Origin of the sequence: Pseudomonas sp. H3(2019) (genome assembly GCF_007713465.1) — a bacterium.
Taxonomy (GTDB): Bacteria; Pseudomonadota; Gammaproteobacteria; order Pseudomonadales; family Pseudomonadaceae; genus Aquipseudomonas.
Window position 1 is genome coordinate 1 of record NZ_VMSG01000008.1, and the last position, 115,343, is coordinate 115,343.

At 57.0% G+C, this 115,343-nt stretch carries 108 protein-coding genes and 1 pseudogene (1 of these 109 running past the window's edge); 39 read left to right on the forward strand and 70 right to left on the reverse strand.

Annotated features, from left to right (window positions below):
• The 4 genes from FPT12_RS09975 to FPT12_RS09990 all read right to left on the reverse strand — a co-directional run.
• Positions 1-1,039 (reverse strand): efflux RND transporter periplasmic adaptor subunit (locus FPT12_RS09975; protein WP_145016116.1); only part of this gene is annotated, 1,039 nt, incomplete at its 3' end.
• Positions 1,036-2,292 carry a TolC family protein gene (locus FPT12_RS09980; protein ID WP_145016117.1) on the reverse strand — a complete coding sequence of 419 codons (1,257 nt, stop codon included), beginning with the start codon at positions 2,290-2,292 and terminating at the stop codon, positions 1,036-1,038. The genes FPT12_RS09975 and FPT12_RS09980, both read right to left, overlap by 4 nt.
• Positions 2,293-2,391: 99 nt before the next feature.
• Entirely contained in the window at positions 2,392-2,733 is a 342-nt protein-coding gene (locus FPT12_RS09985; RefSeq protein WP_145016118.1) for a hypothetical protein, read from the reverse strand.
• 160 nt (positions 2,734-2,893) lie between these two features.
• A complete protein-coding gene (locus FPT12_RS09990) occupies positions 2,894-3,136 on the reverse strand; it encodes a DUF2933 domain-containing protein (protein WP_145016119.1) in 243 nt (80 codons plus the stop codon).
• 433 nt (positions 3,137-3,569) lie between these two features.
• On the opposite strand from FPT12_RS09990, the gene FPT12_RS09995 reads away from it, so the two are divergent.
• The 16 genes from FPT12_RS09995 (at position 3,570) to FPT12_RS10065 (ending at position 17,736) form a co-directional block, all read left to right on the forward strand.
• Positions 3,570-4,475, forward strand: a complete 906-nt coding sequence (locus FPT12_RS09995; protein WP_145016120.1) for a F510_1955 family glycosylhydrolase — start codon at positions 3,570-3,572, stop codon at positions 4,473-4,475.
• 248 nt (positions 4,476-4,723) lie between these two features.
• Positions 4,724-5,317, forward strand: coding sequence for a cytochrome b/b6 domain-containing protein (locus FPT12_RS10000; RefSeq protein WP_145016121.1), 594 nt, complete (start codon positions 4,724-4,726; stop codon positions 5,315-5,317).
• Between the two features lie 30 nt (positions 5,318-5,347).
• Positions 5,348-6,094, forward strand: a complete 747-nt coding sequence (locus FPT12_RS10005) for a molybdopterin-dependent oxidoreductase (RefSeq protein WP_256676692.1) — start codon at positions 5,348-5,350, stop codon at positions 6,092-6,094.
• Between the two features lie 79 nt (positions 6,095-6,173).
• A complete protein-coding gene (locus tag FPT12_RS10010) occupies positions 6,174-6,386 on the forward strand; it encodes a hypothetical protein (protein ID WP_145016123.1) in 213 nt (70 codons plus the stop codon).
• 149 nt (positions 6,387-6,535) lie between these two features.
• The gene (arsN2, locus tag FPT12_RS10015) at positions 6,536-6,997 is read left to right on the forward strand and encodes an arsenic resistance N-acetyltransferase ArsN2 (RefSeq protein WP_145016124.1); all 462 of its coding nucleotides are present in this window, start codon (positions 6,536-6,538) and stop codon (positions 6,995-6,997) included.
• 174 nt (positions 6,998-7,171) lie between these two features.
• Entirely contained in the window at positions 7,172-7,372 is a 201-nt protein-coding gene (locus tag FPT12_RS27635) for a hypothetical protein (RefSeq protein ID WP_178098701.1), read from the forward strand.
• Positions 7,373-7,416: 44 nt separating this feature from the next.
• Positions 7,417-7,830, forward strand: coding sequence for an arsenate reductase ArsC (locus FPT12_RS10020; protein ID WP_145016125.1), 414 nt, complete (start codon positions 7,417-7,419; stop codon positions 7,828-7,830).
• A gap of 8 nt (positions 7,831-7,838) precedes the next feature.
• Positions 7,839-8,195, forward strand: coding sequence for a metalloregulator ArsR/SmtB family transcription factor (locus FPT12_RS10025; protein ID WP_145016126.1), 357 nt, complete (start codon positions 7,839-7,841; stop codon positions 8,193-8,195).
• Positions 8,196-8,238: 43 nt separating this feature from the next.
• The gene (locus FPT12_RS10030) at positions 8,239-8,709 is read left to right on the forward strand and encodes an arsenate reductase ArsC (RefSeq protein WP_145016127.1); all 471 of its coding nucleotides are present in this window, start codon (positions 8,239-8,241) and stop codon (positions 8,707-8,709) included.
• A 17-nt stretch (positions 8,710-8,726) separates the two neighbouring features.
• The gene (gene arsB / locus FPT12_RS10035; RefSeq protein ID WP_145016128.1) at positions 8,727-9,803 is read left to right on the forward strand and encodes an ACR3 family arsenite efflux transporter; all 1,077 of its coding nucleotides are present in this window, start codon (positions 8,727-8,729) and stop codon (positions 9,801-9,803) included.
• A complete protein-coding gene (gene arsH / locus FPT12_RS10040; protein ID WP_145016129.1) occupies positions 9,793-10,509 on the forward strand; it encodes an arsenical resistance protein ArsH in 717 nt (238 codons plus the stop codon). Before arsB ends, arsH begins: the two co-directional genes overlap by 11 nt.
• 12 nt (positions 10,510-10,521) lie before the next feature.
• The gene (locus tag FPT12_RS10045; protein ID WP_145016130.1) at positions 10,522-11,034 is read left to right on the forward strand and encodes a cyclin-dependent kinase inhibitor 3 family protein; all 513 of its coding nucleotides are present in this window, start codon (positions 10,522-10,524) and stop codon (positions 11,032-11,034) included.
• Between the two features lie 23 nt (positions 11,035-11,057).
• Entirely contained in the window at positions 11,058-12,062 is a 1,005-nt protein-coding gene (locus FPT12_RS10050) for an ArsJ-associated glyceraldehyde-3-phosphate dehydrogenase (RefSeq protein ID WP_145016131.1), read from the forward strand.
• Between the two features lie 9 nt (positions 12,063-12,071).
• Entirely contained in the window at positions 12,072-13,286 is a 1,215-nt protein-coding gene (gene arsJ / locus FPT12_RS10055; RefSeq protein WP_145016132.1) for an organoarsenical effux MFS transporter ArsJ, read from the forward strand.
• A gap of 342 nt (positions 13,287-13,628) precedes the next feature.
• The gene (gene tssI / locus FPT12_RS10060) at positions 13,629-17,093 is read left to right on the forward strand and encodes a type VI secretion system tip protein TssI/VgrG (protein ID WP_145016133.1); all 3,465 of its coding nucleotides are present in this window, start codon (positions 13,629-13,631) and stop codon (positions 17,091-17,093) included.
• Positions 17,086-17,736 carry a DUF2931 family protein gene (locus FPT12_RS10065; protein WP_145016134.1) on the forward strand — a complete coding sequence of 217 codons (651 nt, stop codon included), beginning with the start codon at positions 17,086-17,088 and terminating at the stop codon, positions 17,734-17,736. Before tssI ends, FPT12_RS10065 begins: the two co-directional genes overlap by 8 nt.
• A 144-nt stretch (positions 17,737-17,880) precedes the next feature.
• Here FPT12_RS10065 and FPT12_RS10070 read toward each other — a convergent pair whose 3' ends face one another.
• The 9 genes from FPT12_RS10070 to FPT12_RS27640 form a co-directional block, all read right to left on the reverse strand.
• Complete coding sequence (locus FPT12_RS10070) at positions 17,881-20,121, reverse strand: DEAD/DEAH box helicase (protein ID WP_145016276.1); 2,241 nt, start codon at positions 20,119-20,121, stop codon at positions 17,881-17,883.
• A 106-nt stretch (positions 20,122-20,227) separates the two neighbouring features.
• A complete protein-coding gene (locus FPT12_RS10075; RefSeq protein WP_145016135.1) occupies positions 20,228-21,685 on the reverse strand; it encodes a DUF6094 domain-containing protein in 1,458 nt (485 codons plus the stop codon).
• 32 nt (positions 21,686-21,717) lie between these two features.
• Positions 21,718-22,323 carry a hypothetical protein gene (locus tag FPT12_RS10080; protein WP_145016136.1) on the reverse strand — a complete coding sequence of 202 codons (606 nt, stop codon included), beginning with the start codon at positions 22,321-22,323 and terminating at the stop codon, positions 21,718-21,720.
• Between the two features lie 92 nt (positions 22,324-22,415).
• Positions 22,416-23,021, reverse strand: a complete 606-nt coding sequence (locus FPT12_RS10085; RefSeq protein ID WP_145016137.1) for a DUF3275 family protein — start codon at positions 23,019-23,021, stop codon at positions 22,416-22,418.
• 107 nt (positions 23,022-23,128) lie between these two features.
• Positions 23,129-23,464, reverse strand: a complete 336-nt coding sequence (locus FPT12_RS10090; protein ID WP_145016138.1) for a hypothetical protein — start codon at positions 23,462-23,464, stop codon at positions 23,129-23,131.
• Positions 23,465-23,585: 121 nt separating this feature from the next.
• A complete protein-coding gene (locus tag FPT12_RS10095) occupies positions 23,586-23,885 on the reverse strand; it encodes a hypothetical protein (RefSeq protein ID WP_145016139.1) in 300 nt (99 codons plus the stop codon).
• 114 nt (positions 23,886-23,999) lie between these two features.
• Entirely contained in the window at positions 24,000-24,536 is a 537-nt protein-coding gene (locus tag FPT12_RS10100; protein WP_145016140.1) for an STY4534 family ICE replication protein, read from the reverse strand.
• Between the two features lie 97 nt (positions 24,537-24,633).
• The gene (locus tag FPT12_RS10105; RefSeq protein WP_145016141.1) at positions 24,634-24,897 is read right to left on the reverse strand and encodes a hypothetical protein; all 264 of its coding nucleotides are present in this window, start codon (positions 24,895-24,897) and stop codon (positions 24,634-24,636) included.
• Positions 24,898-25,211: 314 nt separating this feature from the next.
• Positions 25,212-25,571 (reverse strand): hypothetical protein, encoded by a 360-nt coding sequence (locus tag FPT12_RS27640; RefSeq protein WP_178098703.1) that lies wholly within the window; start codon positions 25,569-25,571, stop codon positions 25,212-25,214.
• Positions 25,572-26,178: 607 nt separating this feature from the next.
• Here FPT12_RS27640 and FPT12_RS10120 point away from each other — a divergent pair.
• Both FPT12_RS10120 and FPT12_RS10125 read left to right on the forward strand, forming a co-directional pair.
• A complete protein-coding gene (locus FPT12_RS10120; protein WP_145016142.1) occupies positions 26,179-27,948 on the forward strand; it encodes a hypothetical protein in 1,770 nt (589 codons plus the stop codon).
• On the forward strand, positions 27,929-28,570 hold the full coding sequence (locus FPT12_RS10125; protein ID WP_145016143.1) for a hypothetical protein: 642 nt from the start codon (positions 27,929-27,931) through the stop codon (positions 28,568-28,570). The genes FPT12_RS10120 and FPT12_RS10125 overlap by 20 nt, the downstream gene beginning before the upstream one ends.
• Before the next feature lie 802 nt (positions 28,571-29,372).
• Here the strand turns inward: FPT12_RS10125 and pilM are convergent.
• The 11 genes from pilM to FPT12_RS10180 form a co-directional block, all read right to left on the reverse strand.
• Entirely contained in the window at positions 29,373-29,813 is a 441-nt protein-coding gene (gene pilM, locus FPT12_RS10130) for a type IV pilus biogenesis protein PilM (protein ID WP_145016144.1), read from the reverse strand.
• A gap of 69 nt (positions 29,814-29,882) precedes the next feature.
• A complete protein-coding gene (locus FPT12_RS10135) occupies positions 29,883-30,704 on the reverse strand; it encodes an FkbM family methyltransferase (RefSeq protein ID WP_145016145.1) in 822 nt (273 codons plus the stop codon).
• A 33-nt stretch (positions 30,705-30,737) separates the two neighbouring features.
• Complete coding sequence (gene pilV, locus FPT12_RS10140) at positions 30,738-32,114, reverse strand: shufflon system plasmid conjugative transfer pilus tip adhesin PilV (RefSeq protein ID WP_145016146.1); 1,377 nt, start codon at positions 32,112-32,114, stop codon at positions 30,738-30,740.
• Positions 32,111-33,046: an ATPase, T2SS/T4P/T4SS family gene (locus FPT12_RS10145; RefSeq protein ID WP_145016147.1), complete on the reverse strand. Its 936-nt coding sequence runs from the start codon at positions 33,044-33,046 to the stop codon at positions 32,111-32,113. Before FPT12_RS10145 ends, pilV begins: the two co-directional genes overlap by 4 nt.
• Positions 33,047-33,055: 9 nt before the next feature.
• Positions 33,056-33,580, reverse strand: coding sequence for a type 4 pilus major pilin (locus FPT12_RS10150; RefSeq protein WP_145016148.1), 525 nt, complete (start codon positions 33,578-33,580; stop codon positions 33,056-33,058).
• Between the two features lie 21 nt (positions 33,581-33,601).
• On the reverse strand, positions 33,602-34,693 hold the full coding sequence (locus tag FPT12_RS10155; RefSeq protein ID WP_145016149.1) for a type II secretion system F family protein: 1,092 nt from the start codon (positions 34,691-34,693) through the stop codon (positions 33,602-33,604).
• Complete coding sequence (locus FPT12_RS10160) at positions 34,683-36,263, reverse strand: GspE/PulE family protein (RefSeq protein ID WP_145016278.1); 1,581 nt, start codon at positions 36,261-36,263, stop codon at positions 34,683-34,685. The genes FPT12_RS10155 and FPT12_RS10160 overlap by 11 nt, the downstream gene beginning before the upstream one ends.
• Before the next feature lie 66 nt (positions 36,264-36,329).
• Positions 36,330-36,920, reverse strand: coding sequence for a type IV pilus biogenesis protein PilP (gene pilP / locus FPT12_RS10165; protein WP_145016150.1), 591 nt, complete (start codon positions 36,918-36,920; stop codon positions 36,330-36,332).
• On the reverse strand, positions 36,910-38,238 hold the full coding sequence (pilO2, locus tag FPT12_RS10170; RefSeq protein WP_145016151.1) for a type 4b pilus protein PilO2: 1,329 nt from the start codon (positions 38,236-38,238) through the stop codon (positions 36,910-36,912). The genes pilP and pilO2 overlap by 11 nt, the downstream gene beginning before the upstream one ends.
• Before the next feature lie 3 nt (positions 38,239-38,241).
• Positions 38,242-40,041, reverse strand: a complete 1,800-nt coding sequence (locus tag FPT12_RS10175; RefSeq protein WP_145016152.1) for a PilN family type IVB pilus formation outer membrane protein — start codon at positions 40,039-40,041, stop codon at positions 38,242-38,244.
• On the reverse strand, positions 40,038-41,183 hold the full coding sequence (locus FPT12_RS10180) for a TcpQ domain-containing protein (protein WP_145016153.1): 1,146 nt from the start codon (positions 41,181-41,183) through the stop codon (positions 40,038-40,040). Before FPT12_RS10180 ends, FPT12_RS10175 begins: the two co-directional genes overlap by 4 nt.
• 328 nt (positions 41,184-41,511) lie before the next feature.
• Here FPT12_RS10180 and FPT12_RS10185 point away from each other — a divergent pair, with 328 nt between their 5' ends.
• Positions 41,512-43,665 carry a YecA family protein gene (locus tag FPT12_RS10185; RefSeq protein WP_145016154.1) on the forward strand — a complete coding sequence of 718 codons (2,154 nt, stop codon included), beginning with the start codon at positions 41,512-41,514 and terminating at the stop codon, positions 43,663-43,665.
• Positions 43,666-44,401: 736 nt separating this feature from the next.
• A complete protein-coding gene (locus FPT12_RS10190) occupies positions 44,402-44,809 on the forward strand; it encodes a hypothetical protein (RefSeq protein WP_145016155.1) in 408 nt (135 codons plus the stop codon).
• A gap of 93 nt (positions 44,810-44,902) precedes the next feature.
• Here FPT12_RS10190 and FPT12_RS10195 read toward each other — a convergent pair whose 3' ends face one another.
• The 22 genes from FPT12_RS10195 to FPT12_RS10305 all read right to left on the reverse strand — a co-directional run bounded on the left by FPT12_RS10195 (position 44,903) and on the right by FPT12_RS10305 (position 66,798).
• Positions 44,903-46,855: a DEAD/DEAH box helicase gene (locus FPT12_RS10195; protein ID WP_178098705.1), complete on the reverse strand. Its 1,953-nt coding sequence runs from the start codon at positions 46,853-46,855 to the stop codon at positions 44,903-44,905.
• Positions 46,852-48,726, reverse strand: a complete 1,875-nt coding sequence (locus FPT12_RS10200) for a hypothetical protein (protein WP_256676695.1) — start codon at positions 48,724-48,726, stop codon at positions 46,852-46,854. Before FPT12_RS10200 ends, FPT12_RS10195 begins: the two co-directional genes overlap by 4 nt.
• A 110-nt stretch (positions 48,727-48,836) precedes the next feature.
• Positions 48,837-50,024, reverse strand: a complete 1,188-nt coding sequence (locus FPT12_RS10205; protein WP_145016156.1) for a HEPN/Toprim-associated domain-containing protein — start codon at positions 50,022-50,024, stop codon at positions 48,837-48,839.
• 189 nt (positions 50,025-50,213) lie between these two features.
• Positions 50,214-52,133, reverse strand: a complete 1,920-nt coding sequence (topA, locus tag FPT12_RS10210; protein ID WP_145016157.1) for a type I DNA topoisomerase — start codon at positions 52,131-52,133, stop codon at positions 50,214-50,216.
• A gap of 113 nt (positions 52,134-52,246) precedes the next feature.
• The gene (locus tag FPT12_RS10215) at positions 52,247-52,825 is read right to left on the reverse strand and encodes a hypothetical protein (RefSeq protein ID WP_145016158.1); all 579 of its coding nucleotides are present in this window, start codon (positions 52,823-52,825) and stop codon (positions 52,247-52,249) included.
• A 134-nt stretch (positions 52,826-52,959) separates the two neighbouring features.
• On the reverse strand, positions 52,960-53,163 hold the full coding sequence (locus FPT12_RS10220) for a CrpP family ICE-associated protein (protein WP_256676696.1): 204 nt from the start codon (positions 53,161-53,163) through the stop codon (positions 52,960-52,962).
• A gap of 173 nt (positions 53,164-53,336) precedes the next feature.
• Positions 53,337-53,771 carry a hypothetical protein gene (locus tag FPT12_RS10225; protein ID WP_145016159.1) on the reverse strand — a complete coding sequence of 145 codons (435 nt, stop codon included), beginning with the start codon at positions 53,769-53,771 and terminating at the stop codon, positions 53,337-53,339.
• Between the two features lie 109 nt (positions 53,772-53,880).
• On the reverse strand, positions 53,881-54,339 hold the full coding sequence (locus FPT12_RS10230; protein ID WP_145016160.1) for a single-stranded DNA-binding protein: 459 nt from the start codon (positions 54,337-54,339) through the stop codon (positions 53,881-53,883).
• A gap of 15 nt (positions 54,340-54,354) precedes the next feature.
• Positions 54,355-54,894 carry a DUF3158 family protein gene (locus FPT12_RS10235; protein ID WP_145016161.1) on the reverse strand — a complete coding sequence of 180 codons (540 nt, stop codon included), beginning with the start codon at positions 54,892-54,894 and terminating at the stop codon, positions 54,355-54,357.
• Between the two features lie 5 nt (positions 54,895-54,899).
• A complete protein-coding gene (locus FPT12_RS10240; protein ID WP_145016162.1) occupies positions 54,900-55,625 on the reverse strand; it encodes a PFL_4669 family integrating conjugative element protein in 726 nt (241 codons plus the stop codon).
• Between the two features lie 328 nt (positions 55,626-55,953).
• Positions 55,954-56,937 (reverse strand): hypothetical protein, encoded by a 984-nt coding sequence (locus tag FPT12_RS10245; RefSeq protein WP_145016163.1) that lies wholly within the window; start codon positions 56,935-56,937, stop codon positions 55,954-55,956.
• 215 nt (positions 56,938-57,152) lie between these two features.
• On the reverse strand, positions 57,153-58,487 hold the full coding sequence (locus FPT12_RS10250) for an STY4528 family pathogenicity island replication protein (protein ID WP_145016164.1): 1,335 nt from the start codon (positions 58,485-58,487) through the stop codon (positions 57,153-57,155).
• Complete coding sequence (locus FPT12_RS10255; protein WP_145016165.1) at positions 58,484-59,188, reverse strand: DUF2857 domain-containing protein; 705 nt, start codon at positions 59,186-59,188, stop codon at positions 58,484-58,486. The genes FPT12_RS10250 and FPT12_RS10255 overlap by 4 nt, the downstream gene beginning before the upstream one ends.
• A 28-nt stretch (positions 59,189-59,216) precedes the next feature.
• The gene (locus FPT12_RS10260) at positions 59,217-60,956 is read right to left on the reverse strand and encodes a ParB family protein (protein WP_145016166.1); all 1,740 of its coding nucleotides are present in this window, start codon (positions 60,954-60,956) and stop codon (positions 59,217-59,219) included.
• Positions 60,953-61,189, reverse strand: a complete 237-nt coding sequence (locus FPT12_RS10265) for an Arc family DNA-binding protein (protein ID WP_145016167.1) — start codon at positions 61,187-61,189, stop codon at positions 60,953-60,955. The genes FPT12_RS10260 and FPT12_RS10265 overlap by 4 nt, the downstream gene beginning before the upstream one ends.
• A gap of 35 nt (positions 61,190-61,224) precedes the next feature.
• Positions 61,225-62,226, reverse strand: a complete 1,002-nt coding sequence (gene yejK / locus FPT12_RS10270) for a nucleoid-associated protein YejK (protein ID WP_145016168.1) — start codon at positions 62,224-62,226, stop codon at positions 61,225-61,227.
• Positions 62,226-62,462, reverse strand: coding sequence for a type II toxin-antitoxin system HicA family toxin (locus FPT12_RS27950; protein WP_145016169.1), 237 nt, complete (start codon positions 62,460-62,462; stop codon positions 62,226-62,228). Before FPT12_RS27950 ends, yejK begins: the two co-directional genes overlap by 1 nt.
• On the reverse strand, positions 62,459-62,980 hold the full coding sequence (locus tag FPT12_RS10280; RefSeq protein ID WP_145016170.1) for a hypothetical protein: 522 nt from the start codon (positions 62,978-62,980) through the stop codon (positions 62,459-62,461). The genes FPT12_RS27950 and FPT12_RS10280 overlap by 4 nt, the downstream gene beginning before the upstream one ends.
• A gap of 174 nt (positions 62,981-63,154) precedes the next feature.
• A complete protein-coding gene (gene dnaB, locus FPT12_RS10290; RefSeq protein ID WP_145016172.1) occupies positions 63,155-64,501 on the reverse strand; it encodes a replicative DNA helicase in 1,347 nt (448 codons plus the stop codon).
• Positions 64,498-65,196 (reverse strand): DUF2786 domain-containing protein, encoded by a 699-nt coding sequence (locus FPT12_RS10295; RefSeq protein WP_178098707.1) that lies wholly within the window; start codon positions 65,194-65,196, stop codon positions 64,498-64,500. Before FPT12_RS10295 ends, dnaB begins: the two co-directional genes overlap by 4 nt.
• Complete coding sequence (locus FPT12_RS10300; protein ID WP_145016174.1) at positions 65,196-65,936, reverse strand: hypothetical protein; 741 nt, start codon at positions 65,934-65,936, stop codon at positions 65,196-65,198. Before FPT12_RS10300 ends, FPT12_RS10295 begins: the two co-directional genes overlap by 1 nt.
• Before the next feature lies 1 nt (position 65,937).
• Entirely contained in the window at positions 65,938-66,798 is an 861-nt protein-coding gene (locus FPT12_RS10305) for a ParA family protein (protein WP_145016175.1), read from the reverse strand.
• A gap of 412 nt (positions 66,799-67,210) precedes the next feature.
• Between FPT12_RS10305 and nadA the strand changes: the two genes are divergently transcribed.
• Positions 67,211-68,269, forward strand: coding sequence for a quinolinate synthase NadA (gene nadA / locus FPT12_RS10310; protein ID WP_054593706.1), 1,059 nt, complete (start codon positions 67,211-67,213; stop codon positions 68,267-68,269).
• Between the two features lie 68 nt (positions 68,270-68,337).
• Here nadA and FPT12_RS10315 read toward each other — a convergent pair whose 3' ends face one another.
• The 12 genes from FPT12_RS10315 to arcD form a co-directional block, all read right to left on the reverse strand.
• Positions 68,338-68,826, reverse strand: coding sequence for an RDD family protein (locus tag FPT12_RS10315; RefSeq protein WP_145016176.1), 489 nt, complete (start codon positions 68,824-68,826; stop codon positions 68,338-68,340).
• 96 nt (positions 68,827-68,922) lie between these two features.
• Positions 68,923-69,135, reverse strand: coding sequence for a cold-shock protein (locus FPT12_RS10320; RefSeq protein WP_019693243.1), 213 nt, complete (start codon positions 69,133-69,135; stop codon positions 68,923-68,925).
• A 401-nt stretch (positions 69,136-69,536) separates the two neighbouring features.
• Complete coding sequence (gcvT, locus tag FPT12_RS10325) at positions 69,537-70,661, reverse strand: glycine cleavage system aminomethyltransferase GcvT (protein WP_145016177.1); 1,125 nt, start codon at positions 70,659-70,661, stop codon at positions 69,537-69,539.
• Between the two features lie 41 nt (positions 70,662-70,702).
• Entirely contained in the window at positions 70,703-72,079 is a 1,377-nt protein-coding gene (locus FPT12_RS10330; protein ID WP_145016178.1) for an L-serine ammonia-lyase, read from the reverse strand.
• A 202-nt stretch (positions 72,080-72,281) separates the two neighbouring features.
• The gene (gene gcvP, locus FPT12_RS10335; RefSeq protein WP_145016179.1) at positions 72,282-75,131 is read right to left on the reverse strand and encodes an aminomethyl-transferring glycine dehydrogenase; all 2,850 of its coding nucleotides are present in this window, start codon (positions 75,129-75,131) and stop codon (positions 72,282-72,284) included.
• A 9-nt stretch (positions 75,132-75,140) separates the two neighbouring features.
• A complete protein-coding gene (gene gcvH, locus FPT12_RS10340) occupies positions 75,141-75,524 on the reverse strand; it encodes a glycine cleavage system protein GcvH (protein WP_145016180.1) in 384 nt (127 codons plus the stop codon).
• Between the two features lie 483 nt (positions 75,525-76,007).
• A complete protein-coding gene (locus tag FPT12_RS10345) occupies positions 76,008-77,516 on the reverse strand; it encodes a sigma-54-dependent transcriptional regulator (protein ID WP_145016181.1) in 1,509 nt (502 codons plus the stop codon).
• 228 nt (positions 77,517-77,744) lie between these two features.
• Complete coding sequence (locus tag FPT12_RS10350) at positions 77,745-78,104, reverse strand: DUF5064 family protein (protein WP_145016182.1); 360 nt, start codon at positions 78,102-78,104, stop codon at positions 77,745-77,747.
• A gap of 58 nt (positions 78,105-78,162) precedes the next feature.
• On the reverse strand, positions 78,163-79,092 hold the full coding sequence (gene arcC / locus FPT12_RS10355) for a carbamate kinase (protein ID WP_145016183.1): 930 nt from the start codon (positions 79,090-79,092) through the stop codon (positions 78,163-78,165).
• 73 nt (positions 79,093-79,165) lie between these two features.
• Positions 79,166-80,176 (reverse strand): ornithine carbamoyltransferase, encoded by a 1,011-nt coding sequence (locus FPT12_RS10360; RefSeq protein ID WP_054593697.1) that lies wholly within the window; start codon positions 80,174-80,176, stop codon positions 79,166-79,168.
• Positions 80,177-80,245: 69 nt separating this feature from the next.
• Complete coding sequence (gene arcA, locus FPT12_RS10365; protein WP_145016184.1) at positions 80,246-81,502, reverse strand: arginine deiminase; 1,257 nt, start codon at positions 81,500-81,502, stop codon at positions 80,246-80,248.
• A gap of 46 nt (positions 81,503-81,548) precedes the next feature.
• Positions 81,549-82,976 carry an arginine-ornithine antiporter gene (arcD, locus tag FPT12_RS10370; RefSeq protein WP_145016185.1) on the reverse strand — a complete coding sequence of 476 codons (1,428 nt, stop codon included), beginning with the start codon at positions 82,974-82,976 and terminating at the stop codon, positions 81,549-81,551.
• A gap of 495 nt (positions 82,977-83,471) precedes the next feature.
• On the opposite strand from arcD, the gene FPT12_RS10375 reads away from it, so the two are divergent.
• On the forward strand, positions 83,472-84,335 hold the full coding sequence (locus FPT12_RS10375; RefSeq protein ID WP_145016186.1) for a DNA-3-methyladenine glycosylase: 864 nt from the start codon (positions 83,472-83,474) through the stop codon (positions 84,333-84,335).
• A gap of 114 nt (positions 84,336-84,449) precedes the next feature.
• Here the strand turns inward: FPT12_RS10375 and FPT12_RS10380 are convergent, their stop codons facing one another.
• The 7 genes and pseudogenes from FPT12_RS10380 to gap all read right to left on the reverse strand — a co-directional run bounded on the left by FPT12_RS10380 (position 84,450) and on the right by gap (position 91,526).
• On the reverse strand, positions 84,450-85,796 hold the full coding sequence (locus tag FPT12_RS10380) for a CoA transferase (RefSeq protein ID WP_145016187.1): 1,347 nt from the start codon (positions 85,794-85,796) through the stop codon (positions 84,450-84,452).
• Between the two features lie 55 nt (positions 85,797-85,851).
• A complete protein-coding gene (locus FPT12_RS10385; RefSeq protein WP_145016188.1) occupies positions 85,852-86,460 on the reverse strand; it encodes a biliverdin-producing heme oxygenase in 609 nt (202 codons plus the stop codon).
• A gap of 112 nt (positions 86,461-86,572) precedes the next feature.
• Positions 86,573-89,137 carry a TonB-dependent receptor gene (locus FPT12_RS10390; protein ID WP_145016189.1) on the reverse strand — a complete coding sequence of 855 codons (2,565 nt, stop codon included), beginning with the start codon at positions 89,135-89,137 and terminating at the stop codon, positions 86,573-86,575.
• A 123-nt stretch (positions 89,138-89,260) separates the two neighbouring features.
• Positions 89,261-89,461: pseudogene (locus FPT12_RS10395) on the reverse strand (FecR domain-containing protein); the annotation flags it as partial.
• Positions 89,419-89,946, reverse strand: coding sequence for an RNA polymerase sigma factor (locus FPT12_RS10400; RefSeq protein ID WP_145016190.1), 528 nt, complete (start codon positions 89,944-89,946; stop codon positions 89,419-89,421). The pseudogene FPT12_RS10395 and the gene FPT12_RS10400, both read right to left, overlap by 43 nt.
• 75 nt (positions 89,947-90,021) lie before the next feature.
• Positions 90,022-90,486, reverse strand: a complete 465-nt coding sequence (locus FPT12_RS10405) for a methylglyoxal synthase (RefSeq protein ID WP_145016191.1) — start codon at positions 90,484-90,486, stop codon at positions 90,022-90,024.
• A gap of 38 nt (positions 90,487-90,524) precedes the next feature.
• Complete coding sequence (gap, locus tag FPT12_RS10410; RefSeq protein ID WP_145016192.1) at positions 90,525-91,526, reverse strand: type I glyceraldehyde-3-phosphate dehydrogenase; 1,002 nt, start codon at positions 91,524-91,526, stop codon at positions 90,525-90,527.
• Positions 91,527-91,750: 224 nt separating this feature from the next.
• On the opposite strand from gap, the gene edd reads away from it, so the two are divergent.
• From edd to FPT12_RS10465, 11 genes are all read left to right on the forward strand, one after another.
• On the forward strand, positions 91,751-93,577 hold the full coding sequence (gene edd / locus FPT12_RS10415; protein ID WP_145016193.1) for a phosphogluconate dehydratase: 1,827 nt from the start codon (positions 91,751-91,753) through the stop codon (positions 93,575-93,577).
• A complete protein-coding gene (locus FPT12_RS10420) occupies positions 93,574-94,527 on the forward strand; it encodes a glucokinase (RefSeq protein ID WP_145016194.1) in 954 nt (317 codons plus the stop codon). The genes edd and FPT12_RS10420 overlap by 4 nt, the downstream gene beginning before the upstream one ends.
• A gap of 163 nt (positions 94,528-94,690) precedes the next feature.
• Positions 94,691-95,422 carry a response regulator gene (locus FPT12_RS10425; RefSeq protein ID WP_019693222.1) on the forward strand — a complete coding sequence of 244 codons (732 nt, stop codon included), beginning with the start codon at positions 94,691-94,693 and terminating at the stop codon, positions 95,420-95,422.
• A 31-nt stretch (positions 95,423-95,453) separates the two neighbouring features.
• Positions 95,454-96,881, forward strand: a complete 1,428-nt coding sequence (locus FPT12_RS10430; protein ID WP_371922538.1) for an ATP-binding protein — start codon at positions 95,454-95,456, stop codon at positions 96,879-96,881.
• 245 nt (positions 96,882-97,126) lie between these two features.
• A complete protein-coding gene (locus FPT12_RS10435; RefSeq protein WP_145016196.1) occupies positions 97,127-98,386 on the forward strand; it encodes an AGE family epimerase/isomerase in 1,260 nt (419 codons plus the stop codon).
• A 117-nt stretch (positions 98,387-98,503) separates the two neighbouring features.
• Positions 98,504-99,811: an ABC transporter substrate-binding protein gene (locus FPT12_RS10440; protein ID WP_145016197.1), complete on the forward strand. Its 1,308-nt coding sequence runs from the start codon at positions 98,504-98,506 to the stop codon at positions 99,809-99,811.
• 122 nt (positions 99,812-99,933) lie between these two features.
• Positions 99,934-100,842, forward strand: coding sequence for a carbohydrate ABC transporter permease (locus FPT12_RS10445; protein WP_019693218.1), 909 nt, complete (start codon positions 99,934-99,936; stop codon positions 100,840-100,842).
• Complete coding sequence (locus FPT12_RS10450) at positions 100,835-101,680, forward strand: carbohydrate ABC transporter permease (protein ID WP_145016198.1); 846 nt, start codon at positions 100,835-100,837, stop codon at positions 101,678-101,680. The genes FPT12_RS10445 and FPT12_RS10450 overlap by 8 nt, the downstream gene beginning before the upstream one ends.
• Before the next feature lie 3 nt (positions 101,681-101,683).
• On the forward strand, positions 101,684-102,844 hold the full coding sequence (locus FPT12_RS10455; RefSeq protein ID WP_123584253.1) for an ABC transporter ATP-binding protein: 1,161 nt from the start codon (positions 101,684-101,686) through the stop codon (positions 102,842-102,844).
• Between the two features lie 98 nt (positions 102,845-102,942).
• A complete protein-coding gene (locus tag FPT12_RS10460) occupies positions 102,943-104,289 on the forward strand; it encodes a carbohydrate porin (protein ID WP_145016199.1) in 1,347 nt (448 codons plus the stop codon).
• Between the two features lie 119 nt (positions 104,290-104,408).
• Positions 104,409-105,263, forward strand: coding sequence for a D-hexose-6-phosphate mutarotase (locus tag FPT12_RS10465; protein WP_145016200.1), 855 nt, complete (start codon positions 104,409-104,411; stop codon positions 105,261-105,263).
• A gap of 124 nt (positions 105,264-105,387) precedes the next feature.
• Here the strand turns inward: FPT12_RS10465 and FPT12_RS10470 are convergent, their stop codons facing one another.
• Positions 105,388-106,248, reverse strand: coding sequence for a MurR/RpiR family transcriptional regulator (locus FPT12_RS10470; RefSeq protein ID WP_178098709.1), 861 nt, complete (start codon positions 106,246-106,248; stop codon positions 105,388-105,390).
• 206 nt (positions 106,249-106,454) lie between these two features.
• On the opposite strand from FPT12_RS10470, the gene zwf reads away from it, so the two are divergent.
• The 4 genes from zwf to FPT12_RS10490 all read left to right on the forward strand — a co-directional run bounded on the left by zwf (position 106,455) and on the right by FPT12_RS10490 (position 110,221).
• Positions 106,455-107,924 carry a glucose-6-phosphate dehydrogenase gene (gene zwf / locus FPT12_RS10475; RefSeq protein WP_145016201.1) on the forward strand — a complete coding sequence of 490 codons (1,470 nt, stop codon included), beginning with the start codon at positions 106,455-106,457 and terminating at the stop codon, positions 107,922-107,924.
• Entirely contained in the window at positions 107,911-108,624 is a 714-nt protein-coding gene (pgl, locus tag FPT12_RS10480) for a 6-phosphogluconolactonase (RefSeq protein ID WP_145016202.1), read from the forward strand. Before zwf ends, pgl begins: the two co-directional genes overlap by 14 nt.
• Positions 108,625-108,641: 17 nt before the next feature.
• Positions 108,642-109,307, forward strand: a complete 666-nt coding sequence (locus FPT12_RS10485) for a bifunctional 4-hydroxy-2-oxoglutarate aldolase/2-dehydro-3-deoxy-phosphogluconate aldolase (RefSeq protein WP_024264889.1) — start codon at positions 108,642-108,644, stop codon at positions 109,305-109,307.
• Between the two features lie 188 nt (positions 109,308-109,495).
• Positions 109,496-110,221, forward strand: a complete 726-nt coding sequence (locus FPT12_RS10490) for an intradiol ring-cleavage dioxygenase (RefSeq protein WP_145016203.1) — start codon at positions 109,496-109,498, stop codon at positions 110,219-110,221.
• A 24-nt stretch (positions 110,222-110,245) separates the two neighbouring features.
• On the opposite strand, the gene FPT12_RS10495 is transcribed toward FPT12_RS10490, so the two are convergent.
• Positions 110,246-111,427 carry an aminotransferase class V-fold PLP-dependent enzyme gene (locus FPT12_RS10495; RefSeq protein ID WP_145016204.1) on the reverse strand — a complete coding sequence of 394 codons (1,182 nt, stop codon included), beginning with the start codon at positions 111,425-111,427 and terminating at the stop codon, positions 110,246-110,248.
• Between the two features lie 21 nt (positions 111,428-111,448).
• A complete protein-coding gene (locus FPT12_RS10500; protein WP_019693207.1) occupies positions 111,449-111,685 on the reverse strand; it encodes a DUF3820 family protein in 237 nt (78 codons plus the stop codon).
• Positions 111,686-111,887: 202 nt separating this feature from the next.
• On the opposite strand from FPT12_RS10500, the gene FPT12_RS10505 reads away from it, so the two are divergent.
• The gene (locus FPT12_RS10505; protein WP_145016205.1) at positions 111,888-112,355 is read left to right on the forward strand and encodes a PA2169 family four-helix-bundle protein; all 468 of its coding nucleotides are present in this window, start codon (positions 111,888-111,890) and stop codon (positions 112,353-112,355) included.
• A gap of 67 nt (positions 112,356-112,422) precedes the next feature.
• Here FPT12_RS10505 and FPT12_RS10510 read toward each other — a convergent pair whose 3' ends face one another.
• Both FPT12_RS10510 and FPT12_RS10515 read right to left on the reverse strand, forming a co-directional pair.
• A complete protein-coding gene (locus tag FPT12_RS10510; RefSeq protein WP_054593675.1) occupies positions 112,423-112,893 on the reverse strand; it encodes a MaoC family dehydratase in 471 nt (156 codons plus the stop codon).
• Between the two features lie 42 nt (positions 112,894-112,935).
• Positions 112,936-113,880 (reverse strand): alpha/beta hydrolase, encoded by a 945-nt coding sequence (locus FPT12_RS10515; RefSeq protein WP_145016206.1) that lies wholly within the window; start codon positions 113,878-113,880, stop codon positions 112,936-112,938.
• Between the two features lie 229 nt (positions 113,881-114,109).
• On the opposite strand from FPT12_RS10515, the gene fadD2 reads away from it, so the two are divergent.
• A protein-coding gene (gene fadD2, locus FPT12_RS10520; protein ID WP_145016207.1) for a long-chain-fatty-acid--CoA ligase FadD2 crosses the window boundary here: on the forward strand, positions 114,110-115,343 show its 5' portion. The gene runs 455 nt beyond the window's last position; 1,234 of the gene's 1,689 nt are visible here — the first part of the coding sequence; the start codon lies at positions 114,110-114,112; its stop codon lies off the right edge, out of view.

Here is a 115,343-nt window from a genome sequence, read left to right on the forward strand (position 1 = left end):
GTCGGCCAGTGCGGATGACCGCTTCGCTCGGCACCCACAACACACTTTGCTCGGTCGTGTGGTTCAGGCGCACCTGCGCCGACAATCCGGGCCTGAGACGCCCGTCAGGGTTGGGCAGTTCGACGCGTACGCGAACGGTCCGACTGTCCATATTCGTTTCGGGCAGAATCGCACTGACCGTGCCCTTGAGCACTGTCCCTGGGAAGGCTGGAAGGCGTGCCTCTACCGTCTGGCCGACGATGATCGATCCGGTCTCTGATTCTGGAACGGCCACCGCTAGCCAAACGCTACTCAAACCATTGACGCGAGCCAGCGTCTCGCCGGCCGACACGGTCATGCCCGTACGGACATCCAACTCTTGCAGCACACCACTGATGGGGCTGGTGAGGGTCAGATTCGGCTGAATCTTGCCGCTGCGTTCGACCTGGGTAATCAGCGCTGCCGGCATCCCCGTGAGGTGTAGCCGTTGGCGGGCCGCTGCCAGCAAGTCGGCATCGCCATTACGCTTCAGTGCGAGGAATTCTTCCTGAGCTGCGGCCCATTCCGGTACCAGGATATCCGCCAATGGTGCATTGGCCTTGAGCACATCGCCGGGAGCACGGGCATAAACCCGCTCGACAAAACCGGCAGTACGCGCCTGGATCACGGCGACATCACGCTCGTTGAGCGTCAGCACGCCGACCACGTCCAGGCTGGAAGCGAGGACTCCATGGGTCACCGTCGCCAGACGCAGGCCGAGGTTCTGGGTCAGACTGGGGTCGATGCTGATGGCTGCGCTGTTCGTTGCTGCGTCGGCGTATTGCGGCACCAGCTGCATATCCATGAAGGGCGACTTACCCGGCTTGTCGAACTTCTGCTGCGGGTACATCGGATCGTACCAATACAGGGCCTTGCGTTCGTCTTGCGTCTTGGGGCTCTGCTCGGCGAGTGCGCTAGGCATTCCGTTCATGCGCTGCTGAGCGAACCAGTATCCGCCGACAACACCTAGGGCGACCGACAAACCGGTCAACAAAGCCCCTTTCCAGATTCGAGTGCTCATTGGCTGGTTTCCCCATAATTGAAATACAAGCGCGCATTGGTCAGGGCTCGCTGTTCTTCGACGTCAATCTGTTTGAGGCGGGCCTCTATAAGTTCACGTCGGGCAGCGATGACTGGCGCCAGGTCACCTTTACCTGCGCGGTAGCTGGCCATGGTCAGTCCGACCTTTTCCTTGGCCAAGGGCACTAGACTTTCCTGGCTGCGACGCACCGCACGATTCAGGCGCTCGTACTCGGCCAGACTCTCCTCCAATTGCTGGGTATGTTCGCGCACCATATCTTCACGCTCAGCCTCCAACTGATTGAGTTCGGCGTGTCTGGCGGCGATCTTCGGATTCTGTCTGGAACCGGGAAACAGTGGCAGGTCGAACGAGAACTGCACGCTAACCATGTCGCCGAACTGACGGTCACGGTGTTGGTAATCGAGTTCCCAGCTCCAGTCGGACTGTTTTTCCGCCTCGGCTTCACGGACTTTTGCCTCCGCTTCGCGGGTCATCGGTACGAAAGCCGCCAGTACGGGGTGATGTTGTAGCTTATGGGAGTAGCCTGAGGTCTCGACTGGCCATTCCGGCAAACTGCCGGTTGGTGGATCGTTGGCTGCCGGGCCAATCCAGCGCTTGAGAGCAGCTCTGGCTTGAGTGCGCAGGCGGATCAGGTCGTCCTGTTGGTCCGCCAATTGAGCCGCTTCCTGCTTGGGCGTTACCGCATCAGCAGGCTGGGCTCGTCCACCGGCGATCTGTGCCCGCACGGTATCGGTCAACAGACGATTTTCTTTGTAAAAGTCCTGGAACAGCGCCTCTTTACGCTCGACGGAGTAGCTGCTGATCCAGGCCAGTGCCGTGGCCTGACGGACGTTCAGGCGTTCGATACGACCTTCGGCCGTTGCTCGGTCAACGGCCGCATCGGCCACTTCAATACGTGCTTTGCGCTTGTCGCGGTTTGGCACTTCCTGCATGACCCCAACCATCTGCATGGTCATGGAGTCTTGGTTAATGCTCCAGCGTTCGGGGCCGCCAATGGGATAGTTCTGCACGCCGAGCTTTAACTTCGGGTCAGGTAGTTCGCCGGCTGGAATGGCAGCACTGCTGGCAGCTTGCAGTTTGGCCGCTTGGGCGGTCAGTGACGGGGCATTGTTTTCGGCCAACCGCAAGGCTTCATCGAGTGTCAGCGGGGCGGCGACGCTCGGCAATGCCAGTACGCTTGCCGTCAGGGCAGCCACGAGGGGCCAACCTGTGCAATAGCGCTGGGAGTTCATGTTCACGATTCCTGTGAAGATCCACTGCGCGCTTCATAAGACATGCGCGCAGATATGCCATCCCGCCAGGGCGGGATGAGACTCAGTGTGGTACAGGAATCAAACGCGAGGCGGTCGCCATACCCCTGAAGGGGTCTGTGCTGGCAGGAAATCGCTGAAGAGGGATAGCACCTGCGGACTGGACAAGCGAGTGGCAGGCTTGATGATCAAGACTTGCAGCATGCCGCCAGTCTTGCATTCCTGACCAGGTTTGCAGGGTTTGCCGTGATCGGTGGGGCTTTTCATGTCATTGCAACAGTCCTGGCCCATATCACTCATCATCGCCATGCCCGTCGTTTTCATTGGGCAAGGTTCAGTCGGTGCCTGAATGCCCGCCATCCCGCTGAGGGGAAGCGCCAAGCTAATCAGGAAAATGAGACAACACCGCAGATAGCGTTTCATGCGGGGGAGTCTAGTCGCTGGTAATGGACTGTACAATTACGAATCTGTCAGGAAGAGCCCGTCGGATAGAGTCTGAAGGTCAATAAGAACCTCCTCGTGTAGAGACAAGGACTCGCTGAATAGCCAAGCCCAACTCGCTGAGCATGGAAGTAGTTACAGCTCACGGCACGTCGTTCGGATCACGGTTGATTGGTTTTACCGCCTGTGTGTCATCGGTAGTTGGCGGGGCCTTGTGCATGTTGCGCATACAAAACACCATCGACAGCGGACACAGCAGCACCAGAAAGATTAGCGCGTTCGCCGCGATCCAGGCTTGAAAAGCGGGAAACAAGACATAGGTTGCCGCCAGGATAATGGCTGCGCCGATGCCCAGCTGAACCATTGTGGGTTTATTACGAGTCATGATGCTCTCCTATCGGGCAAGTCGAGAGGGGCATCATTCAGAGCTGGCCCAGATGGTTGCTCAGAGTCATCGCAATGCTTGGCCAAATGCGACTTGGCCATCAGCAGCGTCCTGAAGTACCTCTCAACCGTAAGGCTGCACCTTGTCATTGAGGGAAGGTCAAGCAGCAGTGCGCGGTCTCTATTTGCACCATCGTAAACAGCGCAATTCATTTGGACTGCCATGGGATTTGCGGATGCTGATAACAATCCAAGGGCTGTGAACTACAGTTGTACTGCCCCCTCTCCATGTACTCCTTCCGTTGAGAGGCTGGCCTTGGGTGCCAACGTTAGGCACCTCTTTAATTTCATCTGCGGAGCTTCATCCGCAGACGCGGTTGGCCGTTAGCCAGATATCCACCGGCAAGGGCTCAGCCACGCTTGGAGAATGGACTATGGATCTGGGAAAGACTCTACGCCGGACGATATCGATTGGCATGCTGATGGGGCTCACCCACCTGACTGCCGACGCCGCGACGACGATTACCTTGAAGCATGTTCACGGGCTAGCTTTCAGCCAGGATGGGCAACAGTTGTCCATCCCTAGTCATGACGGACTAGCCCTGTACCGTGATGGTCACTGGAGCAAGGCACCTGGGCCTGAACACGACTACATGGGGTTTTCTGCCGGCCGCCAGGCGATCTATAGCAGCGGGCATCCGGCCAGTGGCAGTGGCCTGGTCAATCCTCTCGGGGTCATCAAGAGCACTGATGGCGGGAGTACCTGGCAGCAGCTTGGGTTTCAAGGAGAGTCGGACTTTCATCTTTTAGCCAGCGGCTTCGACAATGGGGCTCTCTACGTTTACAACACGCACCCGAACTCAAAAATGACTTCTGCTGGCTTGTACTCCAGCCTGAACGACGGAGCCACCTGGCAGCATGCTTCGGCGCAAGGGATGGGGTCAGAGCCGAGTGCATTGGCGGTGCATCCCACCGATAGCAAAACCGTTGCCGTGGCGACCAGCAGCGGCCTGTTCTTATCAAACGATGCCGGCGAGCACTTCCAGCCAGTTCTCCAGAACGTTCAAGTGCTGAGCGTCAGCTTCAGCATCGACGGGAAGAGCTTATGGTTTGGCAGTTTTAACAAAGTGCCATTGCTCTCGACATTAGACCTGAAGACTCACGAGATCAGCGCCCTCGGTTTACCACCACTCAATCAGGATGCCGTCGCTTACATGGCGCAAAGCCCGGCCAATGCTCAGGAGTGGGCGATGGCGACTATCAAGCGTGACGTCTACCTGTCGCAAGACGAAGGCAAGACCTGGAAAGCTATCGCACAGGCGGGACAAACGCTGGAGTAAGCCTTCTGACCGGCATAGCACTTGGAGCACGCAGCCAGCGATGATCAGGCTTGCTCATCTACGCAAAGTGCCAGGACGAGTAATGTAAAACGGCGTCTATCAGCCGATGCTAGTCTTGATAGATACGTCGCTAGGTCGGCGCTGTTTGCGACTCCATTGAGTTGCCGGTTAACCATGGGGGATTGAGCCAACACACTTCGTGGTGGTCGGGGGGAATTCATCGGCGCGGTGCCGGCAGGATAGGGATTATGAGTAGCTCCCAAACCATTCACCCGATTTGGCTCCGGCTGACCCATTGGATCAACGTCATCGCGGTAATTATCCTCGTGATGAGCGGCTGGCGTATCTATAACGCCTCCCCGATTTTTTCCTTTCAGATTCCCGCTAGTATCACCCTGGGTGGTTGGTTGGCGGGGGCACTACTGTGGCATTTTGCGGCGATGTGGATACTGTTCATCAACGGTATTGTTTACCTGCTGCTCAATATTTTCTCGGGCCGCATCGCCTACAAGTTTTTCCCTATACGTCCCACCGAAGTCTTTCATGATTTCCTCGCAGCTCTCAGAGGCAAGCTCGCCCATGCGGACTTGCGGCACTACAACGCCCTGCAAAAGCTCGCCTACCTGTTTGTCATGCTCGACCTCATTGTGCTCGTACTGTCGGGTCTGGTGATCTGGAAGTCAGTGCAGTTTCCATTGCTGAGAGAGCTGATGGGCGGTTATGACTCAGCGCGAATCGTGCATTTTGTCTGCATGGCCCTGCTGGTCGCTTTTACCGTGGTGCATCTGGTGATGGTGGCCCTCGTGCCGCGCACCCTAATTGCCATGCTGCGCGGGCACTAACTCATGAACAGAAAGATTGGAAAAGACGGAATGGATGACCCCGCCATCATCAAATCGGTGGCGCAGGAACTTGATCTACCTGCACGCAGACAGTTTCTTCGCCATGCCTGGACGCTTGGGGGAATTGCCTTACTGACGGGCTGTCGTCTGGATGACAGCGACTCCGTGGAGTCCATGTTGGAAATGGTCTCGCGCTTCAATGACAAGGTTCAGGCTGTGCTGTTCGATCCGAGCAGGCTGGCACCGACTTACCCCGAGTCGATGATGACGCGGCCATTTCCCTTCAACGCCTATTACGACCGCAACAGCATCCCGAACATCAACAGTGATGGTTTCAAACTCGCGGTTGGCGGTTTGGTCCAGGATAAACACAGCTGGACCCTCGCCGAGCTGAATCAGCTGCCGCAAACCACGCAGGTCACGCGCCTGATTTGCGTGGAGGGCTGGAGCGCCATCGGCAAATGGGGAGGGGTGACATTTTCGACCTTTCTGCAACGGGTAGGCGCTGATACCAGCGCCAAATATGTAGGCCTGAAATGCGCTGATGATTATTACAGCAGCATCGACATGCCCACGGCCTTGCATGCGCAAACGCTGCTGACCCTGAGCTATGACGATCAGGTATTGCCACCGGAATACGGTTACCCGCTGCGGCTGCGTATGCCCACCAAGCTGGGCTTCAAGAACCCCAAGCATGTTGTGGAGATCTTTGTGACCAACGATTACCCCGGTGGTTATTGGGAGGATCAGGGTTACAACTGGTTCAGCGGCAGTTGAACACTCCAGGACCAATAGCACCTGCTGATTGACGGACGCTCCAGAAAAGTCTTCTGCCAATAACCGGAGGGCTCAAGGTATGAAACGACTGTTTGTGTGCCTGATATTCGGTCTTTTCGTGTTGATGATGGGTGTTGCCCAGGCGGTCGAAGGCGCGGGGCCCGGTATGATGGCGAATGGGATGATGGGTGGCGGCATGATGGCTGTTTGCGCTGTCTTCGGACTGCTCATACTGGCGGTACTTGTCCTCGCGATTCTTGCGCTGATCAAGTACTTGCGCAGCGGCAAGTAATACACTCGACGGCAAAAAAGCTGAAAACTGGCTGCTGATTTAAGTCTCTGACCCTCTCTTAAAAATTGGGGGAAATGTCGATTCCTTCGGTGGGCTTTGCTCGCATAGTCAAAGAGCGGCGGATTGGTTTACGAGGGAAGGAGTCACGGATGAACGAACAGATTGGAATTCGATCCAGGCAACTCACCAGTGCAGAGATACCGGAGCTAAGCCGTATTTTGAGTGAGGCGGGACTTCCAACTGAGGATTTATTGCTCCCTGGGCGTATGTTTTTTCGATTCGAGCAAGCTGGGGAGTTGCTCGGGTTTGGCGGGATCGAAGGTGCAGGTACTGATCGATTGCTGCGTTCTCTCCTTGTGCTGGAGAGCTGTCGGGGTCGAGGTAACGGCCATCGTGTGCTTGCAATGCTCGAACAGTTAGCGTTAGTCGATGGGGTGCGACAGCTGCACCTACTTACGAATACAGCTTCGATTTTCTTTAGCACAAACGGCTATCGGACAGTCCCGCGAATCGAAGCCCCCGAGACGATCTCTAACTCGGTCGAGTTCACTTCACTATGCCCAGCTTCGGCTGTGTACATGGTGAAAGACCTCCGTCATTGTGCCGGATGAATTTAAGGGTGATGAGGGCTACGCGATTGCCGAGCTATCCACCGCCCGCTGCCAGCTTAGAAAGCTGCTTGGCAGGCTTCCATGCTCCTTGAACTCTTTCAGTTCCTTTGAGCCCTCTCGAAACACCTACAAGCGTCCATCTTCAACTTCGGTCACGAAACCGGGCGCGTCGTATTGGCAGGTAAAACTGTGCTGGCAAACGGGCTAGTCAGCGGCGATGAGATTTGGATTAAACTTTTCGTATATATGGATAGCCGGATGCTTTTGCACTTGCTTAGCTTGCTTTCGGCCAAGGCTCCCGTCAGCCAACGCATTGCTGGCACCTTTTCCCCTGATTTACTCATCGGCGTCATTCGTGCTTTACGAGATATCTGATAAATCGTATATTCGTTTTTTCGCATGCAATCAGGGATATCGTAATGCCCACCAAATCTCGCGTTTTGTTCGTCTGCATAGCCAATGCCGCTCGTTCACAGCTAGCCGAGGCGTTGCTGCGTCATACCGACTCGGAGCATTTCGAAGCCTATAGCGCGGGAAGCGCACCGACCCAGGTCGATCAGCGCACCATTGCGGCGCTGGCTCATCTGGGCATCGACACAACAGGGCTTCGCAGTAAATCCATCGACGAACTCAAGTTGGGCGAGTTCGATTACGTCATTACCTTGTGCAACAAGTCAGCTTACGAGTGTCAGCCCTTACCCATTTCTGGTGAGCGGCTGGCATGGGATTTTGAAGACCCAGTGACAAGCGAGAAGCCCGATGCTTTCCGCCATACCCTTCATGAAATTCATGAGCGCATCAAAATGTTCGTGCTTGTGAAAAACAAACGCTGAGACCTGATATGGCAACCCACCTGACACCGACCACTGTCTTCAAATGCCTCGCCGATGAAACTCGGGTGCGCATCATGCTGCTGATCGCTCGTGAAGAAGAGCTGTGTGTATGTGAACTGACCTGTGCTCTGGATGAAGCCCAGCCCAAGGTTTCCCGGCATTTGGCCCAGCTACGTACTTGCGGCCTGCTGGCTGATCGTCGTCAGGGGCAATGGGTTTACTACCGATTACATCCTGACCTACCAGATTGGGTTCACTCCATTCTGGGGACAGTGCTGGATGCCAATAAACATTGGCTAAGCCCTAACTCAAAACGTCTTGAGGGCATGGGCGACAGGCCTGAGCGCGCTGCCGCCTGTTGTTAAGCCCTTCACTGCTGACTGCCTCCAGCGAATATGAGATGCCCATATGAAGATCCTGTTCCTCTGCACCGCCAACAGTTGCCGCAGCATTCTGTGCGAAGCCATGTTCAATCACTTGGCGCCCCAAGGCATGAAAGCCTACAGCGCTGGCAGTCAACCCAAAGGCGAAGTGCATCCGCTGAGTCTCAAGACGTTGGAAAACGCTGGTATATCGACGCTCGGGCTGCTCAGCAAGTCCAGCGATGTCCATGTGAATCTGGCACCTGATTTCGTCATCACGGTGTGCGACAAGGCTGCCGGTGAAGCCTGTCCGGTATTTTTCGGACCGGCCACCAAGGCCCACTGGGGACTGGCCGACCCTTCGGAATACCAAGGGACTCAAGAAGAGATCGAGGCGGCTTTCGAAGCCACCTTGGAGCAGATCAAAACCCGTATCGAAGCCTTCCTGGCATTACCGCTTTCTCTACTGAGTGCCGAACAGCTCAAGGCAGAGCTGGCCTTGATCGGCACGCTGTAACTACAGGAGCAATGACCATGAGTAAAAGCCGCCTTTCCTTCCTGGACCGTTACCTGACCCTGTGGATTTTCCTCGCCATGGCCTTGGGTATCGGTTTGGGGAGTCTGTTCAAAGGCTGGCCGCAGTGGCTCAACAGTCTTTCTGTGGGCACGACCAACATCCCCATCGCTATCGGCTTGATCGTGATGATGTATCCACCCCTGGCCAAGGTTCGTTACGAAGAACTGCCGGAAGTCTTCAAGGACAAACGCATCCTCATTTTGTCTTTGGTTCAGAACTGGCTCGTCGGGCCGGTATTGATGTTCGCACTGGCAATCATCTTCCTTCGGGACCAGCCGGAATACATGACGGGGCTGATCTTGATCGGTCTGGCTCGTTGCATCGCGATGGTGCTGGTCTGGAACCAGATCGCCGGTGGCAACAATCAGTACGTCGCCGGGCTGGTAGCGTTCAACAGCATCTTCCAGATCCTGTTTTTCAGTCTGTACGCCTGGGTCTTTCTTGGTCTGTTGCCGCCGCTGTTCGGACTAGAAGGCAGCGTGATTGAGACCAGTTTTGCCAGCATCGCCAAGTCGGTGTTGATCTACCTGGGCGTACCGTTCCTGGCAGGTTTCTTGACCCGCAAGATACTCATCGCTCGTAACGGTGAAGCCTGGTACCAGGAACACTTCATTCCCAAGATCAGCCCACTGACCCTGGTGGCGCTGTTGTTGACCATCGTGGCCATGTTCAGCCTCAAGGGTGATGTGGTGCTGCAACTGCCGCTCGATGTATTGCGCATCGCGATCCCCCTGACGATCTATTTCGTGGTGATGTTCTTCATCAGCTTCTGGATGGGCAAGCTGCTCAAGGCTGACTATCCACGCACCACTGCACTGGCCTTCACCGCTGCGAGCAACAATTTTGAGCTGGCGATTGCCGTAGCTATTGCCACCTTCGGCCTGGCTTCCCCGGTCGCCTTCGCCACAGTGATTGGCCCATTGGTGGAAGTTCCGGTTCTGATTTCTCTGGTCGGTGTTGCCCTTTGGCTGAAGCGCCGCTGGTTTGATGATTCCAAGAGCGCAGTTGCGCAGGACAAAGACTATGTACGATGACCGCATCCCCCAACTCGATACCGAACTGGTCGATCTCCCATCGACTGACAAGCTCGGCATCGAAGAGACCTCCATCCACAAGCCACGCATTCTGCTGCTGTACGGATCGACTCGTGAGCGTTCCTTCAGTCGCCTGCTGGTAGAAGAAGCGGCCCGGCTACTGGAGCACTTCGGCGCCGAGGCGCGGATTTTCAATCCGTCAGGTTTGCCGCTCCCTGATGACACCCCCAATGATCACCCTCGGGTTCAAGAACTGCGCGAGTTGATGCTGTGGTCGGAAGGGCAAGTTTGGTGTTCCCCCGAGCGCCACGGTTCGATGAGCGCGGTATTCAAAGCGCAGATCGACTGGGTGCCGTTGGCAATGGGCGCAGTGCGTCCGACCCAAGGCAAAACCCTCGCCGTCATGCAGGTGTGCGGTGGCTCGCAGTCGTTCAACGTGGTCAATCAGCTGCGGGTGCTGGGACGCTGGATGCGCATGTTCACCATCCCCAACCAGTCGTCCGTACCTAAAGCCTATATGGAGTTCGACGACAACGGTCGGATGAAGCCTTCTCCTTTCTACGACCGTGTCGTGGATGTGATGGAAGAGTTGGTGAAGTTCACGCTGCTGCTTCGCGACCGCCAGGACTATCTGGTCGACCGTTATTCCGAGCGCAAGGAATCGGCGGAAGAACTCATGAAACGTGTCAATCAGCGCTCCATCTGAGGAATTCTCACCGTGCAACAACACCCATATTCCGTACTACCCCTGGCACAGTTCAAAGGCCAATTGATCTTTACCCCGTGCCCAGGCACGAAGGGCACCCGATCTTCCGAAGCGTTGCAGACTCTTAAGGACGCTGGTGCATCGGCTCTGCTGACGCTGATGCCGACCGAGGAGTTGCTCCAGAATGAGATCGATCTGTTGCCCGAAGAGTGTCAGCTCCTGGGTATCGAATGGTTTCACCTGCCAGTAGCGGACGAACAGGTCCCCGGTGAGGCATTTAAGGCGGCGTGGGAACAGCACCATCAACGCATCAAGCAATTGCTGATTGAAGGCAAAACCATTGCTATCCACTGCAAGGGGGGCTCGGGCCGAACGGGGTTGATCGCGGCTCAGTTGTTGATCGAGTGCGGCGTGCCATTCAACGAAGCGATCCGTGAGGTGCAGTCACTGCGTCCACGCGCCATTCAGCATCCAGCCCATGTCGAATACATCGGCCAGTTCGACACCCAGCCGAACTCCCACTGACAACAGATACAGAGCACAACAACATGACTATCAAAGTTGGCATCAATGGTTTTGGCCGGATCGGTCGCCTCGCTTTGCGAGCCGCCTGGAGTTGGCCAGAGTTCGAATTCGTGCAGATCAACGATCCAGCAGGTGACGCGGTAACACATGCGCACCTGATCAACTTCGACTCGGTGCATGGCCGTTGGAACAACGAAGCCAGCGCCGAAGGCGACAGCGTCGTCATCGACGGCAAACGGATCAAGGTCACAGCCAACAAAGCGATTGCCGACACCGATTGGTCGGGCTGCGATCTGGTGATTGAAGCCAGCGGCAAGATGAAGACCGTCGCGGTGCTTCAGGCTTACCTCGACCAGGGCGTTAAACGCGTGGTGGTCTGTGCGCCGGTCAAGGAGCAAGGCGCCTTAAACGTGGTGATGGGCGTTAACCAGCACCTGTTCGACCCTGCGGAGCACCGCATCGTGACCGCCGCCTCCTGCACCACCAACTGTCTGGCGCCAGTGGTGAAGGTGATCCACGGGAAACTGGGCATTCGCCACGGTTCGATCACCACCATCCACGACCTGACCAACACCCAAAGCATTCTTGATCAACCCCACAAGGATCTGCGTCGTGCACGCGCTTCGGGCATGAGCCTGATCCCGACCAGCACCGGCTCGGCAACAGCCATCGCCGAGATTTTTCCAGAGCTGCGCGGACGTTTGAATGGTCACGCCGTGCGCGTACCGCTGGCCAACGCTTCGCTGACCGACTGTGTCTTCGAAGTCGAGCGCGCCACGACCGTCGAGGAAGTGAACCAGTTCCTGAAGGATGCTTCGGAAAACGAGCTGAAGGACATCCTCGGTTTCGAGGAGCGCCCGCTGGTGTCCATCGACTACCGCACCGACCCCCGCTCATCGATCATCGACGCGCTGTCGACCATGGTCATCAACGGCACCCAGGTCAAACTCTACGCTTGGTACGACAACGAATGGGGCTATGCCAACCGCACCGTCGAACTGGCCAGAATGGTCGGGCTGGCGGTCTAAGGAGCGGTCATGAAAGCGTTGTCAGCCCTCGCTCCAGAAGTGCGGCAGTACCTGCTCGTCACCGGTAATTACTGGGCCTTCACCCTCACCGACGGTGCCTTGCGCATGTTGGTGGTGCTGCACTTTCACGCGCTGGGCTACAGCCCACTTCAAATCGCGGCGTTGTTTCTGTTCTACGAATTTTTTGGCGTGATTACCAACCTTGTGGGCGGCTATCTCGGCGCCCGGCTGGGTCTGAACCGGACCATGAACATTGGACTGGGCATCCAGGTCGCGGCGCTGCTGATGCTAACGGTGCCTGCGTCCTGGTTGACCATCCCTTGGGTAATGGGCGCTCAGGCGCTGTCAGGGATTGCCAAAGACCTGAACAAGATGAGTGCCAAAAGCTCCATCAAAACTCTGGTGCCCGATGGGCAACAGGGCAAGCTTTACCAATGGATAGCCATCCTCACCGGCTCGAAGAATGCACTTAAGGGTGTCGGTTTCTTTCTCGGTGGGGCATTGCTCGCCCTGATGGGTTTCAAAGGTGCGTTACTGGCCATGGCGGGTGTGTTGGCGCTGATCTGGATCAGCAGCCTGATTCTGCTTAAGAAGGACCTGGGCAAAGCCAAGGCCAAGCCCAAGTTTCGTGAAATCCTGTCCAAGAGCCGGGCGATCAACATTCTCTCAGCAGCGCGGATGTTTCTGTTCGGTGCTCGTGATGTCTGGTTCGTCGTGGCTTTGCCGGTGTACTTGAGCAGCGTCTTTGGTTGGGATTTCTGGAAGGTCGGTGGATTCCTGGCGGCCTGGGTGATCGGCTACGGCATCGTGCAATCGTTCGCTCCGCGCATCACTGGCAAGAAACGGGGACATGTCCCTGATGGACGCGCTGCGTTCCTCTGGGCACTGGCTCTGGCAGGTCTGCCAGCGGCCATCGCCCTCGGGTTGAACACCGGGTTGTCGCAACAGGTCGTTTTGCTGGGAGGGTTGATGGTCTTCGGCGCGCTGTTCGCAGTGAACTCCTCTCTGCACAGCTACCTGATCGTGTCCTACGCCAAGGAAGACGGAGTGTCTCTGGACGTGGGCTTTTACTACATGTCCAACGCCATGGGACGCCTGATCGGCACGGTGCTCTCCGGCTGGGTATATCAGGTGTATGGATTGGAGGCATGCTTGTGGATATCGAGCGCTTTCGTGCTGCTCGCTGCCTTGATTTCTATAGGGCTGCCCAAGCATTCGGTGTAGTGACCCTTTCTTGTAAGAAATCTCACTCCTTATCGCAGCGTTTCTTCTCCACAGCGAAGGAGGTCGCCCCCACACAATTTATTGTGTGGGGGGGCTGCTAGCTTCATGATCTTCGGAGACACGCCCGGCTGGTGTGTACCCGCACTGGGCGTTGTTAGCGCAACATCGATAAGGGGGCATAGAGGCTGAGCCCGTTCATTTTTCCTTCGATTTGCGCTGAGATTTACGTAGGAAGTTTCTGATTCTTTGTGTGGCAATGTCCCGCAGTAATTTCTTTATTGAGGTAATGGGTCTAATCACGCACCATCGCGTCCTGGTTATTCAAAGGACGGAATCAAAGGCATGTTGGATGCTAACGCTACCCATATTTCTCTTACCCTCGAAGGTGTTTCCACTGACCTTCAGGTACTCAGTTTCGTCGGCCGCGAAGCCCTCAATCAGCCATTCTGCTTCGATATCGAACTGGTCAGTGCGCGTCCCGACCTCAAGCTTGAACAGTTGCTGCACAAACCGGCCTGCCTGACCTTCGGCGCCACCGGCCAGGGCATTATCCATGGCCTGGTCTACCGCATAGCCCAGGGCGACTCCGGCAAAAGCCTGACGCGCTACAGCATCAGCCTGACCCCCCAGCTCAACTACCTGCGCCACAACCATGACCAGCAGATCTTCCAGCACCTCACAGTGCCGAAGATCATCGCACTGGTCCTAGAGGAGCGCGGCATCCTGTCCAATGCCTACAGTTTCCAGCTCAGCGCGATCTACCCCGAGCGCGTGTACTGCGTGCAGTACGACGAATCCGACCTGCAATTCATCCAGCGCCTCTGTGAAGAAGAAGGCATTCACTTCCACTTCCAACACAGTGCCAGCGGTCACAAACTGGTGTTCGGCGATGACCAGACGGTGTTCCGCAAACTGGCGCCGGTGGCCTACCAGCAAGACTCCGGCATGGCCGCCGACAAACCGGTGATCAAGCGTTTCAACCTGCGCCTGGAGACCCGCACCAGCCGCGTCAGTCGTCGCGATTACGATTTCGAAAAGCCGCGCATCCTGCCCGAAGGCGCGGCCAAGAGCGCGTTTCTTCCGGACCTCGAAGACTACGACTACCCTGGCCGTTTCACTGACCGTGCGCGCGGTAAACAGCTGGCGACCCGTGCCCTTGAGCGCCACCGAAGTGACTACCAGCTGGCCGAAGGTAAAGGCGACGAGCCGACCCTGGTCAGCGGCCATTTCCTGGCGTTGAGCGAACACCCACGTGCTGAGTGGAATGACCTTTGGTTGTTACTGGAGGTTCTTCACGAAGGTAAACAGCCGCAGGTGCTGGGCGAGTCCATTACCAGCGACGTCACCCAGAACAAGGATGACTTCCACCAGGGCTACCGCAACCGCTTCCTCGCCACCCCGTGGGACGCCCATTACCGCCCGCCGTTGGAGCACCCGAAACCCATGGGTATCGGCAGCCAGACAGCGATCGTTACCGGGCCCAAGGGCGAAGAAATCCACTGCGACGAATACGGGCGCATCAAGGTGCAATTTTACTGGGACCGCGACGGCCAGGCCGACGACAAAACCAGTTGCTGGGTCCGCGTGGCCAGCGGCTGGGCCGGTAGTACCTATGGCGGTATTGCCATCCCGCGCATCGGCATGGAAGTGCTGGTGACCTTCCTCGAAGGCGACCCAGACCAGCCATTGGTCACTGGTTGCCTGTACCACAAGGAAAACGTCGTCCCCTACGACCTGCCGGCGAACAAGACCCGCAGCACCTTCAAGACCCTCAGTTCCCCGGGCGGCAAGGGCTACAACGAGTTCCGCATCGAAGACAAGAAAGGCGCCGAACAGATTTACCTGCACGCTCAGCGTGACTGGGACGAAAACATTGAGCACAACCAGAAAATCCGCGTCGGCAACGAACGCCATGACATGGTCGAGGCCAACACCCTCACCGAACTCAAGGCCGAAGAACACCGCATCACCCACCTCGACCGCAAGACCGAAGCCCGGGCCGATGACCACCTCACCGTCGGCGCCACCCAGCATGTGAAAGTCGGCACCGCACAGTTCGTTGAATCCGGTCAGGAAATCCACTACCACGCCGGCGACAAGGTGGTGGTGGAAGGTGGTATGGAACTGACGGCCAAGGCTGGCGGCAGTTTCATCAAGGTTGATGCGGGCGGTGTGACCCTCAGCGGCGCCAACGTCAAGGTCAATTCCGGTGGTGCTCCGGGTGCAGGTACGGGCATTCAGATCCTCGCACCATTGATTCCAGGGGTTGCCGCTCTGGCCGCTGCCGGCCAGTTGCTCAAGGCGCCTCCTGTGGGTGCGTTAGAGGCACCACCGGTGGAAGAGGAGTTGGAAGAAGAGGAAGAAGAAGTCGAACTGGAAGACATCACCTTGCGGGTGGGCGTGTTCTTCGACGGCACCGGCAACAACCGAACCAACAGTGAACGCGTTTTTGGCTGTTTTGCGCCGGACGTGAATCTGGAGGAGTCTGCAGAGGATATTCGCAAGTTTTGCGCAGCTCATGGTTACGACGGTAAAGGCAGCTCACCGGATAACAGCTACGGGAACGACACCAGTAACGTGGCGAAGCTGTATGACCTTTACATAGATGAACAAGGCAAAGCTCTACCCATTGACGCGACAATCGCAAACTTAGCCATTTATCTGGAGGGCATTGGCACCAGTAGCACCGGAGAGGACTCCCTGTACTCACAGGGCACCGGTTTGGGGGCGCAGGGCGTCAGGTCACGGGTCGAAGAAACTCCAGCGCTACTGGTTAAAGCGCTAAGAGCTTTCGGAATAAACAATCCGGATAAACGGATTGAGCGTATTGAGTTTGATATTTTCGGATTCAGTCGTGGTGCAGCCGCCGCACGGGACTTTGCCAATGAAGTTCTGAAAGGCGAAAAAAGCATTCTGGCTAAGGCGATTCCCGTTGGTACGTCTGGACTAGCAGATAGCTTTGCATGGGCGGCGCATACCGATGTCTCAATAAATTTTATCGGTATCTACGACACGGTAGCGGCCATTTCCAACCCACTGTTATTGGACTTCAATGGCCATAACGCGGACAACCCAGGTATCACTATCGTTTTGGCGCCAGATGTAGCCAAGAAGGTTGTTCACCTGGTCGCTCGAAATGAGCGGCGCTATAACTTTTCCCTGAACAGTGCCGGTGCGGCCGACATTGTCTTGCCCGGCGTGCACTCGGACCTCGGTGGTGGGTATCTGCCAAAAGCCACGGAGCGAGTACTGGTTAGCAAACCACGGAGAAGTGATGTCGAAGAAAAAACCTCATTTACTGAAGCCAATAGTTACAAGCTTGCGCAGCAGGACTTAAGAAGGCTTCAAGATCAATTGGCGCAATACAATCTTCCTCTGGAGCTGCGGACGTGGGAAGTTCCGTATCGCACCACAGGCAAAGACAATCGAGCCAATATGAAACACGTTTATGCGGCGGTGAGCAGTCAGCGCGAGGTTCGTAGTGATTTGTCGTTGATCTACTTGCGGATCATGCGTGAACTGGCGGTGGAGAATGGCGTGCCTTTTCGAAAAATTATGGAACACGATCCAAGGCTGGCGCTGCCTGCCGAACTCGTTCCAATTTCTGAAAAGCTGATGAACTACGCATTGGGCAAAAGCCCGACAACCGGGTTGAATCCGCAAGAAGAAGAGCTGCTTTTTCAACGGTATGTTCACCTGTCCGACAATTGGAATGCCGCTAAGAATCTGAACAACAGCGATCTAGACGTGGTTTTCATCAACCGACCCAACGACGACCCTCTGCGCACGGTGCACCCTAATGAGTAAGCTTTTACGTATCGTCATCGTCGCGCTCTTGCTCAGCGGCTGCACATCTGCCAATAGCGGGTCCTTACCCTACGACGCTTGGCGCTTGGGCTTCTCCGCACCTGACTATATGGAGGTCTGGATCGAGACAGCTGACGTGATAGATATGCAGGGGAACGTCTATAGACGTGCCATGAGTGGTATCGCTGCTATGCAGACGCCTTCCAACAACTCTGGAGATCCTAAAGGCTGGCCTGCAAGACCCGGTTGGGGTAAGGGTAAGTACGTAAAGGGGGCGGACCTGCCGAAAAAAATCTACGTCCGCTGGCAATCACTGGTCGAGCCCCAAACGTACAAAATGGCTATCGACATTCCCGAGTCGACCAGAGAGATCATGCGCAAGAAGGAAAAGGTTTTTTGCGCCTTTGATGGAAAGTGGATAACGGACTATCGCGAAGCATTGGTCATCGGTCTTGCACCTGGCGGAATTGCCAAAGTCTGGGTGATGGGCCCCTGCCTGCCTGCCATCGAAGTCACGCGAGTACAAGCCGAGGTTGATCCACGTGGACCGTATGAAGGGCAATCGGGTGGGAAATACGACCCACCCTCCGACGAGTCGAAAGCCTATGTCGAGAAGTTTGGTGTGCCGTATGGCTCTTGGTAGCAGAGGGATCTACCGCTCCGTTGTAATGTTCTATGCTTAGTGGTTTCGCCGTGAAAGGCTGTAGCTCCGTCGCACTCTCGCATCGAACACAGCAGCTGCATTAACGATCAGGCAGTAAAAGGCCACCCGGAGGTGGCCTTGAAGTCATGCTGCGATCAGTTGTCTGGCAAGCGCCATCTCCACCGAATCACCATCCTGGTTCAGCGAGTCAATTCCTGACTCTGGAACATCTCCCGACGTGCTTTGAGCCACTGCGATCTTCTTGGCCATCAGCTGCAGGCAAGTGATTTGCGAGCTGTCGATATAACCGAAGAAAATCACACGGACGGGGTGTTTCTGCCCAATTCTCCATGACCGTCGTGCCGCCTGTTGCAGGGTGTAGACGTTGTACCCCGTCTGCAGGAAGGCGATCGTCGGGAAGTCGAGCAGATCCAAACCGGTCTTTACCAGCTCCGGGTTGGTGATCAGCACGTCGATGCCGCGGTCGACCTGGTCGAGAATCCAATCCTCGCGCCTGGCTGTGTCCACTGACGCCCTCAATACCGCGACCTTCAAACCGGCTTGCTCCAGCAACCGTTTCAGTCGAGAGGTGGTGTCACGGGTTCCGCTGTACACGGTGTAGGCCAGGACCTTGCGGCCTTTGGCTTTCTCCGCGAGGCATAGATCCACCAGCGCCTGCTCCTTGGGCATCAGTTCTTCATCCCCAAAGATTGATGGCACGAAGGCCAACGTATCCTTGGATCGCGGATGCTTCACCATTTCCGATCGGAAGCAGCAGTCTGGCCAAGCCAGCAGCACGTTGAGTACTACGCCCAGGAGCGTGGTATCTCGACGAGCCAGTGCCTGGCGAAGCTCCTGGGTCAATTTGCCGGCCAATTGCTGATAGGCAAAGGCCTGCTCAGCAGACATGGCGATGTCGACGAACTCTTCCTGGTACGCCGGCAGCACGTTGCCGCCGATGTCCTTTAGTTTCAGGAACACGGTGAAGGGCAGTACAAAGCGGTGAATTCCTTTCGGGCCGAAGCCCGGGGCTTTTACCGTCCGTACCGAGAGTTTCTTGCCCTTCGCGGTTTTGTGCGACTCGGTGTCCCGCTCGGTGTAGATGTCCTTCAGCACGCCGTGATCACGCATGAAGGACATGGCCGCAGGGGCCATGCTGCCACGCGCGTTGGGACGGTAACCGTCCTCGATCATGCTTCGGGTCAGGACCCGGAACAGGAGGTAGAACAGGTCGTCGGCATAGCCGCCCATAAGGGTGCCGGTCAGCAGCACGGATTTCCGTGCCTTCGCTGCCAGCACCCCCATAGCCTGACCTTGAGCCGAGCCGCTGTTCTTGTACTCATGGCCTTCGTCTACCACCAGAAGGTCGAAGTATCCATCAGGCAGGTAGCGCTTGATGAACTCCGTGGGTTGGTAACCGCCTTCGCCAAAGCCGAACTCGATGTTGGCCATGGCGCGCTCCATGCGCTTAGCCTGGCGGTCGCTGAAGATGAAGTTGCCCTTGGCATCCATCAGGTTGATGAACTCGCTGACGTTGTCGACCAGCATCGAGGCGAGAAAGTCCTCCCCGAAGTCGTTCAACAGGCGTTCAGCACTGACTGGACCGATGGTCGGGATGCGACACATCGATTTCAGAATGGTCGATCGACGAGTGCCGCTCTCAGTTTTGCCTGAACGCATAAGCGTCCAAAGTGGGCCTTCGCAATGAGGGCAGCTTCGACGGCGTTCCTCTCGGTGAAACTCTTCCACGGTGATCAGGTTGCCTTCTTGGTCCTCAAGACCTCGGCCGCAATCAGAACAGCTCGCAAGCAGGCGTCCGCCGGCAGAGCGACGTGGCCAACACGCCAGGCGCCAGTGAAACCCCATCCGCATACGCACGCGCCCGAGGATGAAGAACTCTTGTCGCCCGTCGTAGGGCTCTCCCAGTTGGTCACGCAACTTGAGCAACTTCACCAAGGAGTCAGGCCCGTTGAGTACCCAGACGCGAGCGTCCGGAATAGTTTCGAGGATCTCGCGCCGCCACTTGTAAACCAGGTGCGGTGGAGAAATGACCAAGGTGCGGCGATAGCCCGCGCTGTGCATGACGGCTGCTACAGCGATGGCCATCATGGTTTTGCCAGTCCCCATCTCGGCATTGATGATCGCGGCCTCTTCGTTGCGATCGAGCAGCAACGCGGCGACCGCTTGCACAACATCAGCCTGGGCGGGGAAGGGGTGGCGTTTGAGTCCATCCATCACCAGCTGGTGATGTGGGTTTGCGTTGCCGGCGTAGACCGGTGGATTCGAGCAGTTGAGGGAGTTCAGTAGCTCGTCACCGAACTCGTCGATGAAGTCGGTGAGGCCAATGGTCAAAGGTGTAAGAGGGGCTTGGACGTGGTCGTTCATGGTGTTTCTCCTGAGAGGATGAAACAGGGCATGCACGACACCCGGCCGGGTATGGTGAATACCCTGTGGGTTGGTCGAGAAAACGCCTTGGAGGCGTATGGGTGGGTCAGTAGTCCGATGGCAATAGAATGGTTGTCGCACAGCGGTTTGCTTCGGTGAGGATCCAGAGCCTGGTTTCACCTTCGGCATCGATGTCGTAGCCGGAGAGCAGGCGTTCGCCAGTTTTCAGCGCTCGTTGATTGCTGCTCCGGTCGTCGTCAGAGATCTCACCCCAATCGCCCGCCAAATGACGGTCTAGGTATAGGGCTAGGTTGATAGATCGATTTTCCACGAGGTATTGAACGGCCTGGGTCAGTAGCAAGCGACCCGGTTCGAATGGTGCAGCATAAGTGGGGACCGGCGCCGTTTCTGGTACCGGAATCTCTGGTTCAGGTGGTGTGTCAGCAGTTGAGCTGATGGTCAGCACGCATCCTCGATTGGGGGAGCCTGGCGTCATGTCCCATGCCCGAATGATGGGCACGAAGCGATCGGTCAGGATCCTCACCTCGGAGACGTTGCCGTCCTGATCTTCAGTGAACTCGGTCTTGCGGACCTTATCTTTGTAGGTGTCACCCTTCAGTACCAGGACACGCCCAGACTTCGATTTGACCACGCCGGATATCGCGCCGGCAGCCAAAGCCAAGGCCAGGTGCCAGCGCGATAACTCTCGCACTGGCGGTCGTGGTTGAACGCCTGATTGACCAAAGTGCAGGGTGAAGTCCGGCCACAAGCCTCGCAGCCGTTTTACCTCTTGGTTGAACTGCTCAGGCTCAAGCGTTACACGGTAGAAGTGCTCGAGGTCTGTGGATGCCGGCAGAACCGCATAGGGCTCCCATGGCCAAGTGGTCGGTAACGTCTCCGCGTTTTGCACACCGGCACCGATCGCCTGCAGGTACTCACGCACCTGCGCAACCTCCCGTGGCCTGGCCAGATCCTGGCGTCGAACACGAATCCCGAAGATTACTACTTGTCTGAAGGTTGGGTCAGCAGCGGTATAGATCCGCAATTCAGTAAAGTGATTGCACAACCATCCACACAGCTCATCGTCCAGGACATAGTGCGGAACGATGAACACCAGGACACCGCCGTACTGCAGCAGGGGAAGTGCTCGTTGATAGAACGCCTTCTCCAACCGCTGGCGACCTTTGCCCTGGTACTGGGATGCTCCGGAGTGGTCGGCGACCAAATCCCCGTAAGGAGGATTGAGCCAGAGCAAGCCGAAGGCCTGCCGCGTGACAATGGTGTCCATTAGATCGCTGTGTAGCACGCGATCAAGCAAGGCTCTGCAATGATCGGCGCGCTCTCGGTTGTACTCGACTGCGTAGGCCTCTACGCGATCGCGCCCAAGGGCGTGAGCCGTTTCGGCCAGGGCCACGCCTTCGCCGGCACAGGGATCGAAGATCCGCATTCTGCCGGTGGAAGAGGGGGTCAGAGCCTGTAGCGTTCGCTCCAGAGTGATTTCGTCAGTGGGGTAATACCCATTACGGGCGAAGTTACGCGCCAGGCGCGGGAACATCAAAGCCATAGGGTGCTCCTTGGTCGATATAGATATCAGGGTCAGGCCTGAGCATCTGTGGTGAGTTGTCCTCGGCGGATGAGCTCGCCCAGGGCAGGTTCAAGCACATCGAGCTGCAGAGATAAACGCCAGGCTGTGATTGAGCCAAGCGCCCCGGGTAGGGGCTGCAACATGTCGTGATGGGTCAGTACGTCCAACACCGGTTCACGCCAGTGCTGCAGGAGTGGTAGCGGGCAGGTTTCAGTGACCAGTGGCCACAGTCGTTGGCGAGGCGCCTGGCCCTCCTCAAGGAGGGCATAAGCGAAGTGATTGGCCCGATCGGGCTGTGCGCAGCGCCGGTCGAACAACCAAAGGTGAAGCAGGCTGCCGAACAGTGTCCCGCGGAATTGGCGTGTGGTGCGTTTCTCCAGCAGGTCGACGTTGGGGAAGACCGGAAGACTCCGGCCATCCATGACGATGTGAAACTGATCCAGACCGTTTTCGGCAGAACCGAGGGTCAGCCTGGCCAGGAACTCCTGCAGGGCCGTATCGCGGCCCCAGGCAGAAAGAAAGACCAGATTGCGTTGCTCATCGCAGACGCAGGCATCGACATACAGATCAGGACACTCATCGACCTGGTACAGCGATGTTAGTGAAGGGGTGGACATGATTGCAGCCTCCTGAGCGGAGGGCAGACAAGCCCGGGAAGGGGCGGGACTGCCCCTTGTGGGTAAGTGATGACGCGGCGCCAGGTGGGCACCTACTGTGGTTGGTGTTTCCAGACTTGTAGCTTGAAGTCCAGCACGTAGCCCAGTTCACCTAGTCGGGTGCACTGGTCGCGCAGGCGCTGGCGGTCAACGGTGGTGTCCAGTTTGGCTGTCTCGCCCAGAGGCCAGATGGTGCCGAACAACTTCGCGTCTGCATCAGTCGTGTTATTGGTCGAGCTAACTGGTCCCATCCCGAACGGTGCTTCATCAGCCGGGGCTAGTGGTGTCGCTGAAGCCGTAGGCTGACTTTTTCGAGGTGGAGGTGCTGCATTGGACTCGGCCGATTCTTCGTCCAGAGGGTCTTGCTCATTCGGAGACAGCTTCGCGGCATCTTCTGCCGTCAAGTTGTCCACGTCATCGAGCATCATGCTCTCGATCTTTGCGCGGATCTCGACGACCAGGCGACCTGCTGTTGAGTAGTACGAGGGTCGAATCTCCGTTACGAGGAAATCGCCTCGATACTTACCTTCGTTGTATTGATCGAGGAGGGCGTCTTTGATGACGAATTCGCCGATTGATGTTGAGAGACGTCCGACGTTGAAGTCACCGTTACGACCACTGATGGTGCGGATGGCCAACTGGCCTGGGATATTGATCATGGGCTACTCCGAACTGCATCGAGCAACCGCCGCGAGGCGAATACCCGCAGGGAGAAAAAAAGCCCGACAGAGTCGGGCTTGGGGTGGGTATGTGATCGCGCTTGGGATTAGCGGCGGAACGAGGGGGCTTCATCTCTGAGGGAAATACACAGATAAGAAGTACCAGGCTCGGACTCGATGCGGTGAAGTTTCAGATCCAACCAGACTCGTTCTGACCGATCTCCATTGGGCGGGAAGCGGTACATACTGAAGTTGATCAGATTTTCGTCAGGTTGTAAGTGAAGTTCCCTATAGGCTTCCAGGACGACTTCCCCTAAGCGAATAGCGATTTCTTCTATGTGGTGAGGCTCTTCGACGTGGACAGCTTCCTGCCATGCCCGTGGAGTTAAAACCACAGGGAGTTTCAGCAAGTCAGCGGACACGTGGTTGATGGTGATAGCCATATCAGTTCTCCAGGCGTGAGAAACCACCTGGCCCGACTGGGAGGTAGTTTCCCAGGTTCGGTTGGTCGGTTATGTGTTAAATGAATGCGTTGAACGCTTTGGTAAGTGCTTTAAATACGGTTCAGCACCATGGGTAATCTGGTATCTCAAGATCAAGGTAGTGGCGTAATTTCCAGTACTCCTCCAACAAGCCGAGCTCCGATAGAAGTGGGCTAGCTGGTGGGTAGAAGCCGCTCTGATAATCCATGTCAGCGAGATCTATAAGTGAGGCTCGTACTGAGTCCCAAAGATCATCAGACAGAGAGTTGTTATCTTTCACGGTAAACGGAAATTTATTTTCCAGATGGCTCTCAGTGCTTGCTCGCGCTGCCATGAAGCCGATGTTGATTAGCAGTGGTAAACGTTGAGGGCTGTGCAACATGGTGAGTCTCCAGTTCGGAAATCACCAGGTCCCGAAGGGTGGTGTTCCCTTCAAGAAAAATGGCTGGGTCATGAGTAAACAAAGGCACCCGAAGGTGCCTTGTAATGTTGTGGATCAGGAAGCTTTACGCTGCCGTTTGGCAGAAGCTGGCTTGGGTTGTTCCTCTACGATTGGCTCGGGAGCAATGCTGCTTTCGAGTGGCGCTTCGGGTTCCACCTGATCTTGTTCTGCAGCGGGAGCTACTTCACGAGGTTTGGCTTCATAGACGGTTTCGCCATCCACTTTGATCCAGCCGATAAACAACAGGCGTCCCTTGAGGCTTGCTCCAGGTTGACCTGTTTTATCGCCCTTCTCGTAAGTAAAGGCATCTGCCCAGATGTCGCCAATACGAAAGCTCACGAGAACTTTCTTCTCTGCGGAGACAGCTTCCTGGCAACGACGAATCAGCTTTTCAGCTTCGGCGCCGACCACGTTGCAGTCGATGTAGGTGTACTCCACTTCATCAGAAGAGCCACGCAGGGCAGCAATGGCTACAGCCATGAAGGGCTTGCCTTTACCGCGAGGTTTCACTTCCCGGATACGGTTCAGATAACCAATGCCGGTGGTGTGCAGGTCGAAGAATTTAACGTCGTTGGTTTGATTGTTGCTCATGGTGATTCTCCAAATTCAAAAAAGCAGAAAGCGGAGAAACACTTCGCCCTTGGGGGAAAGTATTCCCCGCGAGGGTGGTAGAGCTTATGAGTTTTGCTTAGTGCACGAACTTCATTGCAGCGATCAGAACACCGACGGCTGCGGACATCATGACGCCCATGCGAATAGTGAGTTTGACCTCAAGCTGAGACATTCCTGTCTTCAGCTCTGCGACGAGGTCAGTACGAAGAGCAGTGACGTCAGCTTTGGTAGCGAGTAGCGAATGCATGTCGTTCTCCAGAGCATCAATGACTGCGTTAGCTTTCTGTTCCGGAACGTTAATCGAGATCAACGCTTGGTAGAGAGCCAGTTCGGTTTTCATCAGACCTCCAGAATTTAGAGAGGCCTGCCCAGACGGGAGAGGCCCGTCAGGGGTGGGGAAAGTGCTTCCATCGACTGAGTCGACTGACCGCGCTACCGGAAGCTTGGCGGTCTTGGGAGTGGATCAATGCGTTGAAACGCATCGTAGTCTTACGGATCCTGACTACTTGGGCATGTTGCTGACGACGTCAGCGATACATGGACACAGAATGGAAATGCCTTTGAAAATTGTCAAGTCCAGCGACAGAAAAAACCACCGTGACAGGGAAACCTCCCCAGCGGGAAGGGATCCCTGCTGGGGTTGGTAAGGCTGCTTCAGTAGACAGCAGATGCGTCGACTGGGCAGATCAGGTCATTCAGGGAGCCTAGGCGGCCTGGGATTACTTGACCTTCTGCTTTAGCCGTTTTGACGCGACGTTTGCGAGCAGGCTTTTGGATCTCGCGAGTGTTGACGCTGTACCAGTGATTCAGATCGACGCCTTTAGAGCGAACGATGGCTGGCACGTGGCACATCTCATCAACCAAACCGGCCGGTAGGCACGGGGGGAGTTGATGGCGGTGAGGTGTTGCTTTGGGTTGGGATTCAAGCGCGACATGGGGTTTCTTCAGTGCACGCAGAAATTCCCGAGTAATAGTGCCGAGTGCGTGACCGATGCCATAGCTGAGTGTGGACATTGTGTTTCTCCTGCAGGTTGGGATGCGGAGAAAGCACTGGCCCTGGTGGGGAAGTGATTCCCCGCGAGGTGTATTGTGTAAGGTGCTTCTATCGACAGAGGTCGATCGGCCGCGCTACCAGAAGCTTAGCGGCCTTGGGTGGATCAACATGAACTCATGTCGCAGTTTTTAAGATCCTGACTGCCTGGGCATGATGCTGACGACGTCAGCAAAATACGTTCCTATCATCGAAGGCGAATAGGGGGAGTGTCAAGCAAGGAGGGACCTACAGTCGGGAAAATGGAGATCGGTGGTTGTATGTAGTCAGGAGGCTCCGTGCTCTCTCCAGATCGAGCGCTCCTAACAGAGAGTTCTCTATGGTCCCCTGCCATGCAACTTCCCTTCGTCCTTGTCAACTCAAACACCTGATCTGCATTGCATCCGTCACGGGCCGTCTGCCTGAACGTGACGTAATGATCCTGTGGCTCACGCACCCCATCGGTATCCGCGTCACCGAGCTGGCCTTGCTGGAGGTTGCGGACGTGCTGTACTCAAGTAGTGCTATAAGATGGTGACAAATTGCTTATACGTGCGTGATTAATCCCAGAAGACAGAATAAGGTATTTTCATGCTACAAATCAGTACCGGAAAATTTTATGAGACGACAGCCCCCGAACAGATGTATGAAACCATACATCGAGGGGTGTTTTATACGAATTACAGTTTTTTCAATGACCGCATTTCAACATTTGTTGGTGATATTTTGCCTGTTGCAAGATGGGAGGATTTCCAAACTGTTGCATGTGAAGTAACTGAACGGCTTCCTAAACCAGATCGCGATCCTTTACCTGGAGACGTTATTTCAGCGAGTGGTCAGAGTACGATGATCCAAGACTTTGCGGCTTTGGTATCGTTCAGCATGAATGTGACTTGTACGCCGGATCATAACTTGGCAAGGCGATTGCTTTCCGCGCAACGCCCACCTCTCGGAGTCTATGCATTGCCGCGCGGTTATGTATCGCGTATGTTTGATGCCAGTATTCATTATGGCGGGGAAGATTTAGATACTCTAAAATTGTTCATTGTTGAACTGATGGGGCTGGAGCGGAAGCGATACTCTGGGGTCATGCGCGCTGTTCGCCGGTATGTAACTGCCATGCACAGGATGGCAGACGATTTAGACTTGGCTTACGCATTATTGGTTGCCTCCATTGAGTCACTGGCACAAGAGTTTGATGAGTTTACTCCGCAATGGAGTGATCTTGCAGATCAGAAACGTAAACCAGTCGACCAGGCGTTGAAGGATGCGCCAAATGAAATATCAGATACCGTGCGTGCGGCAATTCTTAAGTCTGAACATGTCGCACTAAAAAGAAGATTCTGTGAATTCACAAAACACTATTTGCAGTCAGATTTTTTCAGGAGCACCGTGTGTGAGGGGCAATCGCCCGCAGGGCGCACAGACATAGAAATTGCATTAAAAAATGCATATGACATACGCTCTGAGTACATCCACACACTCAAGCCACTTCCGAAAAACCTTGTCAGGGTGCCCACGCTTGGAGACATTCTAATTGTCGATTCGCGCCCTTTGTTAACTTTCAATGGTCTAGCGCGAATTGCCCGTCACGTCATATTGTCGTTCACAAAACAGTCACAAAAAATTGCTAAGGAGAAATTTGATTTTACATCGGAATATCCAGGCACCGTTATAATGCAGATGGCCCCCCAATACTGGATTGGAAATCCCGATGGCTATTCTCAGCATACTGCGCGCATGTTTTTAAATGGTTTTCTATCACAGGTAGTCGATGGCATGGTAGAACCCCCTGGGCATGTTACAGATATGCGGCTTGTTATGCAGAGAATAAGGGGGCTTGTGCCGACATTGGCAAAATTGGATCAAAAAATGCCAATGCTGACCCTGTATGTACTGTTTTCTTATTACCTTCCTTCTGAAGAGCGCGAAGAGGCTCGCTCATTTCTGACGCCTTATTGGCAATGCTTTGATCAGCCGACAATTGATAGTCTCGTTGCTCATTTGGTGGTTCATTTATTTAATGGGGGAGATAAGCCAGAATGGGGACTTGGAAAAAGTGAAGAACTTCTGAGGAGCTACATTTCTCAGCGGTATCATAAAGATGGCCTAAATGCAGGACCATTGCTTGGTGCAGCACTGACTTTATGGATTGCTGAATTGCATCGTTCATCCGGTTGTGAAACACAAGCTCGCAAACTAATTTCTTATGCCGTTGAGGAGTTTCCGAGTCAGAAATCAATACAAGATTTCGAAAGGGGATTGACAGATGAGCCAATACCAGAAGTCAACTGCAAAAGCATATTACTACCGCATCTAGCAATAAAGACTGGAGAGTCCCATGGTGCCGACGTTGAATAATCTCCTTGCCCGATCAGCCGAGCTTGAACGAAGGCTTGAGGGGTTCATCCTGCCACCTCCGTTTGATGAGCCAGACAAGTTGGTAGCGAGCCGCATTATGTGCAGTATTGCATTTGAGCATGCGGAGAGTGTCAAGGTGCTGATTGGCGCTGGAAATTTTACCTCCGCGACCGGCCTGCTCCGACTTCAGTTCGAAGCATTCGTTCGGGGAATGTGGCTGATCTACGTCGCCGATGCCGACTCTGTGGCGCTATTGATGAGCGAACTGTCCGACGAGGGCATGGTAAAGGCTCAAAAGATGCCAACGCCTGCTGCAATGTTAGACGAGCTGGAGGGCAAGGCACTTAAGCAAACACTCGCTAAACTCAAAGAGTTCAAACAGAACTCATGGAAGTCCTTGAACTCGTTTGTCCACGGCGGTATCCATGCCGTGAACCGGCACAGCAAGGGCTACCCTATCTTGCTCCTAATGCAGCTACTGAAGGCATCAAATAGTCTGTCAGTAATGGTCTGTATGTTGATGTCCGAGCTGGCGGAAAGTCCAATCGGAAAGAACAGAGTTGCTGAAATCAATATTGAATTTGAAGATTGCCTTCCAATGGACAGCAAAACAGAACGCTGAAAACTGATGAAAGGGCACGATACACGGAGTGATCACGAACTGCAGGCATGGCATCGTGGACGTTTGCGAGTAAATCGAGGGACTGACGTTTTGGCAACAAAACGCGAAACAGAGCTGGCTGAAATTGCCAAGAAAGAAACTGATTGAGCTGATAGGGGCTGAAAGCAATGAGGGGAGGAGCTACCGAGGGTGACTGTGTCAGCAGTCACTCTCGGCTGGGGGTAGGTAATACTATTCAGAGAAGAATGCCACCTGTGACAGTTGAAGCGTCAATGATCTCTGGGCATTGATCGGGACGTCTCATTATCACCTGGCCAATTATCGTGGCTGAGGCCAGCAAACATTAAGGCACGCATCCGCGCACAAAAGGAGCCCTGCGTTTCGCCGGCGGGCCACCGGCAGAGAAAAGCGGCTACCAAGAGGTAGCCTGATGATCCTTTCCAAGATCATCAGGCTACCTATTGTGTAAGCTTTAAAAAGTATGGGCCGCAACACCAGTGCGGCCCTTTGATTACGGTGCTTCGAACCTCGAGAGAACCCTATGTGCCTTTGAACTCGCAATTCACGAGTTGACGGCTGCGTGTCTAGCTTTGAACAGGGAGACACAGGGAGAATTCTCGACCAGATCCGCACGCCCTTCCCGGAGCTACGCGTGCTATGGGGTAGGTGATGAGGTAAATCTACATCACCGGGTGCTACTGATGACCGCCAGTAGCCAGCGAGGTGGAACAGTTAATGCCAATATTGTGGCACAACGAGTACCTCGCTGCCATAGAGCACAAATTGTCCAGGTTCAGGCAGGTTACCGGTATGCCACCGCTGCACCATTTGGGATAGCTGCCGGGATCACGATGTCCGTAGCGCCTTCGGTGGAGCTGATCAATCGTCCGGCAGATGCGTAGCCAATGGCAGCTGACGAACTCGTTAGCTCGGCTAGTTTTGCCACCAGACCGGCAGGTGGCGCCACGTAGAATGTGAAGCTGTCACCTGAAGCAACATAGCCATTGATACCAGGTAAATGAACGTACCAGGCTGGCAGTGATAGCGCGTTGTCAGGTACCAGACCTGTAATTTCCGAGTTGTTATGTGCGTATTCAGCTAGTGCATTACGGTAAACAATCAGGTTGTGAGCAATTGCCGATGCGTCAGCACGAAGGGCGCTTTCTTCCGATCTCTGCGTCAAGTCGCCCAGAACGCTTAATGTGATACCAGTTACTAATAAGATGATCCAGTATAGAGGCATAATATCAGCCTAGCCTGTAAGGGCGTATCGCTATTAAATCTGGGCTGAGAAGTTTCATAAGTATGGTGGCTATCTGGCTAGAAGGGATCTTAGATGCTGAATTGCACGCCAGCTTCTACTTTGTTTGATTGCGTTTAGTTCGGATTCGGCTCTGTCGGCGCGTTCTTTTTCCATCGCTAGCGTGTTGTCAGGATGGTGGATGGGGAAGCTATAGCTGTGGCCGTAACATAGATGGAAGTCATCCAGATAGCTTGGGGGTGTTTCAAAGGCTCCTGCTAGATTTAGATGCTCTTCTGCTAAGTAGAAGGTATTAAGTCCGTCGAAAAGAATAGGGCGATAAGACGCATCGGTTATGATTTTTTCCCAAGGTTGGTCTCTATTGAATGGAGTTTCTACCAGGATTATCCAAGGTCGCCACTTTTCAAGGTCTATGCCCTTTAGTACAGACTCCTCGTGGCCTTCAACATCAATCTTGAGAAAGTGAATGTCGCCTTTAACATGCTCTTCGCAAATGGATGTCAGCGTTCTGGACCTGACGGATGTGCTCTGAACTTCGCGGCCAGACTCCTTATGTTCTTCGGCGATTGTGGCAACCATCGTCGAGAGCCCAGTCCCTGGAATGTCGAAAAAAGTACGCACTTCATCATCCGTGTCGCCAGCAGCACATTGAAGGTTTATATCTTTAGGTCTTTGCTGAGAAAGTGAGTTGTGAAATGCCTGGACAGGCTCAATGTTTATACCAGTCCAGCCGCGCTCATAAAATGCACGAGTTACAGAGTCAACGGAGGGGTCATTTGCACCAACGTCAATGTAAAATCCATTTTCGAAAAATTTCAATGCTCGCCACAGTCTTATGTCTTCGAAATTCTGTGCGTAGGAAATGAACTTCACTTGGTTCTCCTAATGTGGTGGATGCAGAGCTCGTTAGAAATTCGCGCAGAAAGCAGTCGCTTCAATGCCAGTGAACCAAACGTAAGAGTACAGTGTCCCTACCTTCATTCCGCACTTCCAAGATTGCATGTCTACCTCTGGGTGTGATGAGTCAAAGTCGACTTGTGTAGCGTATCCATTGAAGTTGCATCCTCCGGAGAGTACTTTTTTTCCGGCTGGGCAAGCAGCCCAAACTTCGATAAGTGCAGGTAACTCAGCTTCAGTAATGTACCTGTATTGCCTAGCCCACTCGATATTGGCAATACCTGACATTTTCCACAAGCTATCTTGGCAAGAAAGTGTAAGCCCAGCGGCATTGCGACCGACCAAACCGTTGGGTGAGCATGGAGTGTTTGCTGTAGCAACACCGTCAAGTTGCAGATATTCACCCACCTCAGCGCGGCCTTCTGAGGAGACTGTACCTCCGCGCAGCTGCCCAGGGGTGTACACATTTTTATTGCCATAAGCTCGGATCCAGCTGGCATCAGACATATACCAGCCACCTCCCCATTTCTCGCTGTACCAGCCACTGTCACCTTGAGTACGGAACCAGTTGCCAGTGTATGTCTCTCCCGAGATCTTGGCCGTCGCGCCGGTGACGTTTGCACTGGCGTTAATCGAGGTTGCATTGACATTGCCCGTCGCGTTGACGTTGCCTCCGGCAGTAACGGTTCCAGACGCGGTGACGTTTGCAGCGTTGTTGACGTTATTGTTACCCATGTCCAGCGCAGTATTCATTCGGTTGAGCTCAGGCTTGCCGGGGATAGCGTTTCGATAGAGGTAGTCATTGGCGAGTGAGCCGTCCTGCAGGAAAAGAGCGCTCGCCGTGTGCCCAACACCTGGGTTCATACCGTAGTTGCTGAGAGCAATCTGCCATCCGCCTCGAACTCCTTGGACGATGTCAGTGTTGCTGGTGGGGATGAATCCTCCAGTTCCTCCAAGATTCTCAGCAATCTCACGGGTGCCGATCTCATCAATCGTCTCCCCACCCGTGGTAATGACGATTGACTCAAGCTGGTTGGGAGCAGGGCTGCGCGCGAGCACAAGGAAGTTCTGACCGAAAGCGTTGGTGTCGCCGAAACCGCTCGGCAAATAGTTGGTATTGCGCAGCATCGTTAGAGTGATTTGAGCGGGTACGGTCGGGGTGGCCGATGCCAGCACAGCGCTGAAATTGTCTTTGAGATACTTCGCTGCGGCATCTGCGACAGCCTGTTGTTGCTGGGCAGCAATCGTATAGTTCTGTGAGTCCATCCGGCTTGCAAGAAGACTGGCGCCGATCGCACTCAGCAGGATGAAGGCAATGATTGCGAACAGAAACTCCACTGCGATAAAACCACCCTGATGGGGGTGGGGGTGTGTTTTTGGTTTCATCCCCAAAGGCTCCTCTGAGACTGGTTCTCCACGTCCTGGTCGACTTGTTGTATGTGACCGGTTCGAATTTTTTCGCGAATTCCGGGGCCGTCCTCGCCTGTGAAGAGTAGGCTTTTGACCTTGAGGGTTTTTTGCGAACCGTTCTTTTCTAGGGTCTGGCAGATAATGGCCAATAGGCCTTGAGCCAGGATTTCCCGGGCGTTACTTATTTCTGGCTGAGCCAATGCGGCAATACGCTCGATGGCCTGTGAGGCTGATCCGGAATGGGAAGTAGTGACGATAAAGTGGCCGTTAATGGAGCCATGCACTGCCTGGGCAGCGGTGCGGCTATCGCGAATTTCCCCCATAAATAGCAGGTCGGCACGGGTGCGCAGCGCCCGAAGTAATGCTTCCTCATACCCACCAGTTCGTCGGGAAACCTGCATCTGAATACAACGGCCCTGACCATGGATGCCATTGAGGTTTGTTTCTTGTGGATCCTCCATGGCCAACGCAATTCCGCCACAAGCCTGCAGTCGAGCAACTACCAGCGAGGCTGCGCTTGATGTTTTGCCGGTACCCATCTCACCGCAGAAGATCACTAGACCTCTGGCTGCATCATCCAGAAGGTTGTTGGCCAACTCGGTAGGGAAACCGAGTAAATCAAATGGTCGGATTGTCGGTTTCGCTTTAGATATCGCGAATACTTCCTTTCCGAAGGCATCCACGACCTGCGTGACGCGTAACACGACACCGTCCTCGATCAGCGAGAACTCCGGATCCTGAAACTCGGCAAAGTGAGCTGAGCATAGGGCTCTTAAACGAATGAGGTCGTCTGCCCACTCACTCGGTGCCTCGATTTTTTTTGTCTCAACGCCGTAGAGACCTTTGACGTCGCTGAAGCCCTCTCCCAGATAGAGGTCAACGAAATCTGTATCAGTGATCCGGCTCATGCACGCTCCTTAGAACACGGTCCAGGCCAGGGTATTGCTGTTTGTGTCGGTGCAGCTGGCGGCAGCTGTTGCTGACGACACTTCTCCAGTGGTCGCAGATCCACCATTGATGGATGTGGATACCTTCTGACCGCGGCTGATTTTGGTCGCGAGCGTCATGCATGCATCTCCTGGCAAGCCATTCTCGGTGAGGATGAAGGTCATGCCGCCGGAAGCGACGGTGACCGTTCCGTTCCAGGCGTTGTAGAGCGTATTTCCGGAAACACTCATGTTGGGTAGACCTTTGCTGGTCACGAGCTGAGGAACCAGGCTGGTACCGGAAGTCCCGTACCCGTTGCTACCCTTGAGCTTGCGGGTGTTGGCGATCAACTGTCCGATGTTCGACTGCTCGTTACTGACATCGGAACTGCCGAGTAGGGTGCCGCCGTTGTAGATGGCATAGCCGATACCAATGGCGATACAGATCAAAACGAAGAGCATCGACAGGTCAATGAAACCGCCTTGGCCATGTTTGGAGCGAGCGTGTTGTTGCATGGTGAAATACCTCACTGGAGATCAACGTTGAATCGTGTGGGTGACGTCGCCTTGCATGCTGTATGTCCCGATCAATACCAGGATCATCAGCACGCCTATCGCGATGGATGACGCCAACAAGAAACTTTTTGTGTAGCGCTCAACACGCTTGAGCGTGTTATCGAGCCATCGGTTGCTGAAGCGATGTATCGCCTCGGAGAAGCCCTTGCGGGTTGCCAGAACGCAGAGAAATTGGACGGCCTGCTTATCTGGGAACTGATGACCTGCAAGATGCAGAGCAACACCGAAGTTTTTGCCCATGCGCACGCCATAGCGGGCAGCAGTCATGCGTTCACGGAGCCAGGGTTTGGCATTTAGTTTCAAGGCGTCCAACGCGTCGACCTGATTGACGTTCGAGCGCAACATCACCGAGATATTGAGTAGGAAGGTTGATCCGTGCAGGGCCTTGTAGATCGACCATGGAGGAAAGCGCTCCAGCCAAACCCTTATCGATCCAGTGAAGTACGGCAAGGTCACAATCGACGAGATGACGAACAGTACGATGCAGATCAACGTCACCAGGCCCCAGTGATTGACGAAGTTTGCGATCGCATACAACAAGGCAGGGATCCCGGACCATGACTCAGGATCAGATCGGCGAGCCATTGCCGGGACCATTTTGGTGGCGACGATGTGCAGCAAGTAGGCCATCAACCCCCAGAGCAGCGAAGGGTAGAGTGAAGCCGACAGCACCAGCGATGTGATTTTTTGCCTGGCCTCGATGATTCGGACGCAGTCAAAGCAAGCCTGGAGCAGGTTGCCCGACTTTTCGCCGGCGCCGATAATCGCCACTTCCTGATAAGGCATCCAGGCTTGGCATGCTGCCGCCAGCTTCTTGCCGTTTCTCACACTCAAGCCAATCGCAGAACAGGCCAAAGCGATGGGGTGATTGGGTTGCTTACCGCCGTCGCTGTAGACGTCACCGACCTCTTTCAACGCATCATTGATGCCCACCCCGTTTTCCAACAAGGCGACCATGCTCTCGTAGAATTGGATACGCTCTTTGCCTCCGAACTGCTTGCTGTACCAGGTCTCAGACAGTGCCGACCACCGGTCTGCGAGGCTACCCTGCATGCTTCTTCTCCAGAATGTAGCTGTCGAAGTCGAGTGGACCCACGATGGTTTCCGCCATCCGTGGGTCGATCAGACCTCCGCGCACTTTCTCCAGGGTGTGGGCAGTCTTGGTGATTCCCCCCATTTCATTTACCCAGTAGTTGCGAGCCTCCCCTGCACCATGGCTACGGAAGATCCTCATAAAACCATGCGTACTAATGAGGACTTCGGCCACCACCGTCCGGGTTGTTACGCCAAGCATCCTGCAAAATTCGCATCCATCTCCAAGGAGATACACGTCTTGAATATTGGTGTGCTGCTGCAGGCGAGCAACGAGGTCTGGCTCTAAGTCATGTACATGGTCTTTTGCAGGTTTACGGCAATGCTGGCAAAGCACGGGGAGGAGTGATTGGTTGACCACCCCAGTCAGTAGAGCTGGATCGCAGACCAGGCTGATGTCCATGCCCATGTCGACTACGCGCTGGATGGAGGCGACTGCGTTGTTGGTGTGCAAGGTCGATAGAACCAAGTGTCCGGTCAGACCGCCTGTGAAGGCTGCAATGCAGGATGCAAGGTCACGGACCTCGCCGTACATGAGGATGTCCGGATCCAGGCGCATCGAATTGGCGATGGCCTGTTCCCAGGTCTCATTACTTCCTTTGGGAGATTGGTTGGCCAGCAGTGGGTACTCGGGTGGATCCTCTACGGTCAGGATGTGCCGGGTGCCCCGAGTTTCCTTGGCCAGAAGGTTCAGATTGACCTGTAGGGTCTTTGACTTGCCGGAGCCGGTCGGACCAGTGATGAAGTTGACGCCATAAGGTAAACGACACAGACGTTTGATTTGGGCGATCTGCACTGGCAGGAAGCCCAGATCCTCCATGGTCTGTTTTGATTTGTCGTCGGACAGTAGTCGCAACACCATCAGTGGTCCGTCGACCAGCGGTCGTGTGGAAACCCGCGCGCCGAACAGCCCTAATTGATCGACGAATTTGCGGCTGACGCGAGCGTCCTGGCTGATCTCCGGTTGGTAGTGTTCCTTGGCAACGTCGCACATGCTGTTGTAGAGCGCTGAGCATAGTTCTATGCCTTTGGAGCTAGGGATCTCCCCAGCATCAGAGAGCAGGCCATGAATTCGGAAAAAGATGCGTGTGATTTCGTGGCCAACCACAAAGTGAATGTCACTTGCACCGGCTTTATGGGCACGGCCCATAAGGGAAATGACTTCCAGCTGACGCTGTGTGCTGTTTGATGCAGAGGCCGGTGAGTCTGCTTCCAGCGACTGCGCTTGGTAGAGCGCCTGGATCTCGCTCATGCTGGAGGACTTCACTTCGAAGGCAACGTCAGCACGCTCCAGACGATCCATAAATGCCATTACGAAATGATCCGTAAGGTGCTGGGCTGAGACATAGAGCAGCCCAGAGTCGGTCAGCGCACAGAGCTGTCGCAGTTCGGGCTTAACTTCCCAGAGCCCCCCGGCAGCAGTCAGGACTTGGCCAGCGCTGATAAAGGATTCGGACTCAGTCAGCTGATTGGCTGGAAGTGTCTCTCGCGTTGGCGATGCAATGGGCTGTATGACGGCGCTTTCTTGCATGAGCTCATTTGTGGTTTCAGCAGGTTCGGTCTGCAGCTGAGATAGATCGTTCATGACAAAGGATCCTCAAGGTTGACCAGGTAACATGACCGGCGCCGGCTGCCCCATTGGCATCTCCGGCAAGCCGCTTACTGGGATATGGTTGGTCATACTGGTGAAGCTTGCCGAGGGGGCGATGTTGGAAAACCCCAATGGATAGCGCTTTCCTCCGCGAGAAACGACGACACTGTCGAGGCTAATGCTGGCTACCTTGTAACCCCCTGGCAGGTCGGGACCGCCAACCTGTGCGTCCACCTCGTAACCTCCGCTGTACAGCAGCGTGGCTCGAAGAGCTCGACTGGATCCCGAAACCATCTTGACCACCGGCAGCATTTCTCCTGCGCTCGAGCTACGTGGGATGGGTTCAGTGATCAAAGGCCGTGGTTGATAGGCAGAGGTATTCGCTGGGGTAGTCTGAGGATTGTCCCCATCGATGGAGCGAATGGCCTTGGCCCGCTCGCCCTTGGCTTTGTACAAGAACGTTTCGCTTTGCACAGCCGACAGTTCACCCACGCTGATGCCAGCGGTGTTCGCTGTCGAACTTTCGTTGGCCAGGCTCAAGCCAGGGGGGCTGGCTAGGGACAACAGCACAGACAGAAGCAGGTAGTTATTTCGCATAGAGGTCTCCTATCACCGACCAGGTCAGGTGGTCGCTCTGCAGTTGTGTCTTGATCTCGCGTAGGCGAAGGCCTGTCTCTGGTACGCCGCGCAGGACAATGGAGGGGGGCAAAGAACTGCTGTATTGCAGTTCGAAATGCTTCCATTCAGGTGGGGGTGGTGCTGGCGGTGTCGGTTCGCCCGGTAGGGCTGGTGGCTGCGGTACTTGGACTGGTAGTTCTTTGATCGTTGGCTCCAGGTTTTGTCCATGCAACCAGGACGTGAGAAGAGCCAGCGCCTGGCTCGACTCAACTAGCGATTCATCACCGGCGAGATTCAATTTGAGGCTAATTTTCAGTGCGGCGCTGTTGCCCTCGTCAAAGAAGGCTGGCTCATCAGCAAAGTGGGCGCGTGAAGCAGCGATGAATCCGCGAGCGGTACTGTTTCCGGTACGTTTGAACGTTGCGGACACCAGATCCCCATCGCATTGTGCGGAGGTGAATACCCAGCCTGAAATGCTTAGCGGAATGCTGTCGATGGATCCGTTACAGCCGGCGATGAACTCGGCCACGCTAGGCCGTTTGGCCCATGCATGCTCCAAGGCTTGAAGCGTTTGTTCTTGTTTTGCACGTGCGTTCAATGCCTCAAGCTCAGCCAGACGCTGCTGCTCCGCTGCGATAGCTGCTTCCCGTGCAAGACGTGCTTTATGTGCTCCCCATTGCTGCCACCCGATCAAAGTTATTAGGACCAAGGTCCCTATTACCGACAATCGAGCGATCTCACCATTGGAGAGGCCAAAGGCAAGAGGCCGTAGTCGATACTCCCGACGCAGGTTTCGCGGATGAAGTAGCTCATCAACATCCAGTGGCTTGCCTCCCCGTTCAAACTCCAGAGGCAGATAAGTATCTTCAAAACTGATTGATCGCCCGAGTAGCTGAGCGACCTTGCGTTTAATTTCATCGCCGGTACCGACTAGGTCACTGCCTGGAATGACGGCGCCTTCATAGACAGCCACGAGAGCGTAGCGGTCCTCGTCCAGTGAAACCCTCCATGCAGCGATCCAAGATTCCCCTAACTGGCCGGCTAGCGCTGAGGCGAGCGAGTACATGCCTTTGACGGCACCGGCACTGCGAGATACGAAGCCTGCTTGAATGATCGATTCGGTGCGTCGAATGGCAACGATATCCATTTTCTCTTCGCGACCAAACTGACGAGCCTCGCGCATGTAGCCTGTGAGGCTGCCCAGCGGATGCCAGAGCAGTCCTGTAACGAACGAGTTGCCGTGGTAGGAAAGGATCTGGACCTTTGCCGATGTGGCAGGGGGTGCCGTGATAGCCATGGCTTATGCAACCCACGGAGCGACGGCTGACGACAACATAGCGATGCGCCCGAAAATTTCGTCATTCGCAGCCTGTCCCAACAGGATTGGAGTGATCAGCACAACCAGGACATTGTGGGTCGAGGTCCGTGTTTGAGCACCGCCGAGTCCAAAGAAGCTTGGGCTGCCTACGCCACTTTTCGTGGCGTCTTCACTCATCTCATCAAACCCCGACAGGATCAGAGTCTGCCCACTCCGTAACTTGACCTTAGGGCTCAGGCCTTTCGTGTCGTAATCGGCGGTTTGTGCACTGGAGCCGTTGCTGGTGAAGGTCGTGAAGGTTGGTTTTGAACTCATGTTGATGGAGATCATCACCAGGAGGTCATTGTTCTCCGTCACGCGTGGTAGCAGAGTCATGTTGAACCCCGATGTGATTGTTCCCGCGTTCAGAGACGTGGTCGTGCCAACCGATGCAGTGCTTGAGGTGGTGCTCGAAGGGATGTAGCCCTTCACGTTGCCAATCTGAATGGGGGCCGGTTGAAGATTGAGTGTGGTCACCGATGGAGACCGCACATTGGAAACTCGCCCCTGTTCTGCAAGTGCTTGAATGATGGCCGTTGACCCGGCCCAAGCCGAATTGGCGGTGTCGACGATGCCAACCGAACCGGATACGGCATTGCTGCTGATACCTGAGACTGTGTTGCTTAGGGAGAAACCCCATTTGCTGGAGAGGGATTTGTAGACGGCTGACCAGTTCAGACCTAGTTGGTCTTTGTCGGTCAACGTGACTTCGAACACCTTCACGTTGAACAGCACCTGGCGGGTGATATCGGTGTTCGTCTTGTTGAGATAAGCCTCTATGCGAGCTAACACGTCCGGACGGTCAGTAACGGTGAGGGTGCCGGTGGACGGTGCCAAGTAGAGTCGACCCGGTGGTGAATGGCTCAACATGGCTTGGACGTTGTTTTGGATGTCGGTAATGATTGAGGTGTTGAGGGTGACCTTTGTGCTCTGATTGCTACCGGATTCCCCGCTCGCTCCAGAGGCTGAGCTGGATCCGCCGTTGGTGCCAGATCCAGTACCCGTGGTGGTAGTCATGCCCGACTTCACCGTGGTTTCGATTTCTTGTTTGTCACCGAAGGCGTAGACGTCGAATACCTTGGTTTCGAAGTAGTTGATACGTACTGCACGCTCCACTGGTGAGTAGTGCCACGAAAGGCCAAGCCGAGAAGTTATGAGGTCCAGCAGTGCAGAAATTCGCCCGTTGAATTTGATGCCACTAACTGTGTTTGGAGAGGTAAAACCCAATAGATCGATGCCGCGGGTGTTTGCACCCCCTATAGGGTTTGATCCAGGAACTACACCTGGTGGAAATAACCCCGCGAGACTGTCAGGGTTTGGACTGGATACGGTTGCAGGACCTGAAGGCGCCTGGTTTACGGTTGAAGTCGCGGCATTCAGGCCAGGATTAATTGCGTCGGGCGAGACGAGTACGGCGATGCCGCACTCGTTGGTGATGAACTGCGCCACGTCGTTGATGCTGACGCTTCCGGCAGGTCTGTAACTTTTCTCACAGTCCAACGCAGAGGGCAGGCCACGTTTGGCGACAACAGGTTGGGTTGAAACCCACGGCTTGTTGCTGAATACCACCGTTTCGCGTTGAGGCTCTGGTTGCTGGTTCCTCGCGATAGCAGCGTATTGAGAGGCTTCGGCGCCGTCTCTTTCGGCCCGATTGGACGATTCAGTAACACGTTGTAAGGAGCAGCTGGTACAAAGAAACAAGGCGATGACCATGCTGCTCATCTTGAAGAATGACTTCATCATTTCTTCCTCTCAGATACATAAAGGATCGTCTGCCCCTGGCCTGAATTGCCATCTACGACGAAGCTGCGTTTGGCGCTGTCGTACAGCGGGAAAATCTGGGCAATCGCTTCAGCGAAAGTGCCTTTGAAACTCAGGGGGGCCTCGATCGGGTAGTCCAAGTCTTCCTGGGACCAGATCAATTGCCACCCGGCTCGTTTGCACCAATCCGTGATGGTCTGATGCAGGGTGCTGCCAACCGCCGCAGTCCAGTAGGTGGGCTGCGGGGTGGGTGCAGGTGCGCGCTCACGGTTATCTGGAACAGAGCGCGTTGCAGCGGTCACGACGTGAGTTGGTGTGGTTGATTCGAGCGGTTTTTGCGAAGCGGACGCCGGCACAACTGTTGTCGGGTTACTTGGCGTTGAGGGGCCATCCTTGGCGGGTGCCACTGGGGGGGGAACAGGTTTTGCTACGGGGCTGCTAATGGGAGGCGTGGTTACCGGAGCAGGTGTTGTTGTGATACTCGGTGGAGTGGGGACAGCAGCAACTGTCACAGCACTGCCAGAGTCGTTGCTGGCAGGTGTTTGTGAAGAATGCTTCGGGACGACGGGCTGATCAGTATTTTGCTTGGCGAGCAATGTCGTCGAAGGGCGAGGCGGATCCGGCAGTTGATAGCCCGGGCGCAAGACATAACAAACCTGGCGGTTTACTTCATCAACCTTCACCTGCCAGGCAGGGCCGGCAAGAACCTGCAACGTATTGCGCAAGGTCATTGGGCCGAGCTTGTACTGCGCTGCTGGCAATGGCCGTGTGTACAGAATGTTGACGTGGCCAGTGGCGGGGGAGCAAAGGGAGTAGCCCGAACGATCCACGACATACTGCATGGCGTCGCGCACGCTGGGGTGCATATTCGCCGGGATACTGACATCGATGATCTGGGCCATCAGGTCGCGCTGACCTGAGTCCGGCTGAGTGCTGACCAAGGTATAGCGACCATAGCGCACCACCGGTTCTTTTTCGGGAACCGCGCCGCTCGGATATAGATCCGGAGCTAGCATGTCGGGGTTGCGGCTGCTGTCGAACGCCGGTTTGGGCGAGTCCGCATTTTGAGTCGTGCAGCTGGCGACAAGCGCGAGCAGGGAGAGAGTGGTCAAGTGCCTGATCATGTGCCGAGAGGCCCCCATTGATGATGGGATCCACGTTGGCAGGCCAGGTGCTAGGGTGCAGCAGGAAATAGATTCTTGGGCTAAAGTTCTTTTTTGTGCTGCCAGTGCTTGTCAATTCCCACGTCATCTCACTAGTGCGCAACAGCAGAGGCAAGAAGTGTAAGTCGGCCGCTGTTGACCTCAAGGCGTGCGCTCGTCATAGGGCTGCGCTCAGCCATATCCTGCCGTTAGTTTTGCGACTGCCGCTTCGCTGTTTTACGCAGAATGTGTAGCCGTGAGTCAAATTAGGCAATTGGCGCCAAACTGGCGACGACAAGGAGGGAATGTTATGGAGTCGAACGCACGAAGCGAGGGTGAAGTTTTTGCCGATTTAGCGAAGCTAACGGCTTCGCCGGGCTACGTCCATGCCATTGCGCAAATTTGTCATCGCGACAACCTGGTGATTTACAGCAAGGAACTGAAATCGTCCGATATGGGGCAGATGTTCGGTTACAGCCGCCTCATTAGGACTGAGGTCACCACACTGATCGGTCTAATGATGCGCCAGCGACTGGATACATCGATACCATCAGCTGACACTGTTAAAACCTATGTGGCGCGTACCGATGAGCTGATGGAAGAGCTGCATCGCGCCTTGGCCCGTCCGATGCATACCGCATTTATGTCGCCCCAACATGCTGGCAAAAAAGCGGACGACATCTGGCATGGGGAGGTTATGCGTGAGCCAATTTTCTATGGTGCCGAGTCTGCGTATAGCTTCCAGTACCGTGACCTGCTTCCTGAAAAGTATGGTGCCGATGACGTATGGCTGACAGAGAACGTGGGATTCTCCATTACCCAAGCTCAGACCATAGCCCGAGCTATGTGTGTGCTGATGGACGTTCGGTCCACTCAGATGTTTGCCAAGGTCAAAGCGGCAAAGCTGACGTCTGAAACTTGGCTACCTGTCTTCGAGTATTCCCCTGATGAAATCGCGCATCGTAGCGGTGAAGACCTGCGGGTTGTTGAAGCGTTTCTGAATACCTTCACGATGACGAGCGACAACAGCCAATTCAAGGCCATCGGGGATTTTAACTCGGTCGCAGCGACGCCGCTGATACCAACTGGTCGGGGAACTGTTTTGCTCTTCCAGCATTACGCCATTTACGAAGCACTGTACGAGTCTCCCTTTTACTGGATGTGGGCAGATAAAGGATACAGGCCGACTGCTATGGCGAATCGCGGCGTGTTCACAGAGAAGTATTCTGCAAGCAGGCTGGCAGCAGTCTTTGGACATTCGAACGTCCATACGAATGTCAACCTTTATCAGGGAAAGGATATCGTCGGAGAAGCCGATGTGCTGGTGGTCTTCGGTGACCGCATCATAATCGTTCAGGCGAAGGCAAAAAAATTAACGCTGGAGGCGCGCAAGGGGAACGATGGGCAACTGAGGTCTGACTTCGCAGCCGCCATTCAAAAAGCCTACGACCAAGGGTGGGAATGTGCCAACACCATTGTGGCGGGTGGGTGCCGTTTGGAAAATGACCAAGGACACGAAGTCTCGCTGCCTCAGGCAGTCAAAGAGGTCTATCTGTTCTGTATTGTCTCTGATCACTACCCAGCTTTAGCATTCCAAGCGCGTCAGTACTTGAAGTACCAAACCACCGACGTCATTCGAACGCCGTTCGTAATGGATGTGTTCCTACTCGATGCGATGACCGAAATGCTGTCTACACCACTGCGGCTATTGAGTTACATCCGTATGCGGGTAGCCGTTGTTGAGCAAATATCTTTGAGCCATGAGCTCACGGCGCTGGCCTACCATCTGAGCCGCAACCTATGGCTTGATGACAATTACGACATAGTCATGCTCGAAGACTCGATTGCGGTCGACCTTGATACTGCCATGACGGTGCGCAGGGAAGGCATTGCCGGCGAACGAACACCTCCCGGGATTCTTACCCGAATGGCTGGAACCTTTTATGAGCGGCTCATCGCCCAAGTTGAAGAGCAGGCGGATCCCGCGACGCTTGAGCTTGGTTTCATGCTGCTCTCCATGAGTGAAGATTCCAGTCGAAACGTGCACCAAGGCCTTGAGGTCATCACTAAGCAGGCTCAATTTGACGGACACCGTCATGACTTTAGTCTCGGCCTCAAAGGCGGCGTCACTGGAGTCTGCTTCCATTGCAACCCAGTACCATCACCGGAGGCTGTAGCAACGCTCGGATTTCACTGTGAAAAGCGCAAGTATGCGCAGCGTGCCCAAACATGGTTCGGTGTGTCGTTAAACCCCAAAGGCGATATTCAATTTGGGGTGACGCTGGATTTCCCTTGGTCGCCGTCAGAAAAAATGGAGCAACTTACGAAGGGTATGAAGAAGGGAATTCCAGTCGCTTCAGAGCTCAGGAGTTTCGCAAGCTCGGCGCGCTCGCAGAAGGTCGGACGCAACGATCTATGTCCGTGCGGAAGCGGTAGCAAACTCAAGAGATGCTGTATGCCGTAGCTCGTGGCGGAGATTTCTGCAATGCACTACCGCTAGACCTCAATGTAAATTTGCATCGCACCTCAGAGGGGCACTGCAAAAGTACAGTGAGTTCGGTTGCGCCGATCTGAGTTGTGCAGGCATTCTGACTTCATCTAAGTCGAGAGAAACAAGGGGGGATGATGAGTCAGCGTGGAGGATCGGAGAGATTACCGCTGTTTGGAGCAGTGCTCGTTGCGGTAGTAATAGCCATTTGTGTAGCCGTACTGAAGTTCTCGCAGTTTTTACACCTGGACGTAGAAACCGGAAGCAGTGTGCTATGGAATTTACTACTTGCTTGGGGCCTGCTGTACCTCGTTGGCCTGGCTACTAGGTTTGGCCTGCGCACATTTTGGCCGCTTGGCCTCGGATTGACATGGTTGGCATTTATGCCTGCATTCGGGATCTGGTTTAACGAGGATTGGTACGCTTGGGTCAGCTTGTGGTGGGGGAAGTGGGGGGGCTTTGTAGTAATTACTATCTTCGGATGTTGGATCAAATCGCTTTAACGCGCATGGTCAATGAAGCCTTTGTTTCCCTAAACGTCCACTTTAGCCGGAATCGTTTAAGACGAAGAGTCGGCAGCTTTGCAACTTCAGTCGCAGCACAGCTGCGGCTGTGCGCAGGCAACAGAAAGTGTTCGAGTGAAAGCGTTATCGAGCAGGGCGGAAGGACCGCGAGCCTTGCCCTCGACTATTGCAAGACAGGATAAAAGTCAGTGCTGAAGGAATTTTTTGATGCCTTGGGCAGAGTCAAATCTCGCCCTTTGCTGGTCGTATTTACCGCGCTAGCAGTTTTGACATTTACTCCGGGGGCCGGGCCGATCAGGGATCCATTTTCCGTAGCCAGTTTTGCGTTGCCTTTCTTTGTATTTGCGGCCGATGTTGCAGTTGGATCCTGGGTACTTTTCGTTCGTAAGCTAAATAGCCGTCTTGCCGACCATGATCACGCAAGTTGGGGGCCGGTCTTGGGTGGAACGGCATTAGCTTTCTGCCTGTGCGTGAGCTTCTGGTACGTGTCCAATTTCCCTGACCCATTCAACCTCAAGCTCTTCGGCAATGTAGTGTTTGTCCGGATGTTAGCCCTGTATCTGTTTGCAATCGAAACCATCAATATTAATCGTTAAGATATCTAACTCGGAAAACTTACGAGCCAAAGTAGATGCGATAAAGGGGGGGAGCCGTAATATTTAGGTACTGATTGAAGAGCCCCCGTAAACTCACAGAGCGAATGCCAACTCCGCCCGGTTGTTGGCAGCTGCATCAGGCTCGATCAGATCCTGGGTCAGTTGCCGCTTGTCTAGTAGCATTTGCCACAGCTTCTGGTCGATGGTGTTCTCTACCAGCGGGATCTTCACCACGACCATACGAAGCTGCCCGTTACGGTAAGCGCGATCTTCCGCTTGATCCTGCATGCCAGGCGTCCATGGGAGACCGAGGAACATCACGTAGTTTGCTGCCGTCAGGTTGTTGCCGGTACCTGCTGCTGATGTGGTTGCTGCGAAGATTCTGGTATCCGGATCAATCTGGAACTTGTCGATCGCTTTCTGTCGTTTGCCAACTGAGTCGCTACCGACCACGGTGACGCACCCATAACCAGCCTCCTCACAGAGCGTGCGCAAGGTCCCGACTGTTTCCTTGAACTCGCAGAAGAGAATCACCTTGTCCTCGATGTCTAGCTCGGAAAGCAGCTCCAGCACGACGCGGACTTTCACCTGTTCCAGTAGCTGACGCAGTGATCCCAGCCTTGCGAGCCCCGACCTATCTTCAAGGCGAATCCGTTCGTACTCACGCCGTTCCTCGTCGGAGAGCTCAACAGGCAGCGTCTGCCGCTGCTTGCCTTTCAGCCCGGGCAGAACATCTTTGCGCCGGCGGAGCATCCAGTCGCCAATCGCATCTCGCAAGCTCTTGCGGAAATCTTGGCTGCCGGCGAACTGTTCGCAGAACTCCTTGAGGGGCAGTTGCCCTACTGGGTGGCCGGAAAGGCGAAGCAGTGTATGCAGTTCTGATTCGCGGTTGAGGACGGGCGTCCCGGTCAGGAGGTAGCGATTAGGAATCTTGGCTGCGATGTCGAAGCCATGGCGAGTCCATGCTGCCGTGGGCTCTTTCAGACGATGGGCTTCGTCGATGATCATCACTTCGAAGTGGCCCGCCTGCAGGACGTAGTCCCCTAAGCGTTCGTAGTTGATGATGATCCATTGAGCATCGGTGTCGAACGCCTGCTGGGTGACCCGAGCCTCGGGATACACCATCTGGATTTCACGTTGCCAGTTGATGATCAGCGTCGACAGTGTGATGACCAGAATGGGTCGATCAACAGCGCGTATCGCAGCGGCAATCACTGCCTGACGTGTCTTTCCCAATCCCATGTCATCAGCCAGCAGGGCACTGGTACGCTGAAGCAAATGTTCTATACCTGCTGGTTGATGGACCATCAGCGAATAGTTCACCAGGGCCTGGGCAATCACGTCCGAAGTGAGTTCGGTTCGCTGAATTGAGGGAACCGCGGCCAAGTACACGTCAGTGGATACGTCGTCCGAGGTACTTGCAGCGCGCTCCTGAGCTGGACCACCGAGGCTGATTCGAGTGATCGTTTCAGCGGGTGCGACTGTCCCATCGCTCAGCAGCTCCTGAACCGTGTCCAGGATCTCGAATTGGTCCTCTGAGAGTCCCATCTCCAGGATGAGATTGCTGCGTACCAGTTCAGAAGTGGCGTCTATGCGCCAAGACCGCGAATGACCAAGGAAGATCCCGCGCATGCGCTTTGCGACCGCCACCATCCCGGGGTGGTAATCCCCAGACAGCAGCACTCCGCCTTGGGCAAGTGGGGCGATCCGGAAGATCAATCCCCAGGTAAATGCTTGCCGATCTGGCGCGCCTTGCGCGGCCTCCAGCTTCTGGCAGAAGGATTGCCAGGTCTCATCGAATCGACCGTCGCTCAGCTCCACCAGGCGATGGAAAACAAGGTCGAGCCCATCAAGGAGTTTCCCTTTGGGCAAACGCCAGTACCGATGTAGCGGATGCTCTGAACGACGAATGTAGAAACCGTCATGCTCAAGCAAAAGGCGGTTAGCACCCTCCACAAATTGCAGCTGTAAGCCGAAGTCATAGCCATCGAATACAGCTTTACCGAGCAGGGCGGGCGCGCGGTTCATCAGACGAGGTCGATTCATGCTTGTGTCAGCCGCTGGATGACCCATTGGGCAACTGCTTGGCGATGCCTTTTTTGGCGCCCCATGTTTGCAAACCGAGCAAGTGAACTTGTCATATCCGGCCAATCCAACCCGCTGGGTAGTTCTCCGGTTCTGACCCTACCCAAGAACCACTCGTAAGCTTTATGGGCTTGGGAGGTTGTCGCAGGTGGAATGTTTCCGCGTCCTCTCAGTTGCACGGTCGTCAGGTTTCGAGGAGTCCACTTTGCAACTGGCGCGGATGTGGTGCGTCTTTCAAGAATGACTTCTGCCGAGGCCAACGATTGGCCGTTTAGCCGCACAGAAAATAATCGGCAAGCACCGAGATAGGCGCGGTAGTCGTAACCGTCAATGCAATGGCCGAGCGCGCAATGCTCTTCCCACAGATCCAAGGGACATTTGAGCTCGACAATTTGAAGGCCGTTGGGGCAGTCAATTGTCGTCTCATTGATCAACAACGATGGCCATGTTGTTTTCTCGTCTGACCCGAGTAGGAAGGAAAACTCTGTATCGAGCTGTGTCCGGATGTCGATCAGCGCTAAGTGGAAGTCATCAATAAGCCGGCCAATCTGATGGTAGGTACTGCTCAGTACAAAAGTTTCCAGCAGCTTTTTTGCTGCTGTTGTGTCATCGACGTGATGTCGAGATACATGCTCGAACAACTCACGCAGATCCGTAATTCGTGCAGCTATGTTCGTCCACGCCTTATCCGCCCAATCAGTCGGGCAGCCCGTGAATAAACGATTGAGGTCGATATCACGCTGGGTCAGTTGCCAGGGCAGTTTGTCCCAGATGGTGAAGAAGGACTTCCATTGCTGTTTGACCAGCGGTCTTCTGTTTCCGGTTGCTGCGCCTGCCAGCATGGCATTCCAGCCAGTCGCTCGGCCCTCTCGCTCGAAATGGGTAAGGGCACTACCAATGTGGAAGGGGCGTTGCTGCCCGATGAATCGAATCGACGAAAGCGGAACTTCGAGCATCCATGCCAACACCTGGTTAAGGGGCAAACCGGAGTCGGCGGTGGCTCCCAGGATGTCATACCCGGTGCCTAGCAAGTCTTCATCCTCATGTGCAGGCGGCGTCGGGTTCAGCTCAGCCCAAGGTGATGCCTTGGCGCCTCGAAAATCCTCCATCGGCCACGGTGTGGATTCCGCCATCACGAGTAAAGGAATTAACACTGGCTGGGCCTTCAGTGCCTGCAAGCGACGTTGTCGGTTGCCATCAGCCAACCAGTTGTAAAGCTCGGCGGCGGGACAGCGAGCAGATCGAATAGCGTGCAGGAGTTCCTGATCGAGGTGACGGCAGAAATTTTTCAAGACTCCGCCAATCTGTGACAGGTAAAAACGGTTTCGGGTACCGAAGTAGCGGTTGTTTCTGCCTATCGGACGGACGTCCAGCCCCCGGCTAAGCTTTCCTAGGTCGGCGCTAGACATTGCCTGTGCGATTTCACGGGCGCGCTTGCTGAAGGAGGTGAGGATTGGAGGCTCGCTCCAGTATCCCATGCGGCTCAGCAGTTTCTCTGCGGCAGCAGGGGAGGGCTTGAAAAGAGGGGTACGGTGTGCGGAGACGCATTTGCAGGCTTTGATTGAACGACCATCGAAGTATTGGAGCAGGTCACCAAACCGGGCCAGAACACGGTTGTTTTGTGCGCCGTCCTGCTCAAACACAACGCTCCAGCAGCGCGTGTTCGAGGTCGAGCGCAGATAGTGTCGTAAGAACGCTGCGTGCTGAGCCGGAGGTATCTTGAAATGCTCAGCCCAGGTGTTGGCAACGGCTAGATGTTGCTCCGAATAGATCCGTAAAGTTGGATCAAGCGTGCCGGAAGTTACGGTTGGGATTTTCTCCAGTGCTGCCACGCGGCATCTCCTCTGTCTGCGCGCAACACTGTCGATCAAGGTAATCTCTACGTTCTATGGCAAATAGGCTCTCGAGGGGGAGTAGTATTTTCAGTCGAGTCTTCCAAGTATCAGACTGAAGAAAAGTCGTCCTCTATCTCGTCTAAAAGCCCATCTTTGATCTGCTTGTCAATGTGCCGGACGGCGGCGTCGACTGCATCTACGAGTTGGCGGGCATCCTCCATGTTCATTTTATGGTTATCGCCCTGGAGCGACTTTCCATTGCGGTGAACGATGTCATGGCGGATGGAGACTGCTCTCACCAGCTTGTCCATATGAGGTTTGGATATCTCAGTCAGGAGTACGTTTTTGTAGAGTTTTTGGACACTCACGATGCTGTGAAAACTTTCCTCATCGATGACTTTCGTGATGAACGAGTCCAAGCTTTCAAGTCGTGTGTAGATGTTGCAAAGATCAAGCTGGTTTCCCTTGAATTTTCCATGGTTCTCTACGAACCTGCGTTTGATCGCTGGCTTCACAAATACCTGCTTGCGCAGTGTGTCAGAAAGGTACGTTTCCATCGCTGTGATGACAGATGCATATAGCATTCGTGCCAAAGGTTCGTTGGTTGGAGCTAGCAGCGCCAAAGACATGACTTCTTCAAGCGAAGATTTGAAAAGTGCGTAGAAGGAGGTGAACTCCTGCTGAGACTCCACTAGGTCATCAAAGGCGTCTGTCCAGCCTCCGCTGATTAAAGCGCTTATATCCAGTTCGCACTTGACGTCCTTTGGAAGCACTTCTAGCAAAGCAATCGCGTACCCTTCAGGGGATTGGCATGGGAAGTGGTGACCGCCCGCACCGGGGTGGTCGCTAAAATAGTACCCCTCTACGCTCAACATGAAATTAAGCAGTGGATCTCCGAACTCTTTGTCGGGCTGCCCAAAGTCCCCAGGCTCAAGCTCTTCATCACGAATTCGGCGAAGCCTTGTAAGCCAGTCGGATAAGGTAGAGCTCTCTAACACGGGGAGGAAAGTTTTGGCTTTGCTGTCAGGATCAATGGCAATCATGTCCAAGCAGTCTTTCTTCATTTGAGCAAGCTGCTGATCAAACTCAAGTCGCAGGCTTGCAATGTTATGGCCATCCAGTTCCAACCGGCGCCTAAGTGTCTCACCCGACATTACAAATTTGTAGGTTGGTTCATCCGTGTCCGAGCCCTTCACAATGACACGCTCCGACTTACGGAAGTACCACATATAGAAGTGGTTCTGAGTCTCTATGATGCTCATTCCACCCAATTCAATGGCTGCCCAACTCGACATTGCTAATCCTTCTGCTCGATGAGGAAGGGCTCAAGAACTCTGTAGATGCCCTTGCAGTTCCTTCCTGTGAATCACAAAACCATAGTTGATGATGTCATAGGCTTTTCAGAGTTTGGTTTTTTCCTAGGTTCCATTTCTGCCTCTGAGGGCATGCGTGGCAGGTGTTGCGGCCCGCAACACCTTCAGCGATCAAATTCCTTTAGGTCTGCCGAAGTCGGGTTTGTCGTTCAGGGTTGGATAGCTGACCTCACATCCACTAGACCTATACCCAGAGCATCCCCAGAAATCCCAGCCGCCTTTGCCTGCTTTCGTGCGCCTGATCAGACCATGACCACATTTGCCGCATTTGAACTCGTGGCTGGGAGCCGACGCAGCGGGCTGCCTGGTGGATTGCATCGGCGCACTGGGCTGACCCCGTTGTTTGGACAACTCGTCCTCCAGGCGCTGGTGAAGTTTGGCGATCACAGCACGGTAGGTGTCCTGTCCTTGGGCAATTCTGTCCAGGTCGCGTTCAAGCTCACGAGTGAAGTTGAGTTCGAGGAAGCTGAATACACCTTCAAGCCGCGCGATCGTTTCTTCGCCGAGCGCTTCCGGCATCAGCTTCCGACTCTTCTCGACGATCAGTCCCTTGCTGGTGATGTTTTTCAAAATGGACGCAAAGGTGCTTGGCCGGCCGATGCCACGACGTTCCATTTCCTTGATGAGAGATGCTTTGGTATAGCGCACTGGTGGCTGGGTCTTTTTGTTCAGACACTCCCCTCGATGAACTGGCAGCACTTGTCTTGAGGTGAGTGCCGGGACCGGGTTGTCTGCCTCATCTGGACCTGATTCATTCTCCTCGTCGGTGTCGTCGTTTTGGAGCATCTTCAGCCAGCCAAGGTAGGCGACAGTTCGACCTGTTGCAGCAAGCCGGAGGGGTTTTCCGTTGGGGCCAACAGCGATCAGTTTTACAGTACGAACGTCATAAATGGCCGCTTCCATCTGGCTGGCGAGCGCCCGTATTCGAATGAGTTTGTACAGTGCGTGCTCTTCGGAGTCTTCTCCTGCGACCCTTTCAGCCCAGTCCGTTGGAGTAATTGCTGGGTGACCTTCCTGAGCTCCTTCTGCTGCGTTAAAGGTCCTGCGTTCGGTAACCGCCTTCATTCCCAGAGAGTTGGCGACGGCGTGAATGTCCTGCATTGCTTCGTCTGGCACGTTGGGGTTGTCAGTCCGGTGATAGGTAATAACGCCCTGTTCGAACAGGCGTTGTGCGACCTTCATCGTTTTGTCCGGATCCCACTTGAGTGAGTTGCTTGCGGCCTGTTGCAGGGTCGAAGAAATGAAGGGGGCTGGCGGGTTCCGCTCGGCTTTTCGATCTTCGCAAGACTCGACGACAACGTTTCGTGTTGCAGCGACCAGTTGTGCGAGGTTGCTGTCTTGGATGTAGGGCTGTTCCTTAGTGGCAAAGTCTGGGACGGGTTGCCAGTCGGCACTCCACGTCGAGCGGCCATCAGGTGTGAGGAAATGCAGCCTTGCGCTGAAGTGAACAATCACCACGAACGTGCGAATTTCCCTCTCGCGCAACACCACCAGGTAAACGGCGGGTGACTGCACTCGTCCGGCAGTGGTCGGCTTGCCCATCAACCGGCGTAGTTCCTTCGTCACCATGTAGCCGACAATGCGGTCCATCGCTCGACGGCATTCCTGAGCGGCCACCCTGTTCATGTCAATTTGCCGTGGGTTGGCCAGCGCTTCGTTGACCCGCTTTTGGGTGATCTCGTTGAAGGTGATTCGGTGGTATTCCTTGATGGCGGCTTCTTCCTTGATGTGCCAGCTGATGCTTTCGCCTTCACGATCAGGGTCAGTTGCCAGGTAAATTTCACTGGCCTTCTTTACAGCATCTTTGATCGCACGCACATTGCGAGCGCTTTTATCGAGAACCTCGTAGACCAGGGAGTAGTTCCTACGAACACCGGTGGTGATCATGGAGTCGTCCTGCCCGCTCACAGGGAGGTCGCGGATGTGCCCACCGCTGGCGATTATCTGCCAGTTTTCGTTTGGACGCAGTTTCTTCATCATCGGCCGCAGCTTCTTCAGCTTGCCCGGTGACTCGATGATCATAAGCTTCATGAATTCTCCCTCGTAAGTTGCCAGCAAGAGGGAATGTCACGCTCTAAAGAATGAGGTTCAACAGGAAATGATCACTGGCCAACAAGGGTTTTCAGTCAGAACCCATTGGTAGCTCACTGAGTAGAAAGTGTTGGTGTGGAAGCCTTATACATTACACATTCAACCCTGGCCGCAGATAAAGCGTTGAGCCTGTTCTGTTTATCCTGTGTGCTGTTTAGCGCCACTTTCAGTTGTTCTCGTATTCTGTCCACTATGTCGTTGCGCTGAGTTGCCTGCGCTCGACCATTGAGGCCAAGCGATTCATAGTTCTTTCCGGCGAATCCGGCCGCGCCACCAAAACCGCTGAATCCAGCTATCCAACCAGCATTTGCTGAGGCATTCGCAGCAGCGAGCGCAGGAGCAATGACAGCCCCCGCAATTAGGCCCGCCATGGAAAGTCCGAAGGCTTTCTTCGCACCATCAACGGAATCACGCTCCATCCCGCTCAGAATAGGCGTACAGAAATCGATTGTTTTTTCCAGCTCACTTTCGAATTTTTTGCGAAACTCTTCATCATCTACAGGAGCTGCTTCTCCACCTTCGGCCATCATGAGATGTGAAGATAGTGATAGCTTCTCTGCATCCGGGGTGGATGTTGAGCAGGCAGTTAGTGAGAGAAATGTCAAACCAGCAACAAGGACGCGTACTTGCATGACAAAAACCTCCATGTTTATAAAGATGATATCAAAGTGATATAGCTCGTTCCTTTACGTTGCGCCAATGGGATTCACTATTTTTCAAAGAACTGTTTGAGATTTTTTGTTAGCCGCTATGAGCCCAAAAGTCGTTAACTTTGGAAATCGAATCCCAATTGCTGTTCCTGGGCAAACCCTTTCAGCCATGACGCAAGCATTGCAGGATGACGGTAAGGGCAGCTACACACCTGTAGCCCTTTCTGGGCGGCTGCCGCACCAGCAGCCTCAACCGCCCGGTGGGGGTTATTCTGATGACGCCTATCCAACGACTTTGAGGAATCAGTTGTATTCTTCACTGGCCGAGCCTCCCGAAGAGCAAGTCAGTCAAACTGCAGAGTCACGTTCTGGCGATTTTTTTTCCGCATTATACGAAAAGAGTGAGGTTCAGAGCTTAAGCTTGCCGAAAGAGAGGGTGAAAATCACCAATAGCTAGCCGATTGGCGCGATTTTTTGCAAGCCCAATTGGTTGCTACTCCGCACGGCCTTCTGCCGGTTCGTCCGACCATTCTGCTGTCCAGATCCAGCGAACGAAGTCCTCCTCTGACTGGCCACTTTGCAAATGCAGTTGCCCCAGACCACCTGATAGATGCTCAGTTAACTGGCCTTCATCGTCAACGTCGGTGCGATATTCACTATATAGGCGGAACTCATCCAAGAGTACGTGGAGGAACCTGCGTCCATCCCATGCATTGAGATCTCTGTAACCGCAACCGCCATACAGATTTCTATCGTCCCGCCATCCTGCTGGGATCCATGCTGCGGACTTCGGATTCGTAGTGAGCCCGTAGTAGTCCGGAGCATTGACCTCGCTTTCATCGAAGTATGTCCAGAAAATGCGGCCAACAATGGGATGCTCCGCGACTACCACAACGTACCCAACTGGACTCCTGTTCTCATCATCCATCCGTGACTCCCAACTTTATGTGACTTCAGAAGGACGTTGGGGGAGACGATGAACCGCCTCCCCCAACACCGACAGCTACACGAGCGGGCCGAAAATTAAGCCCATGTTTTCAGAACTGCGGAGGATCAGATTCTGGATAGTCATCAGGGGCTGGCTGCGGCTGCGATTGAGGTCTACTGGACTGTTGCGAGTTCTGGCTCTGTGACGGCGCCAGGTTCACCATTGTGATGCGGTGAGGCAACATGCCGATGCGGCTGGCCTGAATTTTCAAGGCTTCGAACTCACCCTCATCGTTTTTCCAGTGGTCCATAACCGCACGACCGACGACCATCACACGCATGCCTTTCTGAAACAGTTGTGAGTAGTGTTCCGCGTCCTTGTGCCACCATTCGACGTTTGCCCAGAACCCACCACGATCTTCGTAGCCGCCTTTACCGTCCGGAATCGAGTTGTCGAAGTAGACGTTGATCCGCAGCAGTCGACGAGGGTCTTTGTTGCCGTTGGGAAATTCCTTGAACTCCGGTGCGGAGCCGATGTTGCCTTCCCAGCCGTTGACGGGCGTACCCATGAGTATTCTCCGAGGTTATTGGTGTTGCTTTGGATTGGTGAGCTGCTGCAGGCGAACGTGATAAGTGGCCTCTGCCTGGCCCATCTTTTCGGCGCACTCGGCGGCTTGCTTGGCCATCGAATGCATCAGGCTCATCTGCATGTTGAGGGTGATGCGCTGCAGTTCCATCTCATAGAGATCCTGCAGCATCGACTCCGGTGTTCTGGAAGAGCGAACCATGTCGGCCCAGACACCGACGCCCATCCGCCGATTCGAGACTTGCTGCCATCGCAGGAACATCGTGCCGGCCTGGGTGTTCTGTTCAGTCATACGCACGGGCAGCAACGGGAATGGATGTCGCTTTGCCTGGTCCAGCACTCCCTGGGCAAGTGCTTTTAAACCCACCTCCAAAGCTCGGCATTGATCCGCAAACTGGGTCAGTTCCCCCTTACCTTTAAAAGGCTTTAAAAGGCCTTTTAGTGAGGCTCCCTGTTGCAGTCCCTGAAAGGCATCCTGTTGCAGTGGCCGGAAGGCAGCCTGTTGCAGCACTCCCTGGTTGGCGTTGGTCTGCCCCATGGTCATCAATCCTCGACGCGATCATCGAAGTGTTCTTGTTCTTCGACTTGTGGCTGGCCACGAGTGATCGGTGGGGCAAAGTTGGAGCGGCGAGTGCCTTCCAGAATGTCCTGGGGAATTTCGCCATATCGCTCGTACATTTTGCGGGCTGCTTCAGCCTTGGCATTGTTGGCTGCGAAGTCATCGCGGGCAGCACCGGAATACTTGTAGAGCTGGGCCAGGCCAAACAGCCTGCGCAATACAGCGGCGCCTTCGTCAATCCACATTTCCATGTCGCGGCGACCGATGAGGCCGACGTGCTGGGCCAGCAAGATGCGCCGGACTATCTCGTCATAGTTGGTCAGCAGGTAGACCGCCTGGAAACCGAGCGGGTTGGATATATAGAGAGGAAGGCTGACCGGTTGGATCGAGAGGTTGTTGCTGATGGTGATGGCGGGGGGCAGAGAAGCCATCGCGGTATCCAGCCGATCTTCGATGGTCTTCAGCGCGTCTTTGGATTCGCTGATTTTTTCTTCCAGGTTGATCATCCACCAGTCGGAGTAGGGGTCATCCTGCTGAGCCCCGCGAGACATCCGATTGACGATGGAACAGAAACCGGACAAGCCAATGATGCCGACCTTGTCGTCGGTCTTTGGTCGTCCCATCCAGATGCGGGCCGCGTGGTGAGTGTGGAGGGTCAGGTTCACATCACTCCGCAAGGAGCCAATGTTGAGCCGGTAGTTGTCAGCCATGGTGCAGTTTTTCCTTGGGGAGAGGAGAGACGTGCCCATGCTGCAATCCGGCTGCTGTGTCAGCAGCAATAAATGCATAGTCCGACGGAAGGGATTTTGTTGCAGAGAAAGCCCTGGAGGCGGGAGCGAGGAGTGCCCAGGTCAACGGCGCTACCAGTGCTGAGGACGCGCTCGGCTGATTCGTGTCACCTCGATGCCACGGCCAAGTGATTCGGGCCGAATCACTTGGCTGATACCTGATCGAGGCTTCAACACCCACTTTGACTGTTGCGGCCCGCAACACCTTAAAAGTGGTCAGTCAGTACCCTCATTTTTTATGCCCAGGGACTCAACTGGTAGGTAGGTGGCTCTCGTCACTTGGTAGCGCCGACTGATCGATTTGTGTGCCAATGGCCACAGATGGCTCTGGAGTAATATTGGCCGCAAGCTGCGCAAACGTACGGCCTTCCATTGCCTCCACCAGCGCTTGAACTTTGGGCTGAATACATTTGAGGTGGGCCACCTGGTCCTGCACGTCTCTGATTGGTAGCAAAGGCTGAATGTCGCTGGGTGGCGAGCTGCTGTCGTCCTCACGCTTTTGAAAGTGGTGCAAAAACTTCAAGCCACTCTGGAGCTGTTCATAGCCTTTTTCGATGCTCTCAAAATAGGTCTCCTGCTTGCCTCTCCACACCGTTTTTTCGTATAGCGCTTCGTCAAAACAAAGGTCCCCTTCAGTATTGAGGTACAAGCCTCCCATCCAGTGCTGGCGGGGTTTCAGGACGTTTTCAGTCTTGATAAACCCGATAATGATGCGACGAGTAGCACTGCTTGGTGGGGCTTGGTTGTGGAGGGTGAGCATCAGTGCCAGCGGCACTGATTCAAGCGTCGGCCCCTTGGAGCGAAACCGTGCGCTGAGATCTTTCAGGTACTGACCCACATTGGGCCGCAGTACATTGAGCCCCATGTAGTAACGATCACCATCAAGCAACGTCTCCAATTGCTCATCTACATCGCGCATAAACGCCAGAAGGCTTGGATAATCAGAATCGTCCAAAGGCCCACTGGTGGCCGGAAGTGCATCCAGAAGGCCTGAGGGAACTGACTTCTGGACGTAATCACAACACGGACAAACGATTATCGCCTTCGTAGCGATCAGCAATCCGACAACACCCGCAATAGCGTCATGTTTGCCCGCTTCAAGGTGAGGGCACAGTGAAGGGCTGCGCGAACTCTGAAAGGGCTCGTGGCTCGCGAGAACCTGATTCACGTTAATGTTTTTCACCTGATCGTCGGTGAGCGGTGACACGATAACGTATGGTGTGATTTGATCCATGGAAACCCGGCGCTGGAAAAGAAGACGCTTAACTATGGTCGTCAATTAGGCATATGCCAACATCATGTCAGAGTAGGGTGTTGCGGGCCGCAACAGTTGAGCCTTTATCTGGGTTGGAATGCGAAAAAGGATTCAGTGTTGCGGCCCGCAACAGATGGCGAGTCTTTTCATCGAGCGCTGAGGGTAAGTGATTCACATCGCTGGCATCGAGCCGGTCATTGAGCATTTGGCTTGCCAAATCTGAGTTGACTCATCATCGCGCTGATCTCTTGTTTTGCCGCTGCCATGGTTTCCGGGTTCCTGGCGGGCGCTGGCACTGATTTTGGAACGAGTTGATTTGAACCCTTCGACGCATCAAATCCTTGGCTCACCATCGGATTTGCGATGGCTGGCAGATTCTCGCCCGAGGTTGCTTTGTCATCAGGATTCCAGTTGCTGTTGAACTCCCCTCGAACCGCACTGGTTACAAGGGTCAGCAGGTAGCCCAGAGGGTTTCTCAGCGTTCCGCTTTCAAATCGATGCACCCATTGCTTGATCAGGGCAGGTTTCAAGTCGGGCGGGACTTTTTGCATGGCCTCTACCGCGTTCCGTTTCTGATCGGGTGGCAGCCGATGGAGCGCTTGAAGCAAATCGGCTGCGCTATCGTCCTGGTCGGGCGGTACATGTACAGAGCTTTTACAAACATCTTTGTGTGTATCTGTATACGTACTATATGAGTTCGGATTCCGAACTGGGTGTGAACTCTGCGGTTTCAGGCTGAGTTCGGATTCCGAACTGAGCTCAAAACCGGGCTTATGGGGCGATTTCCCACTGAGTTCGGAATCCGAACTCAGTGGGAACTGAGGGGGATTTTGCTGGGTTCGGAATCCGAACTCAGAGGCTTTCAAGTCTCGTGCTGCTTGAACGTCCTTCACCCATGGCTGTGCATTCAGCCGTTCCTCAATGACATCCACTCGACTGGGCAGGCGATTACCAACGTCTGGATCCCTGGCGAACTCATTCCAGGCAATTTCCGCCACTTCACGGATCGCTTTGTTCTGGTGTTGCATGGACTGGCCAAGCAGCTGCAGATAGCCCTTATCGAACTCAACTGCCTCTGCCGGCGATACGGGTTCGTCGTGGAGTAAATAGACGTTGCCTTGAACCTGGCCACTAAGGTCATTGCGAACACGTCGACCCAAACTGAGCCAGCGCGTGAGCCGAAGGGTCACCAAGGCTTTTGAAATGGTTTCCCTGGATGCCGGTTTACCAGGTTGCATACCAAGGTAGGGTCTCAGCTGGTCATAAGTCGGGAATGCCGTCACACCGTCATCGTTGATGAGAAGTCTGAATACCTGCCAGGTATTTCTCTCAAGGGGCGTCAGCCGGTCATCGAGCAGAAGACGTCGGGGGACGGTCTCGTGAGGGTTCCCACTGAAAATGATTCCGGAATAGGGGGAGGAGCCAGCTACCTCAGTAGGTGCTGACTCCTTTTTGTGAAGCAAATGGGCCTCAAGATGACCCGATGCCGAGTCCAAAAGTGTCGACAATGGAAACCGTGACAACTTCATAGTTCGGGATCACCTTCCACCGAAGCCACGACAGTCTGCTGCCGTTGATTTTGCGCCACTACTAACTGGAGCTTTCGCGGGTTCCAATTGCTTCCACGAGAAGGCGGGTAGAGTCCCTCTTTGATCCAGGTCTGAATACGGTTCCAGATGATGGCCAAGCTGAGATTTTCAGGAGCCTCGTCAGCATCTCCGCCGTGAGGAGATTTCATTTCTTCGGCAACCAACATGGCGATGTCCAGCATCGCAATGCTGTCTGCCAGGTCGACCTGATGCTCCTCCATCAAATGCGTCCATCTGTACCAGAGGTCGGCATCGGTCTCTTCGCTGAACTCACGCCAACGGCCACGGCGTGCCGTAACGCCCATCATCAGACGTTGAAGGGCGACGTCCTGAGGGGACAGGCCGAAGAACTGTTGCAGCATGTGGGTGGTCGCTCCCAAACGCAGAGCGCGTTCAATCATGCGGACTTCCTCATCGGAGCGTTGTGCCCCGGTAAGGATCTTTTTCACCATCTCCCCGTCAATCGTGACGCTGCACCACGACACTGGCGTATTGAGCAACAAGCTCAATGCAGATGGCTGCTGGAGCTGGGCCAGGATTTCTGGCTCCAACCCCATTTCAATGCAGCGTCTCAGCTGGCCGTTGCGGACGTTATGCAGCACCTGAGAAAGAATGGCCTCGTTTATAGGTGTCTTGGACATTACGGCTCCTCCCTGCGATCACTCGACATCAGCTTTCAGCCGGTGGCGTTGTTTCACTGATGGACATGATTTCCAGGTCGATCAGCCGTCTGGATAGGCGAATGATGCGGAAGAGCTTTACGAGGGCTCCGTCGCTCAACCTGCCTGAATCGTTTGGATGCAAGTCTTTGGTCGTGGGCTGTCCCAACAGCAATTGACCGAGCCCTGCGGCAAATTCAAAGTCTGCAAGTGCGTCTTGGGGCAGATCGTTTTGCTGTTGAATCATGTTCAAAGCGATGGCGATCGAACCGCTCAAAGACTGGAGCAGGGTCAGGGTGTGCTGTGCTGTAGCATTGACCTCAACCTCTCCCTCCGGGTGTCTATAGCTGAAACCAATCCCTCCATCGACCTCGAAGATCTCACCTGGCGCGTTGACTGAGGCAGCAACTTCGCGCGCGAGTTGAGCTATGTGCAGGCGAAGCCCGTCGGTGGTGTCGATCTCTCGCTCTATGTACCAAAGGTCGGAAATCGGATGAAGGCCACCGGCTTGAACAGGGATCGCCACCAGAGCGTTGGCCTCGAAGTCTGGGAGTTGTTCTCCTTCCATGGCTGCGAGCTGCTGTTTGACGTGCAAGACCCTGGGAGAGGTCGTCACTGGACTGGCAATATGTCCATCCAGTCGAGCTTGCTTTTCTTCAGCGTTGAATTGCTTTGGCGGAACAGTCTCTGTTGACGGCTTTTGCGGCGGTTGTTTTGGCTTCTGTTCGTTGGCAGGAGAGGGAAGTGCCGGCTGTGCGTCATGGGTAACGGTAATTTCTTCTGGAGACGTGCGCTGGAAAGCTCCATCGGTATCAGAGGCTCCAAGCACTTCCTGCGGCATTTCGAGTATGGGGACCGATCTGCGGAGCTGATCCTGGTTTTGGGTGATCTCCAGGAGAATGGCTTCGTAGCCGAGGCCCAAAGGCTCTTTAATCTGATGAATCAGTTCATCCTGGAAACGCTGCAGCAGAAATTCGTTTGCCTCGCCTTCAAATTGAGCCAGCACGTCCTGAAAGATCAGATCGAAGTCCAATGACTGGCCTTCTTCTTGATAGTTGCTTTCCCAGCACTGAAGGGTGGTTTTTCGCAGGGCTAACACTTTAGAGATGCGATCAACACCGAGCCCCGAGTAAAGAAGGCCTGGGACTGCTGGAAGGAGGTAACGGATGGTGTCCTGCATCCGGCTCAAATGAGAAGGGGATACCGGGTATCCGTCGGCCTTGAGGCGTCGCGAGAGCTCACGTAATGAAACTGTTTCACCAGCCTCTTCTTCGTAGAGCGCTCGTGCTTTATCGACACCTATGGCGCGTTCGATAAAGAGAAGTTGCCCCTGAAGATCGTTCTCGGCCAAGTGGCCTGTCAGGGAGATGATCTCACCCCGCACTGCATCCCACGGTCGAAACAGAGAGTGAAACCTGAAAAACTTGTCATCCCCGGTTTCTCTGTACAGCTCGTTGAGGATGGCCAAGCGGGTGTTGCCGCCGTTCCTGATTCGAAACTTGTCCTCACCGGGTCGTCTGGTGACCGGTGGAGGAGTATCCAGGCCGCGCTGCCGAATCGATTCCTTGAGTTCGTCGTACTTTGGGTTGCGCGTGGTCCTTGGGTTGGTATCCCACGGGAGCGTTTCATCCAGCGTCAATACCATCGGAGTGTCGACGATAGGATCGCTCATGCGCTGCGCTACGGGCGCCTTCTGCTCGAATGACGGTTTCAGAAGCTGCTCTTTCATGGAAGCGAGTGACGGCTTCATGCTTCTGCTCCAGCTTTGTTGGCTGAAGTTGAGCCAGCGAGCAATTGGTCGATGATTCGGTGCGCACGCTCAAGAGAGGATTCGAGCTCTGCAGTACGCTCCAGGCGATGGACGATTTCCGAATTCATTGATCGGGTGTTCTCACGCGCCTTTTCTGCAATACGGCTTCTCATGCCGTCAGGAAGACGGACTACGAATTTTTCTTCGTTTTGACGTTGTGGTTGGTTGCTCATGGCGGTCTCCAATTCTTGATCGGTTCGGATTCTTTTCAGCGGCGCTTCAGCTGGTCGAGGAGCTGCGTCGGGACCTGGCGGATTACCAACGTCGCCTGTTCCTCGTCGTATTCGATCTTGGAACCGAGCAAATGCGCTTCGAAGCTGATGGACAGGCCTTCGGCCTTTCCGGTGAACCGGCGAAATTTGTCGAGGGTCCGTTTGTCCACGGGGATCTCCTTCGACAAACCGTAATCATTGGCACGAAGATGCTCGACGAACGCTTGGGGATGGTCTTCATCCAGTAGCTCTGAGAGTTCTTCCAGACCCATGGGCTCACCGAGCTTTGTCTGGCTGCTGGCGTAGTCCACCAGGGTCTTGGTCTTCTCCCGGGCGGAGTCTTCCGGCAGATCTTCGCTTTCGACGAAGTCACTGAAGGCCTTGAGCAGGGTGCGGGTCTCGCCGGGGCCATCGATGCCTTCCTGGCATCCGATGAAGTCACGGAAATACTCCGACGCCTTTCTGCCGCCTTTGCCTTTGATGAAGGAGATGTACTGCCTGGATTGCTTGTTGTTCTGCCACTCCGAAAGATTGATCCGCGCCGCCAGGTGTAATTGACTCAGATCCAGATGTCGCGATGGAGTCACGTCGAGCTCATCGGTCACTGCAACGCCTTCACTGTGGTGCAGCAGGGCAATGGCCAAGTAATCGGTCATGCCTTGCTGGTAGTGCGCGAACAGCACGTGGCCACCGACCGAGAGATTTGATTCCTCCATCAGCTTCTGCAGATGCTCCACCGCCACTCGGCTGAACGCCGTAAAGTCGTTGCTGCCATCGAGGTATTCCTTCAACCAGCCGCTGAGCGGATGCGCTCCGGACTCAGCATGGAAGAAACCCCAGGCCTTACCCTGTTTGGCGTTGTAGCTCTCGTTGAGGTCCGCGAGCATGCTCTCGATGGCCTTGCTCTCTGCCAATTCCGATTCGCGGGCATGAAGCACTGCCGGCATGCCATCTGGTTTTTTGTCGATCAAGTGGACAATGCAATGACGAATAGGCATCAACGTGCCTCCTGTGAAGGTTGAGATTGGAGGCGATCGGCACGACGCAGTTGAGCTCTGGCATTGAGCTCTGAGCGGTGATCACTGGCGGTCGAAGATGTGAAAATCGGGGTTAATCCCTGTTTCGTGAACTTGATATGCCCACCCTGAGTCCGAGAGACACTCCAGCCATTGGCGATGGCAAAGGCCACCAAAAGACGAAGGTTTTGCCGAGCGATGCGAATAGAGCTGCTCATTCGGTGTGCTCCCGTTCTCCGAGTACGTTTCCAACCTGGATAGCGATGATCTCCGGCTGGTGATCAGGAAACTTCGCACCCAAGTCAGTCAGGAATTCACCGGTAGCCTCGCGTGGCCCGGGAATGCGAAATACGACCGTGCAGTGTTGAACATCCAAATGCGGCTCAAGGTGTGCCATGACGGCAACCTTGAGAGAGCAGGTGTTCAAGTACCGAGGAACCCAGACTGCCCAGAAATAATTGGAAAGAAGTGCAGCAGCGCACACGAGCTCCACCGAAACAGTTCCGGATGTAGTGGGGGCCATGACGATGTAACCGAGGTCCTCGAGCTCCTGAAGGTCAGGTTTCATACAGGCGGTGACTACGGTGCTGTGGTCACGTGCCAATCGGCTGATTACCTGGGCAAGCGCATCCAGTTCGACGGCGTTGACGCCTAAGCTGTGCGCGTGCGCTACCGTTGAGCTAACAAACGGGCTACCTGCAGGTATCAGAGGAAAGAGGGCTGCGTTACTGCGCATCGGCCACCTCCTGCAGTTCCTCGATGTGGTAGCTGCCGCACGTAGGGCACTGCAGTACCTCTTCTTCACCGTGTGGTGATGTAGAGACTGGGATGCAGTGACGGACCTGGTGCAATGGAAAGTGCGAGTTGCAGCTGCTGCACCAATGGGTAATTTGATTCGCTGACTGAGTGTTCATGCATAGGCTCCTTGCCACGTGCTGGCACTGAGGTTCGCAAAGCGAGTTTGACTCGGGATAAATGCGGTTCGAACAGAGCCTGTCGGGCCATTTCGCTGCTTACCGAGAATGAGTTCGGCAATGCCTTTGAACTCGCTTTGCGGGTTGTAGACCTCGTCTCGGTAGACGAACATGATCACGTCCGCATCTTGTTCAATGGCGCCGCTATCCCGCAGATCTGCGTTAACCGGTCGCTTGTTTTGACGCTGCTCGAGGGATCGGTTGAGTTGAGAAAGCGCGATGACCGGGCAGTCCATCTCTTTGGCCAGCCCTTTCAACGCCCGGGAAATCACGCTGATTTCGTTGGCTCGGTTTTCCTGCCCAGGACAGTTCATGAGCTGCAGATAATCGACCATGATCAGAGCGGGATGCCCGTATTTACGCGCGGCTCGTCGAGCCTTTGCCCGTAAGGCAGCAGGTGTGAGGCCAGATTCATCGTCAATGACAAGGCGATCGCCATAACCGTTCATACGGCTTACAGCAGAAGTCAGCTTTGGCCAGTCCGCATCTTCAAGAGCACCCGTCAGGAGATTGCGCAGATCTAAGTGCCCCAATACTGCGAGGAGGCGATAGATCAGCGCTTTGGCAGGCATCTCCAGGCTGTACACCTGAACGGTCTTTGCTTTTTCCTTCTGCAGGGCAGCGTCAACAAAGTTGAGGGCTAGCGAGGTCTTTCCCATGGAGGGGCGCGCTGCGAGGATGATCAGATCAGCGGGTTGCCAACCAGTGGTCATTTCATCCAGGTCATCCAGCCCTGATGGGAGCCCGGTCAATGTCACGTTGCTGTTGAAGTGTTTATCAATCTCTTCGATGACCTTCGTCAGCTGCTGGTTGAGATTGATGAACTCAGCGGCGGATTTGTCCTGGCCAAGGGCGAAGAGCTGCTGCTCGATCGACTCTTGCACGTCACTGGCGACTGCCTGCTGATCAGCGGCCTCACGTGAGCACTGAAACCCAACAGACATCAGTCTTCGGAGGTGTGAGCGATTCCGAACGATCTGGGCGTAGTGTTCGATGTTGGCGACTGAGGGGGTGTTTTTTGCCAATTCCGCCAAATAGCTCAAACCGCCCGCAGCTGCTGGCTCTGACAGGGCGTCATGGACCGTAACGATGTCGAACGGGATTGCTTTGCTGGCAAGAGTGCCTATGGTTTTGAAAAGAACGCGGTGTTCTTGCCGGAAGAAGTCCTCCTCCACCAACTGGTCTGCGATCAGATCCCAGGTGTTGTTGTCGAGCAACAGCCCGCCAAGAACACCTTGCTCTGCCTCGAGGGAGTGGGGCGGTGATAGGTCGAGAAGGCTCATTGGCTGCCTCCGAGTCCCAACAACGGTTGCCGTTGTTGATCTACGCCGCGATGAAGATTGGCCTTCTTGCCCTGGTCCCAACCGGCGATCATTGAGCCGGTGTCGTGACCTTTGGCCTCCAGTGGTTCGATGGTGAACTTCTTCAGATTGGGATGGTGTACTTCGATGTAAGCCTTGATGTCACCTTGAGTGGACTCGTCCATGCTTCCGGCAAATTGAGCCACCTTGTATGAAATGGCATTCAGCCAACCTTCGGCAAATAACTGACCACGGCGCCGCTTGGTCTTCAGCTTGCAACGCTTCTGCTGAGCAACATGTTCCCGGCGCGCGGCAACCAATTGGTGATGCAGCGTCGAATAGGCGTAGGCCGCGAGTTCAGGTGATATGCCCTTGCCCAAGAATTTGAACGACCAACCGCCTGCAATGTTGAAGTAGGCCAGGTGGGTGCAATCGAAGGCAGTCGCGCAAGTTGATGCCAGCGAATGCAGCCAGTTTTGAGGCGCGCGGCGGGTGTTGGTCGTCACGCTCACTTCATCAACGGTATGCGCTGTCACCTCAATGGATTCGAGGTTGTACTGTTTCATCAGGTTTCGGGCCTGACGGAGCGCAGTCTCGACCTCGTTTGGCGAGGCACCTTGGGAGTTGGCCAATGCCATCAGCTTTGCGACTTTACTGAGGACTTTCTGCTTATCCATCATTGGTCGCCCTCCTGCTGCTCCGCAGGGGACAGGGCTACCGACCAAAGGCGTAGTGTTTCGATTTCATACGGATCGTGCAGAACTTCTGGCTGAAGTTTTTCGATCTTCAGTTGGATGTCGTGGAATCGTTCCTGGACGCTCTTCCCATCCCTGACGCCCACATATTGCTGAACTTCGTCGTGTAGATCGTTACGAAATGAGCGAATCTTGCTTTCCCAAAAGTCTTTTGGGCTTTCCCAACCGATGAGCTTGGAGGTATCTGAGACGTAGTTCCGGAACCTGAGAGATAGCTCAAGCGACGTATAGAACGATTGAAAGCATCCTGCCCGGTTGAGAACAAGGGCGAGCCGGATAATGTCCAGTTTCTGCTCAAGGGTTTCGCTGGGCAGAGGATATGCGGAGGTAATGAGTTTTTTCGCAGCGCTGTCGCGTTCCTTCTGAAGAGCTTTGGTTGCAACTTCACCACGGTGACGCTTTTCCTTCGCATGTTCTATGTTGGTACCCACAGACTCAATCAGCTTGGCGGCATCGCGCAGAAGCTGAATTTGCTCATCGCTCAGTTTTTCTCCGATCCGACTCAGCAGCGTGTTACCACTGGTCAACCCACGGATTTCTCGGGCTGTGCCCGTGAGCTTTGCTTGCAGCTTTCGCAGTTCTTGGGCGCTGTGGTATTTGCCCAGCTGCAGCACGACCTCGGCGTTGATGTTGGTGGCTTCGGTAACAGAAGGCTTTGGCATCTCAGCGTCCCCCCTTCACAAGCGAGTCAACAACGCTTTCGGTCAAGCCTTCGAAACGTTCACGCCACTCTGGGAAGAGCTCGATGGCTAGCTGGCGGATAATGGCAAGGGCAGCAGGGGATTTTCGGTTGGACGGCTGTCGGTACTCCAGTCGATGTGCGGGTATGCCCAAGGACGCGGCGTTACGAAACACCACAGCTGCCGGAATGGTGCAGTCCAGAACGCTGATTTCATCGTTGTCCTGGAATATCTCGCGCACCGATTGTTCGATCATTTGTGCGTCGGCTGTCAGATCGAGGTTGTTAATGACGATCTGAACGGGCGGGATTTTCATGCCGAGGCGCCCATAAGCGCGAAGGCCGTCCAGCATCTGCATGGTGCCGCGGCTGAACTCTCGGGCGGCGAGCATGTTGGGGAGAAGAGGGGATATGACCAGGTCCGATGCCAGGACAACCATTTCCAGCATGGCCGAGCGAGCACCTTGGGTGTCGATCAGCACCAGATCGAAGTGATCCTGGAACGCCGGCATCAGGTTGGCCAGACGCAACCGTCCGTCGGGCGCCTGCAAGAGCAAGCTGTTCAGCTGGTTGTTGATGTCGTTCGAGATAACCAGAGACAGATTCGGGATCGCGGTGCTAGAAATAATGCGAGCAGAATCGGTGATGTTGAACGCGAGCAGGTCGTAGATACCGCCCTGAGCTTCCTCCACGAGCTGGTAGTACGAAGAAAGTGAAGGCTGGGCTGGGTCCAGATCTATCAGAAGGGTTCGGAGTCCAGCATCAGCGCATAAAGCACCGAGATTGGCTTCAACAGTGGTTTTACCTACGCCGCCTTTGGTCGATACGACCGCAGTGATTTTCATGATTTGGAGCCTCTAATGTGGGTTCATTAGAGGCTGCGAAGCCATGTACCTTTAGTAGAAAGCCTTATTCCACGGGGCTTCCAGCGATTCCATAGTCCAATTGTCTTTTAACCAATTGGTCGTAGGTTCGAATCCCACACGACCCACCATTTTAAAAAATCTGGAAGGCCCACGTAAGTGAGGATTTCCGGGTTTTTTTTTGCCCGCGATTCGAGCCTGGCTCAATCCGGGTGTTGCACCGCGTGACGCAGGTCAGAATGATCTTTTGCATCTCGGGGATATTCTGTAGCCTTGCGCAGCTTCAATGCTGTCCATGCCTGATGAATACTCACTCTCCCGGCGGTACCTTCTGTGGTCCGGAGCCGGGTGTATACTCGACTTTCGCGCGAAAGCGCCCGTAGGTCTTGCGATCATGACGCAAATTTCCGAACGCCTTCTGGTACAAGCCCACCTCGACGCCAAACAGCCCAAACCGCTGAGCGCCGAAGAACAAGCCCATTACCGCGCCGCCATCGCTGCCGAGCTCAAGGCTCAGGACGCGGTGCTGGTTGCCCACTTCTATTGCGATCCGATCATTCAGGCCCTGGCCGAAGAAACCGGTGGCTGTGTTTCCGACTCACTGGAAATGGCCCGCTTCGGCAACGCTCACCCGGCCAAGACCGTGGTGGTTGCCGGTGTGAAGTTCATGGGCGAGACCGCAAAAATCCTCAACCCTGAAAAACGCGTACTGATGCCGACCCTGGAGGCGACCTGCTCGCTGGACCTGGGTTGCCCGGTCGACGAGTTCTCGGCGTTTTGCGATCAGCACCCGGAGCGTACGGTGGTGGTATATGCCAACACCTCGGCAGCGGTGAAGGCGCGGGCGGACTGGGTGGTGACCTCCAGCTGCGCGCTGGAGATTGTCGAGAGCCTGATGGATAACGGCGAGACGATCATCTGGGGCCCGGACAAACACCTGGGCACCTACATCCAGCGCAAGACCGGCGCCGACATGCTGCTCTGGGACGGTGCCTGCATCGTTCACGAAGAGTTCAAGGCCAAGCAGCTGGAAGACATGAAGGCCCTGTATCCGGACGCCGCGATTCTGGTGCACCCGGAATCGCCGACAGCGGTGATCGAGTTGGCCGACGCGGTAGGCTCCACCAGCCAGCTGATCGCCGCTGCGCAAAGCCTGCCGAACAAGACCCTGATCGTTGCGACCGACCGCGGCATCTTCTACAAGATGCAGCAGCTGTGCCCGGACAAGGTCTTCATCGAGGCGCCTACCGCCGGCAACGGCGCGGCATGCCGCAGTTGCGCGCATTGCCCGTGGATGGCGATGAACACCCTTGAGCGCACGCTTCAGTGCCTGCGTGAGGGCTCAGGCGAGATCTTCGTCGAGCCAGCGCTGATCCCTCAGGCGATTCGCCCGCTCAAGCGCATGCTCGACTTCACCGCGGCAGCGCGGATGAAGCTGGCGGGTAACGCTTAAGGTCGATCGTTCCCACACTCTGCGTGGGAACGATCAATACCCCGAGTATCGGGGGGGCATCTGGCGGGTTATTTTTTCTTCTTTGGAATCCGCACCAGCTGGCTGTTGGAGTACATGTCGTGCCAGCTGCGCTGCTGTTTGTCGAAGAGTACCCAGAAGAACCCCAGGCCTGCGCACAGCAAGGATGCGATCGACACCACAAAGCGCAACAGTGCCTGCCACAGGCTGATCGCCGAACCATCGGCGTTCTGTACGCGGATGCACCAGACTTGCATGCCGAGGGTCTGGCCGGACCAGGTCCAGAATTTGGCGAAGAAGCCAAACAGCACGAACAGCAGGATGGTCGAGAACAGCGGATCGCCATCCAGCGCGCCGGCCTCGGTCAGGGCGCGCATCTGCTCTTCGCCGATGATTGCCATCTGCACCATCTTGTAGACGCCACCCGTGACGATCAGCAGGGCGGTGCACAGCAGGAAGTCGTAGAACATCGCTGCCAGGCGACGGCCCAGGCCGGCGACGGGGAATTCACCCTGAGGGCTTAGCAGGTGTTTCGACATGGGGTGGCTCTCGGCTGAAAAAGAAGCCATTTTACGGAATTGCGCGCACAAAAAAGCCCCTGATGTCAGCATCAGGGGCTTTTTCGTTACAGAAGATCAGCCTTCTGCTTGTACTTCGTCAGCTTGCATGCCTTTCTGGCCCTGCACAGCGATGAAGGTGACTTTCTGGCCTTCTTTCAGGCTCTTGAAGCCGCTGCCCTGGATGGCGCGGAAATGCACGAACAGATCCGGACCGCTTTCTGGAGTGATAAAACCAAAACCTTTCTCGTCGTTAAACCACTTGACGGTACCGCTCTGACGTTGGGACATTTCTTATTTCCTTTGACGCAAAAATTGATGACAGCCTCTTTCTGATGAAAGAGTACTGGAGCTGGTTGCAGGAGAGTAAGAGACGTCGAACGGGATGTAGCTAACTTGTAGGCTACTGCCCAGGTCACGATTCCAAGCGACCCATGCAAACACAGTGAACAAACTCTACGCCAACTACGGGAGAAAAAACAAGCCCCGTGGAAGCCGCGTATTGCTTGGCTTGATGGCTGTTTCACAGGAAGGATAGTGCGGCTTATTCGATAGTGTTGTTCAATTGTTTTCGATTGATATAAGTCAAGTTCACAATCGAAGTGCCTGATCCAGGTGTGCACTGTTTTATGGCGGTTGCGTTACAGATTAGTGCACTGTTACGCAACCGCGTTACTTATAGGAACAGTCAATCAACCACGATAGTAGCGTTGTGGAACAAATGGCATTTTGCTTACAAGCAAAGACACCTTTTTCCCACGTACAATCGCCCAAACCTGGGTATCGAGTGCGATGTAAGTACTGTCGAGGTAACCCATGGCCAAAGGACCGCCCAAGGTCGGCCCGAAGCCGCCGCTGCAGACGCTGCCGATGATTTCGCCCGCTTCGTTGACGATTTCCGCACCTTCGCGCACCGGAGTGCGTTCCTGAGGCAGCAGGCCGACGCGTTTACGGCTGACACCGTTTTGTTGCTGGGCGAATACAGTCTCGGCGCCCGGGAAACCACCGGCACGCGCCCCGTCGGCACGCCGTGGCTTGGAGATGGCCCACAGCAGGCTGGCTTCGATCGGTGTGGTGTCGGTGTTCATGTCGTGGCCGTAGAGGCACAGGCCGGCTTCCAGGCGCAGCGAGTCACGGGCGCCGAGGCCGATGGCCGCGACTTCCGGTTCGGCCAGCAAGGCCCGAGCGAGGGCTTCGGCATTGGCGGCCGGCACGGAGATCTCGAAACCGTCTTCACCGGTGTAGCCCGAACGGCTGACAAAGCAGTCGACGCCGAGCAAGGTCACGCGGGTGAACTGCATGAACGTCATCTTCGCCACTTCAGGGGCCAGGCGCGCGAGCACGGTCACTGCGGCCGGGCCTTGCAGGGCGAGCAGGGCGCGTTCTTCGAACAACGGTTCGATGCTGCATTGATCGCCGATGTGTTGGCGCAGGTGCGCCAGGTCCTGGTCCTTGCAGGCAGCGTTGACCACCAGGAACAACTCGTCGTTCCCGAGGTTGGCGACCATCAGATCGTCGAGGATGCCACCGTTCTCGTTGGTGAACATCGCATAGCGCTGCATGCCCACCGGCAGGTCGATGATGTCCACCGGCACCAGGGTTTCCAGGGCCTTGGCGGCGTTGGCACCGGTCAGACGGATCTGGCCCATGTGCGAGACATCGAACAACCCGGCCTGATCGCGGGTGTGCTGGTGTTCTTTCATCACGCCCAGCGGGTATTGCACCGGCATGTCGTAGCCGGCGAAAGGCACCATGCGCGCACCGAGTTCGATGTGCAGCGCGTGCAGAGGGGTTTTCAACAGGTGTTCGGTGGACATATGCAGCTCCTGAAAATTGCACTGATGCAGATGCGTTCGCATCAGCACTCGATAATGTTGACCGCCAAACCGCCACGGGCGGTTTCCTTGTATTTGCTTTTCATGTCGGCGCCGGTCTGGCGCATGGTGCGGATGACCTTGTCGAGGGAGACGAAGTGCTGACCGTCGCCGCGCAAGGCCATGCGCACCGCATTGATGGCTTTGACCGAGCCCATGGCGTTGCGCTCGATGCACGGCACTTGCACCAGTCCGCCAATCGGGTCGCAGGTCAGGCCGAGGTTGTGTTCCATGCCGATTTCGGCGGCGTTTTCCACTTGCTGCACCGTGCCGCCGAGCACCTCGCAGAGCGCGCCGGCAGCCATTGAGCAAGCCACGCCGACTTCGCCCTGGCAGCCGACTTCAGCGCCGGAGATCGAAGCGTTTTCCTTGTACAGGATGCCGATGGCGGCGGCGGTGAGCAGGAATCGCACCACGCCGTCTTCGCTGGCGCCGGGGATGAAGCGCATGTAGTAATGCAATACCGCCGGGACGATCCCGGCTGCACCGTTGGTGGGCGCCGTGACCACGCGTCCGCCGTTGGCGTTTTCTTCGTTCACCGCGAGTGCATACAGGTTGACCCAGTCGAGCACCGACAACGGATCGCGCAGCGACGATTCCGGGTTCTTGCACAGTTGCCGATGCAGCGCCGCCGCCCGCCGCTTGACCTTCAAGCCACCGGGTAGAATCCCTTCGTTACGGCAACCCGCGGCCACGCAGTCTTGCATCACTTGCCAGATTTTCAGCAGACCGGCGCGGGTTTCCGCTTCCGGGCGCCAAGCGCTTTCGTTGGTCAGCATCACCTGGCTGATGGACAACCCGTAAGTGGCGCAATGGCCGAGCAGGTCCTTGGCGCTTTTGAACGGGAAGGTCAGCGGCGTCGTATCCTCGACGATGCGGTCGGCGCCGGCAGCGTCTTCGTCGACCACAAAACCGCCACCGACCGAGTAATACTCACGGCTGCGGATCTGGATGCCGGCCGCATCGAGGGCGCGAAAGATCATGCCGTTGGGGTGATAGGCCAAGGGCTTGCGGATCATCGCCAGGTGCAGTTTTTCGTTGAATTCAATGACGTGCTCACCGAGCAGGTTCAAGCGACCGCTGCTGCGAATCTCGAGCAGGCGGGCGGCGATGTTCTCGGTGTTCACGGTGTCCGGGTGTTCACCTTCCAGACCCAGCAACACGGCCTTGTCGCTGCCGTGGCCTTTGCCTGTGGCGCCGAGCGAGCCGTAGAGCTCGACTTTGACGCAGGTGGTGGCTGCCAGCAGGTTTTCACGACGCAGGCCTTCGACGAAGCGCGCAGCGGCGCGCATCGGGCCGACGGTGTGGGAGCTGGAGGGGCCGATGCCAATCTTGAACAGGTCGAACACGCTTAACGACATGGTTGTTCTCCGGTTTCTTGTTATAGGAATTGATCGATCATGACGGTGGGCACTGATCCCTGTGGGAGCGAGCCTGCTCGCGATGGCGGACTGACATTCAACAACGATGTCGACTGATAGACCGCTATCGCGAGCAGGCTCGCTCCCACAAGGGGATGGGGTGACCTTGAAGGCGGGGGCGGGCGAGCCGCCCCCGCATAGATCAAGCGTAGCTTTCGATCGACGGGCAGGCGCAGATCAGGTTGCGGTCGCCGAACACGTTGTCGACCCGACCGACCGGTGGCCAGTATTTGCCTTCGATCAACGAGGCTACTGGATACACCGCTTGCTCACGGCTGTACGGGTGCGTCCACTCGCCAACGATTTCCGCGGCCGTGTGCGGCGCGTTTTTCAGCGGGTTGTCGTCCTTGTCCAGGGTGCCGTTTTCCACTGCGCGGATTTCTTCACGGATGCGGATCATCGCGTCGCAGAAACGATCCAACTCTTCCTTGGATTCGCTTTCGGTCGGCTCGATCATCAACGTGCCGGCCACCGGGAACGACATGGTCGGTGCGTGGAAGCCGAAGTCGATCAGGCGCTTGGCGACGTCATCGACGCTGATGCCGCTGCTGTCTTTCAACGGGCGCAGGTCGAGGATGCATTCGTGGGCGACCAGACCGTTGCTGCCGGTGTAGAGCACTGGGTAGTGTTCTTCGAGGCGACGGGAAATGTAGTTGGCGTTGAGGATCGCCAGTTGCGAAGCCCGCTTGAGACCAGCGCCGCCCATCATGCGGATGTACATCCAGGTGATCGGCAGAATGCTCGCGCTGCCGAACGGTGCTGCGCAGACCGCGCCTTCCTTGCGTTCCATGGCCGCGTGTCCCGGCAGGAACGGCGTCAGGTGCGATTTCACGCCAATCGGGCCGACGCCCGGGCCGCCACCGCCGTGCGGGATGCAGAAGGTTTTGTGCAGGTTCAGGTGCGACACGTCGCCGCCGAACTTGCCCGGTGCGCAGAGGCCGACCATCGCGTTCATGTTGGCGCCGTCGATGTACACCTGGCCGCCGTTGTCATGAATGATCCCGCAGATTTCGCGGATGCCTTCCTCGAACACGCCGTGGGTCGACGGGTAGGTGATCATCAGCGCGGCGAGGTGTTCGCGGTGCTCGATGGCTTTGGCGCGCAGGTCTTCGATGTCGACGTTGCCGCGGGCATCGCACGCGGTGACGACCACACGCATGCCAGCCATGTTGGCGGTGGCCGGGTTGGTGCCGTGGGCCGACGACGGGATCAGGCAGATGTCGCGGCGTTCTTCGCCACGGCTCTGGTGGTAGGCACGAATGGCCAAGAGACCTGCGTATTCACCTTGGGAGCCGGCGTTCGGTTGCAGCGAAATCGCGTCGTAACCGGTGGCGGCGCAGAGCATCGCTTCCAGTTCGTCAGTCAGTTGCTGGTAACCGGCGCTTTGCCCGGCCGGAGCGAACGGGTGCAGGGCGCCGAATTCGGCCCAGGTCACCGGGATCATTTCGCTGGCGGCGTTGAGTTTCATGGTGCACGAACCCAGCGGGATCATGGTGCGATCCAGCGCCAGGTCCTTGTCGGCGAGCTTGCGCAGGTAGCGCATCAGCTCGGTTTCCGAGTGATAACGGTTGAACACCGGGTGGCTGAGGATCGGCGATTGACGCAGCAGTCCAGCCGGGATGCGGCTTTGCACCGAGGCGGCCAGTGCAGCGAAGTCCGGCAGGGCTTTGCCGTCAGCCAGCACGCTCCACAGGGTTTCGATATCGGCCTGGGTGGTGGTTTCGTCGAGGGACAGACCCAGGCGCTCGCCATCGATTACACGCAGGTTGATGCGCTGAGCGCGGGCCTTGTCGTGCAGGGCGGCGGTGTTGGCGCCAGTGGCCAGGGTCAGGGTGTCGAAGAAGTTCTCTTGCTCGACTTTCAAGCCCAGTGCGCTCAAGCCTTTGGCGAGAATCGCGGTCAGGTGATGGATGCGGTTGGCGATCTGCTGCAGGCCTTTCGGGCCGTGATACACGGCGTACATGCTAGCGATGTTGGCCAGCAGCACTTGGGCGGTGCAGATGTTGCTGGTGGCTTTCTCGCGGCGGATATGTTGCTCGCGGGTCTGCATGGCCAGGCGCAGGGCCGGCTTGCCGAAACGGTCCACGGACACGCCGACCAGACGGCCCGGCATGTCGCGCTTGAACGCATCCTTGGTGGAGAAGTAAGCCGCGTGCGGGCCACCGAAGCCCAGCGGTACGCCGAAGCGTTGGGCACTGCCGATGGCCACGTCGGCGCCGAACTCACCCGGCGGGGTCAGCACGGTCAGGGCCAGCAGGTCAGCGGCGACCGCCACCAGCGCATTAGCGGCGTGGAACCGCTCGGTCAGCTCGCGGTAGTCGAACAGGTCGCCGTTGCTCGCCGGGTACTGCAGCAGAGCGCCGAAGAACGTGCTGACATCGGTCAGTTCGCGCTCGTCGCCAACCACCACGTCAATGCCCAGCGGCTCGGCACGGGTGCGCAGCACGTCGAGGGTTTGCGGATGGCTGTGGATCGAGGCGAAGAAGGCGTGGCTGCTTTTGTTCTTGCTCAGGCGTTTGCAGAAGGTCATGGCTTCGGCAGCGGCGGTGGCTTCGTCGAGTAGGGACGCGTTGGCGATCGGCAGGCCGGTCAGGTCGCTGATCAGCGTCTGGAAGTTCAGCAGCGCTTCCAGGCGGCCCTGGGAAATTTCCGGCTGGTACGGGGTGTAGGCGGTGTACCAGGCCGGGTTTTCCAGCAGGTTGCGCAGGATCGGCGACGGCGTGTGGCAGTTGTAGTAGCCCTGGCCGATGTAGGTCTTGAACAGTTGGTTTTTGGCGGCAATGGCTTTGATCGAGGCCAGGGCCTCGGCTTCGCTCAAACCGTCTTCCAGTCCGAGGATGCTGGTGCCCTTGATGCTGTCAGGGATGACGCTGGCGCTCAGGGCTTCCAGCGAATCAAAACCGAGGCTGTTGAGCATGGCTTGCTCATCGCCTGCGCGCGGGCCGATGTGGCGCGCGATGAATTCGTTGGCGGTGCTTAGATTGATAGTCATTGCGGCTCCTCAGGCTTCGGCGTTGGCTTTGATCAGACGGTCGTAAGCGTCTTGATCCAGCAGTTGGCCGACAGCCTCGGCATCAGCAGGGATGAAACGGAAGAACCAGCCTTCGCCCAGTGGATCTTCGTTGACCCGTTCCGGGCTGTCGTTGAGCGTCGGGTTGGTTTCAACCACCTCACCGTCCAAAGGCATGTAAACACCGCTGGCAGCTTTTACCGATTCCACGGTGGCCGCTTCAGCGCCTTTGTCGTAGGACTGCAGCTCAGGCAGTTGTACGAAAACCACGTCGCCCAAGGCGTTCTGTGCGAAGGCGGTGATGCCGACAGTGACAGTGCCGTCAGCTTCAGTGCGCAGCCATTCGTGATCTTCAGTAAAACGCAACTCGCTCATGGAAACTCCTAGGGGCCAGATTCGTCTGGTGGACGCGATTGAATGCTCGTGCAGGGCAGAGCTGAATTTTCAGTGACTTGACAAGAACATAGCAAGAACGCGGCCAACGTTTTTTATTCGTTATAAATCAATAGGTTGAAGTTTATTGCGGGCGAGGTAAAAAACACGACTGTAGCGAAATCGCTACAGATTGAGGCGTGTAAAAAAGCCTATGGGGATCAAAGCCTTGCGTAGCGCAGTTTAATCGAGTGTGTATCGAAATCGTTCCGCTGTAGCGCATTCAGTACAGATGGAGGTCGTTTTTGACGTGAGGAGCGGGTGCTTTGCGGTCGATTGTGGCGAGGGAGCTTGCTCCCGCTCGGCTGCGAAGCAGTCGTAAAACCAGCAAACGCGGAGTATCTGCGGCAACTCAACTGCAAGTTTTAGGGCCGCTTCGCGCCCCAGCGGGAGCAAGCTCCCTCGCCACGGGGCAGTTATCGGGAATCAGGGCTTGTTGGGAATACCGTACTTGCGCAATCGATGGGCGATGGCGGTGTGGGAGGTCTGCAGGCGGCTGGCCAGTTGGCGGGTCGAGGGGTAGTTGACGTAGAGCTTTTCCAGCAGGGTTTTCTCGAACGCTTCCACGGCTTGCTCAAGGCTGTCGACATCCACGTCGCTTTCGCGTGCCACCGAGGTGCCGGCGATGTCCAGGTCGCCGATGTCCACCAGGCTGCTTTCGCAGATGGCCGCGGCGCGGAAGATCACGTTCTGCAATTGCCGCACGTTGCCCGGCCAGCGGTTGCCGAGCAGGGCCGGGTAGGTGCCGGGCGCCAGACGGCAGACCGGGCGCTGGATCTGCGCGCAGGCCTGCTGCATGAAGTAGCGTGCCAGCAACAGGATGTCCTGACCGCGCTCACGCAATGGCGGGACTTCAACGTTGAGCACGTTGAGGCGGTAGAACAGGTCTTCACGGAACGTGCCTTCGCTGACCATTTTTTCCAGGTCGCGGTGGGTGGCGCTGAGGATTCGTACGTTGACCTTGACCTCGCGATCGCCACCCACTCGACGGAAGCTGCCATCGTTGAGAAAACGCAACAATTTGGCCTGCAAGTACGGCGACATTTCACCGATCTCGTCGAGGAATACCGTGCCCTGGTTGGCCAGTTCCATCAGGCCTGGCTTGCCGCCACGCTGAGCGCCGGTGAAGGCGCCGGGGGCGTAGCCGAACAGCTCGCTTTCGGCGAGGTTCTCTGGCAATGCTGCGCAGTTCAACGCCAGAAACGGCGCGCTGTATCGGGTGCTGATCGCATGGCAGGCGCGGGCCACCAGTTCTTTGCCGGTGCCGGTTTCACCCTGGATCAGCAATGGAGCATCGAGCGCCGCCACCCGTTGCGCACGGGCCTTGAGGGTGCGGATCGCCGGGGACTCACCGAGCAACGCATCGAAACCTTCGGCGTGATCGTGGTGCAAGGCCGAGAGTTGCTCACCGATGCGATTGGGTTGATACAAGGTCAGCAGAGCGCCGGCATCGGTGATGGGCGTAGCGTCCAGCAGCAAGGTCTGGCCGTTGACGGTGATCTCGCGCAAAGGCAGACGGAAGCCGTTTTCCAGCAACGTGTCCAGCAGCGCCGGATCGGCGAACAACTCGGCGACGCTTTCCCCTGCCGGTTCACGGCCGTACAAGGCGATCAGCGCCGGGTTGGCCAGCAACACGTTGCCGGCGCTATCGAGGGCCAGCACCGGGTCGGTCATCGCCGCCAGCAGCGCGTCGAGTTGCAGGTGCCGGCGCTGGCCGGGAAGAATGTCGACCACCGTCACCGCCTGCACGCCGCGCACGCTGAACAGCGCATCGCGCAGTTCTTCGAGCACTTGCGGGCTGAGGGTCGGCGCGTCGATGTAAACGTTCGGTGGAACCATTTCCACCGCATCCAGATTGAGATTGCGCCCACCGAGCAAGGCCAGGACTTCCTGGGTTATGCCGACGCGGTCGATGAAGCTGACGTGAATACGCATGGGGCGGTTCAGTGTTCTGGAGTGCGGAGGGTGGCAAGTATGCCTTGGAGGAGGGGGTTAGGTGAAATCCACCGAGGGCCTTCAGGGTAATACTGGCCTCTGTGGGAGCGAGCCTGCTCGCGATGACGGACTGACATCCACTATGGATGTCGACTGAAAGACCGCTATCGCGAGCAGGCTCGCTCCCACAGTGGACGGGGGGTGCTCATTGATCCGCTGCGTAAGGGCTCACTCCAGATGTTCGGGCTTCACCGGATCCCCGGATTTAACGTCGAGCTGCGCCCGCACATCCTCAAACATTTCGTCGTACACCTTGTGCATCCGCGCGATGCTGGCTTCCTTGGGCATGCCGTACTTCTGTGCGATGCGCGTGGCGTGTCGAGCAAAGTCGAAGGCCTGGTCTTTGGCCAGGAAGAAGTCTTCCTTCAGGTCCTTGCCCTCGACCGAGCCATGCACCGTGAAGAGCATGCCTTTGCCTTCCTTGGGGTCGGTGGCAATCACATAGTCGATGCACAGGTTGTAGCTGAAGTCGTCCTTGTTCAGTGCGTGGCGCTCGATGTGCAAGTGACCGGGCTCAAATGTGGCCATGGGCGTCTCCTTCAAAGCCATTGAAGCGGTGCAGGCATGAGGCCTGCACCGGCTGTTTTTAGAGGTAAGTGATACCAGGTTCAGCCGTGCTGATACGGGTGCCGGCGTTGCCCTGAACGATCGCTTCGATGTCCGAGAGTGAACCGATCACCGCGACTTTGCCAGTGTTGCGGGCGAACTCGCAGGCAGCCTGGACTTTCGGCCCCATGGAGCCGGCGGCGAAGCCGAGTTTTTCGATGTCGTCCGGGTGGGCCCGGGCGATGGCTTTCTGGGTCGGTTTGCCGAAGTCAATAAACGCGGCGTTGACGTCCGTGGCGATCACCAGCAAGTCACTTTCAAGCTGTTCGGCCAACAGCGCCGAGCATAGGTCTTTGTCGATCACCGCTTCCACACCCTTGAGCTTGTGATGTTCGTCATACATCGTCGGGATGCCGCCACCGCCTGCGCAGATCACGATGCTGCCTTTTTCCAGCAGCCACTTGACCGGGCGGATTTCGAAGATGCGCTTGGGTTTCGGGCTGGCCACCACGCGGCGGAACTTGTCGCCATCGGGGGCAATCGCCCAGCCTTTTTCGGCGGCCAGCGCCTCGGCTTCGGCCTTGGAGTAGACAGGGCCGATGGGTTTGGTCGGGTTCTTGAAAGCCGGGTCCCTGGCGTCGACTTCGACCTGGGTCAGCAGGGTCGCGAACGGCACTTCGAAGTCCAGTAGATTGCCCAGTTCCTGTTCGATGATGTAGCCGATCATGCCTTCGGTTTCGGCACCGAGTACGTCCAGCGGGTAAGGGGAAACGGAGGTGTAGGCCGCCACTTGCAGCGACAACAGACCGACTTGCGGGCCATTGCCGTGGGCGATCACCAGTTGATTGCCGGGATGGATTTTGGCGATCTGTTCGGTGGCGATCCGGATGTTGGCGCGCTGGTTGTCCGCGGTCATGGGTTCACCGCGACGGAGCAGGGCGTTACCACCCAGTGCAACGACGATACGCATAATGCAATCCTTCTAAAGGTCGGTGATGATCGTTCCCACGCAGAGCGTGGGAACGATCCGCAGTGCTCAGCCGTTAGATATCAGCCAGCGCCGAGACCAGGATCGCCTTGATGGTGTGCATGCGGTTTTCCGCTTGCTCGAAGGCGATGTTGGCGGGCGACTCGAATACTTCCTCAGTCACCTCAACACCGTTGGCCAGGTGCGGGTAGCGCGCCGCGATGTCCTTGCCGACCTTGGTTTCACTGTTGTGGAACGCCGGCAGGCAATGCATGAATTTCACCCGGGGATTGCCCGAGGCTTTCATCATTTTAGCGTTGACCTGGTACGGCAGCAGTTGCTCGATACGCTCGTCCCACGCTTCGACCGGCTCACCCATCGACACCCAGATGTCGGTGTGGATGAAGTCCACGCCCTTGACCGCCTCGGCAGGGTCTTCGGTGATGGTGATGCGTGCGCCGCTTTCCTCGGCGAAGGCTTTGCACTGATCGATGAAGTCCTGATGCGGCCACAGCGCTTTCGGCGCGCCGATGCGCACGTCCATGCCGAGTTTGGCGCCGATCATCAGCAGCGAGTTGCCCATGTTGTAGCGTGCATCACCGAGGTAGGCGTAGCTGATGTCATGCAGCGGCTTGTCGCTGTGCTCGCGCATGGTCAGGGTGTCGGCGATCATTTGCGTTGGATGGAACTCGGCGGTCAGGCCGTTGAACACCGGCACGCCAGCGAACGTGGCCAGCTCTTCGACGATTTCCTGTTCGAAGCCGCGATATTCGATGGCATCGAACATCCGCCCGAGAACGCGGGCGGTGTCTTTCATGCTTTCCTTGTGGCCGATCTGCGATGACACCGGGTCGATGTAGGTGACGTGAGCACCCTGGTCATGGGCCGCGACTTCGAAGGCGCAACGGGTACGGGTCGAGGTTTTTTCGAAGATCAGCGCGATATTCTTGCCTTTGAGGTGCGGCTGTTCGGTGCCGGTGTACTTGGCGCGTTTCAGGTCGCGGGACAGGTCCAGCAGGTAGTGCAGCTCGCGATTGGTGTGGTGCATCAGCGAGAGCAGGCTGCGGTTGCGCATGTTAAAAGCCATTTTGGATCTCCTTGGGTTTCGGTTATCCCCAAGGCCGGTGCTCTGTAAGCCTCGGCCGAGGTTTGAAAGTTAATAGTCGATTGGGTCGCGGATGATCGGGCAGGTCATGCAGTGGCCGCCGCCACGGCCGCGTCCGAGTTCGCTGGCGCTGATGGTGATGACCTCGACCCCGGCCTTGCGCAGCAAGGTGTTGGTATAGGTATTGCGGTCGTAGCCGATTACCACGCCAGGTTCTACGGCCACCACGTTGTTGCCGTCGTCCCACTGTTCGCGTTCGGCGGCGAAGCTGTTGCCGCCGGTTTCGACGACGCGCAGGGCCTTGAGGTTGAGTGCGGCGGCCACGGTGTCGAGGAAGCTGGTTTCTTCGCGGCGGATATCGATGCCGCCCGGTTTGCTTTCGTCAGGGCGCAGGGTGAAGGCGACGATCTGGTTCACCACTTCCGGGAAGATCGTCACCAGGTCGCGGTCGCAGAAGCTGAACACGGTGTCCAGGTGCATCGCCGCGCGGGATTTCGGCAGGCCGGCAACGATCACCCGCTCGACCGCTTTGTGCTTGAACAGGTTCAGTGCCAGTTGGCCGATGGCCTGACGGGACGAGCGTTCGCCCATGCCGATCAACACCACGCCGTTACCGATGGGCATCACGTCGCCGCCTTCCAGCGTGGCGTTGCCGTGTTCCTGATCCGGGTCGCCGTACCAGACCTGGAAGTCGGCGTTGGTGAACTCCGGATGGAATTTGTAGATGGCGCTGGCCAGCAGGGTTTCCTGACGGCGCGCCGGCCAGTACATCGGGTTCAGCGTGACGCCGCCATAGATCCAGCAGGTGGTGTCGCGGGTGAACTGGGTGTTGGGCAGCGGCGGCAGAATGAAGCTGGAGTGGCCGAGGAAGTCGCGGAACATTTCGATGGTCTTGCCACCGAAGCTGTTGGGCAGGTCATCGGCCGACACGCCGCCGATGAGGAATTCGGCGATCTTGCGCGGCTCCAGGCTGCGCAACCAGGAACCGACTTCGTGGACCAGGCCGACACCCACCGAGTTGGCGGTGATCTTGCGTTCCAGAATCCAGTCCAGCGCTTCCGGGTTGGCGACGATGTCGGTCAGCAGGTTGTGCATTTCCAGCACGTCGATATCGCGCTCACGCATTTTGGTGACGAAGTCGAAATGGTCACGCTTGGCCTGGGCCACCCACAGCACATCATCGAAAAGCAGTTCGTCGCAGTTGTTCGGGGTCAGCCGCTGGTGAGCCAGGCCGGGAGAGCACACCATGACTTTGCGCAGTTTGCCAGCTTCGGAATGTACGCCGTACTTAACTTTTTCCGTGGTCATTACAGATCCTCCAGATAACAAAACAGTCGAGTGTTACAAGCGGGTGCTACAGGGTCAGGAAGCCGTCGTAGAGTCCGTAGGCCGCCACCAGGGCGCCAATGACTACCGCGGTGAAAATCAGCTTCTCGACGTTGGTGAAAACCGGTTTGCCCAACTCGCGCTTGGCCTTGGCGAACAGGATCGCGCCGGGGGCATAGAGCAGGGCGGACAGCAGCAGGTATTTGATGCCGCCTGCGTACAGCAGCCAGATCGCATAGATCAGCGCAATGGCACCGATGATCAGGTCTTTCTTGCGTTCGGCCAGGGCGTTTTCGTAGCTCTCGCCGCGCACCGCCAGCAGCAGTGCATAGGCCGCCGACCACAGGTAGGGCACCAGAATCATCGAGGTGGCGAGGTAGATCAGCGACAGGTAAGTACTGGCCGAAAACAGGGTGATGATCAGGAAGATCTGGACCATCGCGTTGGTCAGCCACAGGGCGTTAGCCGGCACCTGATTGGCATTTTCGCGGCGCAGGAACTCCGGCATGGTGTGGTCTTTGGCGGCGGCGAACATGATCTCCGCACACAGCAGCACCCACGACAGCAATGCACCGAGCAACGAGATGACCAGGCCGACGCTGATCAGCACTGCGCCCCAGTGACCGACGACGTGTTCAAGTACGGCGGCCATCGACGGGTTCTGCAGTTTCGCCAACGCCGGTTGAGTCATGATGCCCAGCGACAGCACGTTCACCAGCACCAGGAACAACAGCACGGTGATGAAGCCGATGACGGTGGCTTTACCGACGTCCGAACGCTTTTCCGCCCGGGCCGAGAAGATGCTCGCGCCTTCGATACCGATGAACACCCAGACGGTGACCAGCATCATGTTGCGCACCTGGTTCATCACGCTGCCCAGATCAGGGTTTTTCAGGCCCCAGATGTCTGCACTGAAGATGTCGAGTTTGAAGGCGAAGATCGCGATCAAGACGAACAACACCAGTGGCACGACTTTGGCGACGGTGGTCACCAGGTTGATGAACGCCGCTTCCTTGATCCCGCGCAGTACCAGAAAGTGCACGGCCCACAACAGCAGCGAAGCGCCGATCACCGCCGCAGGCGTATTTCCCTCCCCAAATAGCGGGAAGAAGTAGCCGAGGGTACTGAACAGGAGTACGAAGTACCCCACGTTACCCAGCCAGGCGCTGATCCAGTAACCCCAGGCGGACGAGAAACCCATGTAATCGCCGAAACCGGCCTTGGCGTAGGCGTAGACACCGCCATCAAGGTCAGGCTTGCGGTTGGCGAGGGTCTGGAAGACGAACGCCAGGGTCAACATGCCCACGGCGGTAATGGCCCAACCAATCAGCACTGCGCCGACATCGGCACTGGCGGCCATGTTTTGCGGCAAAGAGAATATCCCGCCCCCAATCATGGAACCTACTACCAGGGCGACTAAGGCGCCGAGTCGTAGTTTTCCGGAAGATTCAGACATGCATGACTCCATTGCCGGAGAAAAGAGACCACAGCCTAAATCCGCTCGCTGATAGAACAGCTGATCTGGATCAGTTGATGGTCACATTTCATTGTTAATGACTGACGTGTGAATACTTCCTGAATAGTGCGTATGTGCTGCAAGAAGCTTGTTCCAGAGGGCTTTTAATAAATTAACCGGAAATGGCTGCTGATGGTGGCGAGCCTTGAAGCTAGTTGTTTTTTCAGAATGGGCAAATTTTGCGCGTCTGTTTTCAGTACAGAATTTATGTATTTGGAATGCCCCACGAAACCGGCAAAGTGCCTTCATGGCATAGATGAGAGCGTTCTGAATAAGCATTGTTTTTTGCCGTTATTTTATTAACGTCATGCCAGGTTGCCTATTTAATGAAATGAACACTTGTTATGGTTTCAAAACATGACAAACAGTCGATTCGAGATAAGAGGTAAAGATGTCGCAACCGGTGCAAACGCTTCGACTCGGCGGGCTGTTGTGGTGAAGCTGTTGCTTGACTATCAGCCGCCTTATGACTGGCCGGCGATGCTCGACTTTTTGTCGGCGCGGGCGATTGCCGGGCTAGAGTGCGTGGTCGATGGCGTGTACTCACGCAGCATCAGCCTGAACGGCGTGCACGGCACGTTTTCGATTACGCCGGCGGCCGGTAATGCGCTGGCAGTGAGGCTTTGCTTCCCTGATGCGTCAGTCGTGCCCGAGATCATTACGCGGTTGCGGCAGATGTTCGATCTGGACGCGGACTTGCCGCGTATCCACCAGCAACTGGCGGTTGATCCGTTGATGGCAAGGTTGATTGCCGAGCGTCCAGGCTTGCGGGTGCCGGGAGCGTGGGACGGGCTGGAGCTGGCGATTCGTGCGGTGCTGGGTCAGCAGATCACGGTCGGCGCCGCGATCAAGCTGGCGGGTAAGTTGGTGGCGCAGTATGGCGAACCGTTGTCTGCGCCGCTGTCAGGATTGACTCATGTGTTTCCTCAAGCGGCGGTGCTGGCGACAGCGGATCTGGCAACGTTGGGAATGCCGAAAAGCCGTGGGCGGACGCTGTCTGGCGTGGCGCAGGCATTGCTTGACGATCCCTTGTTGTTTGAACCGGGGCGGGACGACGGTGTTGCGCGATTGTTGGCATTGTGGGGGATTGGCGACTGGACGGCGCAGTACATCGCATTGCGACAGATGCGCGAGATGGATGCGTTTCCTTCAGGGGATGTGGGATTGATCAACGCGCTGGCGGCGCTGGAAGGCGGGCCGGTGACGCCGCGCGAGTTGTTGGCCCGTGCCGAGGCTTGGCGACCGTGTCGGGCGTATGCGGCTCAGGTGCTTTGGACGTCGTTGAGTCGGGCTGACTGATTGATCGTTCCCACGGTCCCCGTGGGAATGCAGCCCGTGACGCTCTGCGTCACAGGAGACGCGGAGCGTCCTTTGAAGCATTCCCACGCAGAGCGTGGGAACGATCATGGGGGCTCACCACTGCGCGCGATGGGAACCCAATTCACCGGCCGGGAGCGCCCACTGCAACGGCGTGCCAGTGATCTTCAGTGGTACATGCAACCGATGCGCCGGGCCCCAGGGTGTCTGTTCAATCACCATTCCCTGATCGCTGCCATCTTCGGCCTGCAACGCCTCATCCGTCCCCGGTCCCTGTTCGATCAGCAACTTTGCCGTGCGCGCCAGAGACAATCGTGCCGAGCCACTGCGTCCGCTACTCAACCGCTCAGCCAACAACTTGATCGCACTGGCCGCCATCAGGTAACCGGTGGCGTGGTCCAGCGCCTGAACCGGCAAGGGTGTCGGTGTGTCCGCGTGCTTCCAGAGCATCCCTGCCTCGGCGATGCCGCTGCTCATTTGCACCAGGCTATCGAAGCCCCGGCGGTTTTGCCAGGGACCACTCCAGCCGTACGCATTGAGGCAAACGTCGATCAGGCCTGGGGCGAGTTCCTGCCGTTCGGCGGTGCCATAGCCGAGGCGTTCGAGGGCATTGGCGCGATAACCGTGGAGCAGGATGTCGGCGTCCTTGAGCAGGCTTTCGAATACCCCGCGATCGACGCTGTTGTGCAGGTCGAGGCGGGCGCAGCGTTTACCCAGGGTGACTTCCGGAATCACTCCCGGTTCGTTCCACTGCGGTGGATCGATGCGCAATACGTCGGCACCCAACCCCGCGAGAAAGCGGCTGGCAACGGGCCCGGCGAGGACGCGGGTCAGGTCCAGCACCTTGATGCCCGCCAGCGGTTGTGCGACCGAACCTTGCCAGGCTTTCGAGCGCTCGCTGTTGCCGGCGGAAAAATCAATCAGCGGCTCGGCGTTGACCGCCAACCCTTGAGGGTGGGACTGCCATTGTGGCCATGAGCGCATTTCGGCAGCGCAACCACCAGCCTCGACTATCGCGTGTTCCAGCTCTCTTTTGCTCCATTGAGCGACCTTGGCGGCCATCGCGCTGCGATCAAAGCAGTGTCCCAGCACCTGCTCGGCGGCGCGGCGGTGATGAGGGGCATTGGTGTGCAGGCGAATCCAGCCATCTTGGGTCGCGTAGTCACCTGCGATGGGGTCCCACAGCGGTGGCACGCTCCAGCCGATCGGGCGGATCGAGGTGGCAAACCAGAAGGAGGCGAGACGACGGTCGACTTCAAGGGCCGGTAACCGACTGGTCTGTTGCCGGAGCAACTCGCTGGCGGCCTGGCCGGCAGCCGCGATGCTGGCGCTGGCGAGGTCCGTCACGGCAAACGCCGAGGGCAGGGCGCCTTTGGAGGTAAAGGTGATCGCAGTAGCGGGCAAGCCGAGCGCGGCTTGAATGGACGTCAGGAAATCAGTCATCGAAGGCCCTCCGGGAGAGAGCCTGATCATAGTGCAAAACTGTGGGAGCGTACCGTCAGGCGAGTTCTGGGGCTGTGGCGTAAGCCTGTTCCAGCAGTACGGTGAAGCGGTTGAAGGCGTCGATGGCACCTTTCTCGACAGCGGCTTCTTCTTCGGCACTGAACTCAAGGCCGTCGAGGGTTTTGACGAAGCGCTTCCAGCCTTCGGCGCGGCCACCAGCAGGCTCTCCCAGGTGACGGGCACCGAAGGTTTCGCTCAGGCCCAGTCCCACGGCGCGCTTGATCAGGAACGCGGCACCGAGTTTCGACCCTTCGGAGACGAAGATCCAGCCCAGGGTCTCAGCCTTGCTCGGGCTGTTCACGGCGCCTGCCACCGGGGCCGGGACGTCGGTTTCGAGGTCGGCCAGGTCAGCCTTGGCGGCGTCGGCGCGGCAACGCTCCGGCAGGTCCGGGACGATGGCGATCAGCTCGGCATCGTTGTACAGCGACACCAGTTCCGACTGGAACAGGTATTGGGCAACCACGAAGCGGGCGAAGTTGGCTTGGGTTTCGAACGGTGCGTGAGCTTTCACCAGTGCGTCGAGCTTGCTGTGCGGCTCGTTGGTTATCTGGTTCAGACGTTGCGAGCGCAGGCTCGGGCGTTCAGAGGTGTGGGCAGCGGTCATGAAGAAGTCCTTGAGAATGAAAGGCGCGTTGTAACTGGACGAACCAGACGACGCGACAGCGTAAAATCCTCACTGCGCTTTGGTCTGAAAAGCGCAGTGAGGCCCGACTGGATCAGATGTCCCAGATCAGGTTGATCGCGAAGTTGCGACCCGGCTCGGTCAGGCGATCAAGGTTGGCCGGGCTGAGCACGGCGGCTTCACCGACGCTGTCGTAACCGCGCACGTTGTCCCACTGCCAGTATTTCTTGTCGGCCAGGTTGTACACGCCAGCGCTGACGGTGACGTCGTCGGTCACTTTGTAGAAACCGCTCAGGTCGACCACGCCATAGCCCGGCGTCTTGAACTGGCTGCTGACGCCATCCGGCGACTTGAAGCTGCTGCTGTCGACGAGGTTTTTCTTCTGTACCAGGGTCCAGCTGAGCAAGGCACCGTAGTTGTCCTGGTCGTAACCCAGGCCGAACACGCCGGTCAGTGGGTTGACCGCATTGAGCGGCTCGCCGGTATCATTGTTGCGACCGTGGGCATAGGCCACCGAACCCTGGGTGTAGAGACCTTGCGGCGCGCCGAAGGTGTCGAGGTTCAGGCGGCCTTTGAGCTCGACGCCCTTGATGGTCGCGCGTTTGATGTTGTTGCTCTGAAACGTCAGCTCGTTGTAGCCCGGGGTGACGGCGTCTTCGTTGATGAAGTCGCGGTACTTGTTATAGAACACCGCCACATCGAAGTGACCGGATTCGAAGTTGCCACGCAGGCCGGTCTCGTAGCTCTGGCTTTTTTCCGGCCCCAGATTCGGGTTCGGTTCCACGCGGTAGCCGGTGCTGGTGTTCTCGAAACGGCCATACAGCGCCTTGGCGGTCGGGGTGCGGAAACCTTCGGCGTACTGACCGTACCAGGTGTAGTGGTCGGTCAGGGCGTAGGTCAGGCCGAACTTGGGCGACACGCGATGCCAGGTCTTGTTCTCGTCGCTGACCGAGCCTTTGCCGTCGGCGGCCACGGTGTTGAGGAATTCCTGGGTGATGTGCGGCTTGAGCTGGGTGTAGTCGTAGCGCAGGCCCGGCAGGAAGGTCCATTTGTTCCAGCTGATCTGATCCTGGGCGAACAGGCTGTAGGTGTTGATGGTCGGGTCCGGGAAGTCGCTGGACTTCTTCAGTACGTCAGCAGGACTGATCGCGCCGATCGCTGTGCAACCACGGCCAACGGCCAGGCAGGTTCCGCTGCCGCTGCGCGAGCCGCTGACTTTCTCTTGTTTGATGGTGGTGCCGTACGTCAGCAGGTGGTCGGTTTCACCGATGTTGAAGGCCTTGTCCAACTGTGCGTCGAATACCCACTGCTTTTCTTCATAGAGGGTTTCGCGGCTGCGCATCACGTTGCGGCTGAACGGGAAGTAGTTTTCCAGGGTGCTCTGATCGGTCTTGGCGATCTGGTAGTTCAAGCTCCATTTGAGATGATCGACCAGCAAGGAATCGAGGGCGAAGCTGTTTTCCAGGCCGAAGCGTTCGCGGGTGATGGTGTCGTTGCCGGTGCGCGAGCGGTACATGCCCATTGGCTGGCCATTGTTGAACGGGCCACCGACGGCGCTTCGCTGGTCGGTGTCGCGGTCGTCCTTGTACTTTTCGTAGGTCAGACCCAGGCGTGCGTCATCGGCGTAATTCCAGCCGGCTTTGGCCAGCAGGTTGGTGGTGCGCACGTCTTCCGGGTTGGCGGCGGTGCGATTGAGACCCGTGCCGTTGTTGCTGCCGAAGGATTCGGTTTCGTGACCATCACGCCGACTGAAGTGCAGCAAGCCGTCGAACTGCTCGGCGCGCCCGGCGACGCTGGCGGATTTCAGCCAGCTGTCGTCGGCAGAGTTGTAGCCGGTTTTCAGGCGGGCGCCGACGTCTTTTCCGGGCTTGATGATGTCGTCCGGGTCGAGGGTGAAATAGCTGACCGCACCGCCGATGGCGTTGCTGCCGTACAACACCGATGCCGGGCCGCGGAGGATTTCCACGCGTTTGACGATTTCTGGGTCGACGTAGTTGCGCTGGGTCTTGGCGTATGGACCGTTGAAGAAACCGTTGGGCACCTCGACGCCATCGACCTGGGTCAGGATCCGGTCGCCGTCGATACCGCGAATGTTGTAGCCGCTGATGCCGCCACGGGTGCCGGTGCCGCCGACCGAAACACCCGGTTCGTAGCGCACCAGTTCCTTGATGGTGTTGACGTTGTTGTGGTCCAGCTCTTCGCGAGTGTGCACGGTGACGGTGCTCGGTACGCTGTCGACGCTCTGCTCCTGACGGGTGGCACTGATGGTCATCTGTTGCAGGGCGAGGGTGCCGCCGGCGCTGCGTTTTTCCAGCACGATGTTGTGATTGCCCAGCTTGCGATAGCTCAGGTTGGTCCCCACCAACAGGCGATCGAGGGCTTTTTCCGGGGGCAGCGAGCCGTGGACGCCCGGCGAGGCGACGCCTTCCGCCAGTTCGGCCGGCAAGCCGACCTGCCAACCGGTTACGGCGGTAAAGGCATTGAGTGCCGACACCAATGGCTGCTGGGCAATCGCGAACGAGTAGTCGCCCATGTTGCGGCTCGGTTGCTCGGCGGTGGCGGCCGTGACCGGTGCCGTGCCGGCCAACAGAATGGCGGCAGTCAGCAGGGACAGCACGCAGGAAGGTGAAGAGGACCGGCGGGTAAGGCGAGAGGACATCGATAGCGCTCCGTGTCGCACGAATCGTATAGGTGCAGATCTGCATCAGAGATGCGAATCAATTGCATTGGCTATAACGAGACGAACGAAGGATGGCTATCGAGTAAAAATAATTCTCATTTTGGCAAGGGTGATATCGCGCACACTGTTCGTAACCGGGCCGGCATCGATTTCCAGTGGCAGGCCGCGATTGGCCGCCACCTCGAAATAGGCCTCGCCCTGATACAGGCGGGCGATGCGTTGCTGGTCGTTGATGGTGCTGGAAAACGCCGAATGGGTGTTCAGCAGGACTCTTGAGCCGTCGTCCAGTTGCAGGCGCTGACGCAGATCGCCGTGATCAGCTTCAGGTCTTTTTGCACAGTGCTCAAGGACACGCGCTGTTGCTCGGCGATCTCCAGATAGCTGTGCCCGTGCAGGCGGCTGAGGATGAAGATCTGCTGTTGGCGCGCGGTGAGTTGGCTGAGGCTGATGTTCAAGCGTTCGAGCAACTGTTCGGCATGGGCGGCGTCCTCGGCACTGCTGAGCGGCGCCGCGATGCTTTGCACGACGTTCAGCGGAACGTCTTCGAGCATCGTTCGGGACTGAATGCGCCGTGCGCGCAGATGGTCCAGCGCCAGGTTGCGGGCGGTTTGAAACACGAAAGGTTCGAGGTGATCGATGGCCCGTTCACTCAACGCACGAGCCACTCGCAGGTAGGTTTCCTGCAAGAGGTCCTCGGCGGTGCTGTGGTTGTTGACCATCCGCTCCAGGGGTCGCAGCAGCGAGACCCGCTGAGCGAGGAAGACATGGTTGAAGCGCGATTGACTCACAGTAGGACCTGATCCATTTCAAGCGAATGATAATGCTTATCATCTGCGCGAAAGGTCAAGCGCTACCGGTGAGAATTATTGGCGGCCTTGCAGGTACGCCGGGTAATCGGGGATCCGGTACGCGTGCGGCTGATTCATCAACGGGCTGCTGAGCAGGTAATCGGCGCTGCATTCATTGCAGGCCACTGGAATGTTCCAGACCGCCGCGACCCGCAGCAACGCCTTGATGTCCGGATCGTGAGGTTGCGGTTCGAACGGGTCCCAGAAGAACACCAGCATATCCACCCGCTGCTCGGCGATTCGCGCGCCGAGCTGCTGATCACCGCCCAACGGGCCGCTGATCATGCTTTCAACGGGCAGGTCCAGGCGCTTGCTCAGCAGCATCCCGGTGGTGCCGGTGGCCACAAGCTCGTGTTGGGCGAGCTTGTCCTTCTGCCGCTCGGCCCAATCCAGCAAGAACACTTTGCAATGGTCATGGGCAACCAGGGCGATGCGTTTGCGCGCCGCCATGGTTTTTTGGGTAAAGCTGATACCGATCATCGACGACTGCTCCGACGTTAATGTAGGGGCAATCGGCTTTATTCGGCGTTGCACAGGGCGAGGCAGTTATCGAGCATGCGGTTGGAGAAGCCCCATTCGTTGTCGTACCAGGCCAGCACCTTGAGCAGCTTGCCGCTGGACTTGGTGTGGTTGGCATCGAAAATCGACGACAGCGGGTTGTGGTTGAAGTCACTGGAAACCAGCGGCAGGGTGTTGTAACCGAGAATCTTCGAGTGCTGGCTGGCTTCTTTGAGCAATGCGTTGACTTCGTCAGCGCTGGCTTCGCGCTTGAGCTGCACGGTCAGGTCCACCAGCGACACGTTGATCACCGGCACGCGCACCGACATGCCGGTCAGTTTGCCGGCCAGTTCCGGCAGCACCAGGCCCACCGCTTCGGCAGCGCCGGTCTTGCTCGGGATCATGTTCTGGGTGGCCGAACGGGCACGGTACGGGTCGACGTGGTAGACATCGGTCAGGTGCTGGTCGTTGGTGTAGGCGTGGATGGTGGTCATCAGCCCGCTCTCGATGCCCAGCTCGCGGTGCAACACCTGAGCCACCGGGGCCAGGCAGTTAGTGGTGCACGACGCGTTGGAAATGATCTGGTGCGATTGGCGCAGGATGTCGTGGTTGACCCCGTACACCACGGTGGCGTCGGCGCCTTTGGCCGGGGCCGAGATAATCACTTTGCGTGCGCCGGCGCTAATATGGGCGGCGGCTTTGGCACGGTCGGTGAACAGGCCGGTGCATTCGAACACGACGTCGACTTTCTCGGCAGCCCACGGCAATTCGGCCGGGTTGCGAATGGCGCTGACCGAAATCCGGTCGCCGTTGACGGTCAGGCTTTCCCGATCGTGCTGCACATCGGCATCGAAGGTGCCGTGCACGGTGTCGTATTTGAGCAGGTGAGCGTTCATCGAGCTATCGCCCAAATCGTTGATGGCGACGATCTGCAAATCCTGACGGTAGCCTTGGGTATACAGTGCGCGAAGGACATTACGGCCAATGCGGCCAAAACCATTGATTGCAATTCGTAGAGTCATATGAAAAGCGCCTTCGTCATATTTGTTGTTGGAATTACAAGATTATTCGCAAAAAAATAGAAAACAAGCCTTTTTAGTGGCAATATTTTGTTTTATCTACAACTAGTGACCTGAATCAACTGGTCCGAGTGGTCAAGAAAACCGTCAGCGTGTCACGCGTAGATGCCTTTTGATCAGCATAGACTCGAACAGGTCGCCACATCCGTTAGCCTGGAGTTCTACACATGCATCCCCGCGTACTTGAGGTCACTGAACGGCTTGTCACCCGTAGCCGCGCTACCCGTGAGGCCTACCTTGCACTGATTCGCGGCGCCGCCAGCGATGGCCCGATGCGCGGCAAGCTGCAATGCGCCAACTTCGCCCACGGCGTGGCCGGATGTGGCACCGAAGACAAGCAAAGCCTGCGGATGATGAATGCCGCCAACGTGGCGATTGTTTCGTCATATAACGACATGCTCTCGGCGCATCAGCCGTACGAGCACTACCCGGAACAAATCAAACACGCATTGCGCGAGATCGGTTCGGTCGGCCAGTTCGCCGGCGGCGTGCCGGCCATGTGCGACGGCGTGACCCAGGGCGAGCCGGGCATGGAGCTGGGCATTGCCAGCCGCGAAGTGATCGCGATGTCGACCGCTGTTGCGCTGTCTCACAACATGTTCGACGCGGCGATGATGCTCGGCATCTGCGACAAGATCGTGCCGGGCCTGATGATGGGCGCATTGCGCTTCGGTCATCTGCCGACGATTTTCGTTCCGGGCGGGCCGATGGTGTCGGGCATTTCCAACAAGGAAAAAGCCGACGTCCGTCAGCGCTACGCTGAAGGCAAGGCCAGCCGCGAAGAGCTGCTGGAGTCGGAAATGAAGTCCTACCACAGCCCTGGCACCTGCACCTTCTACGGCACCGCCAACACTAACCAGTTGCTGATGGAAGTCATGGGCCTGCACTTGCCGGGCGCGTCCTTCGTCAACCCGAACACCCCGTTGCGCGATGCCCTGACCCGCGAAGCCGCGCACCAGATCACCCGCCTGACCAAGCAAAGCGGCAACTTCATGCCCATCGGCGAAATCGTCGACGAGCGTTCGCTGGTCAACTCGATCGTGGCGCTGCACGCCACGGGCGGCTCGACCAACCACACCCTGCACATGCCGGCCATTGCCATGGCAGCCGGTATTCAACTGACCTGGCAGGACATGGCCGACCTCTCCGAGGTGGTGCCGACCCTGAGCCACGTCTACCCGAACGGCAAGGCTGACATCAACCACTTCCAGGCCGCGGGCGGCATGTCGTTCCTGATCCGCGAACTGCTGGAAGCCGGTCTGCTCCACGAAAACGTCAACACCGTGGCCGGGCATGGCCTGAGTCGTTATACCCAGGAACCGTTCCTGGAAAACGGTGAGCTGGTATGGCGTGAAGGCCCGATCGAAAGCCTCGATGAAAACATCTTGCGTCCCGTTGCCCGTGCGTTCTCGCCAGAAGGTGGCCTGCGGGTGATGGAAGGCAACCTCGGTCGCGGGGTGATGAAAGTCTCGGCCGTGGCGCCGGAACATCAAGTGGTCGAAGCACCGGCGATGGTCTTCCAGGACCAGCAAGATCTGGCCGATGCGTTCAAGGCCGGTCTGCTGGAGAAGGACTTTGTCGCGGTGATGCGCTTCCAGGGCCCGCGTTCCAACGGCATGCCGGAGCTGCACAAGATGACGCCGTTCCTTGGCGTGTTGCAGGACCGCGGCTTCAAGGTTGCGCTGGTGACTGACGGGCGGATGTCCGGCGCGTCGGGGAAAATCCCTGCGGCGATACACGTCAGCCCGGAAGCCTTTGTCGGTGGTGCTTTGGCTCGCGTGCAAGAGGGCGATATCATCCGCGTCGATGGCGTCAAAGGCACCTTGCAGCTTATGGTGGACGCCGATGAATTTGCCGCTCGCACACCGGCCAAAGGCCTGCTGGACAACGGCATTGGTTGCGGTCGCGAGTTGTTTGGCTTCATGCGCATGGCCTTCAGCTCGGCAGAGCAGGGCGCCAGCGCCTTTACCTCTGCCCTGGAGACCCTTAAGTGAAACTAGCGCTGGTCGGTGACATTGGTGGAACCAATGCGCGTTTTGCGTTGTGGAAAGACCAGCAACTGGAGTCGATCCAGGTGCTGGCGACGGCCGACTATGCCTGCCCGGAAGACGCCATCGGCGTCTACCTGAGCGGCCTCGGCCTGGCGCCCGGTTCGATAGGCGCGGTGTGCCTGTCGGTGGCGGGCCCGGTCAGCGGTGATGAGTTTCGCTTCACCAACAACCACTGGCGGCTGAGCCGCAAGGCCTTTTGTCAGACCTTGCAGGTCGACCGGCTGTTGCTGGTCAACGATTTTTCGGCCATGGCGCTGGGCATGACGCGCCTGCAACCGGGCGAGTTTCGGGTGGTCTGCGAAGGCACGCCGGAGCCGTTGCGCCCGGCCGTGGTGATCGGTCCCGGCACTGGCCTTGGGGTCGGCACCTTGCTGGATCTTGGCGAAGGCCGTTGGGCCGCATTGCCGGGGGAGGGCGGGCATGTCGACCTGCCACTGAGCAGTCCGCGAGAAACCCAACTCTGGCAGCACATCTACAACGAGATCGGTCACGTCAGTGCCGAAACAGCGCTGAGCGGCAGCGGTTTACCACGCGTCTATCGGGCGATCTGTGCTGTCGACGGGCATGAACCCGTGCTCGATACCCCGGAAGCCATCACCGCCGCCGGCCTGGCTGGCGACCCGATTGCCCTGGAAGTGCTCGAGCAATTCTGCTGCTGGCTCGGTCGGGTGGCGGGCAACAACGTGCTGACCACCGGTGGACGCGGCGGTGTCTACATCGTCGGCGGTGTGATTCCACGGTTTGCCGATTTCTTTCTCAAGAGCGGTTTTGCCCGTTGCTTCGCTGACAAGGGCTGCATGAGCGAGTACTTCAACGGCATTCCGGTCTGGCTGGTGACCGCACCGTATTCCGGTTTGACCGGCGCGGGTGTGGCACTCGAGCAGGCACAGTAATGATCGTTCCCACGGTCCCCGTGGGAATGCAGCCCGTGACGCTCTGCGTCACTGGACGCGGAGCGTCCCCGGAGGCATTCCCACGCAGAGCGTGGGAACGATCATAGATCCATGAACGATCAGGCATAATCCGCCCCAACACTAACAACAAGGATGCCGCCCCGTGAGCTCAGTCAACAAGTCGATTTTGTTGGTCGATGACGATCAAGAGATACGCGAGTTGCTGGACACCTACCTCAGCCGCGCAGGGTTTCAGGTGCGGACCACGCCCGACGGTGCCGGTTTTCGCCAGGCGCTGAACGAGGCACCGAGTGATCTGGTGATCCTTGATGTGATGTTGCCGGATGAAGACGGCTTCAGCCTGTGCCGCTGGATTCGCCAGCACCCGCGTCAGGCCCAGGTGCCGATCATCATGCTCACGGCCAGTTCCGACGAGGCCGACCGGGTCATTGGCCTGGAGCTTGGCGCCGACGATTACCTTGGCAAACCCTTCAGCCCCCGTGAATTGCAGGCACGAATCAAAGCCTTGCTGCGGCGTGCCCAGTTCGGTCAGGAGCGCTCTGGCGGCGAGGTGTTGGCCTTCGATGAATGGCGGCTGGACATGGTCAGCCACCGACTGTTTCACACCGACGGTGAAGAAGTGATTCTCTCCGGTGCCGATTTCGCCCTGCTGAAACTCTTCCTCGATCATCCGCAGGAAATCCTCGACCGCGACACCATCGGCAATGCCACCCGTGGCCGCGACCTGATGCCGCTCGATCGCATCGTCGACATGGCTGTCAGCCGTTTGCGCCAGCGTTTGCGCGATACCGAAAAACCTCCGCGCCTGATCCGCACCGTGCGCGGCAGTGGTTATCAACTGGCCGCCAATGTAGTCGCCAGCAATGGCCACTGAGTTCTTCGCGCGCCTGATACGGCGGGTGCCGGTGCCGCGTTCGCTGCTTGGGCGGATGTTGCTGCTGACTCTGCTCGCGGTGTTGTTCGCGCAGGCGCTGTCGAGCGTGATCTGGGTCTCGCAATTGCGTGCCACTCAGCTGGAAGGGCTGGTCACCGCAGCTCGCAGCCTGGCGCATTCGATGACTGCCAGCGTCAGTTACTTTCGCTCCTTGCCGGTGGCGTACCGGCCGCTGGTTCTCGACCAGTTGCGCAGCATGGGCGGCACCCGTTTTGTGGTGACGCTCAACGACAAACCGCTGGAAATGCAGCTGTTGCCGCCGACCCCGCGCAAAGAAGCAGTGTTGGCAGCAGTGGATGAAGTGCTGCGGCAATCGCTGGGCGCGGACACCGATATCTCGGTGCAATTCGTCAGCCCGGACGATCTGCGGATCTTCAATGGCGGTTTGAAACTTGATGAATTGCCGCGTTCCTGGGCGCACTACGCGTTGACCCTGGAGCCGGTCAATCCGCCAGTGCTGGTCACCCAGATCAAACTGGCCCAGGGTGAATGGCTGTACATCGCCTCGCTGTTGCCCGAGCCCTATACCAGTCTGGAAGAGCAGGGCCTGCCGTCGCAGCAGGTCTGGTTTATCGTGCTCACCAGCGGTTTTCTGTTGTTGTTCATCGGTCTGTTGGTGCACTGGCAGAGCCGGCCGCTCAAGCGTCTGGCGCGGGCGGCGCGAGACATGTCGCTGGGCGCTGAAGTGGAGCCGGTGGCCGAGGGCGGTGGCAGTGAAGTGGTCGAAGTCGGCCGCGCCTTCAACGCCATGCGCGAGCGTATCAGCCGCTACCTGACGGAGCGTAGCCAGTTGTTCAGTGCGATTTCCCATGACTTGCGCACCCCCATCACGCGTCTGCGCCTGCGGGTCGAGTTGCTGGAAGACGAGCGGCTGCAAGCCAAGTTCGGGCGTGATCTGGATGAGCTGGAGCTGCTGGTCAAAGGCGCGCTGCAATGCGTCAAGGACACCGACATTCACGAAAACATCGAGCCGGTGGACCTCAATCATGTACTCGATTGCCTGGTCGAGCCTTACCTGGCGCCCAACGGCAATGGTCGCGTAACCCAGCAAGGCCGGGCGCTGGCGCCGTATCCCGGCAAGCCGCTGGCGCTCAAGCGCTGCATCGGCAACCTGATCGATAACGCCCTCAAGTACGGGCAGAACGCCCATCTGCACATCGATGACGACGACGCAGCGTTCATCCTGCACGTCGACGACGAAGGCCCGGGCGTGCCTGAGCAGCGACTGGAGCAAGTGTTCGAGCCGCACTTTCGCTTGGCCGGCCAGCAGCAAGGTTATGGGTTGGGGCTAGGCATTGCGCGCAATATCGCCCATAGCCATGGTGGGGAAGTCAGCCTGCAGAATTTGCGCGAGGGCGGGTTGCGGGTGACGTTGCAGTTGCCCCGAAGTATCGATTAGAGAGACCGTGTCGACTTCATCGCGAGCAAGCTCGCTCCCACATTTAATCTGCGGTAAACACATAGTTTGCGAACACTGGAGATCCAGTGTGGGAGCGAGCTTGCTCGCGATGGCGTCAGCTCCATCAACACATACCTAAAGGGTAATGTCACAGGTCCGTGACATATATCGCCCCCTTCGTTACCTGCCCAGCGCTGCCCGTTGTTTAGACTCCTTGCAGTCATAACAACAAAAAAAGGCACCCCATGAACACCTTCCAACCTGCCTTCAGCAGTTGGCTGAACGCGCCTGCCCACCTGCAATGGCTCGCCGATGAAGGCCTGCGCCTGTTGGCTTTCGCCAAGGCATCGAAGCTGCCCGAAGGCTTCGGCAATCTGGATGAATATGGTCGCCTGCCGGCCGATGCCCAGGCCCACACCATGAACACCGCCCGCATGACCCACAGCTTTGCCCTGGCGCACATTCAGGGCTTGTCGGGGTTTTCCGAGCTGGTGGATCACGGCATCAACGCCCTCAATGGCTCGCTACGTGACGCCGAATTCGGCGGCTGGTTTGCCGCACCTGATCACCGTGATGGCGACACCGGCAAGGCCGCTTATCTGCATGCTTTCGTGGCACTCGCGGCGAGTTCTGCGGTGGTTGCCCAAAGGCCTGGAGCAGAGGCCTTGCTCAGCGATGCCATCGCGATTATCGAGCGGCATTTCTGGAGCGAAGAGGAGGGCGCGCTGCGCGAATCCTTCAATCGCGACTGGAGCGAAGAGGAACCCTATCGCGGTGCCAACAGCAACATGCACGCCACCGAAGCCTTTCTCGCGCTGGCTGATGTCACGCAGGATAGCCGTTGGATGAATCGCGCCCTGAGAATTGTCGAGCGGGTGATTCACGGACATGCGGCGGCGAACCAGTATCTGGTCGTCGAGCATTTCGATCGAGACTGGCAGCCACTGCGTGAGTACAACCACGACAACCCCGCCGATGGCTTTCGTCCTTATGGCACCACGCCGGGCCATGGTTTCGAATGGTCACGGCTGCTGCTGCACCTCGAGGCCGCGCGCGTGCAGGCCGGCATGTTGACCCCCGGTTGGCTGGTGACCGACGCGCAACAACTCTTCGCCAACAACTGCCTTCACGGATGGGACGTCGATGGCGCGCCGGGCATTGTCTACACCCTCGACTGGGACAATCGACCGGTCGTGCGCCAGCGTTTGCACTGGGTTCACTGCGAAGCCAGTGCCGCCGCCAGTGCCTTGCTCAAACGCACCGGTGAGGCGCAATACGAAACCTGGTATCGGCGTTTCTGGGAGTTCAGCGACCGCTGTCTGATCGACCGAATCCACGGCAGTTGGCACCACGAACTCGACCCGCAAAATCGCCCAAGCGCGCAGATATGGGGTGGTAAGCCGGACCTGTATCACGCCTGGCAAGCGGTGTTGATTCCACGCTTACCGCTGGCACCGAGCATGGCCAGCGCATTGGCTCAAGGCTCTACTTCGATACTTATGTAACCATGCGGTGACATTTTGCCGTCGCTTCGTTACCTGCCAAGCGATCTACGCTGTTTAAACTCGTTTGCAGCGCAAGCACCAGACTTGCATGCATAACAACAAGAAAGGTACTGCTAGATGAATGCGATTTCTCGCCTCGCCACTGTCGTTTCTCTTGCCACGCTGTTTCCCCTGACTGCATTTCCTCTCAGCACTTTTGCCGCCGATTCCAAAGGTTCCGTGGAAGTCGTGCACTGGTGGACTTCGGGTGGTGAAAAAGCAGCGGTCGATGTCCTCAAGGCTCAAGTCGAAAAAGACGGCTTCACCTGGAAGGACGGTGCGGTCGCCGGCGGTGGTGGTGCTACGGCCATGACCGTACTCAAAAGTCGCGCCGTCGCGGGTAACCCGCCGGGTGTCGCGCAAATCAAAGGTCCGGATATCCAGGAGTGGGGCAGCACTGGCCTGCTCAGCACCGATGCGCTGAAAGGCGTTTCCAAAGCTGAAAACTGGGATGGCCTGCTCTCGAAGAAAGTCTCCGACACCGTCAAATACGAAGGCGATTACGTCGCCGTGCCGGTGAATATTCACCGCGTCAACTGGCTGTGGATCAACCCGGCGGTCTTCAAGAAAGCCGGTATCGAAAAAGCCCCGACCACCCTCGAAGAGTTCTATGCCGCTGGCGACAAACTGAAAGCTGCCGGCTTCATCGCCCTGGCCCACGGTGGTCAGCCTTGGCAGGACAGCACCGTGTTTGAAGACGTGGTGCTCTCGGTCATGGGCCCTGAGGGCTACAAGAAAGCCCTGGTCGATCTGGACCAGAAAACCCTGTCCGGCCCGGAAATGGTCAAGTCCTTCACCGAGCTGAAAAAACTCACCGGCTACATGGACCCCAACCGCGCGGGCCGTGACTGGAACATCGCTGCCGCCGACGTGATCAACGGCAAGGCCGGCATGCAGATGATGGGTGACTGGGCCAAGAGCGAATGGACCGCCGCCCACAAGGTAGCCGGCAAGGACTATCAGTGCGTGCCGTTCCCTGGCACTGAAAAAGCCTTCACCTACAACATCGACTCCCTGGCGGTGTTCAAGCTCAAGGCTGATCGCACCGGCGATATCGCCGCTCAACAGGACCTGGCCAAGGTCGCGCTGGGTAAAGACTTCCAGAAGGTCTTCAGCATCAACAAAGGTTCGATCCCGGTGCGCACCGATATGCTCAATGACATGAGCGCGTCGGGCTTCGACTCCTGCGCCCAGGCGTCGGCCAAGGACTTCCTGGCAGACGAGAAGACCGGCGGTCTGCAACCGAGCATGGCGCACAACATGGCCACTTCCCTGGCTGTGCAAGGCGCGATCTTCGATGTGGTGACCAACTTCATGAACGACAAGAGCGCTGACCCGGTCAAGGCCAGCGCCCAACTGGCATCGGCCATCAAAGCCGCCCAGTAACACCAGGACCGCCGCGGGCCTGACCTGCGGCCAACCCCAGATCTTCGTCTCCCTGCATGGGCCATGGCTCGTGTAGTGGGGGCGCTCGGTCCGGATTTCACTACTTCACCTGGATAATCCCGATGAGCTCTGTGGCGGTTTTCAGCAAAGCCTCACCGTTCGACGCACTGCAGCGCTGGCTCCCCAAACTGGTTTTGGCGCCGAGCATGCTGATCGTCCTGGTTGGCTTTTACGGTTACATCATCTGGACATTCGTTTTGTCCTTCACCAACTCCAGCTTCATGCCGAGCTACAAGTGGGTCGGCCTGCAACAATACGTCCGGTTGATGGAGAACGACCGCTGGTGGGTCGCGAGCAAGAACCTCGCGGTCTTCGGCGGCATGTTCATCGGTATCAGCCTGGTGCTCGGGGTGTTTCTGGCGGTGCTGCTCGATCAGCGCATTCGCAAGGAAGGCTTCATCCGCACCATCTACCTGTACCCGATGGCGCTGTCGATGATCGTCACCGGTACTGCCTGGAAATGGCTGCTCAACCCAGGCCTGGGCCTGGACAAGATGCTGCGTGACTGGGGCTGGGAAGGCTTTCGGCTGGACTGGCTGGTGGATCAGGATCGCGTGGTTTACTGCCTGGTAATCGCCGCAGTCTGGCAAGCCTCCGGGTTTGTGATGGCGATGTTCCTGGCTGGCCTGCGCGGTGTCGATCAGTCGATCATCCGTGCCGCTCAAGTCGACGGTGCGAGCCTGCCGACCATCTATTTGAAGATTGTCCTGCCGAGCCTGCGTCCGGTGTTTTTCAGCGCCTTCATGATCCTCGCGCACATCGCGATCAAGAGCTTCGACCTGGTGGCGGCGATGACCGCGGGCGGTCCGGGTTATTCCTCCGACTTGCCGGCGATGTTCATGTATTCCTTCACCTTCAGCCGTGGCCAGATGGGCATCGGTTCGGCGAGCGCGATGATGATGCTCGGCGCGATCCTGGCAATTCTGGTGCCGTACCTGTACTCCGAACTGCGAGGCAAACGCCATGAGTAATCAGCTTGGCAAACCTGCCATCAGCTTTAGCCGCATTGCGATCTACGCAACCTTGTTGCTGGCCGCTGCGGTGTACCTGATCCCGCTGGTGGTGATGCTGCTGACCAGCTTCAAATCCCCGGAAGACATCCGCACCGGCAACCTCTTGAGCTGGCCGCAAGTGATCGATGGCATTGGCTGGATCAAGGCCTGGAATGTCGTGGGTGGCTACTTCTGGAACTCGGTGAAGATCACCGTGCCCGCAGTGCTGATCTCGACCTTCATCGGTGCAATGAACGGCTATGTGCTGTCGATGTGGCGCTTTCGTGGTTCGCAGTTGTTCTTCGGCCTGCTGTTGTTCGGCTGCTTCCTGCCGTTCCAGACCGTGCTGCTGCCAGCCTCGTTCACCGTCGGCAAACTCGGCCTGGCCAACACCACTACGGGTCTTGTGCTAGTGCACATCGTCTACGGGCTGGCGTTCACCACACTGTTCTTCCGTAACTACTACGTGAGCATTCCGGATGCGCTGGTCAAGGCGGCGCGGCTGGATGGCGCGGGCTTCTTCACGATCTTCGGGAAGATCCTGCTGCCGATGTCGATTCCGATCGTGATGGTCTGCCTGATCTGGCAGTTCACCCAGATCTGGAATGACTTCCTGTTCGGCGTGGTCTTCGCCAGTGGCGATGCCCAGCCAATCACCGTGGCCCTGAACAACCTGGTCAACACCAGCACCGGGGTCAAGGAATACAACGTTGATATGGCGGCGGCGATGATCGCCGGGCTGCCGACACTGCTGGTCTACATATTCGCTGGCAAGTATTTCCTGCGTGGGCTGACGTCCGGCGCGGTCAAGGGGTAGAACATGGCAACTCTCGAATTACGCAACGTCAACAAAACCTACGGCAGCGGCTTGCCGGACACCCTGAAAAACATCGAACTGAAGATCGATGACGGTGAGTTCCTGATCCTTGTGGGCCCGTCCGGTTGCGGCAAGTCGACCTTGATGAACTGCATCGCAGGCCTGGAAAATATCAGCGGCGGGGCGATTCTGGTGGACGACGCTGACATCAGCGGCATGAGCCCCAAGGATCGCGACATCGCCATGGTGTTCCAGTCCTACGCGCTGTACCCGACCATGAGCGTGCGCGACAACATCGCCTTCGGCCTGAAGATCCGCAAGATGCCGGCGGCTGAAATCGACGAAGAAGTGGCGCGGGTCGCCAAGCTGCTGCAAATCGAACACCTGCTCAGCCGCAAGCCGGGTCAGCTCTCTGGTGGTCAGCAACAGCGCGTGGCCATGGGCCGTGCGCTGGCGCGGCGGCCGAAGATTTATCTGTTCGACGAACCGCTGTCCAACCTCGACGCCAAGCTGCGGGTCGAGATGCGCACCGAAATGAAACTGATGCACCAGCGCCTGAAAACCACCACGGTCTACGTGACTCACGACCAGATCGAAGCCATGACCCTGGGCGACAAAGTGGCGGTGATGAAGGACGGGATCATCCAGCAGTTCGGCACGCCGAAGCAGATCTACAACGATCCGGCCAACCTCTTCGTTGCAAGCTTCATCGGTTCGCCACCGATGAACTTCATCCCGCTGCGTTTGCAGCGCAAGGACGGCCGCCTGCTGGCGTTGCTCGACAGCGGCCAGGCGCGTTGCGAGCTGCCGCTGGGCATGCAGGATGCCGGTCTTGAGGACCGCGAAGTGATCCTCGGCATGCGTCCGGAGCAGATCGTTCTGGCGAACGGCGAGGCCAATGGTTTGCCGACCATTCGCGCCGAAGTCCAGGTTACCGAACCGACCGGTCCCGATACGCTGGTGTTCGTCAATTTGAACGAAACCAAAGTCTGCTGCCGTCTGGCGCCAGACGTTGCGCCGGCCGTGGGCGAGACCCTGACCCTGCAATTCGACCCATCGAAAGTGCTGCTGTTCGATGCCAAGACGGGCGAACGCCTGGGGAGGGCCGGTCAAGCGCAAACCGGGACTCACAGCGCCAACGTCGCGCAGTTCAAAGGCAGATGAAGATCCAGGTGGGAGCGGTGGATGGGGACATCCGTCGCAACCGCTGTAAACCGCGTTAGATAAAAACAGTTAATAACAATAAAGACGAGGATGTAGGGATGAAAAAGAAGAACAACGCTCAGCTTATCTGCCAATTGTCAGCTGTTGCGGTGCTGACCATGGCCGGTAACGTACACGCGGATGACGCATTCAGCGCCGACTCCAAGTGGATGACGGGTGACTGGGGGGGCGAGCGGACCAAACTGATCGAACAAGGTATCGACATCAAGGCGGATTACGTCGGTGAAGTGGGCGCCAACCTCCACGGCGGCTACAACCACGACAAGACCGCACGTTACGCCGACCAGTTTGGCCTGGGCGTGGCGCTGGACCTGCAAAAGCTGTGGGGCTGGGATAACACCCAGGCCAAGATCCAGCTCACCAACCGTAACGGTCAGAACATCTCCAATGACCGTGTCGGCGACCCGCGTGCCGGCACCTTGAGTTCCTCCCAGGAAGTCTACGGCCGTGGCCATATGGTCCGTCTGACCCAATTGTGGGTCCAGCACCAGTTCCTCGACGGCAAGCTGGACGTCAAAGCCGGTTATTTCGGCGAAGGCGAAGACTTCAACACCTTCCCTTGCGAGTTCCAGAACCTGGCGTTCTGCGGTTCACAAGCGGGTAACTGGGCGACTGGTATCTGGTACAACTGGCCGGTCATGCAGGCGGCGGTTCGCGTGAAGTACAACATCACGCCTGAGTTCTATGCGCAGATCGGCGCGTACAACCAGAACCCATCGCAACTGGAACACGGTAACGGCTTCAAGCTCAGCGGCAGTGGTACCAAGGGCACCGTCTTGCCGGTCGAACTGGTCTGGTCGCCGAAGGTCAACAACCTGCCGGGCGAATACCGCGTCGGTTACTACAAGAGCACTGCCGACGCCAATGACGTCCGTAAAGACGACAATGGCGATGATGCAGCGACCACAGGCAAGGCCTTCCGCAGCCACGACAGCAAGCATGGCTACTGGTTTGTGGCGCAACAACAACTCACCACCCACAACGGTGATGCTTCTCGCGGTCTGAATGTCGCGGCCAACGCGACTTTCCACGACAAGGACACCAACGTCGTCGACAACTACCAGTCGCTGATGTTTGTGTACAAGGGCCCATTCGACGCACGTCCAAAAGATGACGTCGGGATCGGTTTTGCCCGTATCCATGTCAACGATGACGTGAAGAAAAACGCCGAGTCGCTCAACGTCGCCAATGGTGTCAGCGACTACGACAATCCGCTGTTCTCGCCACTGCGTTCCACCGAGTACAACTACGAGATCAACTACGGTTTCCACGTTACCAACTGGCTGACTGTGCGTCCTAACCTGCAATACATCACTCACCCGGGCGGTGTTGATGAAGTCGACAACGCGCTGGTCGCCGGTTTGAAAATTCAGTCGGTGTTCTAATGCAGCTGCGATAAGCTCCTCTCCATGTGCGCATTTTTGCGGACGGCCAAGGCTGTCCGCTTTTTTTTGGGGCGGCGCAGTCTCTCAGGTAGGACAAATGATTTTCAGGACCGCGGCACATGCTTGAGCATCCGCTACAACGCTTCTTCAAATCCCTGCGCGAGCGCCCGGTATTTGCCTGGGAGCGCTATCAGCAGCGCGAGGTGCTGGTGATCGACCATCCGCTGTGTCAGGCGGTGTTCAGTCGTCAGGGCGCGCAGTTGCTGCATTTCCAGCCCACGGGCCAAAAGCCCTGGCTCTGGTGCGCGGCGAAGTGGCCGCAGGTCGGGGCGATTCGCGGTGGCGTACCGGTGTGCTGGCCGTGGTATGGCCGTCATCCAAGCGAAAATGCCTGGCCGTCCCATGGTTGGGCACGGCTGATCGACTGGAAACTGATCGACAGCAGCACCGATGACGACGGCGTGTGTCTGCATTGGCAATTGCAGCTGTGTGACTGGCAGGTGGACCTGCATGCGCACTTGGGTGAGCGCATGGATTTGCGCCTGAGTACTGAGCATCAGGACAGCCTGCCGTGCCAGCTGAGCCATGCATTGCACGCCTATTGGCGTATTGGTGATGTTGCCGAGATAGCGCTGTCTGGGCTCGATGGCGCGCAAGGTTATGACCAGCTCAAGCGCGAGTTCTGCGAGCAAAAAGGCGAGTTGCGGGTAGAGGGAGGCTGTCAGCGGGTGTTCCAGCACGAGGGCGAGTTACAGCTCAAGGACCACGCCTGGCAACGCCAATTGTGCATCGATACCGGCGACAGCGCGGATACGGTGGTCTGGCATCCCGGGTCACGGCCGCTGCTGGGAGTGAGCTGGAATGAGGTCTCGGAGTTTGTCTGCGTAGAGGCAGCCTGCGGAGGCACCGATAGCCTGAGCCTGGCACCGGGAGAGCGGGCGCATTTGAGTTTGCAGGCGCGGGTTGGGGTTTAACTCAAGATTACGGTGTTGCGGCTGGCGCCATCGCGAGCAGGCTCGCTCCCACAGGTGAATGCATTCCAAATGTGGGAGCGAGCCTGCTCGCGATGGGGCCGCAACGGGCAATGTAGATTTCGGACTAGTTGAACTCATCCCCAATCGGGTACCGGCTGGCGTTGAGGCTTTCCTTGATCTTGCGCAAATGCGGCTGGAAGTCGACGCCGCGGCGCAGGGTCATGCCGGTGGCGAGTACGTCGAGCACTGTCAGCTGGATGATTCGCGACGTCATCGGCATGTAGATGTCGGTGTCTTCTGGCAGCGGGATGTTCAGGCTCAAGGTGCTGGCCTTGGCCAGTGGTGAACCCTCGGCCGTCAGACCCAGAACCGAGGCTCCGTTCTCGCGGGCAATGCGCGCCACCTCAACCAGTTCACGGGTACGCCCGGTGTAGGAGATGATCACGAACAGTTCGCCCGTGTGGGCCACCGAGGCAATCATCCGCTGCATCAGCACGTCGGCATGGGCGGTGACCGCCAGGTTGAAGCGGAAGAACTTGTGCTGCGCATCCAGCGCCACCGGGGCTGACGCACCGAGGCCGAAGAAGTGGATCTGCCGGGCCTGGATCAATAAATCCACGGCGCGGCTGATCAGGTTCGGGTCCAGTGCCTGGCAGGCGCTGTCCAGCGATGCGATGGCGCTGCCAAAGATTTTCTGGGTGTAGGCTTCCGGGTTGTCGTCGGCTTCCACGGCGCGGCTGACATACGCCGCGCCGCTGGCCAGGCTTTGGGCCAGTTGCAGTTTGAGTTCCGGGTAGCCGCTGACACCGAACGAACGGCAGAAACGGTTGACCGTCGGCTCGCTGACCGAGGCGGCCTGGGCGAGGGCGGCAATACTGAAGCGAGTGGCCTGCTGCGGGTTGAGCAGGATCACTTCGGCGACCTTGCGTTCGGCCTTGTTCAGGTCTGCAAGGCGATTCTGGATTTGTTCCAGTAAATTTCGCACGCGGTCCATTTATGTTCCTTAGGTCGGCTATGCAGATTGGGCCTGTGAAGCGGCCCATAATGGTGGCCTATCCTACTGGTGGCCCCGACCGACCACCACTTGGAATCTGTATTTTGGAAAAATGTTGTGGTTATTACTACATTTTTCCTTGAGCGATACCTTAAAAAAAGGTATTTGTAGCTTAACTTGATAAAAGAACAAACATCATGCCTTCGATTACGGTTGAACCGTGCACCTTTGCCTTGTTCGGCGCCTTGGGCGATCTGGCCCTGCGCAAGCTGTTTCCTGCCTTGTACCAACTCGATGGCGCTGGCCTGCTGCATGAGGACACGCGCATTATCGCACTGGCCCGTGAACCGGGCAGCGAGCAAGAGCATCTGGCTTTTATTGCCCGTGAACTGCGCCATTACGTTGATGCCAAGGAACTCGACGAAGCCGTGCTCGAACGTTTCCTGGCACGCCTGACGTACCTGCATGTCGACTTCCTCAATTCTGACGACTACATCGCGCTGGCCGAACTGGCCGGCACGGCGCAGCGGATGATTGCCTACTTCGCGACGCCTGCTGCGGTGTACGGCGCGATTTGCGAGAACCTGGCGAAGGTCGGCCTGGCCGAAAACACCCGTGTGGTGCTGGAAAAGCCGATCGGTTCGGACCTCGAGTCGTCGCGCAAGGTCAACGACGCCGTGGCGCGGTACTTCCCGGAAAACCGCACGTACCGCATCGACCACTACCTGGGCAAAGAGACGGTCCAGAACCTGATCGCCCTGCGTTTCGCCAACAGCCTGTTCGAAACCCAGTGGAACCAGAACTACATTTCCCACGTGGAAATCACCGTCGCCGAGAAGGTCGGGATCGAGGGCCGTTGGGGCTACTTCGACAAGGCCGGCCAACTGCGGGACATGATTCAGAACCACCTGTTGCAGTTGCTGTGCCTGATCGCCATGGACCCGCCAGCGGATCTCTCGGCCGACAGCATCCGTGACGAGAAAGTCAAAGTGCTCAAGGCGCTGGCGCCGATCAGTCCGGAAGGCCTGACCACCCAGGTGGTGCGCGGCCAGTACATCGCCGGTCACAGCGAAGGCAAGTCGGTGCCGGGTTACCTGGAGGAAGAAAATTCCAACACCCAGAGCGACACTGAAACCTTCGTCGCCCTGCGTGCCGACATCCGCAACTGGCGTTGGGCCGGCGTGCCGTTTTACCTGCGTACCGGTAAACGCATGCCGCAGAAACTGTCGCAGATCGTCATCCACTTCAAGGAACCGTCGCACTACATCTTCGCTCCCGAGCAGCGCTTGCAGATCAGCAACAAGCTGATCATCCGCCTGCAACCGGACGAAGGTATTTCCTTGCGCGTGATGACCAAAGAACAGGGCCTGGACAAGGGCATGCAGCTGCGCAGCGGTCCGTTGCAGCTGAATTTTTCCGATACCTATCGCAGCGCGCGGATTCCCGATGCCTACGAACGGTTGTTGCTGGAAGTGATGCGCGGCAATCAGAACCTGTTTGTCCGTAAAGATGAAATCGAAGCCGCGTGGAAGTGGTGTGACCAGCTGATTGCCGGGTGGAAGAAGTCCGGTGACGCGCCCAAGCCGTATGCGGCGGGCTCCTGGGGACCGATGAGTTCCATTGCACTGATCACGCGGGACGGGAGGTCGTGGTATGGCGATATCTGAATTCAAACTGCCTCAGGGCGTCAGCGCTCATGAGTTTCGCAGCCCGGTGTTGCTGGCCGAAGGCCTGGCACTGACGGTGGCCAAGCAACTGAGCGAGGCCATCGATGCCCGAGGCAGCGCGACGCTGGTAGTGTCCGGCGGACGTAGCCCGGTGGCGTTTTTCCAGCATCTGGCCAAGCAGGCGCTGGACTGGTCCAAGGTCGTGGTGACCCTGGCCGACGAGCGCTGGGTACCGGTAGAGCACGCCGACAGCAATGCAGGTCTGCTCAAGCGTTACTTGTTACAGGGCCCGGCGGCCAAGGCGAAATTCCTCAGCCTCTACAGCGCCACTGCCAACCTTGAACAGGCTGCCGAGCAGGCCGATCGCTTGCTCGCCGAATTGCCGGCCATCGACGCGCTGGTGCTGGGGATGGGCGACGACGGTCATACCGCCTCGCTGTTCCCCAATAGCCCGAACCTGGCCGAAGCCTTGAGAGTCGACGGCACACGCCATTGCTGGCCGATGCTGGCGCCGACCGTGCCGCATCAGCGCCTGACCATGAGTCGTGCGCTGCTGGCCTCGGCACAGTTCACCGTGCTATCGATTTCCGGTCAGTCAAAGTTGACCACCCTGAGTGCCGCACTGGCCGGTGACGATGTCGCCGCAATGCCGATTCGCGCGTTTCTGCAACCCACGTTAGAGATTTACTGGTGCCCATGAACCAAGGATCAGCCGCTATGACAAACACTCAACCGACCGTTTCCATGGCGGACAAAGTTGCCCTGATCGACAGCCTCTGCGTCAAGGCGCGGATTCTGCCTGTGATCACCATTGCCCGCGAACAAGACATTCTGCCACTGGCCGATGCCCTTGCCGCAGGTGGGTTGACGGCCCTGGAAGTGACCCTGCGTTCGCAGTTCGGCCTCAAGGCCATCCAGGTTCTGCGTGAGCAGCGTCCGGAGCTGGTCACCGGTGCCGGCACCGTGCTCGATCGCAACATGCTGGCCGCCGCTGAAGCCGCCGGTTCGCAGTTCATCGTGACCCCAGGTATTACCCGCGACCTGCTGGAAGCCAGCGTTGCCAGCCCGATTCCGCTGTTGCCAGGCATCAGCAACGCCTCCGGGATCATGGAGGGCTATGCCCTGGGTTATCGCCGCTTCAAGCTGTTCCCGGCGGAAGTCAGCGGTGGTGTGGCAGCGATCAAGGCCCTAGGCGGCCCGTTCGGTGAAGTGCGTTTCTGCCCGACTGGCGGTGTTGGCCCCGCCAACATCAAGAGTTACATGGCACTGAAAAACGTGATGTGTGTCGGCGGCAGCTGGATGCTTGATCCGGAGTGGATCAAGAACGGTGACTGGGCACGTATCCAGGAGTGCACCGCCGAGGCGCTGGCACTGCTGGACTGATTGGTTTTACCGGCTGTTTTTTACGCAGAATCGTTGTAGTTGTGTTCTACGGCTTTACGGCGCACTTGGTCAGTGCGCCGTTTTTTTTGCCTGTAGAAAAGTGGCTCGCCTTCAGTGGCATACATAGTTACCGCAACCCACCCCGGAGATCTCTCTATCCTTCGAGCAACTTATGGAGGAAGCGACTCATGGAAGAACACGCAACAACCATGGCAACCGGGCCAGTCTGTTTATTGGCTCCCGAACAGATTGCCGGCCCGTACTTCAGAAACCCCAGGTTGATCCGAAGGAACATCAGTGAAGGGGCCAGCGGTATTCCCTTGCTGCTCAAACTGGGCATTGTCGACGTCAGCACCTGCGAACCGGTGACGGATGCCCTGGTGGATATCTGGCAATGCAATGCGCGAGGGGCCTATTCAGGCTGGAGCAAGATCAATCCGGATAAGGAGGTCGATGTCGGCGATATCGGCTCGGTTCCACGTACCGATGACGACACCTATTTGCGCGGTGGGCAATTCACCGATCGCAAAGGCGTCGTCAGGTTTACCACGATTTATCCGGGGTTTTATGCAGGGCGCAGCGTGCACATCCATGTTGCCGTTCGAATCGTTACCGGCAGCAATCACCTGGAAGCGCGGCATGTTGCCTGGGTCGGCCAGCTGTACCTTCCGGAGGTGACGTCACGTTCGGTGCTGAATGCCAAAGACTACAGCGGGCGGAGCATTTCGCCGCTGCACAACGATCAGGATGAGCTTTTTACCCAAATGCATGGGGAAGACTCGATACTGAAAATCCACACCATTGCCCGTGATTCCTGGGAAGACGGTTATTTCGGGCAGTTGACCATCGGGATCGACAAGCGCGCGATGTCAGCGCAGATCAAGCCCGAAGACTTCGACATCTATACCGTGTGAACACCCGTCCCGGTGTTCATTACCTCAACTCAGTTCGATCAGGGCCTGGGCCAGCAGCTGCATTTCCTGCGCAGTATTGGTCAGGCCCGGTGTAATGCGAATACAGCTGCCGCACGCCGAACCGTTGCGGGCCACGGTGAACAGGTTGTAGTCGTGGAGCAGGCGGTCGACCATCGCTTGCTGGTCGGCATGCCGGGTGAAGCGCATCGAGGTGATACCGCAATACAGGCGCGGATCATCCGGAGTCATGACTTCAATGCCCTGCACATCGCGAACAGTCTCGACCCACAGATTGCGCAAGTAATTAAGCCGTGCACCCTTGGCGGCCGCGCCACCGATGGAATGATGTTCTTCGAACACCAGCGGCAAGGTCAGTAACGCCGGAATGTCTGGCGTGCTGTAAGGCGTGCGCGAGCGGATGTCGGTGAGCGGAAAATGAAACTCGCCCATGTCCGGATCAATATCGGCCAGACGCTGTGGCGCGATGTAGATGAACCCCAGGGTCAACGGTGCGCCGATCCATTTGTGCAGGTTGTAGCCAGCAAAAGAGATGCCCAGTTCATCGAGATTGAATTCGATCTGGCCGAGGGCATGGGCACCGTCGAGGATCACGTCGACCCCGTGCTCTTTGGCCGCCGCCGCAATCGCCTTGACCGGCATCACCAGGCCGGTGCGATGGGTGACGTGGGTCAGCGCCATCAACTTGAGCCGTGGATAACGCACGAACGCCTCACGGTAGGTTGCCACCAACGTCTCGAAGCAGGCGGGATGAGCATGCTCGATCTCGATCACTTCGACGCCGCGATGGCGAGCCAGCCAGCGCATCGCACTTTTGACCGTGTCGTATTCCAGATCGCACAGCAGCACCTGATCGCCCGGTTGCAAGCTGTTGTAGTTGCGAATCAGCGATTGCAGTGCGTCCGAGGCGTTGCGTGTCAGGGCTACCGCTTCGGCGGGCACCTGCAAGAGCTCGGCCAGTTGCCCGCGTATTTTCAGGCTTTCGAGTTTTTCGAAACGCTGACGCACATATACCGAGTTGCTGCGGTTGATGAATTCGATGTTGCGCTGGTACTCCTCGACCACGGTGCGCGACATGCGGCCGAAGTAACCGTTCTCAAGGTTGATCGGACCTGGCTGGACCTCATAGCGGTCGGCGAACGTTTGCCAAAAAGCTTCATCAAGGGCACGGCGCGTGTTTTCGGGCATGGGGGCGACTCGTTCCGTGGTTCAGTGGCGTGGCTTGGGTTTGCCATGTTTGGCGCGCAGCGGGTCGAGCAAGTCGGACAGGCCGTTGTGATCGATTTCCTGCATCAGGGCCAGCAAGCCACCCAGTTCACCGTGGGGGAAACCCTCGCGGGCGAACCAGTTCAGGTATTGGCCGGGCAGGTCGGCAATGATGCGCCCCTTGTATTTGCCAAAGGGCATTTCGCGGGTGACCAGCAGTTCAAGCTTTTCGGGATTCATCGATCGGTCGTCTTGATTCAAACAGTCTGGAAAATACAGGCATTCTGCATGCAGGCCAATTGACAGATCATGCAAATAACTCGGGTGCAGATGTTTGGTGAAAATTTAACTTATTGAAATATAAGATAAAAAACTCACTCAAGGGCTGGCACACGAGATGCAGTGTTTTAGGTATCCCTCTTGGTCTGCGAGGATTTGAAAAATGACTGACATCAATAAAGAAGTGATTTCAGTCCTGAACGACCTGATCGAGATCAGCAAGGACGGTCAGGAGGGTTTCAAGACCTGTGCCCAGGACATCAAGCATCCTGAACTCAAGGCGCTGTTTGTCAAACGCGCTGCCGAGTGCGCCACTGCCGCTGTCGAACTTCAACATACCGTGCGTTCGATGGGGGGCGATCCCGAGACCAGAACCCGTGTCGGCGGTGATAGGCATCGTCGTTGGGTCGGCGTCAAATCATTGGTCACTGGAAAGAGCGAAGAAGTGGTGCTCAACGAAGCCAGGCGTGGCGAGGACCATGCCCTGAAGGCTTACAAAGCAGCGCTCGAAAAGATCAATGAAGACAATCTGCTGGGGATTCGTGATCTGGTCGAGCGTCAGTATCACGGGGCACAACGCAACCACGATCAGGTCAAAGCCTTGTGTTATCAGGCTCGTGCCCGGTCGTAAGTCGGTTAAAAACGCCTGGATCAGAGGATCGTTCCCACGCGAGCGTGGGAGCGATCATATATGGGCATCAGCCGATGCTGATAGCGGGCAATGTCGGCAAGGTCACGGTCTGTTGCTTGCGTGGCGCCAGAATTTCGGCCTCGCCGTCCACGACCAGCTCATCGCGCTGGTTGAATACCCGAGTGGCGATGCGCACGCGGAATTTCGGCAGTTTCTCGAGGATTTCCAGGCGTACGGTCAGGGTGTCGCCGATTTTTACCGGCTTCTGAAAGCTCATTTGCTGACCGATATAAATAGTCCCCGGCCCAGGCAGCTCGCAGGCGACGGCGGCGCTGATCAGCGCACCGCTGAACATACCGTGGGCGATGCGTTCCTTGAACATGCTCGCTGCTGCAAATTCGGGGTCCAGGTGCACCGGGTTGTGGTCTCCGGACATCGCCGCGAACAGCTGAATGTCGCGTTCCTCGACGGTCTTGCTGTAGCTGGCGGTCTGGCCGACTTCGAGGGCTTCGTACGGGGTATTGGTAACCTGGGTCATGTGTCTTGAATCCTGTGACGAGTTAAGTGTGATAACCAAACATTATTCGGTTCGGGGTGGCCGGCGATGGCTCAGTGCCTCAGCCAGCCATTTGAGCAGGTCCGCGGTCACTTCATCGCGGTTGCTCTCGTTAAACAGTTCGTGCCGGGCCTGCGGGTAGATATTCAGCTGCATGCACTGGTTGCCGGCGCTGCGCAGTGCGTCGGCCAGAGCCTTGAGACGTTTGCCTTCGCTCACTGGATCACATTCACCACCAATCACCAGCAACGGCAGGCCCGGATCGATCTCCGCGAGATTGGACGCTTTGCTGATTTGCTGCAAGCCGCCGAGCAGGTCGATCCACAGCTGATTAGTGCAACGGTAGCCGCAGAGGGGGTCGTGGACGTACTTGTCGACTTCGTCCGGGTCGCGACTGAGCCAGTCGAACCGAGTGCGATGAGGCTTGAAGGGCTTGTTGAATGAACCGAACGACAACCACTCGATCAGTGCACTGCGACCGGTAGGCCCCTGACGCCAGCGTTCGAAACGCGCAATCAGGCGCGCTACCCGGTAGAGCGCGACGGGCTGGAAGTTCGAGCCACTGAGGACGGCGCCGTGCAGGCTGGCGCTGTGGTGCAGCAGGTACGCCTGGGCGATGTAGCTGCCCATGCTGTGACCGAGCAGCACGATCGGTACGCCCGGATGGTGCTGACCGATGTGCTGATTGAGGCTGGCCAGATCACCGACCACTTTGCACCAGCCGTCCTGGTCGGAGAAATGCCCGAGCACGCCGTTTTCGGCGGTTTTGCCATGACCGCGCTGGTCCAGCGCATAGACGCCGTAACCCTCGGCACATAAAACCTGCGCCAGCCGCGCATAACGGCCGCTGTGTTCAGCCATACCGTGGGACAGCAGAATCACCGCTTTCAGCGGGCCTTCAGGCAGCCACTGGTTGACGAAAAGTCGACTGTGATCGCTCGCGGTCAACCAGAATGTGTCGTGGATCATGGCGATTCCTTTGCGCGGTTTTGTTTAGACGCGGCGTCGTTGCATTGTATAGCTCATCAACCACAGGGCGTGCGATGTGGGTGTCCCCCAGCAGCAAGATTCACGCTATTAATGAAGCGGGTGCGTATATTTGCCTGAATCACCATAGCTGCTAGTGTCCCAGAAGCCCCGCTTTTCAGCGTCACAGAGAAGGCGGCCCGGATTTGCTCAGGTAAAGAGGACAAGTACAATGCAACCTGATTTCTGGAATGACAAACGCCCGGCCGGCGTACCCAATGATATCGAACCGGGTGCCTACAAGTCGGTGATCGAGGTGTTCGAGCGTTCCTGCAAGAAATTCGCTGACCGTCCGGCATTCAGCAACATGGGCGTGACGCTCACCTATGCCGAGCTTGAGCGCTACAGCGCGGCGTTCGCTGGCTACCTGCAAACTCAGACCGACCTGCTGCCCGGTGATCGCATCGCGATGCAGATGCCCAATGTCCTGCATTACCCGATTGCCGTGTTCGGCGCGTTGCGAGCCGGGCTGATTGTGGTCAACACCAACCCGCTGTACACCGCGCGTGAGATGCGTCATCAGTTCAAGGACTCCGGTGCCCGGGCGCTGGTGTACCTGAACATGTTCGGGCAGAAGGTCCAGGAAGTACTGCCCGACACCGAGATTCAGTACCTGATCGAAGCGAAGATGGGCGACCTGATGCCGACCGCCAAGGGTTGGCTGATCAACACCGTGGTCGACAAGGTCAAGAAGATGGTCCCGACCTACGACCTGCCGCAGGCGATTTCCTTCAAGAGCGCGCTGCGCCTGGGCCGCGGTCAAAGCATCAAGCCGTTGAACGTCAGCCTCGATGATGTCGCCGTGCTGCAATACACCGGCGGCACTACCGGGCTGGCCAAGGGCGCGATGCTGACCCACGGCAATCTGGTCGCCAACATGCAGCAGGCCCGCGCCTGTCTTGGCCAGTTCGGCAGCAATGGCAAACCGCTGCTGCGTGAAGGTCAGGAAGTGATGATCGCGCCGCTGCCGCTGTACCACATCTATGCCTTCACGGCGAACTGCATGTGCATGATGGTGACCGGCAACCACAACGTGTTGATCACCAATCCACGGGACATCGCCGGTTTCATCAAGGAGCTGAAGAACTGGCGGTTCTCGGCGCTGTTGGGGCTCAACACGCTGTTCGTCGCACTGATGGATCATCCGGACTTCAAGACCCTGGACTTCTCCAGCCTCAAACTCACCAACTCCGGCGGTACCGCACTGGTCAAGGCCACCGCTGAACGCTGGGAGCAGATAACCGGTTGCCGGATCACCGAAGGCTACGGCTTGACTGAAACCTCGCCAGTGGCCTGCACCAATCCGTATGGCGACAAGTCGCGCATTGGCACGGTCGGCCTGCCGGTGCCGGGTACCACGTTGAAAGTCATCAATGATGACGGTGTCGAACAGCCCATGGGCGAGC

What these genes read in the sequence shown, in the direction of transcription:
- FPT12_RS10250 (WP_145016164.1), bottom strand. Translation starts at nt 58,487, where the DNA reads ATGAAGTTGTCACGGTTTCCATTGTCGACACTTTTGGACTCGGCATCG.
- FPT12_RS10440 (WP_145016197.1), top strand. Translation starts at nt 98,504, where the DNA reads ATGAATGCGATTTCTCGCCTCGCCACTGTCGTTTCTCTTGCCACGCTG.
- arsJ (WP_145016132.1), top strand. Translation starts at nt 12,072, where the DNA reads ATGAAAGCGTTGTCAGCCCTCGCTCCAGAAGTGCGGCAGTACCTGCTC.
- FPT12_RS10050 (WP_145016131.1), top strand. Translation starts at nt 11,058, where the DNA reads ATGACTATCAAAGTTGGCATCAATGGTTTTGGCCGGATCGGTCGCCTC.
- FPT12_RS10495 (WP_145016204.1), bottom strand. Translation starts at nt 111,427, where the DNA reads ATGCCCGAAAACACGCGCCGTGCCCTTGATGAAGCTTTTTGGCAAACG.
- FPT12_RS10245 (WP_145016163.1), bottom strand. Translation starts at nt 56,937, where the DNA reads ATGGATCAAATCACACCATACGTTATCGTGTCACCGCTCACCGACGAT.
- FPT12_RS10360 (WP_054593697.1), bottom strand. Translation starts at nt 80,176, where the DNA reads ATGGCTTTTAACATGCGCAACCGCAGCCTGCTCTCGCTGATGCACCAC.
- FPT12_RS09980 (WP_145016117.1), bottom strand. Translation starts at nt 2,292, where the DNA reads ATGAACTCCCAGCGCTATTGCACAGGTTGGCCCCTCGTGGCTGCCCTG.
- arsN2 (WP_145016124.1), top strand. Translation starts at nt 6,536, where the DNA reads ATGAACGAACAGATTGGAATTCGATCCAGGCAACTCACCAGTGCAGAG.
- FPT12_RS10075 (WP_145016135.1), bottom strand. Translation starts at nt 21,685, where the DNA reads ATGGCTTTGATGTTCCCGCGCCTGGCGCGTAACTTCGCCCGTAATGGG.
- FPT12_RS10100 (WP_145016140.1), bottom strand. Translation starts at nt 24,536, where the DNA reads ATGAGCAACAATCAAACCAACGACGTTAAATTCTTCGACCTGCACACC.
- FPT12_RS09990 (WP_145016119.1), bottom strand. Translation starts at nt 3,136, where the DNA reads ATGACTCGTAATAAACCCACAATGGTTCAGCTGGGCATCGGCGCAGCC.
- FPT12_RS10295 (WP_178098707.1), bottom strand. Translation starts at nt 65,196, where the DNA reads ATGGATAAGCAGAAAGTCCTCAGTAAAGTCGCAAAGCTGATGGCATTG.
- gcvP (WP_145016179.1), bottom strand. Translation starts at nt 75,131, where the DNA reads ATGACTATCAATCTAAGCACCGCCAACGAATTCATCGCGCGCCACATC.
- FPT12_RS10025 (WP_145016126.1), top strand. Translation starts at nt 7,839, where the DNA reads ATGGCAACCCACCTGACACCGACCACTGTCTTCAAATGCCTCGCCGAT.
- FPT12_RS10070 (WP_145016276.1), bottom strand. Translation starts at nt 20,121, where the DNA reads ATGAACGACCACGTCCAAGCCCCTCTTACACCTTTGACCATTGGCCTC.
- FPT12_RS09985 (WP_145016118.1), bottom strand. Translation starts at nt 2,733, where the DNA reads ATGAAACGCTATCTGCGGTGTTGTCTCATTTTCCTGATTAGCTTGGCG.
- FPT12_RS10450 (WP_145016198.1), top strand. Translation starts at nt 100,835, where the DNA reads ATGAGTAATCAGCTTGGCAAACCTGCCATCAGCTTTAGCCGCATTGCG.
- FPT12_RS10205 (WP_145016156.1), bottom strand. Translation starts at nt 50,024, where the DNA reads ATGTCGAGTTGGGCAGCCATTGAATTGGGTGGAATGAGCATCATAGAG.
- FPT12_RS10260 (WP_145016166.1), bottom strand. Translation starts at nt 60,956, where the DNA reads ATGAAGCCGTCACTCGCTTCCATGAAAGAGCAGCTTCTGAAACCGTCA.
- FPT12_RS10345 (WP_145016181.1), bottom strand. Translation starts at nt 77,516, where the DNA reads ATGCGTATTCACGTCAGCTTCATCGACCGCGTCGGCATAACCCAGGAA.
- FPT12_RS10185 (WP_145016154.1), top strand. Translation starts at nt 41,512, where the DNA reads ATGGAGTCGAACGCACGAAGCGAGGGTGAAGTTTTTGCCGATTTAGCG.
- arcA (WP_145016184.1), bottom strand. Translation starts at nt 81,502, where the DNA reads ATGACCACGGAAAAAGTTAAGTACGGCGTACATTCCGAAGCTGGCAAA.
- FPT12_RS10235 (WP_145016161.1), bottom strand. Translation starts at nt 54,894, where the DNA reads ATGGGGCAGACCAACGCCAACCAGGGAGTGCTGCAACAGGCTGCCTTC.
- FPT12_RS10490 (WP_145016203.1), top strand. Translation starts at nt 109,496, where the DNA reads ATGGAAGAACACGCAACAACCATGGCAACCGGGCCAGTCTGTTTATTG.
- FPT12_RS10195 (WP_178098705.1), bottom strand. Translation starts at nt 46,855, where the DNA reads ATGAATCGACCTCGTCTGATGAACCGCGCGCCCGCCCTGCTCGGTAAA.
- FPT12_RS10155 (WP_145016149.1), bottom strand. Translation starts at nt 34,693, where the DNA reads ATGCAGGGTAGCCTCGCAGACCGGTGGTCGGCACTGTCTGAGACCTGG.
- FPT12_RS10180 (WP_145016153.1), bottom strand. Translation starts at nt 41,183, where the DNA reads ATGATCAGGCACTTGACCACTCTCTCCCTGCTCGCGCTTGTCGCCAGC.
- FPT12_RS10095 (WP_145016139.1), bottom strand. Translation starts at nt 23,885, where the DNA reads ATGTTGCACAGCCCTCAACGTTTACCACTGCTAATCAACATCGGCTTC.
- pilP (WP_145016150.1), bottom strand. Translation starts at nt 36,920, where the DNA reads ATGCGAAATAACTACCTGCTTCTGTCTGTGCTGTTGTCCCTAGCCAGC.
- FPT12_RS10405 (WP_145016191.1), bottom strand. Translation starts at nt 90,486, where the DNA reads ATGATCGGTATCAGCTTTACCCAAAAAACCATGGCGGCGCGCAAACGC.
- FPT12_RS10485 (WP_024264889.1), top strand. Translation starts at nt 108,642, where the DNA reads ATGACAAACACTCAACCGACCGTTTCCATGGCGGACAAAGTTGCCCTG.
- FPT12_RS10230 (WP_145016160.1), bottom strand. Translation starts at nt 54,339, where the DNA reads ATGGGTACGCCCGTCAACGGCTGGGAAGGCAACATCGGCTCCGCACCG.
- FPT12_RS10160 (WP_145016278.1), bottom strand. Translation starts at nt 36,263, where the DNA reads ATGCAAGAAAGCGCCGTCATACAGCCCATTGCATCGCCAACGCGAGAG.
- FPT12_RS27950 (WP_145016169.1), bottom strand. Translation starts at nt 62,462, where the DNA reads ATGAGCAGCTCTATTCGCATCGCTCGGCAAAACCTTCGTCTTTTGGTG.
- FPT12_RS10145 (WP_145016147.1), bottom strand. Translation starts at nt 33,046, where the DNA reads ATGAGCCGGATCACTGATACAGATTTCGTTGACCTCTATCTGGGAGAG.
- pilM (WP_145016144.1), bottom strand. Translation starts at nt 29,813, where the DNA reads ATGCCTCTATACTGGATCATCTTATTAGTAACTGGTATCACATTAAGC.
- gap (WP_145016192.1), bottom strand. Translation starts at nt 91,526, where the DNA reads ATGACTCTACGAATTGCAATCAATGGTTTTGGCCGCATTGGCCGTAAT.
- gcvH (WP_145016180.1), bottom strand. Translation starts at nt 75,524, where the DNA reads ATGAGCGAGTTGCGTTTTACTGAAGATCACGAATGGCTGCGCACTGAA.
- FPT12_RS10455 (WP_123584253.1), top strand. Translation starts at nt 101,684, where the DNA reads ATGGCAACTCTCGAATTACGCAACGTCAACAAAACCTACGGCAGCGGC.
- FPT12_RS10500 (WP_019693207.1), bottom strand. Translation starts at nt 111,685, where the DNA reads ATGAATCCCGAAAAGCTTGAACTGCTGGTCACCCGCGAAATGCCCTTT.
- FPT12_RS09995 (WP_145016120.1), top strand. Translation starts at nt 3,570, where the DNA reads ATGGATCTGGGAAAGACTCTACGCCGGACGATATCGATTGGCATGCTG.
- FPT12_RS10380 (WP_145016187.1), bottom strand. Translation starts at nt 85,796, where the DNA reads ATGACTGATTTCCTGACGTCCATTCAAGCCGCGCTCGGCTTGCCCGCT.
- edd (WP_145016193.1), top strand. Translation starts at nt 91,751, where the DNA reads ATGCATCCCCGCGTACTTGAGGTCACTGAACGGCTTGTCACCCGTAGC.
- FPT12_RS10465 (WP_145016200.1), top strand. Translation starts at nt 104,409, where the DNA reads ATGCTTGAGCATCCGCTACAACGCTTCTTCAAATCCCTGCGCGAGCGC.
- FPT12_RS10010 (WP_145016123.1), top strand. Translation starts at nt 6,174, where the DNA reads ATGAAACGACTGTTTGTGTGCCTGATATTCGGTCTTTTCGTGTTGATG.
- FPT12_RS10240 (WP_145016162.1), bottom strand. Translation starts at nt 55,625, where the DNA reads ATGGCTGACAACTACCGGCTCAACATTGGCTCCTTGCGGAGTGATGTG.
- FPT12_RS10150 (WP_145016148.1), bottom strand. Translation starts at nt 33,580, where the DNA reads ATGCAACAACACGCTCGCTCCAAACATGGCCAAGGCGGTTTCATTGAC.
- FPT12_RS10330 (WP_145016178.1), bottom strand. Translation starts at nt 72,079, where the DNA reads ATGTCGTTAAGCGTGTTCGACCTGTTCAAGATTGGCATCGGCCCCTCC.
- yejK (WP_145016168.1), bottom strand. Translation starts at nt 62,226, where the DNA reads ATGCCTATTCGTCATTGCATTGTCCACTTGATCGACAAAAAACCAGAT.
- FPT12_RS10215 (WP_145016158.1), bottom strand. Translation starts at nt 52,825, where the DNA reads ATGCAAGTACGCGTCCTTGTTGCTGGTTTGACATTTCTCTCACTAACT.
- pgl (WP_145016202.1), top strand. Translation starts at nt 107,911, where the DNA reads ATGGCGATATCTGAATTCAAACTGCCTCAGGGCGTCAGCGCTCATGAG.
- FPT12_RS10315 (WP_145016176.1), bottom strand. Translation starts at nt 68,826, where the DNA reads ATGTCGAAACACCTGCTAAGCCCTCAGGGTGAATTCCCCGTCGCCGGC.
- FPT12_RS10445 (WP_019693218.1), top strand. Translation starts at nt 99,934, where the DNA reads ATGAGCTCTGTGGCGGTTTTCAGCAAAGCCTCACCGTTCGACGCACTG.
- FPT12_RS10280 (WP_145016170.1), bottom strand. Translation starts at nt 62,980, where the DNA reads ATGCGCAGTAACGCAGCCCTCTTTCCTCTGATACCTGCAGGTAGCCCG.
- FPT12_RS10125 (WP_145016143.1), top strand. Translation starts at nt 27,929, where the DNA reads ATGGTGCCGACGTTGAATAATCTCCTTGCCCGATCAGCCGAGCTTGAA.
- FPT12_RS10385 (WP_145016188.1), bottom strand. Translation starts at nt 86,460, where the DNA reads ATGACCGCTGCCCACACCTCTGAACGCCCGAGCCTGCGCTCGCAACGT.
- FPT12_RS10080 (WP_145016136.1), bottom strand. Translation starts at nt 22,323, where the DNA reads ATGTCCACCCCTTCACTAACATCGCTGTACCAGGTCGATGAGTGTCCT.
- FPT12_RS10085 (WP_145016137.1), bottom strand. Translation starts at nt 23,021, where the DNA reads ATGATCAATATCCCAGGCCAGTTGGCCATCCGCACCATCAGTGGTCGT.
- FPT12_RS10300 (WP_145016174.1), bottom strand. Translation starts at nt 65,936, where the DNA reads ATGCCAAAGCCTTCTGTTACCGAAGCCACCAACATCAACGCCGAGGTC.
- nadA (WP_054593706.1), top strand. Translation starts at nt 67,211, where the DNA reads ATGACGCAAATTTCCGAACGCCTTCTGGTACAAGCCCACCTCGACGCC.
- FPT12_RS10305 (WP_145016175.1), bottom strand. Translation starts at nt 66,798, where the DNA reads ATGAAAATCACTGCGGTCGTATCGACCAAAGGCGGCGTAGGTAAAACC.
- FPT12_RS10090 (WP_145016138.1), bottom strand. Translation starts at nt 23,464, where the DNA reads ATGGCTATCACCATCAACCACGTGTCCGCTGACTTGCTGAAACTCCCT.
- tssI (WP_145016133.1), top strand. Translation starts at nt 13,629, where the DNA reads ATGTTGGATGCTAACGCTACCCATATTTCTCTTACCCTCGAAGGTGTT.
- FPT12_RS10435 (WP_145016196.1), top strand. Translation starts at nt 97,127, where the DNA reads ATGAACACCTTCCAACCTGCCTTCAGCAGTTGGCTGAACGCGCCTGCC.
- pilO2 (WP_145016151.1), bottom strand. Translation starts at nt 38,238, where the DNA reads ATGGCTATCACGGCACCCCCTGCCACATCGGCAAAGGTCCAGATCCTT.
- arcD (WP_145016185.1), bottom strand. Translation starts at nt 82,976, where the DNA reads ATGTCTGAATCTTCCGGAAAACTACGACTCGGCGCCTTAGTCGCCCTG.
- FPT12_RS10005 (WP_256676692.1), top strand. Translation starts at nt 5,348, where the DNA reads ATGGATGACCCCGCCATCATCAAATCGGTGGCGCAGGAACTTGATCTA.
- FPT12_RS10020 (WP_145016125.1), top strand. Translation starts at nt 7,417, where the DNA reads ATGCCCACCAAATCTCGCGTTTTGTTCGTCTGCATAGCCAATGCCGCT.
- FPT12_RS10265 (WP_145016167.1), bottom strand. Translation starts at nt 61,189, where the DNA reads ATGAGCAACCAACCACAACGTCAAAACGAAGAAAAATTCGTAGTCCGT.
- pilV (WP_145016146.1), bottom strand. Translation starts at nt 32,114, where the DNA reads ATGAAACCAAAAACACACCCCCACCCCCATCAGGGTGGTTTTATCGCA.
- arcC (WP_145016183.1), bottom strand. Translation starts at nt 79,092, where the DNA reads ATGCGTATCGTCGTTGCACTGGGTGGTAACGCCCTGCTCCGTCGCGGT.
- FPT12_RS10225 (WP_145016159.1), bottom strand. Translation starts at nt 53,771, where the DNA reads ATGGATGATGAGAACAGGAGTCCAGTTGGGTACGTTGTGGTAGTCGCG.
- arsB (WP_145016128.1), top strand. Translation starts at nt 8,727, where the DNA reads ATGAGTAAAAGCCGCCTTTCCTTCCTGGACCGTTACCTGACCCTGTGG.
- zwf (WP_145016201.1), top strand. Translation starts at nt 106,455, where the DNA reads ATGCCTTCGATTACGGTTGAACCGTGCACCTTTGCCTTGTTCGGCGCC.
- FPT12_RS10515 (WP_145016206.1), bottom strand. Translation starts at nt 113,880, where the DNA reads ATGATCCACGACACATTCTGGTTGACCGCGAGCGATCACAGTCGACTT.
- FPT12_RS10255 (WP_145016165.1), bottom strand. Translation starts at nt 59,188, where the DNA reads ATGTCCAAGACACCTATAAACGAGGCCATTCTTTCTCAGGTGCTGCAT.
- FPT12_RS27640 (WP_178098703.1), bottom strand. Translation starts at nt 25,571, where the DNA reads ATGTCCACACTCAGCTATGGCATCGGTCACGCACTCGGCACTATTACT.
- FPT12_RS10105 (WP_145016141.1), bottom strand. Translation starts at nt 24,897, where the DNA reads ATGAAAACCGAACTGGCTCTCTACCAAGCGTTGATCTCGATTAACGTT.
- FPT12_RS10000 (WP_145016121.1), top strand. Translation starts at nt 4,724, where the DNA reads ATGAGTAGCTCCCAAACCATTCACCCGATTTGGCTCCGGCTGACCCAT.
- gcvT (WP_145016177.1), bottom strand. Translation starts at nt 70,661, where the DNA reads ATGTCCACCGAACACCTGTTGAAAACCCCTCTGCACGCGCTGCACATC.
- FPT12_RS10505 (WP_145016205.1), top strand. Translation starts at nt 111,888, where the DNA reads ATGACTGACATCAATAAAGAAGTGATTTCAGTCCTGAACGACCTGATC.
- FPT12_RS10510 (WP_054593675.1), bottom strand. Translation starts at nt 112,893, where the DNA reads ATGACCCAGGTTACCAATACCCCGTACGAAGCCCTCGAAGTCGGCCAG.
- FPT12_RS10065 (WP_145016134.1), top strand. Translation starts at nt 17,086, where the DNA reads ATGAGTAAGCTTTTACGTATCGTCATCGTCGCGCTCTTGCTCAGCGGC.
- FPT12_RS10320 (WP_019693243.1), bottom strand. Translation starts at nt 69,135, where the DNA reads ATGTCCCAACGTCAGAGCGGTACCGTCAAGTGGTTTAACGACGAGAAA.
- dnaB (WP_145016172.1), bottom strand. Translation starts at nt 64,501, where the DNA reads ATGAGCCTTCTCGACCTATCACCGCCCCACTCCCTCGAGGCAGAGCAA.
- FPT12_RS10120 (WP_145016142.1), top strand. Translation starts at nt 26,179, where the DNA reads ATGCTACAAATCAGTACCGGAAAATTTTATGAGACGACAGCCCCCGAA.
- FPT12_RS10175 (WP_145016152.1), bottom strand. Translation starts at nt 40,041, where the DNA reads ATGATGAAGTCATTCTTCAAGATGAGCAGCATGGTCATCGCCTTGTTT.
- topA (WP_145016157.1), bottom strand. Translation starts at nt 52,133, where the DNA reads ATGAAGCTTATGATCATCGAGTCACCGGGCAAGCTGAAGAAGCTGCGG.
- FPT12_RS10460 (WP_145016199.1), top strand. Translation starts at nt 102,943, where the DNA reads ATGAAAAAGAAGAACAACGCTCAGCTTATCTGCCAATTGTCAGCTGTT.
- FPT12_RS10030 (WP_145016127.1), top strand. Translation starts at nt 8,239, where the DNA reads ATGAAGATCCTGTTCCTCTGCACCGCCAACAGTTGCCGCAGCATTCTG.
- FPT12_RS10390 (WP_145016189.1), bottom strand. Translation starts at nt 89,137, where the DNA reads ATGTCCTCTCGCCTTACCCGCCGGTCCTCTTCACCTTCCTGCGTGCTG.
- arsH (WP_145016129.1), top strand. Translation starts at nt 9,793, where the DNA reads ATGTACGATGACCGCATCCCCCAACTCGATACCGAACTGGTCGATCTC.
- FPT12_RS10350 (WP_145016182.1), bottom strand. Translation starts at nt 78,104, where the DNA reads ATGGCCACATTTGAGCCCGGTCACTTGCACATCGAGCGCCACGCACTG.